At 63.6% G+C, this 114,072-nt stretch carries 110 protein-coding genes, 1 tRNA gene and 2 pseudogenes; 69 read left to right on the top strand and 44 right to left on the bottom strand.

What is annotated here, in order from left to right; all coding sequences use genetic code 11:
• Positions 1-191 precede the first annotated feature (191 nt).
• Complete coding sequence (locus C9E81_RS18125; RefSeq protein ID WP_243698715.1) at positions 192-1,010, bottom strand: class I SAM-dependent methyltransferase; 819 nt, start codon at positions 1,008-1,010, stop codon at positions 192-194.
• A gap of 57 nt (positions 1,011-1,067) precedes the next feature.
• Here C9E81_RS18125 and gloB point away from each other — a divergent pair, with 57 nt between their 5' ends.
• Together gloB and clpA are read left to right on the top strand one after the other, a co-directional pair.
• Positions 1,068-1,814 (top strand): hydroxyacylglutathione hydrolase, encoded by a 747-nt coding sequence (gene gloB / locus C9E81_RS18120; RefSeq protein WP_122113765.1) that lies wholly within the window; start codon positions 1,068-1,070, stop codon positions 1,812-1,814.
• Positions 1,815-2,033: 219 nt separating this feature from the next.
• Complete coding sequence (gene clpA, locus C9E81_RS18115) at positions 2,034-4,358, top strand: ATP-dependent Clp protease ATP-binding subunit ClpA (RefSeq protein WP_122113764.1); 2,325 nt, start codon at positions 2,034-2,036, stop codon at positions 4,356-4,358.
• A gap of 186 nt (positions 4,359-4,544) precedes the next feature.
• Here clpA and C9E81_RS18110 read toward each other — a convergent pair whose 3' ends face one another.
• The gene (locus C9E81_RS18110) at positions 4,545-4,874 is read right to left on the bottom strand and encodes a GNAT family N-acetyltransferase (RefSeq protein WP_122113763.1); all 330 of its coding nucleotides are present in this window, start codon (positions 4,872-4,874) and stop codon (positions 4,545-4,547) included.
• 1 nt (position 4,875) lies between these two features.
• On the bottom strand, positions 4,876-6,393 hold the full coding sequence (locus C9E81_RS18105; RefSeq protein WP_122113762.1) for a VOC family protein: 1,518 nt from the start codon (positions 6,391-6,393) through the stop codon (positions 4,876-4,878).
• 159 nt (positions 6,394-6,552) lie between these two features.
• Here C9E81_RS18105 and C9E81_RS18100 point away from each other — a divergent pair, with 159 nt between their 5' ends.
• The 4 genes from C9E81_RS18100 (at position 6,553) to C9E81_RS18085 (ending at position 9,715) form a co-directional block, all read left to right on the top strand.
• Positions 6,553-7,488, top strand: a complete 936-nt coding sequence (locus C9E81_RS18100; RefSeq protein WP_122113761.1) for a pirin family protein — start codon at positions 6,553-6,555, stop codon at positions 7,486-7,488.
• Positions 7,489-7,577: 89 nt separating this feature from the next.
• Entirely contained in the window at positions 7,578-8,123 is a 546-nt protein-coding gene (locus C9E81_RS18095) for a DUF924 family protein (protein WP_122113760.1), read from the top strand.
• Positions 8,124-8,311: 188 nt separating this feature from the next.
• Entirely contained in the window at positions 8,312-9,346 is a 1,035-nt protein-coding gene (locus C9E81_RS18090) for a histone deacetylase family protein (RefSeq protein ID WP_122113759.1), read from the top strand.
• 21 nt (positions 9,347-9,367) lie between these two features.
• A complete protein-coding gene (locus C9E81_RS18085; RefSeq protein ID WP_166461970.1) occupies positions 9,368-9,715 on the top strand; it encodes an MliC family protein in 348 nt (115 codons plus the stop codon).
• Positions 9,716-9,774: 59 nt separating this feature from the next.
• On the opposite strand, the gene C9E81_RS18080 is transcribed toward C9E81_RS18085, so the two are convergent.
• Positions 9,775-10,686, bottom strand: coding sequence for a hydrogen peroxide-inducible genes activator (locus C9E81_RS18080; RefSeq protein ID WP_122113757.1), 912 nt, complete (start codon positions 10,684-10,686; stop codon positions 9,775-9,777).
• An 87-nt stretch (positions 10,687-10,773) separates the two neighbouring features.
• Positions 10,774-11,742, bottom strand: a complete 969-nt coding sequence (locus C9E81_RS18075; protein ID WP_166461969.1) for a DUF6456 domain-containing protein — start codon at positions 11,740-11,742, stop codon at positions 10,774-10,776.
• Between the two features lie 289 nt (positions 11,743-12,031).
• On the opposite strand from C9E81_RS18075, the gene C9E81_RS18070 reads away from it, so the two are divergent.
• Complete coding sequence (locus tag C9E81_RS18070) at positions 12,032-12,376, top strand: DUF6477 family protein (protein WP_243698714.1); 345 nt, start codon at positions 12,032-12,034, stop codon at positions 12,374-12,376.
• On the opposite strand, the gene C9E81_RS18065 is transcribed toward C9E81_RS18070, so the two are convergent.
• Positions 12,339-13,916 (bottom strand): helicase HerA-like domain-containing protein, encoded by a 1,578-nt coding sequence (locus tag C9E81_RS18065; RefSeq protein WP_122113756.1) that lies wholly within the window; start codon positions 13,914-13,916, stop codon positions 12,339-12,341. The two genes, C9E81_RS18070 and C9E81_RS18065, sit on opposite strands and share 38 nt — an antisense overlap.
• Positions 13,917-14,156: 240 nt before the next feature.
• On the opposite strand from C9E81_RS18065, the gene C9E81_RS18060 reads away from it, so the two are divergent.
• The 13 genes from C9E81_RS18060 (at position 14,157) to C9E81_RS17995 (ending at position 27,470) form a co-directional block, all read left to right on the top strand.
• Positions 14,157-14,828: an HAD family hydrolase gene (locus tag C9E81_RS18060; protein ID WP_122113807.1), complete on the top strand. Its 672-nt coding sequence runs from the start codon at positions 14,157-14,159 to the stop codon at positions 14,826-14,828.
• Positions 14,825-15,781, top strand: coding sequence for a sugar-binding transcriptional regulator (locus C9E81_RS18055; protein WP_122113755.1), 957 nt, complete (start codon positions 14,825-14,827; stop codon positions 15,779-15,781). The genes C9E81_RS18060 and C9E81_RS18055 overlap by 4 nt, the downstream gene beginning before the upstream one ends.
• Positions 15,782-15,933: 152 nt before the next feature.
• Positions 15,934-17,250 (top strand): ABC transporter substrate-binding protein, encoded by a 1,317-nt coding sequence (locus C9E81_RS18050; protein ID WP_122113754.1) that lies wholly within the window; start codon positions 15,934-15,936, stop codon positions 17,248-17,250.
• 207 nt (positions 17,251-17,457) lie between these two features.
• Positions 17,458-18,327 (top strand): carbohydrate ABC transporter permease, encoded by an 870-nt coding sequence (locus tag C9E81_RS18045; RefSeq protein WP_122113753.1) that lies wholly within the window; start codon positions 17,458-17,460, stop codon positions 18,325-18,327.
• Position 18,328: 1 nt separating this feature from the next.
• On the top strand, positions 18,329-19,159 hold the full coding sequence (locus tag C9E81_RS18040; protein ID WP_122113752.1) for a carbohydrate ABC transporter permease: 831 nt from the start codon (positions 18,329-18,331) through the stop codon (positions 19,157-19,159).
• Between the two features lie 12 nt (positions 19,160-19,171).
• Positions 19,172-20,173 carry an ABC transporter ATP-binding protein gene (locus C9E81_RS18035; RefSeq protein WP_122113751.1) on the top strand — a complete coding sequence of 334 codons (1,002 nt, stop codon included), beginning with the start codon at positions 19,172-19,174 and terminating at the stop codon, positions 20,171-20,173.
• 89 nt (positions 20,174-20,262) lie between these two features.
• Positions 20,263-21,732, top strand: coding sequence for a mannitol dehydrogenase family protein (locus C9E81_RS18030; protein ID WP_122113750.1), 1,470 nt, complete (start codon positions 20,263-20,265; stop codon positions 21,730-21,732).
• A gap of 305 nt (positions 21,733-22,037) precedes the next feature.
• On the top strand, positions 22,038-23,183 hold the full coding sequence (locus C9E81_RS18020; RefSeq protein ID WP_122113748.1) for a D-alanyl-D-alanine carboxypeptidase family protein: 1,146 nt from the start codon (positions 22,038-22,040) through the stop codon (positions 23,181-23,183).
• Entirely contained in the window at positions 23,183-23,779 is a 597-nt protein-coding gene (gene tmk / locus C9E81_RS18015; RefSeq protein WP_122113747.1) for a dTMP kinase, read from the top strand. Before C9E81_RS18020 ends, tmk begins: the two co-directional genes overlap by 1 nt.
• A complete protein-coding gene (locus C9E81_RS18010) occupies positions 23,776-24,888 on the top strand; it encodes a DNA polymerase III subunit delta' (RefSeq protein WP_122113746.1) in 1,113 nt (370 codons plus the stop codon). The genes tmk and C9E81_RS18010 overlap by 4 nt, the downstream gene beginning before the upstream one ends.
• A 4-nt stretch (positions 24,889-24,892) precedes the next feature.
• Positions 24,893-25,702 (top strand): TatD family hydrolase, encoded by an 810-nt coding sequence (locus C9E81_RS18005; RefSeq protein WP_122113745.1) that lies wholly within the window; start codon positions 24,893-24,895, stop codon positions 25,700-25,702.
• A complete protein-coding gene (locus C9E81_RS18000; protein ID WP_122113744.1) occupies positions 25,699-26,529 on the top strand; it encodes an MBL fold metallo-hydrolase in 831 nt (276 codons plus the stop codon). The genes C9E81_RS18005 and C9E81_RS18000 overlap by 4 nt, the downstream gene beginning before the upstream one ends.
• The gene (locus tag C9E81_RS17995) at positions 26,526-27,470 is read left to right on the top strand and encodes an AEC family transporter (RefSeq protein WP_122113743.1); all 945 of its coding nucleotides are present in this window, start codon (positions 26,526-26,528) and stop codon (positions 27,468-27,470) included. The genes C9E81_RS18000 and C9E81_RS17995 overlap by 4 nt, the downstream gene beginning before the upstream one ends.
• 46 nt (positions 27,471-27,516) lie before the next feature.
• Here the strand turns inward: C9E81_RS17995 and C9E81_RS17990 are convergent, their stop codons facing one another.
• The 5 genes from C9E81_RS17990 to C9E81_RS17970 all read right to left on the bottom strand — a co-directional run bounded on the left by C9E81_RS17990 (position 27,517) and on the right by C9E81_RS17970 (position 33,318).
• Positions 27,517-28,470, bottom strand: coding sequence for an ABC transporter permease (locus C9E81_RS17990; RefSeq protein WP_122113742.1), 954 nt, complete (start codon positions 28,468-28,470; stop codon positions 27,517-27,519).
• 5 nt (positions 28,471-28,475) lie between these two features.
• Entirely contained in the window at positions 28,476-29,768 is a 1,293-nt protein-coding gene (locus C9E81_RS17985; protein ID WP_122113806.1) for an ABC transporter permease, read from the bottom strand.
• Between the two features lie 59 nt (positions 29,769-29,827).
• Complete coding sequence (locus C9E81_RS17980; protein ID WP_122113741.1) at positions 29,828-30,904, bottom strand: ABC transporter substrate-binding protein; 1,077 nt, start codon at positions 30,902-30,904, stop codon at positions 29,828-29,830.
• 148 nt (positions 30,905-31,052) lie between these two features.
• On the bottom strand, positions 31,053-32,123 hold the full coding sequence (locus C9E81_RS17975) for an ABC transporter substrate-binding protein (RefSeq protein ID WP_122113740.1): 1,071 nt from the start codon (positions 32,121-32,123) through the stop codon (positions 31,053-31,055).
• 91 nt (positions 32,124-32,214) lie between these two features.
• Positions 32,215-33,318 carry an ABC transporter ATP-binding protein gene (locus tag C9E81_RS17970; protein WP_122113739.1) on the bottom strand — a complete coding sequence of 368 codons (1,104 nt, stop codon included), beginning with the start codon at positions 33,316-33,318 and terminating at the stop codon, positions 32,215-32,217.
• A 183-nt stretch (positions 33,319-33,501) separates the two neighbouring features.
• On the opposite strand from C9E81_RS17970, the gene C9E81_RS17965 reads away from it, so the two are divergent.
• From C9E81_RS17965 to C9E81_RS17955, 3 genes are all read left to right on the top strand, one after another.
• Complete coding sequence (locus C9E81_RS17965) at positions 33,502-34,206, top strand: CoA transferase subunit A (protein WP_122113738.1); 705 nt, start codon at positions 33,502-33,504, stop codon at positions 34,204-34,206.
• Positions 34,207-34,208: 2 nt separating this feature from the next.
• Positions 34,209-34,835, top strand: a complete 627-nt coding sequence (locus C9E81_RS17960; protein WP_122113737.1) for a CoA transferase subunit B — start codon at positions 34,209-34,211, stop codon at positions 34,833-34,835.
• A gap of 107 nt (positions 34,836-34,942) precedes the next feature.
• Positions 34,943-35,527 (top strand): hypothetical protein, encoded by a 585-nt coding sequence (locus tag C9E81_RS17955; protein ID WP_122113736.1) that lies wholly within the window; start codon positions 34,943-34,945, stop codon positions 35,525-35,527.
• A gap of 14 nt (positions 35,528-35,541) precedes the next feature.
• On the opposite strand, the gene C9E81_RS17950 is transcribed toward C9E81_RS17955, so the two are convergent.
• Positions 35,542-36,423 (bottom strand): LysR family transcriptional regulator, encoded by an 882-nt coding sequence (locus C9E81_RS17950; RefSeq protein WP_122113735.1) that lies wholly within the window; start codon positions 36,421-36,423, stop codon positions 35,542-35,544.
• A gap of 137 nt (positions 36,424-36,560) precedes the next feature.
• Positions 36,561-36,812: a hypothetical protein gene (locus tag C9E81_RS17945; protein ID WP_122113734.1), complete on the bottom strand. Its 252-nt coding sequence runs from the start codon at positions 36,810-36,812 to the stop codon at positions 36,561-36,563.
• 205 nt (positions 36,813-37,017) lie between these two features.
• Between C9E81_RS17945 and ybgC the strand changes: the two genes are divergently transcribed.
• From ybgC to ftsH, 10 genes are all read left to right on the top strand, one after another.
• Positions 37,018-37,422 carry a tol-pal system-associated acyl-CoA thioesterase gene (ybgC, locus tag C9E81_RS17940; protein WP_122113733.1) on the top strand — a complete coding sequence of 135 codons (405 nt, stop codon included), beginning with the start codon at positions 37,018-37,020 and terminating at the stop codon, positions 37,420-37,422.
• Positions 37,415-38,146, top strand: coding sequence for a sulfotransferase-like domain-containing protein (locus tag C9E81_RS17935; protein ID WP_122113732.1), 732 nt, complete (start codon positions 37,415-37,417; stop codon positions 38,144-38,146). The genes ybgC and C9E81_RS17935 overlap by 8 nt, the downstream gene beginning before the upstream one ends.
• A gap of 111 nt (positions 38,147-38,257) precedes the next feature.
• The gene (tolQ, locus tag C9E81_RS17930) at positions 38,258-38,953 is read left to right on the top strand and encodes a protein TolQ (RefSeq protein ID WP_122113731.1); all 696 of its coding nucleotides are present in this window, start codon (positions 38,258-38,260) and stop codon (positions 38,951-38,953) included.
• A 10-nt stretch (positions 38,954-38,963) separates the two neighbouring features.
• Positions 38,964-39,416, top strand: a complete 453-nt coding sequence (locus C9E81_RS17925; RefSeq protein ID WP_122113730.1) for an ExbD/TolR family protein — start codon at positions 38,964-38,966, stop codon at positions 39,414-39,416.
• 3 nt (positions 39,417-39,419) lie between these two features.
• Positions 39,420-41,183, top strand: coding sequence for a protein TolA (locus C9E81_RS17920; protein WP_122113729.1), 1,764 nt, complete (start codon positions 39,420-39,422; stop codon positions 41,181-41,183).
• Between the two features lie 57 nt (positions 41,184-41,240).
• Positions 41,241-42,572, top strand: a complete 1,332-nt coding sequence (tolB, locus tag C9E81_RS17915; RefSeq protein WP_122113728.1) for a Tol-Pal system beta propeller repeat protein TolB — start codon at positions 41,241-41,243, stop codon at positions 42,570-42,572.
• 10 nt (positions 42,573-42,582) lie between these two features.
• A complete protein-coding gene (gene pal / locus C9E81_RS17910; RefSeq protein ID WP_122113727.1) occupies positions 42,583-43,110 on the top strand; it encodes a peptidoglycan-associated lipoprotein Pal in 528 nt (175 codons plus the stop codon).
• Positions 43,107-44,021: a tetratricopeptide repeat protein gene (locus C9E81_RS17905; RefSeq protein WP_122113726.1), complete on the top strand. Its 915-nt coding sequence runs from the start codon at positions 43,107-43,109 to the stop codon at positions 44,019-44,021. Before pal ends, C9E81_RS17905 begins: the two co-directional genes overlap by 4 nt.
• 8 nt (positions 44,022-44,029) lie before the next feature.
• On the top strand, positions 44,030-45,271 hold the full coding sequence (gene tilS, locus C9E81_RS17900) for a tRNA lysidine(34) synthetase TilS (protein ID WP_122113725.1): 1,242 nt from the start codon (positions 44,030-44,032) through the stop codon (positions 45,269-45,271).
• Positions 45,272-45,328: 57 nt separating this feature from the next.
• Positions 45,329-47,221 carry an ATP-dependent zinc metalloprotease FtsH gene (ftsH, locus tag C9E81_RS17895; RefSeq protein ID WP_122113724.1) on the top strand — a complete coding sequence of 631 codons (1,893 nt, stop codon included), beginning with the start codon at positions 45,329-45,331 and terminating at the stop codon, positions 47,219-47,221.
• A gap of 60 nt (positions 47,222-47,281) precedes the next feature.
• On the opposite strand, the gene C9E81_RS17890 is transcribed toward ftsH, so the two are convergent.
• Positions 47,282-47,713 carry an organic hydroperoxide resistance protein gene (locus C9E81_RS17890; protein ID WP_122113723.1) on the bottom strand — a complete coding sequence of 144 codons (432 nt, stop codon included), beginning with the start codon at positions 47,711-47,713 and terminating at the stop codon, positions 47,282-47,284.
• Positions 47,714-47,748: 35 nt separating this feature from the next.
• On the opposite strand from C9E81_RS17890, the gene C9E81_RS17885 reads away from it, so the two are divergent.
• Together C9E81_RS17885 and folD are read left to right on the top strand one after the other, a co-directional pair.
• The gene (locus C9E81_RS17885; protein WP_341802648.1) at positions 47,749-48,144 is read left to right on the top strand and encodes a chorismate mutase; all 396 of its coding nucleotides are present in this window, start codon (positions 47,749-47,751) and stop codon (positions 48,142-48,144) included.
• Positions 48,141-49,016, top strand: coding sequence for a bifunctional methylenetetrahydrofolate dehydrogenase/methenyltetrahydrofolate cyclohydrolase FolD (gene folD / locus C9E81_RS17880; RefSeq protein WP_122113722.1), 876 nt, complete (start codon positions 48,141-48,143; stop codon positions 49,014-49,016). The genes C9E81_RS17885 and folD overlap by 4 nt, the downstream gene beginning before the upstream one ends.
• A gap of 24 nt (positions 49,017-49,040) precedes the next feature.
• On the opposite strand, the gene coaD is transcribed toward folD, so the two are convergent.
• The 3 genes from coaD to C9E81_RS17865 form a co-directional block, all read right to left on the bottom strand.
• Positions 49,041-49,532 (bottom strand): pantetheine-phosphate adenylyltransferase, encoded by a 492-nt coding sequence (gene coaD, locus C9E81_RS17875; RefSeq protein WP_122113721.1) that lies wholly within the window; start codon positions 49,530-49,532, stop codon positions 49,041-49,043.
• Between the two features lie 86 nt (positions 49,533-49,618).
• Complete coding sequence (locus C9E81_RS17870) at positions 49,619-50,080, bottom strand: CBS domain-containing protein (RefSeq protein WP_122113720.1); 462 nt, start codon at positions 50,078-50,080, stop codon at positions 49,619-49,621.
• 69 nt (positions 50,081-50,149) lie between these two features.
• Positions 50,150-51,070 (bottom strand): LysR family transcriptional regulator, encoded by a 921-nt coding sequence (locus C9E81_RS17865; RefSeq protein WP_122113719.1) that lies wholly within the window; start codon positions 51,068-51,070, stop codon positions 50,150-50,152.
• 101 nt (positions 51,071-51,171) lie between these two features.
• Here C9E81_RS17865 and C9E81_RS17860 point away from each other — a divergent pair, with 101 nt between their 5' ends.
• The 4 genes from C9E81_RS17860 (at position 51,172) to C9E81_RS17845 (ending at position 55,870) form a co-directional block, all read left to right on the top strand.
• Positions 51,172-52,671, top strand: coding sequence for a CoA-acylating methylmalonate-semialdehyde dehydrogenase (locus C9E81_RS17860; RefSeq protein WP_122113718.1), 1,500 nt, complete (start codon positions 51,172-51,174; stop codon positions 52,669-52,671).
• Between the two features lie 218 nt (positions 52,672-52,889).
• Positions 52,890-54,059: an ABC transporter substrate-binding protein gene (locus tag C9E81_RS17855; protein WP_122113717.1), complete on the top strand. Its 1,170-nt coding sequence runs from the start codon at positions 52,890-52,892 to the stop codon at positions 54,057-54,059.
• Between the two features lie 117 nt (positions 54,060-54,176).
• A complete protein-coding gene (locus C9E81_RS17850) occupies positions 54,177-54,626 on the top strand; it encodes a cupin domain-containing protein (RefSeq protein ID WP_122113716.1) in 450 nt (149 codons plus the stop codon).
• The gene (locus tag C9E81_RS17845) at positions 54,626-55,870 is read left to right on the top strand and encodes a flavin-dependent oxidoreductase (RefSeq protein WP_122113715.1); all 1,245 of its coding nucleotides are present in this window, start codon (positions 54,626-54,628) and stop codon (positions 55,868-55,870) included. Before C9E81_RS17850 ends, C9E81_RS17845 begins: the two co-directional genes overlap by 1 nt.
• A 23-nt stretch (positions 55,871-55,893) precedes the next feature.
• Here the strand turns inward: C9E81_RS17845 and der are convergent, their stop codons facing one another.
• Genes der through C9E81_RS17830 form a run of 3 tightly spaced genes read right to left on the bottom strand, consistent with a single transcriptional unit; the run spans position 55,894 to position 59,412 of the window.
• Positions 55,894-57,378 (bottom strand): ribosome biogenesis GTPase Der, encoded by a 1,485-nt coding sequence (gene der, locus C9E81_RS17840; RefSeq protein ID WP_122113714.1) that lies wholly within the window; start codon positions 57,376-57,378, stop codon positions 55,894-55,896.
• Entirely contained in the window at positions 57,375-58,700 is a 1,326-nt protein-coding gene (locus C9E81_RS17835; RefSeq protein ID WP_122113713.1) for a PQQ-like beta-propeller repeat protein, read from the bottom strand. The genes der and C9E81_RS17835 overlap by 4 nt, the downstream gene beginning before the upstream one ends.
• A 43-nt stretch (positions 58,701-58,743) precedes the next feature.
• Entirely contained in the window at positions 58,744-59,412 is a 669-nt protein-coding gene (locus tag C9E81_RS17830) for a tetratricopeptide repeat protein (RefSeq protein WP_122113712.1), read from the bottom strand.
• A gap of 128 nt (positions 59,413-59,540) precedes the next feature.
• Here C9E81_RS17830 and C9E81_RS17825 point away from each other — a divergent pair, with 128 nt between their 5' ends.
• The gene (locus tag C9E81_RS17825; protein WP_122113711.1) at positions 59,541-60,473 is read left to right on the top strand and encodes a calcium-binding protein; all 933 of its coding nucleotides are present in this window, start codon (positions 59,541-59,543) and stop codon (positions 60,471-60,473) included.
• A 162-nt stretch (positions 60,474-60,635) separates the two neighbouring features.
• Here the strand turns inward: C9E81_RS17825 and C9E81_RS17820 are convergent, their stop codons facing one another.
• The 7 genes from C9E81_RS17820 to C9E81_RS17790 all read right to left on the bottom strand — a co-directional run bounded on the left by C9E81_RS17820 (position 60,636) and on the right by C9E81_RS17790 (position 67,258).
• Positions 60,636-61,235, bottom strand: a complete 600-nt coding sequence (locus C9E81_RS17820) for a superoxide dismutase (protein WP_122113710.1) — start codon at positions 61,233-61,235, stop codon at positions 60,636-60,638.
• Between the two features lie 183 nt (positions 61,236-61,418).
• Positions 61,419-61,937 (bottom strand): sarcosine oxidase subunit gamma, encoded by a 519-nt coding sequence (locus tag C9E81_RS17815; protein ID WP_122113709.1) that lies wholly within the window; start codon positions 61,935-61,937, stop codon positions 61,419-61,421.
• Positions 61,930-64,860, bottom strand: a complete 2,931-nt coding sequence (locus tag C9E81_RS17810; RefSeq protein ID WP_122113708.1) for a sarcosine oxidase subunit alpha family protein — start codon at positions 64,858-64,860, stop codon at positions 61,930-61,932. The genes C9E81_RS17815 and C9E81_RS17810 overlap by 8 nt, the downstream gene beginning before the upstream one ends.
• A gap of 6 nt (positions 64,861-64,866) precedes the next feature.
• The gene (locus C9E81_RS17805; protein ID WP_122113707.1) at positions 64,867-65,193 is read right to left on the bottom strand and encodes a sarcosine oxidase subunit delta; all 327 of its coding nucleotides are present in this window, start codon (positions 65,191-65,193) and stop codon (positions 64,867-64,869) included.
• The gene (locus C9E81_RS17800) at positions 65,194-65,529 is read right to left on the bottom strand and encodes a TfoX/Sxy family protein (RefSeq protein WP_122113706.1); all 336 of its coding nucleotides are present in this window, start codon (positions 65,527-65,529) and stop codon (positions 65,194-65,196) included. It lies immediately after the preceding gene.
• 159 nt (positions 65,530-65,688) lie between these two features.
• A complete protein-coding gene (locus C9E81_RS17795) occupies positions 65,689-65,901 on the bottom strand; it encodes a hypothetical protein (RefSeq protein WP_122113705.1) in 213 nt (70 codons plus the stop codon).
• 91 nt (positions 65,902-65,992) lie between these two features.
• Positions 65,993-67,258, bottom strand: a complete 1,266-nt coding sequence (locus C9E81_RS17790; RefSeq protein WP_122113704.1) for a sarcosine oxidase subunit beta family protein — start codon at positions 67,256-67,258, stop codon at positions 65,993-65,995.
• A gap of 299 nt (positions 67,259-67,557) precedes the next feature.
• On the opposite strand from C9E81_RS17790, the gene ccmI reads away from it, so the two are divergent.
• The 11 genes from ccmI (at position 67,558) to C9E81_RS17735 (ending at position 78,632) form a co-directional block, all read left to right on the top strand.
• Entirely contained in the window at positions 67,558-68,790 is a 1,233-nt protein-coding gene (ccmI, locus tag C9E81_RS17785) for a c-type cytochrome biogenesis protein CcmI (RefSeq protein WP_122113703.1), read from the top strand.
• Positions 68,787-69,254 (top strand): Holliday junction resolvase RuvX, encoded by a 468-nt coding sequence (ruvX, locus tag C9E81_RS17780; RefSeq protein WP_122113702.1) that lies wholly within the window; start codon positions 68,787-68,789, stop codon positions 69,252-69,254. Before ccmI ends, ruvX begins: the two co-directional genes overlap by 4 nt.
• Before the next feature lie 66 nt (positions 69,255-69,320).
• A complete protein-coding gene (locus tag C9E81_RS17775) occupies positions 69,321-70,379 on the top strand; it encodes an aldo/keto reductase (protein ID WP_122113701.1) in 1,059 nt (352 codons plus the stop codon).
• A 60-nt stretch (positions 70,380-70,439) separates the two neighbouring features.
• Positions 70,440-71,477 carry a tRNA epoxyqueuosine(34) reductase QueG gene (queG, locus tag C9E81_RS17770; protein WP_122113700.1) on the top strand — a complete coding sequence of 346 codons (1,038 nt, stop codon included), beginning with the start codon at positions 70,440-70,442 and terminating at the stop codon, positions 71,475-71,477.
• A 195-nt stretch (positions 71,478-71,672) separates the two neighbouring features.
• A complete protein-coding gene (gene argS, locus C9E81_RS17765; protein WP_122113699.1) occupies positions 71,673-73,415 on the top strand; it encodes an arginine--tRNA ligase in 1,743 nt (580 codons plus the stop codon).
• Positions 73,416-73,489: 74 nt separating this feature from the next.
• Positions 73,490-74,680 (top strand): SPOR domain-containing protein, encoded by a 1,191-nt coding sequence (locus C9E81_RS17760; RefSeq protein ID WP_122113698.1) that lies wholly within the window; start codon positions 73,490-73,492, stop codon positions 74,678-74,680.
• Positions 74,677-75,672, top strand: a complete 996-nt coding sequence (locus tag C9E81_RS17755; protein ID WP_122113697.1) for a glycoside hydrolase family 3 N-terminal domain-containing protein — start codon at positions 74,677-74,679, stop codon at positions 75,670-75,672. The genes C9E81_RS17760 and C9E81_RS17755 overlap by 4 nt, the downstream gene beginning before the upstream one ends.
• A gap of 53 nt (positions 75,673-75,725) precedes the next feature.
• Positions 75,726-76,556, top strand: coding sequence for a segregation and condensation protein A (locus C9E81_RS23155; protein WP_122113696.1), 831 nt, complete (start codon positions 75,726-75,728; stop codon positions 76,554-76,556).
• 5 nt (positions 76,557-76,561) lie between these two features.
• Positions 76,562-77,251, top strand: a complete 690-nt coding sequence (scpB, locus tag C9E81_RS23150; RefSeq protein WP_425010665.1) for an SMC-Scp complex subunit ScpB — start codon at positions 76,562-76,564, stop codon at positions 77,249-77,251.
• Between the two features lie 42 nt (positions 77,252-77,293).
• Positions 77,294-77,485, top strand: coding sequence for a hypothetical protein (locus C9E81_RS17740; protein WP_122113695.1), 192 nt, complete (start codon positions 77,294-77,296; stop codon positions 77,483-77,485).
• Between the two features lie 40 nt (positions 77,486-77,525).
• Positions 77,526-78,632: a THUMP domain-containing class I SAM-dependent RNA methyltransferase gene (locus C9E81_RS17735; protein ID WP_122113694.1), complete on the top strand. Its 1,107-nt coding sequence runs from the start codon at positions 77,526-77,528 to the stop codon at positions 78,630-78,632.
• A gap of 26 nt (positions 78,633-78,658) precedes the next feature.
• On the opposite strand, the gene C9E81_RS17730 is transcribed toward C9E81_RS17735, so the two are convergent.
• Entirely contained in the window at positions 78,659-80,575 is a 1,917-nt protein-coding gene (locus C9E81_RS17730; protein WP_122113693.1) for a cation:proton antiporter, read from the bottom strand.
• Positions 80,576-80,835: 260 nt separating this feature from the next.
• On the opposite strand from C9E81_RS17730, the pseudogene C9E81_RS17725 reads away from it, so the two are divergent.
• The 6 genes and pseudogenes from C9E81_RS17725 to C9E81_RS17700 form a co-directional block, all read left to right on the top strand.
• Positions 80,836-82,350, top strand: a pseudogene (locus tag C9E81_RS17725) (DEAD/DEAH box helicase); the annotation flags it as partial.
• 570 nt (positions 82,351-82,920) lie between these two features.
• Complete coding sequence (lnt, locus tag C9E81_RS17720; RefSeq protein ID WP_122113691.1) at positions 82,921-84,492, top strand: apolipoprotein N-acyltransferase; 1,572 nt, start codon at positions 82,921-82,923, stop codon at positions 84,490-84,492.
• Between the two features lie 341 nt (positions 84,493-84,833).
• On the top strand, positions 84,834-87,692 hold the full coding sequence (gene uvrA, locus C9E81_RS17715; protein ID WP_122113803.1) for an excinuclease ABC subunit UvrA: 2,859 nt from the start codon (positions 84,834-84,836) through the stop codon (positions 87,690-87,692).
• On the top strand, positions 87,689-88,060 hold the full coding sequence (locus C9E81_RS17710) for a DUF4260 domain-containing protein (protein ID WP_122113690.1): 372 nt from the start codon (positions 87,689-87,691) through the stop codon (positions 88,058-88,060). The genes uvrA and C9E81_RS17710 overlap by 4 nt, the downstream gene beginning before the upstream one ends.
• A 142-nt stretch (positions 88,061-88,202) precedes the next feature.
• Positions 88,203-88,277, top strand: a tRNA-Gly gene (locus C9E81_RS17705).
• Positions 88,278-88,426: 149 nt separating this feature from the next.
• Positions 88,427-88,630 carry a hypothetical protein gene (locus tag C9E81_RS17700; protein ID WP_122113689.1) on the top strand — a complete coding sequence of 68 codons (204 nt, stop codon included), beginning with the start codon at positions 88,427-88,429 and terminating at the stop codon, positions 88,628-88,630.
• Positions 88,631-88,863: 233 nt separating this feature from the next.
• Here C9E81_RS17700 and C9E81_RS17695 read toward each other — a convergent pair whose 3' ends face one another.
• Positions 88,864-91,365: a GcvT family protein gene (locus C9E81_RS17695; RefSeq protein WP_122113688.1), complete on the bottom strand. Its 2,502-nt coding sequence runs from the start codon at positions 91,363-91,365 to the stop codon at positions 88,864-88,866.
• 173 nt (positions 91,366-91,538) lie between these two features.
• Here C9E81_RS17695 and panC point away from each other — a divergent pair, with 173 nt between their 5' ends.
• Positions 91,539-92,396, top strand: a complete 858-nt coding sequence (gene panC / locus C9E81_RS17690) for a pantoate--beta-alanine ligase (RefSeq protein ID WP_122113687.1) — start codon at positions 91,539-91,541, stop codon at positions 92,394-92,396.
• Between the two features lie 10 nt (positions 92,397-92,406).
• Positions 92,407-93,216 (top strand): 3-methyl-2-oxobutanoate hydroxymethyltransferase, encoded by an 810-nt coding sequence (panB, locus tag C9E81_RS17685; RefSeq protein WP_122113686.1) that lies wholly within the window; start codon positions 92,407-92,409, stop codon positions 93,214-93,216.
• An 18-nt stretch (positions 93,217-93,234) separates the two neighbouring features.
• Here the strand turns inward: panB and C9E81_RS17680 are convergent, their stop codons facing one another.
• A complete protein-coding gene (locus C9E81_RS17680) occupies positions 93,235-94,419 on the bottom strand; it encodes an MFS transporter (RefSeq protein WP_122113685.1) in 1,185 nt (394 codons plus the stop codon).
• 15 nt (positions 94,420-94,434) lie between these two features.
• Positions 94,435-95,442 carry a 2-hydroxyacid dehydrogenase gene (locus tag C9E81_RS17675; RefSeq protein ID WP_122113684.1) on the bottom strand — a complete coding sequence of 336 codons (1,008 nt, stop codon included), beginning with the start codon at positions 95,440-95,442 and terminating at the stop codon, positions 94,435-94,437.
• Positions 95,443-95,641: 199 nt separating this feature from the next.
• Between C9E81_RS17675 and C9E81_RS17670 the strand changes: the two genes are divergently transcribed.
• The 3 genes from C9E81_RS17670 to sigJ all read left to right on the top strand — a co-directional run bounded on the left by C9E81_RS17670 (position 95,642) and on the right by sigJ (position 97,699).
• On the top strand, positions 95,642-96,259 hold the full coding sequence (locus tag C9E81_RS17670) for an SH3 domain-containing protein (protein ID WP_243698713.1): 618 nt from the start codon (positions 95,642-95,644) through the stop codon (positions 96,257-96,259).
• A gap of 92 nt (positions 96,260-96,351) precedes the next feature.
• Entirely contained in the window at positions 96,352-96,816 is a 465-nt protein-coding gene (locus C9E81_RS17665) for a carboxymuconolactone decarboxylase family protein (RefSeq protein WP_208021215.1), read from the top strand.
• A complete protein-coding gene (gene sigJ, locus C9E81_RS17660) occupies positions 96,806-97,699 on the top strand; it encodes an RNA polymerase sigma factor SigJ (RefSeq protein ID WP_122113682.1) in 894 nt (297 codons plus the stop codon). The genes C9E81_RS17665 and sigJ overlap by 11 nt, the downstream gene beginning before the upstream one ends.
• Here sigJ and C9E81_RS17655 read toward each other — a convergent pair whose 3' ends face one another.
• From C9E81_RS17655 to C9E81_RS17640, 4 genes are all read right to left on the bottom strand, one after another.
• Positions 97,700-98,059 carry a hypothetical protein gene (locus C9E81_RS17655; RefSeq protein ID WP_122113681.1) on the bottom strand — a complete coding sequence of 120 codons (360 nt, stop codon included), beginning with the start codon at positions 98,057-98,059 and terminating at the stop codon, positions 97,700-97,702.
• 55 nt (positions 98,060-98,114) lie between these two features.
• Complete coding sequence (locus C9E81_RS17650) at positions 98,115-98,471, bottom strand: hypothetical protein (RefSeq protein WP_147457625.1); 357 nt, start codon at positions 98,469-98,471, stop codon at positions 98,115-98,117.
• Positions 98,472-98,490: 19 nt separating this feature from the next.
• Positions 98,491-100,515, bottom strand: a complete 2,025-nt coding sequence (locus C9E81_RS17645) for a M3 family metallopeptidase (protein ID WP_122113679.1) — start codon at positions 100,513-100,515, stop codon at positions 98,491-98,493.
• A 204-nt stretch (positions 100,516-100,719) separates the two neighbouring features.
• Positions 100,720-101,397: an ArsR/SmtB family transcription factor gene (locus C9E81_RS17640; RefSeq protein WP_122113678.1), complete on the bottom strand. Its 678-nt coding sequence runs from the start codon at positions 101,395-101,397 to the stop codon at positions 100,720-100,722.
• Between the two features lie 78 nt (positions 101,398-101,475).
• Here C9E81_RS17640 and C9E81_RS17635 point away from each other — a divergent pair, with 78 nt between their 5' ends.
• Together C9E81_RS17635 and C9E81_RS17630 are read left to right on the top strand one after the other, a co-directional pair.
• Positions 101,476-101,799, top strand: coding sequence for an NIPSNAP family protein (locus C9E81_RS17635; protein WP_122113677.1), 324 nt, complete (start codon positions 101,476-101,478; stop codon positions 101,797-101,799).
• Positions 101,796-102,146 (top strand): antibiotic biosynthesis monooxygenase family protein, encoded by a 351-nt coding sequence (locus tag C9E81_RS17630; protein ID WP_122113676.1) that lies wholly within the window; start codon positions 101,796-101,798, stop codon positions 102,144-102,146. Before C9E81_RS17635 ends, C9E81_RS17630 begins: the two co-directional genes overlap by 4 nt.
• On the opposite strand, the gene C9E81_RS17625 is transcribed toward C9E81_RS17630, so the two are convergent.
• From C9E81_RS17625 to C9E81_RS17595, 8 genes and pseudogenes are all read right to left on the bottom strand, one after another.
• The gene (locus C9E81_RS17625) at positions 102,137-103,180 is read right to left on the bottom strand and encodes a HesA/MoeB/ThiF family protein (protein WP_122113675.1); all 1,044 of its coding nucleotides are present in this window, start codon (positions 103,178-103,180) and stop codon (positions 102,137-102,139) included. The two genes, C9E81_RS17630 and C9E81_RS17625, sit on opposite strands and share 10 nt — an antisense overlap.
• A pseudogene (locus tag C9E81_RS17620) lies at positions 103,180-103,374 on the bottom strand (dUTP diphosphatase); the annotation flags it as partial. The gene C9E81_RS17625 and the pseudogene C9E81_RS17620, both read right to left, overlap by 1 nt.
• A 73-nt stretch (positions 103,375-103,447) precedes the next feature.
• Positions 103,448-103,972: a dUTP diphosphatase gene (dut, locus tag C9E81_RS17615; protein ID WP_122113673.1), complete on the bottom strand. Its 525-nt coding sequence runs from the start codon at positions 103,970-103,972 to the stop codon at positions 103,448-103,450.
• Positions 103,973-104,164: 192 nt separating this feature from the next.
• Entirely contained in the window at positions 104,165-104,665 is a 501-nt protein-coding gene (locus C9E81_RS22750) for a hypothetical protein (RefSeq protein ID WP_147457624.1), read from the bottom strand.
• 2 nt (positions 104,666-104,667) lie between these two features.
• Positions 104,668-106,482 carry a tyrosine-type recombinase/integrase gene (locus C9E81_RS17605; protein WP_243698719.1) on the bottom strand — a complete coding sequence of 605 codons (1,815 nt, stop codon included), beginning with the start codon at positions 106,480-106,482 and terminating at the stop codon, positions 104,668-104,670.
• Between the two features lie 219 nt (positions 106,483-106,701).
• On the bottom strand, positions 106,702-108,654 hold the full coding sequence (locus C9E81_RS22745) for a hypothetical protein (RefSeq protein ID WP_147457623.1): 1,953 nt from the start codon (positions 108,652-108,654) through the stop codon (positions 106,702-106,704).
• Positions 108,647-109,912 carry a tyrosine-type recombinase/integrase gene (locus C9E81_RS17600; RefSeq protein ID WP_122113670.1) on the bottom strand — a complete coding sequence of 422 codons (1,266 nt, stop codon included), beginning with the start codon at positions 109,910-109,912 and terminating at the stop codon, positions 108,647-108,649. Before C9E81_RS17600 ends, C9E81_RS22745 begins: the two co-directional genes overlap by 8 nt.
• A 158-nt stretch (positions 109,913-110,070) precedes the next feature.
• A complete protein-coding gene (locus tag C9E81_RS17595) occupies positions 110,071-110,313 on the bottom strand; it encodes a helix-turn-helix domain-containing protein (protein WP_122113669.1) in 243 nt (80 codons plus the stop codon).
• A gap of 494 nt (positions 110,314-110,807) precedes the next feature.
• Here C9E81_RS17595 and C9E81_RS17585 point away from each other — a divergent pair, with 494 nt between their 5' ends.
• The 4 genes from C9E81_RS17585 to C9E81_RS17570 all read left to right on the top strand — a co-directional run bounded on the left by C9E81_RS17585 (position 110,808) and on the right by C9E81_RS17570 (position 113,349).
• Positions 110,808-111,326 (top strand): hypothetical protein, encoded by a 519-nt coding sequence (locus tag C9E81_RS17585; protein WP_122113667.1) that lies wholly within the window; start codon positions 110,808-110,810, stop codon positions 111,324-111,326.
• 128 nt (positions 111,327-111,454) lie between these two features.
• Positions 111,455-112,525, top strand: coding sequence for a hypothetical protein (locus C9E81_RS17580; protein WP_122113666.1), 1,071 nt, complete (start codon positions 111,455-111,457; stop codon positions 112,523-112,525).
• 300 nt (positions 112,526-112,825) lie between these two features.
• Positions 112,826-113,005: a toxin-antitoxin system TumE family protein gene (locus C9E81_RS23755; RefSeq protein WP_481859703.1), complete on the top strand. Its 180-nt coding sequence runs from the start codon at positions 112,826-112,828 to the stop codon at positions 113,003-113,005.
• A complete protein-coding gene (locus tag C9E81_RS17570; RefSeq protein ID WP_122113665.1) occupies positions 113,002-113,349 on the top strand; it encodes an HVO_A0114 family putative DNA-binding protein in 348 nt (115 codons plus the stop codon). The genes C9E81_RS23755 and C9E81_RS17570 overlap by 4 nt, the downstream gene beginning before the upstream one ends.
• 260 nt (positions 113,350-113,609) lie before the next feature.
• Here the strand turns inward: C9E81_RS17570 and C9E81_RS22985 are convergent, their stop codons facing one another.
• Positions 113,610-113,783, bottom strand: a complete 174-nt coding sequence (locus tag C9E81_RS22985) for a hypothetical protein (RefSeq protein ID WP_166461966.1) — start codon at positions 113,781-113,783, stop codon at positions 113,610-113,612.
• Between the two features lie 45 nt (positions 113,784-113,828).
• Between C9E81_RS22985 and C9E81_RS17565 the strand changes: the two genes are divergently transcribed.
• A partial coding sequence (locus tag C9E81_RS17565) for a helix-turn-helix domain-containing protein (RefSeq protein ID WP_425010663.1) occupies positions 113,829-114,072 on the top strand: 244 nt, incomplete at its 3' end.

Raw genomic sequence — 114,072 nt, 5'->3', positions numbered from 1 at the left:
CGTAAAAGAGAGCCTTTGCGGCCGGGGATGTTCCACCCTTGGCGGGATAGCCCTTCCGGCAGGCGGCAACCCGCCTCCGGGGGTGCGACAGGCTGTCGCAGGGAGAGCCGTGCGCGATCCGAACTGCACCTTGTCAGGACGCGTGACGGATGTGATTCCCCTTCCTTCGGTGCCGCCGCGATTCCACGGTTTCAACCGTTTGATCCTATCGGCTCCCCGCGGGCATAGGGAGAAACGATGATCCGCCCTCTTGCGGTGGGCGATCTGACCGGGCGCGGCCGGGCTACCCCATCCAGGATATCCAGCGGGCTGGGCACGTGAACCTTGACGCCCGGGCCGATCATCCCCTTGCTCTGCTTGCTGACCTCGATCAAAACCACCCCCGCGATCAGGACGCGGCTGATCCGTGCCCCGGTCCGCTCCCACATCTGGGCGCTGCGCAGCCAGAAACGCCGATCCGATGGCGGAATATAAACCGCCGATCCATGCCATTCCGTCACGAACCCGGCTTTCAGCGTCTGCCCTTCCAACTGCCCGGCAGTATAGCTGCGCCCAAGGCCGAATGGCGTGCGCTCGGAAGCCGCCCACAGCCCCGCCCGGTTCGGCACCATCACGATCATCCGTCCGCCGGGGCCAAGTGCGCGCCAGGCCTCTGTCATCAGGGCCGCGGGATGATCGCTGGTCTCAAGCCCGTGCAGCACCACAAGGCGATCTATGCTGCCTGTCTCGATCGGCCAGGCGGTTTCGTCGCACAGGACGCTGTGATTGGGCAGCCCCGCCGGCCAGCCCATCACGCCCTGCGGCCCCGGCATCAGGGCAGTGACCCGGCGCGCGGTCTCCAGATAGGGCCGCAGCATGGGCGCCGCAAAGCCGAATCCCGCCACGTTCATGCCCTTGCAGCTGCCGGGCCGCCAGCGCCCGGTCAGCCGGTCACGCAGGATTCGCTGCACCACGCGGCCCAGTGCCCGCTGGTAATAGAAACGCCGCAGATCCTCGATATCGTGGTGCATTGCGTCCCGGCCATGCTTTTGTCAGATTCAACACATCATATGGGGAAGGATTTGCCAATGCCGCTGGAACTGATCACCATCCGCTGCCTCAGGGACAACTACGCCTATCTTCTTCATGGCGAGACGGGCACGGCGCTGGTCGATGCCCCCGAGGCCGCGCCGATCCTGTCCGAACTGGATCGCAGGGGCTGGGGGCTGGACATGATCCTGCTGACCCACCATCACGGAGACCATATAGACGGCGTGCCCGAAATCGTGGCCCGGACCGGTGCGCAGGTAGCGGGAGCGGCGGCGGATGCGCACCGGCTGCCGCCTCTCGACGCCCGCGTCGCGCCGGGCCAGCCGTTCGAAGTGCTGGGCGAAGCCGTCGATGTCATCGACGTATCGGGCCACACGGTCGGGCATGTCGCCTTCCATTTCCCGAAATCGGGCTATGCCTTTACCGCCGACAGCCTGATGGCGATGGGCTGCGGGCGGCTGTTCGAAGGCGATGCCGCAATGATGTGGGACAGCCTGACGCGGCTGAACGCCCTGCCCGGCGAAACGCTGATCTGCTCGGGCCATGACTATTGCGCGACCAATGGCGCCTTCGCCCTTTCGGTCGATCCCGACAATGACGCGCTGCGGGAAAGACTGGCCGGGACCGAGGCGGACCGCCTGCCCTGCTCGCCTGCCACACTGGCCGAGGAAAGGGCGACGAATCCCTTTCTGCGTGTCAAGGAACTGCGTAAAAATTTGGACATGGAGGATGCCCCCGATGTCGAGGTTTTCGCGCGGCTGCGCAGCATGAAGGACAATTTCTGACGGCTTTTCAACAGGGCTTGCGGAAATACGATGCCGGATCGGGGATCTTGAAAACCACACGGGGCGACATCACATTTGCCTCAGCCGTGGCAAAAAACCCGGACAAATTTAAAAAACAGCTTGAAGCCGGGCCGATTCCACCAAATCTTAAAACTACCATGACAGTCTGGGCAGGTGGGCACGTCGCCCATACCGCCAGCCGACTGACAGGAGACGACCGTGCCAAGTTTCTCGACTTCCCTGGAACAGGCCATTCACCAGGCGCTTGCGCTGGCGAACGAACATCGACATGAACTGGCCACGCTGGAACATCTGCTTCTGGCGCTGACCGAGGAACCGGACGCCGTCAAGGTGATGCGCGCCTGCAATGTCGATCTGGACGAATTGCGCAAGCTGCTGGTCGATTTCATCGAGGATGACCTGTCCACCCTGATCACCGATGTCGAAGGGTCAGAGGCCGTGCCGACCGCCGCCTTCCAGCGGGTGATCCAGCGCGCCGCCATCCATGTCCAAAGCTCGGGCCGGCAAGAAGTGACCGGCGCCAATGTGCTGGTCGCGATTTTCGCCGAGCGGGAATCGAACGCGGCCTTCTTCCTGCAGGAAATGGACATGACCCGCTATGACGCGGTGAATTTCATCGCCCATGGCGTGGCCAAGAACCCGACCTTCAGCGAACCGCGCAAGGTGCTGGGCTCGGACGAACCCGAGGAGGCAAAACAGGCCGAACCGGTGCAGGAGGCCAAGGAGGAAACCGCGCTTGCCAAATATTGCGTCGATCTGAACGCGAAATCGGAAAAGGGCGATGTCGACCCCCTGATCGGCCGCGAGGACGAGGTCGAGCGTTGCATCCAGGTGCTCTGCCGGCGCCGCAAGAACAACCCGCTGCTGGTCGGCGATCCGGGTGTTGGCAAGACCGCCATCGCCGAGGGACTGGCCAAGAAGATCGTCGAGGGCGAAACGCCGGAGGTGCTGTCGGGCGCCACGATCTTTTCGCTCGACATGGGCGCATTGCTGGCCGGCACCCGCTATCGCGGCGATTTCGAGGAACGGCTGAAGGCCGTCGTCAAGGAGCTTGAGGGCCATGAAGACGCGATCCTGTTCATCGACGAGATCCATACAGTGATCGGTGCGGGCGCGACCTCAGGCGGGGCGATGGATGCCTCGAACCTGCTGAAACCCGCGCTTGCGGGCGGCAAGCTGCGCTGCATGGGGTCGACCACCTACAAGGAATATCGCCAGCATTTCGAAAAGGACCGCGCGCTTAGCCGCCGGTTCCAGAAGATCGACGTGAACGAGCCCACCGTGCCCGATTCGATCAAGATCCTGATGGGACTCAAGCCGCATTTCGAAAAGCACCACGAGCTGCGCTATACCAATGACGCGATCAAGTCGGCGGTCGAGCTGGCCTCGCGCTATATCAACGACCGCAAGCTGCCCGACAGCGCCATCGACGTGATCGACGAGGCCGGGGCGGCGCAACACCTGGTCGCGGAAAGCAAGCGCCGCAAGACCATCTCCCCCAAGGAGATCGAGGCTGTGGTGGCCAAGATCGCCCGCATTCCGCCCAAAAATGTCAGCAAGGACGATGCCGAGGTGCTGCGCGACCTGAACAACACGCTCAAGCGCGTCGTATTCGGGCAGGATTCGGCGATCGAGGCGCTGTCATCGGCGATCAAGCTGGCACGGGCCGGGCTGCGGGAACCCGAAAAACCCATCGGCAACTACCTGTTCGCCGGCCCCACAGGCGTCGGCAAGACCGAGGTGGCCAAGCAGCTGGCCTCGACGCTCGGGGTGGAACTGCTGCGCTTCGACATGTCGGAATACATGGAGAAGCACGCCGTCAGCCGCCTGATCGGCGCGCCTCCGGGCTATGTCGGTTTCGACCAGGGCGGGCTGTTGACCGATGGCGTGGACCAGCACCCGCATTGCGTGCTGCTGCTCGACGAGATCGAGAAGGCGCATCCCGATGTCTACAACATCCTGCTGCAGGTGATGGATCACGGCAAGCTGACCGACCATAACGGGCGGCAGGTGGATTTCCGCAACGTGATCCTGATCATGACCTCGAATGCCGGGGCCGCCGATCAGGCCAGGGCCGCCATCGGCTTTGCCCGCGACCGCCGCGAGGGAGAGGACACCGCCGCGATCGAGCGGACCTTCACGCCCGAGTTCCGCAACCGGCTGGACGCGATCATCAGCTTTGCGCCGCTGTCGCGCGAGGTTGTCGTGCATGTGGTCGAGAAATTCGTGCTGCAGCTCGAGGCGCAGCTGATGGACCGCAACGTCCATATCGAACTGACCCCGGAAGCCGCCAACTGGCTGGCCGAAAAGGGTTACGACGACATGATGGGCGCGCGTCCCCTTGCCCGCATCATCCAGGAGCATATCAAGAAGCCCCTGGCGGAAGAGTTGCTGTTCGGCAGGTTGCAGAAAGGCGGCGTTGTCCGGGTGATGATCGAGGACGACAAGCCCGTTTTCGACATTACCGGCCCCGACGCCCCGCGTATCGGAAAGTCGAAGACCCCGCTTTTGACGGCCGACTGAAGTTCTTGGCCGGCAATGATCAGCAAGTTACCCGCCCTGTCGCCTGCAGGGCGGGTTTTCTCGTTGCGCAGCATCGGCCACGAATATCACGAGACTCGGGCAAAGGCGTGACATCACCGCTCGGCGCCCGCGATTTCGCTCGCCTCCGCAGAGCGCCGGCACAACCGGCGCCGCGCCCTTCCTTGCCTACCCCGGCAATTTCGGTTTTTCGCCCGGCGCGGTCGTGAAAACATCCGACCAATCGGGATGCCTGGCATATTGGGCCTGCACATAGGGGCAGAGCGGAATGATGGTGAAGCCGTTCGTGCGGGCATCCTCGACCATGTGCCGGACCAGCGCGCCCGCCGCGCCGGTGCCGCGCAACTCCTCGGGCGCGCCGGTGTGATCGGCGCTGATCCGGTCCCCGGCCCGGCGGGTAAAGGTCAGCTCGGCCTCGGCGTCGATACCCGCAACGCGCGCCACATAGCGGCCGTGACGGCTGTCGGTTTCCTCCCTGGTGACGGTGATCCCGGTCATCTCATACTCCTTTCAGCCAGTCCTGCGCGGCGTCCAGATCGGCCTGCGCCAGTTCATGCCCGGCCGGAATGGTCCGGGCGTCCAGATCGGCGCCATTGGTCCGCAGCCAATCGTTCAGACGCGGGGCATGGGAGCCGTAGGGATCCCGCGCGCCTGACAGTGTCAGCACCCTTGTGCCGGTCAGATCGGGGCTCGGCAAGTCATCAAGCACCGCCATGGGCCGGATCAGGACCGCCCGTTTCAGCAATCCCGGATAAAGCCCCATCACCGCCCCCGCGAAATTCGCGCCGTTGGAATAGCCCAGCACGGTCACGCGTGCGGGGTCCAGATCATAGGCGGCAACCGCCCCGCTCATGAAAGCATCGAAGGCGGCCGCCTCGGCGCGGATATCCTCCTGGTCGAAGCTGGTCATCGACATGCGGCGGAAGAAGCGCGTGACGCCTTCTTCGTTGGACCGCCCACGCAGGCCAAGCAGGGTCGCGTTCGGGTTCAGATGATGGGCCAGCGGCATCAGGTCGGCCTCGTTCCCGCCGGTGCCGTGCAACAGCAGCAGGGTCGAACCATCGGGATGGTCGGGCCGGTGGATGCGGTGGGTGAAGGGAAGATCTCTCATCGGAATCCTTTCCTCGCCCGGACGGGCGAATTGCGGCAGCGACACGCGCAGATCATCGGCGCGGTCGGCGAAATGCGGCGGGATCATCAGGGTCTCGCCCAGATGGCCGGGGGCCTCGTCGATGCCCATGCCGGGGCCGTCCGTGGCCAGTTCGATCAGGGTTTCCCCCGGCTCGCGGATATAGAGCGAGGTGAAATACTTGCGGTCATGGACCGTCACCTCGCCGCTGTTCAGGCCCGACAACCCGGCGCGATGGGCCTCGATGGCTGTCACATCCGGCATCCGCAGCGCGACATGATCGATCACGCCCGTGCCGGGAATGCCCGCCACGAAGCCCGAGGCATCGCGGATATCCAGCGCGTCGCTGTCCGATACCAGCCGCGTCACGCCGCCTTCGGCCAACCCGGCGCGATAGCCGAAACGGGTCAGGAAAGCGGCGGTCTGTTCCGGCAGTTCGGACCAGATCGTGACGGCGCGCAGCCCATGCGGCGCGGCAGGCCAGCCGGTATCGGGAACATCCGCGCCGACAAGCTTGACGATGATCCCGTCGGGATCCTTCAGGCGCAGCACCGGCTCGCCGAACTCCCGCGACGGCCCCTCGATCCGCAACTGGCGTTGCATGGCGCGGGTCAGCCAGTCGCCGATCCGGGCGCGGGGAATGGCCAGCGCGATCTCGGCCACCTGTCCGTGACCCACGCGGCCGGGCGCGCCGTCCTGCCAGACAAGAAAGCTGACCAGCGTCCCGGGATCGGCGGTGGCATTGCCGTAGAACAGGTGAAGCTGCTCGGCATCTTCGAAACCCGCGCTCTGCTTGACCAATGAAAGCCTCAAAAAGTCCATCCAGAAATCGACATTCGCCTGCACATCGCGGGTAATGGCCGTCACATGATGGATTCCGCTGGTCATGGCATGGCTCCTTGTTGTCTGGTGATGAAGATGCGGCACCCGCCCGCAGGGCACCAGCAAGGATTTGCCCAACCCCGTGTTCGTGTATCCCGAACACCTCTTGGCTTGGCGGTTCGATGGAATCGGACCATTCTGTGATTCAGCCAAAGGAGGATCGCCATGAGCTGGAACCCCGCACTCACCCCCGGTTGCCCCGACGAGATCGGCCCGGATGCCATCGAGACGCTGATCATCCCCCGCGCACGCGACCTCGGCGATTTCGAGGTCCGCCGCGCCCTGCCCGCGCCAAGGCGGCAGATGGTCGGCCCGTTCATCTTCTTCGACCAGGCCGGCCCTGCCGAGTTCCTGACCGGGCAAGGCGTCGATGTGCGCCCGCATCCGCATATCGGGCTGGGCACCGTCACCTATCTTTATCGCGGCGACTTCCATCACCGCGACAGCGTCGGCAGCGATCAGATCATCCGGCCCGGGGAACTGAACTGGATGGTCGCGGGCAAGGGGGTGACGCATTCCGAACGCACCTCGGCCGAGGCGCGTCAGGGGCCGAACAGCCTGTTCGGCATCCAGACCTGGATCGCCCTGCCCGAAGGCCACGAGGATATCCCCCCGGCATTCGAACATCACGGCAAGAATGCCCTGCCCGAGATCCGCGACCAGGGCGTCGAAGCCCGCCTGATCCTTGGCCGCGCCTATGGCGAGACCGCGCCCGCGACGCTCTATTCCGACACGTTCTACCTGGATGTGACACTTGCGGCACGGGCCCGTTTCCCGCTGCCCACCGATCACGAGGATCGCGGGGTCTACATCACCGAGGGCTCGATCCGCATCGCCGGGCAGGAATACGAGGCCGGGCAGATGATGGTCTTCCGCCCCGGCGACGAGATCACCGTATCGGCCGGGGATCGCGGCGCAAGGCTGATGGCGCTTGGAGGCGAGACGCTGAACGGTCCCCGCTATATCTGGTGGAATTTCGTCGCCTCCTCGAAGGAAAGGATCGAAGAGGCGAAACGCGAATGGCAGGCGCAGCAATGGGGACAGGGGCTGTTCGACCTGCCGGTGGACGACCGGGATGAATTCATCCCGCTGCCGGGCTGAACCCCGTCCCCCGCCGCGACGACGGCTTTCGGGGCATCGCGATCCGCAATAGGTTCGCCTCCGGTAACGCAACCCGCAAAGGACATGACATGACCCTCAAGACCCCGCAGGATATCCACGATTTCTGGTTCTCGGAAGACATGCGCCCCTTTTGGTTCCAGAAGTCCGAAGAGATCGACCGACAGATCATCCAGCTTTTCGGCGCCACATACGAGGCCGCCCATGCCGGCCGGCTGGATCACTGGGGCGGCAACGCGCGGGATGCGCTCTCGCTGGTCATCGCGCTGGACCAGTTCCCGCGCAACATGTTCCGCGGCTCGCCCCGGTCCTTCGAAAGCAACGATCTCGCACTGACCCATGCCCGCGCCGCCCTGGATCGCGGCTTCGATCAGGAACTGGACGAGACCGCCCGGCAATTTTTCTACCTGCCCTTCATGCATAGCGAGGAACTCGCCGATCAGGAGCGTTCCGTGAAACTCTACGAGGCCCTTGGCAACGCCCATTCCCTGCATTTCGCCCGCGAGCATCGCGACATCGTTGCCCGCTTCGGTCGCTTTCCGCATCGCAACGCGGTGCTGGGGCGCGAGAACACCAAAGAGGAAACCGAGTTCCTGAAAACCCATAAAGGCTTCTGACGGGTGCCGATTGCGGGCTCCTTCCGATTCCTCCAGCTTATTGGACAGACGGTTCCCGGCTTCTTCTTTGTCCAAATACCTCGGGGGTTCGGGGGCTGGCCCCCGATCAAGGCAGGACCGTGCCGCACCGGCTTCCACCCGATCCCGAAACCCCCTAGTCTCGCCAGCGCGCAACGACAGGAGAACCGATGTCCGCCCTACCCTGCTTTTACGCTCCCGAGACCAAGGCCCATGATCCGCGCTTCTGGATATTGCGCGGTGTGCCTGCGCCCAACAAGGAATTGCCGGAACGCGCCGACCGCCTGCTGGCAGGGCTGGCAAGGCTTGGGCTGACGACCGAAAACCCGCACGAAGCCGACCGCGAGGCGATGCGGGCGATCCATACGCCGGAATATCTGGATTTTCTGGAAAACTGCTGGGAGCAATGGCAGTCCTTCCCCGGTGCGGGGGCCGAGGTCGTCGCCAACCTGCATCCGCAGAAGGCCACGCAAACCTATCCCGAAAGCATCGTCGGACGCGCGGGCTGGCATATGGCCGATACCGCCTGCCCGGTCGGGCGCGACACCTGGCAGGCCGCGTTGCGCGGGGTCGATACGGCATTGGCGGCGGTCGGCGCGGTGACGGATGGCGCCCGGGCGGCCTATGCGCTTTGCCGTCCGCCGGGGCATCATGCGGATGCGGATACCGCGGCGGGCCATTGTTTCCTCAACAATTCCGCGATCGCCGCGCAGGCCCTGCGCGGAAGACATGAACGGGTGGCGATCCTCGATATCGACGTGCATCATGGCAATGGCACGCAAGAGATTTTCTACGAACGCGCCGATGTGCTGACCGTGTCGATCCATGCCTCGCCCGAGGCCTTCTATCCCTTCTATGTCGGCTACGCGCATGAAACCGGGCGCGGCGCGGGCGAAGGCTTCAACTTGAACCTGCCGCTGCCACAGGGGCAAGGGGACGAGGATTGGCTGGCCGCCATAGCTGCCGCGCTCGAACGGATCGGTGAATTCGATCCCGGCGCGCTGGTGCTGGCCCTGGGGCTGGACGCCCATGAGAACGACCCGCTGCGCGGGCTGTCGGTGACGACCGGATGTTTCGGGCGCGCCGCCGGCCTGATCGCCGCAGCAGGTCTGCCCACTGTCATGGTGCAGGAGGGCGGCTATCTCTCGGATGATCTGACCCATAACATCCATGCCTTCCTGGGCGGCTGGATCGCGGCAGTATAGGCATTTTCCAAGGAGACCATGATGGTGAAATTTCTTGCCGGAACCGCGCTATCGCTGATTGCGCTGCCCCTTTGGGCGGAGCCGACGCTGTCGATCCCGCTGCCCCTGACCGAGGAGATCAGCGTCCTGCCAACGGAATATACCTGCGCCGATGGTGAAGTCCTCAAGGTGAAATATGTCAATGCAGGGGACAACCGCCTTGCGATCCTGCCCATCGACGGGACTGAGCGAATCTTCGTGAACGTGATCTCTGCCTCCGGCGCGCGCTATGTGGCGGGTGAATACGAGTGGTGGAGCAAGGGCGATACCGCCAGCTTCACCAACCAGTTGGAGGATCAATCCGTGCAGGAATGCCAATCCCGGGAATAGGCCCGCCGCCGCGCTGCTATCCATCTACCCGGATCATGCCGGGGGGCGCATCGGATGCGTCAGCCGGAAAGCAATCCCTGTCCCGCGCGCCGCAAGGTGTCGGCCAGCTCATCGAACCAGCCATCGGCCGGAGTCGAGGCGCGGCGCATCAGCAGGACCTGCCGCGCGGGCTGTGGGTCGGGAAAACGGATCGCGGCCAGCCCCGGTGCCGCTGCCATTTCCTGCTTGCGGGCGATTTCCGGCAGGAAGGTCAACCCCATCCCCTGCGCCGCCAACCGGCACAACGTGGAGAGCGAGGCCGCGCCCAGGTCCAGCCGCCCGCCCCGGCGGGAAAGCCCGCAGACCTCCAGCGCCTGGTCCCCCAGGCAATGCCCTTCGTCCAGCAGCAAAAGCTGCGCGGGATCCAGGGATTGCGGGCGCAGCTCATCGGCGCGGTCGGCAAAGCGGGCGATGCGCCCGGAACTGCCCGCCAGCAGGAAGTGATCGGTGAACAGCGTCACGGCAATCATGCCGTCATCCTCGGGCGGGGTCGCCACGACAGCGGCATCCAGACGGCCGGATTCCAGTTCGTTCAGCAGCCGCTCGGTCATGGCCTCGCGCAGATGCATGTCGCGGCCGATATCACTGGCCCGCAGCTCCGGCAGCGCTTCGGGCAGCAGATAGGGCGCGACGGTCGGGATCATTCCAAGGCGCAACCTCCCGCCCTGCCCCGGCTGACGCAATCCCTGCTCCAGCCCCGACATCGCCGCCAGCACTTTTCGGGCATGCTCGGCCAGCGCCCGCCCGCGCGGAGTCAGCACGATGCCGGTCGATGTCCGTTCCACCAGCTGCCCGCCGGCCACGTCCTCGAGCGCGCGGATCTGCATTGACAGGGCGGGTTGGGTCACGTGAATCGTCTCGGCCGCACGGGTGAAATGCCCCTGCTCGGCCAGAGCCAGAAAATAGCGCAACTGTCGCAAGGTAATATTCATAAGGCTTTCTGATTGATGTCTGCCCATCTTTGAATTTCAACTTATCCAGCATTTGCCTTGTGATCAATCCATCAGCAGCAGAAGCCATCACCCGATCAATGGTGCGCCGGTGCCATAGCGTTCCTCGAAATGCCGTTCGAGCCGCATCAGGGCCAGCCGCAGCACGATCTTGCCCGAGCGGGCCGACCACCCCAAGCGCCGTTCGGTCATCTCTATCCCTTCCAGAAAACAGCAGACGCGCAGTGCGACATCGCCCAATCCCGGCCCCAGATCGCGCAGCGCGGCCGCCACCCGCTCGCGCGCCGAGGATGACCCTCCGCCAAAGGACCGGCGATCCACATCGATCCCGGCCGTCAGGAAGCCTTCCCAGTTCTGGGTGACGCGCGGCCCCATCTGGGCCAGTTCGAAATCCTCGCGCAGACGTTCCCCGGCAGCGACCATGCCGGGGGTCAGAAAGGGCTTGCCATTCGCATCGCGCCGACGCGCCAGAACCAGCAGCGGGCTTTCGGCAAGGTTCACCCGGACCCGGCGACGGCGGCCATCCTCGGGATCCTCGACGACGCGCTCTTCCCAATGCCGGTGCTTTTCCGCATGCTCCTCCTCTGCTTGTCCTCCGGATTTCAGCATCCGCCGCAGCGCCTCGCGCCCCGCGGGAACCAGGACGTAACGCTGGATGCGCCCGCCCTGCCCCGATTGCGCCACCCATCCGCGCAGCGCCATGGCCTCGGCCATGCTGCGCTCCAGAACCGCGGTGCGGATATCTTCGCGGGTGACAATGGCCTTTTCCATCCCCGCGGCCGTGACCATCATGGCGCCCGGTTCCGCCAATCTGCGCAGCACTTGCCTGAACTGCCGCCCATCATGTCCGGGACCGGAGGTTTCCGCCCCGGCAGACAGCGCGGCATCAACAAGAGGATCGTCGCGCCGCTCTTCGAAGCGACGGATGCGCCGCATCACAGTCGAGGCGTGGCAACCCAACTCGCGCGCCAATGCCCGTATCGGAACGCCTTCCCTGACGTGACGCAGGTAGAGCGCCACATCGTCAGGCCCCTTCATCGCCGCTTTGCTTTCTTGTCCTTGCGGTTCACTGGTTCCGTGCGACGCCGGAAAACCCTGTTTCTGGATCATCATGTTGCCTCTCTCGCTTTTCGCGGGCGAAATCGAACCGAAATCCCGCGCTGGAAATTGCCCGGCGGGCTGCTCGGCAACCCGCGGATCGAGACGCAACATCCCTAACAAATCCTAAATAATTCTTTCCCTTACGTGCGCTGCAATGGCCTATCGCGCAACGCGGGCCTTGGCCGTGCGATCATGTGGCATCACGAAAGCGACAAAGAGATCCGCCATGACCGCATTCACCGACATCACGGCCTTCCGTTCCGCCGGGACAGTCCTGCCATTGCGCCGCCCGCGCAGCCTGATCCGCGCAGCGCAGGCCGGACAGGCCGGATGGCGCCGCACATGCCACCTGCCCCGGCTGTTGCGCAATCCGGCCTGCCCTCCGGCGGGCAGCGCCCTGCCCCGCCTCAGGGACGAGGAGGAGCGGCTCAACGAGGCGCGGCTGGCACGCGCGCCGGGTTATGACATGCAGCGGCATGTGCTGGTGATGATCGCCCTGCTGGCCGAGATGCGTGCGGCAAGCCCTTGCCCGGTCAACGCCCCCGGAACAGCGACCCCAGCACTCCTCTGACCAGTTCCCTGCCGGCTCTTGTGCCCAATTGCCGGGCAAGACTCTTGCCGAACGTTTCGGCGATGCTGTCCGAACGCGAGGAACGCGAGGATTTGCGCCTGGCAGGCTCGGGAGGCTCGTAGCGCCGGGTCTGCTTGTAATCCTCGTTACCCATGTCGAACAGGTCGTCATCCGATTTGCTGCCCGCAGCCTTTCCCTGTTTCCCGGCCTCGGCACCGGCCTCCTCGGCCCGTTTTGCAAGCATTTCCTGCGCGGATTCGCGATCGACCGTCTTGCCGTATTTCCCGGCCATGGGTGAGGCTTTCATCACCTCGGCCCGCTCGGTATCCGAGACCGGACCAAGCTGGCTGAAAGGCGGACGGATCAAGGTGCGCTGCACGATCCCCGGCACGCCCTTGGCCTCCAGCAGCGAAGTCACCGCCTCGCCGGTGCCGACATTCTGGATCGCCTCGGCGGTGTCGAAATCGGGATTGGCGCGGTAATTCTCGGCTGCCAGCCGCAATGCCTTCTGGTCCTTGGCGGTAAATGCGCGCAAGGCATGCTGCACCCGGTTGCCAAGCTGGCCCAGGATATTCTCGGGGATGTCGGTCGGGCTCTGGCTGATGAACCACACGCTGACCCCTTTCGACCGGATCAGCCGCGCCACCCGTTCGACCTTTTCGATCAGCGCCTTCGGTGCGTCATCGAACAGCAGATGCGCCTCGTCGAAGAAAAAGGCGATCCTGGGGCGGTCGGGATCCCCTACCTCGGGCAATTGCTCGAACAGTTCCGAGAGCAGCCACAGCAGAAAACTCGCGTAGAGGCGCGGTGAATTCATCAGCCGGTCGGCGGCAAGGATATTGATCATTCCCTTGCCGTCCTCGCCCTGCCGCATGATATCGGCCAGCTCCAGCGCGGGCTCGCCGAACAGCCTGTCGCCGCCCTGGTTTTCCAGCACCAGGAGCGCGCGCTGAATGGCCCCCACGCTGGCCGAACTCACATTGCCGTATTGCAGGGACAACTCGTCCGAATTCTCTCCGACCCATACCAGCATCGCCTGCAAATCCTTGAGATCAGCCAGCGCCAGCCCCTGCTCGTCGGCGACGCGGAAGGCGATATTCATCACGCCCTCCTGCGCCTCGGTCAGGTCCAGCAGGCGCGAAAGCAGCAGTGGCCCCATTTCGGCAGGCGTGGTGCGAACGGGATGCCCCTGCTCGCCCCAGACATCCCAGAAGGTGACCGGGAATTCCTGGTAATCCAGTTCCAGCCCGATCGTATCGGCGCGCTTTTTAAACGCATCGTGCAGCTTTGCCTCGGCGCTGCCCGGGCGCGACAGCCCGGCCAGATCGCCCTTCACATCGGCCAGGAACACCGGCACCCCGGCCAGCGAAAGACTTTCGGCCAATGTCTGCAGTGTTACCGTCTTGCCGGTGCCGGTCGCGCCCGCGATCATGCCGTGACGATTGGCATATTTCAGCAACAGCGATTGCGGCGTGCCGTAATCCTTCCCGCCTCCGCCGACAAAGACCGTCCCCGCTTCATCATCCAGAATTTTAGCCATCCTGACCTCTTTTTTCTCAAAGTCTTGCTGTTCCTATAGAACTGACAATACAAACTTAATCCGCTTGTGCCAGCATGGTCTTGTTCAATGGCCGGCTTCATGGCCCTGAACGTTTCTCCCTGTTGGATGCCACGCCTGAAGGCGCGGCATTTTCAGCGGCTTTTCCGCTTTGCCGTTGACAGCGGCCTGCCCATGCGGCCTTGTCCCGTTGGCCATTTACCGGCAAGGCAGGGATTTGCGATGCGGATCGAACTGGTGATCTTTGATTGCGACGGCGTCATCGCCGACAGCGAGGTTCTCTCGGCCAGCGTCATGATAGAGCAATTGGCGGAACTGGGTCTCATTCTCGGCCCCGACGATATCCGCCGCGATTTCCTGGGACGCAGCTTCCCGACCGTAGCCAAGGTCATCCGCGAAAGTTTCAGCCGTGAGCTTCCTGCGGATTTCGAAGCCGAATACCGCCGCCGCCTGCTCCTGCGCTTCGAGGACGAGCTTGCCCCGACGCCCGGCTTTCCGGACATGCTCAGCGACTTGCGCACCCCCTGCTGTGTCGCCACCTCGTCAAGCCCTCCCCGGGTCGCGCGAACATTGCAACTCCTTGGCTTGTCGGAATTTTTCGGCCCGGATGTTTTCACCGCCAGCCAGGTGGCGCATGGCAAGCCGGCGCCTGACCTGTTCCTGTTCGCGGCAAGCCGGATGGGCATCGAACCAGCCGCCGCGCTGGTGGTCGAGGACAGCCTTCCGGGGATCGAGGCCGCCCGCGCCGCGGGCATGAGGGTGCTGGCCTATCACGGTGCCTCGCATCTGCGCGGCCATCCCCTTGCCATCCCCGCCGATGTGCAAAGTTTTGACAACTGGCGCGATTTCCCCCACCTCTTGAAACAGGCTGAAACGCTTGGGGAGGTTCGGTGAGCACAGGACGTTTCACATCCGACACGACACGGCTGGACGATGCCGCCCGCGCCGGATGGCTCTATTACGTCGCGGGCAACACGCAGGACGAGATTGCCCGCAAGCTGGGCGTCAGCCGGCAGAGCGCGCAGCGGCTGGTGGCGATGGCGGTCAGCGAAAAGTTGATCAAGGTCCGGCTCGACCATCCCATCGCCCGCTGCATGGATCTCGCCCACGCATTGACCGACCGCTATGGCCTGAATAGCTGCGAGGTCGTGCCCTCCGATCCCGGCGCGCCCGACCTGCTGACCGGTATCGCCATTGCCGCCGCGGCCGAGATGGAAAAGACGCTGAAATCGCCTGAGCGCCGGGTCATCAGCCTTGGCACCGGCCGGGCGGTGAAGGCAATGGTCGAGCAGTTGCCACGCATGTCCTGCCCGCATCACGTGGTCGCGTCGCGGCTTGGCAACATGATGTCGGACGGCGCCGCCTCCCCCTATAACGCCACCATTCACCTGGCCGAGCGGATCGGCGCGCCGCATTACCCCAACCCCTTGCCGGTTCTGGTCAGCCATCCCGGCGAACTGGCGCAGATGCAGGAACAGGAAGCGGCGCGTAATACCCTGGAACTGTGCCGCAGCGCCGATCTCTCGGTGGTCGGCGTGGGCCAGATGGACGAAAGCGCGCCCCTGTATGTCGATGGTTTCGTTTCCGCTGCCGAGATGGCCGAACTGGCCCGCGCGGGTGCAGCGGGCGAGATCACGGGATGGGTCTATGATCGCGAAGGCAATATCATCGATTGCGCGTTCAACCGCCGTGTCGCCTCTGCGCCGCTGCCGCGCGGCTGCGAGCACCCGCTGACCGCCGTCGCCTCGGGCGAGGCCAAGTTGCCCGCGATTCGTGCGGCATTGATCGGGCAATTGATCAACGGGCTGATTACCTCAGAGGCCACGGCAGAACGGCTCCTAGCTTAAAAAACAAAATTTGAAAGTATCTTCACGATCTTACAGGCGATTCCTTAGGTTTCGCCCAGAGCTGTCTGGAATTCCCGATTGACAGAATCCCGACAGTTTGCGAATATTTGCTCATTTAATTGGCATTTGCTCATGCCGCTAGGGAGGACATCATGACCACGACTTTCCGCATCCTGATGGGTGCAACGGCGCTTTGCGCCTCGGCCGGTATCGCAGCCGCACAGGACGTGACGCTGACCGTCGCCACCGTGAACAATGGCGACATGATCCGCATGCAGGGCCTGACCGGCGAATTCGAGGCGGTCCATCCCGGCATCAAGATCGAATGGGTGACGCTGGAGGAAAACGTCCTGCGCGAGAAGGTCACCACCGACATCGCCACCAATGGCGGCCAGTATGACGTGATGACCATCGGCACCTACGAAGTTCCGATCTGGGGCAGGCAGGACTGGCTCAAGCCGCTCGAGATGAGCGCCGAATACGATGTCGACGACCTGCTTCCCGCCATCCGCGAGGCGCTGAGCGTGGACGGCACGCTTTACGCCGCTCCCTTCTATGGCGAAAGCGCCATGGTAATGTATCGCACCGACCTGATGGAGGCAGCCGGGCTGGAAATGCCCGAAGAGCCGACATGGGATTTCATCCGCCAGGCCGCTGAGGCGATGCATGATCCCGATAACGGCGTCTTCGGCATCTGCCTGCGCGGCAAGGCCGGTTGGGGCGAGAACATGGCGCTTCTGACCTCGATGGCGAATTCCTTCGGCGGCAAATGGTTCGATGCGGAATGGGTTCCGCAATTCGACCAGCCGGCATGGAACGCCGCGATGAGCTATTACGTCGATATCATGACCAATTACGGCCCTCCCGGCGCCTCCACCAACGGCTTCAACGAGAATCTCGCGTTGTTCCAGACCGGCAAATGCGGCATGTGGTATGATGCCACGGTCGCGGCGGGATTCGTGACAGATCCCGACGATTCGACCGTCGCCGACAAGGTCGGCTTCGCCCAGGCCCCAAGCGCCGAAGGCGGACAGAAGGCCAACTGGCTCTGGGCCTGGTCGCTGGCGATCCCGGCCAGCTCGGAAAATCCCGAAGCCGCGCAGACCTTCATCGAATGGGCGACCTCGAAGGGCTATACCGAACTGGTGGCCGAAAAGGAGGGCTGGCTCGCCGTGCCTCCGGGCACCCGCACATCGCTTTACGGGAACCCGGAATATACCAAGGTCGCACCCTTCGCCGAGATGACCCTGGCGGCGATCAACTCGGCCAATCCGGGCAGCCCGACCGTGGACGAGGTGCCCTATGTCGGCGCGCAATATGTCGCGATCCCGGAATTCCAGGGCATCGCCACCACGATCGGCCAGCTCTTCTCGGCCGCCGTCACCGGCCAGACCAGCGTCGAAGAGGCGCTGACCGCCGCGCAGGCCACCGCCACACGCGAAATGCGCCGCGCCGGCTATCCCAAGTAAGCATCCCGGCCGACCGGAACGGCTCCGTTCAATCCGGCCGGCCCCTCTTCGCTTTCACGCCGGCTCCGCCGAACGGTGCACGCGCCACCCCCTTCTTCTTTGTGCAAATACCTTGCAGGGGGTCCGGGGGATGCAAAATCCCCCGGCCATCGCGGGACGCAACAGGCACCTTCGCCGCCACCCGGCGCAACCTGAAGGAACTGCCCCATGGCCACGCAACGTGCGCACAAGGCGGCGCGGCTGATGATCTCGCCATCCGTGATCCTACTTCTGGCGTGGATGATCATTCCGCTCGGGACGACGATCTATTTCTCGTTCCTCCGCTACAATATCCTGACCCCGCCCGCCTCCTGGACCGGGTTCGAGAATTACTACTACTTCCTGACCGACCCGGCCTTCATCCCGGCGCTGGTCAATACGCTGGTGCTGGTGCTGGGCGTGCTGGCGATCACCACCATCGGCGGCATCCTTCTCGCGCTTTTGCTGAACATGGAGTTCTGGGGGCAAGGGATCGTCCGCATCCTGGTGATCTCTCCCTTCTTCGTCATGCCTACGGTCTCGGCGCTGGTGTGGAAGAACATGTTCATGAACCCGGTCAACGGGCTCTTCGCGCATCTCTTCCGCGCATTCGGGCTGCAACCGGTGGATTTCCTCTCCACCCTGCCGCTTCTGTCCATCACCATCATGGTGGCATGGGCATGGCTGCCCTTTGCCACGCTGATCCTGCTGACGGCACTGCAATCGCTCGACAGCGAGCAGATGGAAGCCGCCGAGATGGACGGGGCGGGCTGGCTCAGCCGGTTCATCTACCTGACCCTGCCGCATCTGACCCGCTCGATCACCGTGGTCGTGCTGATCCAGACGATCTTCCTCCTGGCGGTCTTCGCCGAGATTTACGTCACCACCGCGGGCGGTCCGGGCTACGCCTCCACCAATATCCCCTTCCTGATCTACAACCTCTCGCTCAAGCAGTTCGACGCGGGCATGGGCGCGGCCGGAGGGGTGATCGCCGTCATCATCGCCAATATCGTCGCCTTCTTCCTGATGCGCGCGGTCGGCAAGAACCTGGAGCTCTGACATGGCGAGACAAACCACAACGGGCCAGCGCGCCCTCGTCACCGCCGTCGCATGGGGCATCGGGATCCTGATATCCTTCCCGATCATCTGGACCGTGCTGACATCCTTCAAGACCGAGGCGACGGCCATCGCCTCGCCCCCGGTCTGGTTCAGTTTCGACTGGACGCTGCAGAACTATATCGACGTCAATACCCGCTCGGATTACGCCCGTTACTTCATGAACTCGGTGGTAATCTCGATCGGTTCCACGCTTCTGGGACTGGCCGTGGCCATTCCCGCCGCCTGGTCGATGGCCTTCCAGCCCACGAAAAACACCAAGAACGTGCTGATGTGGATGCTGTCGACCAAGATGATGCCTGCGGTGGGCGTGCTGGTGCCGGTTTATATGGGGCTGCGCAGCATGGGGCTTCTGGATAGCCGCACCGCGCTGGTCATCATCATGATGCTGATGAACCTGCCGATCATCGTCTGGATGCTGTTCACCTATTTCCGCGAGATCCCCGGAGAGATCCTCGAGGCCGCGCGGATGGACGGCGCCAATCTGCGCAACGAGATCATCTACGTCCTGACCCCCATGACCGTGCCGGGCATCGCCTCGACATTGCTGCTCAACGTGATCCTCGCATGGAACGAGGCCTTCTGGACGCTGAACCTGACGACCACGAATGCCGCGCCGCTGACGGCCTTCATCGCCAGCTTCTCGTCGCCGCAGGGCCTGTTCTACGCGAAGCTCAGCGCGGCCTCGACCATGGCCATCGCCCCGATCCTGATCCTCGGCTGGTTCAGCCAGAAGCAACTCGTCCGCGGCCTGACCTTCGGCGCCGTGAAGTAACGGAGAAGAACAATGGGACAAATCACCCTTGAGAATGTCGCCAAGAGCTTCGGCGAAGTCGAGGTCATCCCGCCCCTGGACCTGACCATCGAGGATGGCGAATTCGTCGTCTTCGTCGGCCCCTCGGGCTGCGGCAAATCCACGCTCCTGCGCCTGATCGCGGGGCTGGAGGATGTCTCGGGCGGCAAGATCGTGATCGACGGATCGGACGCCACCCAGGCCTCCCCGGCCAAGCGCGGACTGGCCATGGTGTTCCAGTCATATGCGCTCTACCCGCATATGTCGGTGCGCAAGAATATCGCCTTTCCTATGAAGATGGCGGGTATCGACGAAGCCGAGCAGAAACGCCGGATCGATTCGGCGGCAAAGGCGCTGAACCTGACCGATTACCTTGACCGCCGCCCGGGCCAGCTTTCGGGCGGTCAGCGCCAGCGCGTCGCCATCGGCCGGGCCATCGTGCGCGAGCCTGCGGCCTTCCTGTTCGACGAGCCGCTGTCCAACCTGGATGCCGCCCTGCGGGTCGGCATGCGGCTTGAGATCAGCGAGTTGCACAACCGCCTGAAGACCACGATGATCTACGTGACCCATGACCAGGTCGAGGCGATGACCATGGCCGACAAGATCGTGGTTCTGCAGGCAGGCCGGATCGAGCAGGTCGGCAGCCCGCTGGAACTCTATCGCAATCCCCGTAATGTCTTTGTCGCGGGTTTCATCGGCAGCCCCAAGATGAACCTGTTCACCGGCGCGGCGGCGGTGGAATACGGCGCCGAGACCATCGGCGTGCGGCCCGAGCATGTCTCGGTCTCTGCCGATAGCGGCAAATGGAAGGGGCGGATCGGCGTGTCCGAGCATCTGGGCTCGGACAGTTTCTTCTATGTCGAGGATACCGGGCTGGCGGATGCCGTCACCGTCCGCGCCGATGGCGAGGTTGCGTTCCGCCATGGCGACGAGATCTGGCTGACCCCCGCAGAGGACAAGATCCACCGTTTCGACAAGAACGGCGACCGCATGTAATCAGGATATGGCGGCGGCACCGTCGCCGCCATGTTCCGGGACGACCGAATATGCCTTTTATCCAAGGCACCCTCACGAAAGGCTCCGCAATGGCTATTGCCCTGTCGCAATCCACACTTAACGATCTGGCGGCCAGTGTCAGCCGCCCCGGCTATGACCGCGCGGCCCTGCGGCCCGGCATCCTGCATGTCGGCGTCGGCAATTTTCACCGCGCCCATATGGCCTGGTATCTCGACCGCCTGTTCGAACAGGGCGAGGGTCATGGCTGGGCGCTGGTGGGCGCGGGTGTGCGCTCCGGCGACGCCACGATGCGCGAGAGACTGCAGGCGCAGGACTGGCTGACAACGCTGGTCGAACTGGATCCCGACGGGCTGAACGCCCGGATCATCGGTTCGATGGTGGATTTCGTCGAGGTCGCGCCGGAACCCGTCATCGCCGCCATGTCCGACCCGGCGATCCGCATCGTCTCGCTGACGATCACCGAGGGCGGCTATTACGTGGACGCGCAGACCGGCGGATTCGACGCCGCCCATCCCGACATGGCCCATGACGCCGCCAATCCCGACAGCCCGCAAAGCGTGTTCGGCATGATCCTTGCCGCCCTGCGCCGGCGCAAAGCGGCGGGCATCCCGCCCTTCACCGTCATGTCCTGCGACAACCTGCCCGAGAACGGCCATGTCTGCGCCCGCACCGTGACCGGTCTCGCCCAGCTTTCCGATCCCGGATTCGGCAACTGGGTTCAGGAAAACGTCGCCTTCCCGAATTCCATGGTCGATTGCATCACCCCCGCCACCTCGGATCGCGAACGGGCGCTGGTCCGCGACCGCTTCGGTATCAGCGACACCGCCCCGGTGGTCTGCGAACCCTTCCGGCAATGGGTGCTGGAGGACAATTTCCCGCAGGGCCGCCCGCCGCTGGAAAAGGCCGGCGCGGAATTCGTCGCCGATGTCAGCCGCCACGAATTGATGAAACTGCGCATCCTTAATGGCGGGCATGCGGCCATCGCATATCCCGCCGCGCTGCTGGGCCATCACTTCGTCCACGAGGCCATGGCCGATCCGCAGATCGAGGCATGGCTTCGGGCGCTCGAAACCCGCGAGATCATCCCGACGCTCACCCCGATCGACGGAGTGGATTACGGCGATTATCTGGAGCTGATCGTGAACCGCTTCGCCAATCCCGAGATCGGCGACACCGTGGCGCGCCTTTGCCTCGACGGCTCGAACCGGCAGCCGAAATTCATCCTGCCCACCATCGCCGATGCGCTGCGTGACGGGCACGCCATCGAAGGGCTGGCCCAGGAGGTCGCCTTCTGGTGCCGCTATTGCGAACGCCGCGACGAGGCAGGCAGCGAGATCGCACCGAATGACGACAATCACGAAGCCCTGCGCGAACGCGCCCTCGCCGCGCGCGAAAATCCCCTGGCCTTTCTTGAAAACCGCACCGTCTTCGGCCCGCTGGCCGATGACAGGCGTTTTCAGGAGGCTTTCGCGCGCAGGCTGACACGGCTTCACGAGAACGGCACCCGTGCCGCCATCGACAGCTATCTCGCCGGGTAAGCAGAACAAGAACAATCACCCGACGAGGCGCGGGCGGCGCTCCTCCTGCCGCCCGCGCATCTTTGCCGCCGTTTCCAAGTGGTTCAAAGCAGGCGGAATCGCATCCCGCCCACCGAAAAATTCCGGGACAAGGCCGGGTATCGTAACCCAGCCATGGCCTCATCGCCTCCGGTATCCGTGACAGCCATGCAGGCGCGCCCGGTTGGTAAAATTGCATTGAAATTCACCTGTAACCATGCCGCGGCGCGTTGCGGCAAAGCGGCCCTTATAGTAACCATCATGGTCAAACAGGCAAAGGACATCTCATGCGCGCATTTCTGCTGAGGCTCATCGCCCTGCTGGCACTGGCCGCACCGGCGCAGGCATTCGATACGAATGCCGGGACCGCATGGGTCTATGACGTGGCGACCGGCACCGTGCTGATGGAGAAGAACGCCGACCAGCCGGTTCCCCCCGCCTCGATGTCCAAGCTGATGACGACCTATATGCTGTTCGAGGCGCTTCGCGAGGGACGGGTGGAGATGGATACGCGCCTGCCGGTTTCGACCAAGGCGCGGCAGATGGGCGGCTCCACCATGTTCCTCAACGAGCAGGACCGCCCCACCGTCGAGGAACTGATCAAGGGAATCATCGTGCTGTCGGGCAATGACGCCTGCGTCGTCGTGGCAGAGGGGCTGGCCGGCACCGAAGAGGCGTTTGCCCGCCAGATGACCGAGAAGGGCAAGGAAATGGGGCTGACCAATTCGGTCTTTGCCAACGCCTCGGGCTGGCCGAATCCGCGCCACCGTATGAGCGCGCGTGACCTGGGGATACTGGCGCTGCACCTGATCCGCGATTTCCCCGACCTGTACAAGAACTTCGCCATGACCGAATTTCCTTTTGACAACCGTGCCCCGGCGAACCGTTTCAACCGCAATCCGTTGTTGAAGCTGGGGATCGGCGCTGACGGGCTCAAGACCGGCCATACCGAGGAGGCCGGTTACGGGTTGGTCGGATCGGCGGTGCAGGATGGTCGCCGGGTGATCTTCGCCATTACCGGCTTGCCAAGCGATACCGCCCGCGCCGAGGAGGCCGAGCGGATCGTGAACTGGGCGTTCCGCCAGTTCACCATGGAAACGCTGGTACCGGCCGGGGAAACGGTGGTTCAGGTCCCTGTCTGGCTGGGCACCGCATCGCATGTGGGACTGACCACGAAGGAGGGCGCCAATGTGCTGATCCCGGCGGGTGCCCGGGATCAGATCAAGGTCGAGGCGGTTTACAACTCGCCCATTCCCGCCCCGGTCGCCAAGGGCGATCAACTGGGAACACTGGTGGTAACGGTGCCGGGCGCCAAGGATGCCGTCACGCCGCTGCTGGCCGCGCAGGACGTGCCCGAAGCGGGTTTCATCGGCCGGATGAAGGGCGCGGTGATGCGGCTTGGCGGCAAGGCCATCGACGCCGTGAACGGCTGATGTTCCTGAGCTTCGAGGGAATCGACGGCTGCGGCAAATCCACCCAGGCACGGCTGCTGGCCGAGGCTCTGCGGGCAGAGGGCCGTGACGTTGTGCTGACCCGCGAACCCGGCGGCAGCGAGGGGGCCGAGGAGATCCGCCGCCTGCTGGTCGAGGGCGCGGGCGAACGCTGGTCGGCAGAGACCGAATGCCTGCTGTTCACCGCCGCCCGCCGCGATCATCTTGAACGGGTGATCCGACCGGCTCTGGCCGGGGGCAAGATCGTCATCACCGACCGTTTTGCCGATTCCACCCGCATCTACCAGGGCGCTACGCGGGGTGATTTGCGCATGATGGTGGATCGTCTGCACGAACTGACCATCGCGGTGGAACCCGACCGGACATTCGTGATCGATATCGACCCGGCCACGGCGCTGGCCCGGGGCAATGCCCGCGGTGGCAAGGAAGATCGCTTCGAAAGCCTCGGACTGCAATTCCAGCAAAGGCTGGCGGCAGGATTTCGTGCCCTGGCGCAGGAATATCCCGGCCGCGTCCGGCTCGTCGATGGCAGTGGCAGCGTCGGGGATGTGGCCGCTCGCGTCCGGGCGGCGCTGTGAGCCGCGATCCGCAGGACATCCCCGAACCCGATCGGGTTCCCGGCGCGCCGCATCCGCGCATGACCCCGCATGTGATCGGCCAGGACCACGCCATTCGCGATTTTGTCGAGGCCGCGCGGGGCGGGCGCCTGCATCATGCCTGGCTGCTGACCGGCCCGCGCGGCACCGGCAAGGCCACGCTGGCCTGGACCATTGCCCGCTGGCTGATCTCGGGCGCGGGCAGTAACGATCTTTCGGTGCCCGAGGACGATCCCGCCGCGCGCCGCATCAGGGCGCTGTCCGAACCGGGCCTGCAGCTGATCCGCCGCCCATGGGACGACAAGACCGGCCGGCTGCGCGCCGAAATCACCGTGGACGAGATCCGGCGGCTGCTGTCCTTTTTTCACCTGTCCGCGTCGGAGGGCGGCCATCGCGTCGCCATCATCGACGCTGCCGACGAGATGAACACCGCCGCCGCCAATGCGTTGCTGAAGATGCTGGAGGAGCCGCCCGGCAACGGGCTGATCCTGATGATCGCGCATCAGCCTGCCCGGCTTCTGCCGACGATCCGCTCGCGCTGCCGGACGCTGCGGCTGAACCCGCTGAAGCCCGAACTGATGACGCAGGCGCTGTCGGGACTGGGGGTTGAGGAAGATGCCGAAGCCCTGGCGGCCCTGTCCGACGGCTCGGTGGGCGAGGCGCTGCGGCTGGCCGGCCAGGACGGGCTTGCCCGCTATCAGCAGATCGTCGATCTGTTTGCCACCCTGCCCCGGCTGGACCGGCTGGCGGCGGCGAAACTGGCCGAAGGGGCGGCGGGCCGGGCCAATGCCGATGGCGATCCTTTTGATCTGATCATCACCCTTCTTGACCGTTTCCTGACCCGCACCGCCCGTGCAGGGCTGATGGGCGCGCCCTTGCCACAGGCCGCGAAAGGCGAAGGTGCCCTCATGGCGCGGCTGTCGCCGGATGACCGGGCGGCGCGGGCATGGGCCGAGGCGCAGGCCCGGCTCTCGGCACGCGCGCGCTCTGGCAGGGCGGTCAACCTTGACCCCGCCGCGCTGGTGATGGATATGCTGACGGAACTGGCGCATCTGCCGCCCGCACAATCCGCCCCGCCTGCCACGAGTTGATCCCATGACCCAAGCGGCCCTTTCTCCGCCGATTGTCGACAGCCACTGCCATCTGGACTTTCCCGATTTCGACGGAGAGCATGACGCATTGCTTGCCCGCGCGGCAGAGGCGGGTGTCACCCGCATGGTCACGATCTGCACCCGGCTGCGGCTGGAGCCGCAGGTCCGCGCGCTGGCAGAGGCGCATGAAGGCGTGTTCTACGCCGCCGGCACCCATCCGATGAGCGTGGCGGACGAGCCCATGGCCAGCGTCGAGGAACTGGCCGCACTGGCCGGTCATCCGAAATTCGTCGGCATCGGCGAGACCGGACTGGATTATCACTACACCGCCGAAAGCGCGGGCGCGCAGCAGGAAAGCCTGCGCCTGCATATCGAGGCTGCCCGCCAGACCCGCCTGCCGCTGATCATCCATGCCCGCGATGCCGATGAGGACATGGCCCGCATCCTGACCGAGGAATATCGCGCCGGGGCCTATTCCTGCGTCATGCATTGCTTCAGCTCGGACGCGGAACTGGCACAGGCCGCTCTTGATCTGGGCTTCTATTTGTCGATGTCCGGCATCGCCGCATTCCCCCGCTCGACCGAGCTGCGCGAGATTTTCGCCGCCGCCCCGGTGGACCGCATCCTGGTCGAGACCGACAGCCCCTATCTTGCTCCGCCGCCCCATCGCGGCAAGCGTAACGAACCGGCTTATGCGGCGAAAACCGCCGCGGTCGGGGCCGAGGTCTTCGGCATGGATTATCCCGATTTCGCCCGCCAGACCTCTGAAAATTTCGACCGCCTGTTCTGGAAGGCCGCCGGAGGTGCCGCGTGATCCGCGCGACCATCCTTGGTTGCGGCTCTTCCGGCGGGGTGCCGCGAATCGGCGGAAGATGGGGCGTCTGCGATCCGGGGAACCCCAGGAACCGCCGCCGCCGCTGTTCGCTGCTGGTGGAGCGGCAGGACGGCGAAGGCATCACCCAGGTGCTGATCGATACCGGCCCTGACCTGGTGCCGCAATTGCTGGATGCGGGCGTGGCCACGCTGGACGCGGTGATCTATTCCCATCCCCATGCCGACCATATCCACGGCATCGATGACCTGCGGCAGTTGGTATACAACGCCCGCCGCAAGATGCCTGTCTGGGCGGACATGCCGACGACACAGGCACTGACCGAACGTTTCGGCTATATCTTCGAGGCGCCGGAGGGCAGCCATTACCCCCCGATCGCCGATCTGCACCGGCTGGACGGTCCTGTGACCATCGACGGCCCCGGCGGAACACTCAGCTTTCATCCGTTCCGTGTTCCGCATGGCGGGATCACCGCGCTCGGGTTTCGGATCGGCGGGCTGGTCTATCTACCCGATGTGTCGGAAATTCCCGAAACCGCATGGCCGCTGATCGAGGGAGCGGAGATATTCATCTGCGATGCCCTGCGCCCGGAACCTCATCCCAGCCATGCCCATCTGGCGCAGGCACTGGACTGGATCGAGCGCTCCGGATGCCCGCGCGGCGTGCTCACCAACATGCATATCGACATGGATTACGATCAGGTCATGGCGCAGACGCCCGAAAATGTCGTGCCCGCCCATGACGGAATGGTGATCGAGATCCCGGTCTCGACACCCACCCTGCCCCCCATGACGGCGAGCCCCCTGTGAGCGCACTTTTCACCATCATCCTGCCGGTCTTTCTGGTTGTCGGATTTGGCTATCTGGTAAGCTGGCGCGGGTGGTTCGGCGAAAATGCCGTGGACGGGCTGATGAAATTCGCCCAGAACTTCGCGGTTCCGACGCTGCTTTTTGCGTCGATGGCCCGGATCGATCTTGGTTCCGAGTTTCGCGCCAGCCTGCTGATCCCGTTCTATCTCGGCGCATTCGCCAGCTTTACCGCTGGCTGGGCAGGCGCAAGATACCTGTTCAAGCGCTCGCCCGAGGATTGCGTGGCAATCGGGTTCACCTGCCTGTTCTCGAACAGCGTGTTGCTGGGCATCCCCATCACCGAGCGCGCCTATGGCCCGGATGCGCTGCATGGCAACTGGGCGATCATCGCGCTGCATTCGCCACTGCTCTACACGTTCGGGATCAGCATGATGGAGTTCACCCGCGCCCGGGGCAGCGGCCTGTCGCTTGGCCGGGTCGCCATCCGCGCCCTGTCCGGTGTGCTGCGCACTGCGCTGGTGATCGGAATCCTGTGCGGATTTGCCATGAACCTGCTGATGCAGGCCGGGCTGGTCATGCCGGCGGGCTTCTGGGCCGCGGTCGACATGATCTCGCGCGCGGCCCTTCCCGCGGCCCTGTTCGGGTTGGGCGGCATCCTCTACCGCTATCGTCCCGAAGGCGACATGATGACCATTGCCATGTGCTGTGCCTGCGGACTGATCCTGCATCCGGCGATCACCTTCGGCCTTGGCACGGCGATCGGCCTCGATACCGCGGGGATGCGCTCGGCTGTCGTGACAGCGGCGATGGCCCCGGGCGTCAACGGCTATCTGTTCGCCAATATCTACGGGGCCGCGCGCCGTGTCGCCGCCTCGGCCGTGCTGATTGGCACGGCGCTGTCGATTTTCAGCGTCTGGATGTGGCTCACCATCCTGCCCTGAGCCGCCCATCCTCGCAGGCACGGGCGGTCATCCTGCGGGCGTCTTCTTACTGCGGTGTCACACCCCTGATCCGCTCGGACCGTCTGCGCAGCAATTCCACCGTCGTCAGCAACGCAATCGAGAACAGCACCAGCAGCGTCGCCACTGCCAGGATTGCCGGGCTGATCTGTTCGCGGATGCCGTTCCACATCTGCCGCGGAATGGTCTGCTGCTCGGGTCCGGCGATGAACAGCACCGCCACCACCTCGTCGAAGCTGGTGACAAAGGCGAACAGCGCGCCCGAGATCACGCCGGGCAGGATCAGCGGCATGGTGACACGGAAGAATGTCGTCCTCGGATTGGCCCCAAGCGAGGCCGCCGCTCGGTTCAGCGACTGGTCGAAACCCACCAGTGTCGCCGTCACCGTGATGATGACAAAGGGAATCCCCAATGTCGCATGGGCAAGGATCACCCCCGGATAGGTGCCCGCCAGCCGTCCGCAATTGGTCGGCAGCCCGACCAGTCCCAGAAGCTCGCAGGGGTTCGAGTAGAAAAAGAACATCCCCGTCGCGGTGATGATCAGCGGCACGATCATGGGCGAGATCAGGATCGCCATGATCGGACGCCGGAACGGCATCTCGGGCCGTGACAGCCCCAGGGCTGCAAGCGTGCCCAGCACCGTCGCCAGCAGGGTCGAGAAGAACCCGATGATGATCGAGTTCTTGGCCGCCTTCACCCATTTCGCATTGGCCCAGGCATCCGCCCACCAGCCCGCATCCCGCGGCCCGTCGGGTGCGGTCATGCCGAATGTCAGCAGGCTGTCATACCAGCGCATGCTGTAGCCTTCGGGATCGAGGGACAGCATTTTCTCGGTGAATGTGAAATAGGGCTCGGTATTGAAGGACAGCGGGATGATCACCACGATCGGCGCGATCAGGAAAAAGAAGATCAGCCCGCAGATCACCAGATAGGTGTAATGCCAGACGCGTTCCAATGGGCTTGCATATGTCGGAAGAGCCATCTCGCCTACCCCAGCTTGAGATTATCGACGCCCACCAGCTTGTCATACAGCCAGTAGAGAAGCAGCACCGACCCCAGCAGCAAGGCCGCCAGCGCCGCCGCCATGGACCAGTTCAGCGTATCGGTCATGTGCAGCGCGATCATGTTCGAGATAAGCTGCCCGCTCGATCCCCCGACCAGTGCCGGTGTGATGTAATAACCGACCGCGAGGATGAATACGAGCAGCGCCCCCGCCCCCAGCCCCGGCAGGGTCTGCGGGAAATAGATCCGGCGGAAGGCCGTCCAGCTCGTCGCGCCCAGGCTGCGGGCGGCCCGGACATAGGACGGGTTGATGGTGCGCATGACCGAATAAAGCGGCAGGATCATGAAGGGCAGCAGGATATGGGTCATGGCGATGATCGTGCCGGTCTGGTTATAGATCATCTGCAAGCGCTGACCGCCTCCGATCACGCCCATCCAGACGAGGATATCGTTGATCACCCCCTGTTGCTGCAGCAGCACCATCCATGAAGTCGTCCGAACCAGCAGCGAGGTCCAGAAGGGCAACAGCACCAGGATCATCAGCAGGTTGGATTTCCGCATCGGAAGAGTCGCCAGCAGATGCGCGACCGGGAATCCCAGCAGAAAGGTCAGCACGGTAATCAACGCCGACAGCCAGAAGGTCCGCATGAACAGCATCACATAGATCCGCTGCCTCGGCTCGACCTGTTCGATACTGCCGTCATCAGCGCGGGTCCGGTCCACCGCCGCCAGGTAGAAATTCGAGGTAACCGGCTGCGACGCCTCGCGCATCGCGCTCCAGATCCGCGGATCGCCCCATTCCTCGTCCATCTCCAGCAGCGCCTCGCGGTAAGGCGGCTCGATCCCCCGGCGCACCTTGCGCCCGGTCGAGGTGAACAGCGAACGCGTGCCCGGCACGTCGTAATTGATCCGCGTGCCGACAACGCCGATGGATCGCGCCTCGGCCGAAGCCAGCAGATCATTGGCCAGCGCCGTCCATGCCGCGTCATCGGGCTCGGTCCCGCGCGGGTTCTCGGCGAACCATTGCGAGATCTCGGGCATGTTGGCCGAGAAGCCGTCATTATAGAAGGACCGCTGCAGCATCTGCCCGATCGGCACCACGAAGGTGATCAGGATAAAGGCCAGAAGCGGCAACACCAGCAGGAAGGCCCGCCGCTTCGCCCGCGCCTGCGACCGGGCCAGGGACCATGCCAAAGGCTTGCCATCGGCGGTGGTCAGCGGTCCCGCGGGCGCGGCGGCGGCAGAAATTGCGGCTTGCGGATCGGAAGCGTTCGCCATGATATCCCCGGAATTCAAGCCGTCGCCCCATGTCGAACCGGGGCGGCGGCGATCTTACATCACGAGCCGGCCAGCCAGCTGTTGAAACGCTCGGTCAGCTCGGCATCGTGATCGGCCCAGAATTCCGGATCGTCCATCACCGCCGTCTCCAGATATTCCGGATTGGTCGGCATATGCGGCCCCATCTCGGTCTTGCCGTCCTGATACAGCCCGACCAGACCGGCAGAGGATTTCCGCGCCGGACCATAGGCGATATATTTCGCCTGCTCGGCAAGCTGCTCGGTGCTGGTGGCGAATTTCAGGTATTCCATCGCCGCCTCGGGATTGGGCGAGCCCTTGGGGATCGCGAACATGTCGAGATCCATGTATTGCCCGTCCCAGATGATCTTGAAGGGCTTGCCCTCGGCGACCATCGCGTCGAAGAAACGGCCGTTATAGCCGGTCGCCATGGTCACCTCGCCATCGGCGAGAAGTTGCACGGGCTGCGCCCCCGCCTCCCACCAGACGACGCTGTCCTTGATCGTGTCCAGCTTGTCGAAGGCCTGGTTCACGCCCTCTTCCGTCTCGAGCTTCTCATAGATCTGATTCGCCGGGACACCATCCGCGATCAGCGCCAGGTAAAGCGTGCGCTTGGGGGTCTTGGGCAGGCCCCGCTGACCGGGGAATTTCTCAAGATCGAAGAAATCGGCAGCCGTCGAGGGCGCCTCGCCCTCGAATTTCGTCGTGTCATAGGCGATGACCGTGCCCCAGAAGATATTGGCCACGGCGCAATCCTGCAGCGCGCCATCGATGAAATCCTCGGCGGCAGGGGTGCCGTCGGGCGCGGGCGGCAGATCGGCGGGATCGATCTCGACCAGCGCGCCCTCGTCGCACAGGCGGATCGCGTCGCTGACCTCGATATCGAAGACATCGCCGGTGATATTATTCGCCTCGACCTGCGCTTTCAGCGGCGTGGCGGGGTTGTCGGCGGCGATCATGTTGACCTTGATGCCGGTCTTCTCGGTAAAGGGCTTGTTATAGGCCTCGACCTGCGATTTCTCGTAGGCGCCGCCCCAGGACACGACATTCACCTCCTGCGCGGCGGCGGAAAGGCCGAACCCGGCCAGCGCCGTCGATAGGATCAAAGTGGTTCTCATTTTCTTCTCCCGTTGGATTTACGTGTTTTTCTTCGATTTGGCCCTTTGCGGGCAACGACGGGCGAATTTCCACCGCCCTTTCTTCTTTGTTGAAATACCTCACGGGGGTCCGGGGGTGTGAAACCCCCGGCCATCGCGGGACGCAGGCTCAGCTGGCCAGCCAGCTGTTGAACCGCTCGTTCAGCTCGGCATCGTGATCGACCCAGAAATCCAGGTTCGAACCAAGCGCATTGGTCATGTTGGCTTCGGTCGTGGGCAGATGCGGGCCCATCGGCTCCTCGGTGCCCTCGATATTGCCGACCAGCGCGGCGGCCGATCTGCGCGGCGGGCCATAGCTGATGAACTCGGCGGCGCGGGCCTGCTGCGCGGGCGCGGTCGAGAAGCTGACGAATTCCAGCGCCTCGTCCTTGTTCGGCGCGCCTTTCGGGATCACCCAGCCCTCCATTTCGTAGATCTGGCCGTCCCAGATGATCTCGAAGGGCTTGCCCTCGCCCTGCGCGGCATTGAAGATCCGCCCGTTGAAGGCGAAGGCCATGGTCACCTCGCCATCGGCCAGAAGCTGCGGCGGCTGCGCGCCGGCCTCCCACCAGATCACGTCATTCTTGATCGTGTCCAGCTTGGCAAAGGCCTGGTCCACGCCCTCCGGTGTCTCCAGCAGGTCATAGACCTCGCCTGCCGGCACGCCATCGGCCATCAGCGCCAGCTCCAGGTTGAACTTGGCACCCTTGCGCATGGTGCGCTTGCCGGGAAACTTCTCCAGATCGAAGAAATCCGCCGGGGTCGCGGGCTTGGCATCGGGGAACTTGCTGTCGTCATAGGCAAGCACCATGGAGTAGACATCCGTGCCCACGAAGCAATCGGTGATCGCGCCCTCGATGAAATCCTCGGTCGCCGCCGTCCCGTCCTCTGCCGGGGCCAGTCCCGAGGCGTCGATCAGTTCCAGCAGCCCCTCGTCGCACAGCCGCACCGCATCGGCATATTCGACCGAAGCGACATCGGTGGTGACATTGCCCGCCTCGACCATCGCCTTGATCGGGGTGGCCGGATTGTCGGCATCGGCGACATTGACCTTGATGCCGGTCTCGGCCTCGAAGGGTTTGACATAGGCCTCGACATGGCTGTTGCCGTAGGCGCCGCCCCAGGACAGCAGGTTCACATCGGCGAGTGCCGGCATGGCCGCCAGGCCAAGCGCGGTTGTCAAAGCAAGGGTCCGTTTCATGATGTCAGCTCCAACTATGTGAATATCTTTGCTTTCTTTCCGTTATTCCCGGCCCCTTCGGGGGGCCGGAACAGGTGGCGCAAACCGTCCGTCAGATCGGGTCCAGCGCGCGGGCGTCCTGCGGATGCCAGCCGATGCGGATCTTCTGGCCGGGTTCCAGCCGGGTCTGGCCGATGGTGTTGCGGCATTTCATGATGAAATCGTCGCTTCCCGCCACGCGCAGCCGGGTTCTCAGGATATCGCCCATATAGACCACTTCCAGCACATCGGCCTCGATCGTATGGGCGCCGGATGGCATCATCTCGGGTTTGAATTCCACCCGCTCGGGACGAATCGACACGGTGGTTTTCTGCCCGCGTTCACGGATATTGACCGCCGTGGCGTCGATCACCTCTCCATCAGCCAGCTTGACCAGAGCCTTGTCGCCATCCAGTTTCTCGATAACTCCAGGCAAGGCATTGTTTTCCCCGATGAATCCGGCGACAAAGCTGTTCTCCGGCTGCTCGTAGAGCCGGTTCGGCGTGGCAAGCTGCTGGATGCGGCCATCATTGAATACCGCGATCCGGTCCGACATGGTCAGCGCCTCGGTCTGGTCATGGGTGACATAGACCACGGTGATTCCAAGTTCCTCGTGCAAATGCTTGATCTCGAACTGCATATGCTCGCGAAGCTGCTTGTCGAGCGCGCCGAGCGGCTCGTCCATCAGCACCAGATGCGGATCGAAGACCAGCGCCCGTGCAAGGGCGATCCGCTGCTGCTGCCCGCCCGACAGCTGCGCCGGGCGGCGGTTCGCGAATGCCCCCATCTGCACCATATCAAGGCTGCGCCTGATGCGGGCCTCGCGCTCGGCCTTGTCCATTCCGCGCACTTCCAGCGGAAAGGACAGGTTCTCGCCCACCGTCATATGCGGAAACAAAGCGTAGTTCTGGAACACCATGCCGATGCCCCGCTTATGCGGCGGAACCTGGTTGATGGGGCGGCCGTCAAGGCGGATTTCACCGTGAGTCGCGGTCTCGAACCCCGCCAGCATCATCAGGCAGGTGGTCTTGCCCGAACCGGAAGGGCCGAGCATCGTCACGAACTCTCCCTTGCCGATGGACAGGTTCAAGTCCTTGACGACAAGCGTTTGACCGTCATAACTTTTCTGCACATGTTCGAAGGCGACGAACGCGTCGCCCGAGGTATTGTCCAGCAATAGGCGCTCTCCCTGTTATGCTATCATTGTTCAGCGCGGGGCGAGTAAAACGCCGCAGCCGGATAATGGCAACACCGTTTCCGACTTTTCTTTCGTGCTTTGCGGCACGCCATGGTCAGATTGACTTGAGCCGCGTCACGGGCCACAAGGATCCCGACACGCGAATTCATCAGGGGAGGACCGATGAAAAAGGTCTATTCGAATGCGGATGAGGCCCTGGACGGCCTGCTCAAGGACGGGATGCTGATCGCCGCGGGCGGTTTCGGGCTATGCGGAATCCCCGAGCTGTTGATCGACGCGATCGTGAAAAGCGGGGTCAAGGACCTGACCGTGGCCAGCAACAATGCCGGGGTGGACGGGTTCGGGCTCGGCAAGCTGCTGGATACCAAGCAGATCAGGAAGATGATGTCCTCTTACGTGGGCGAGAATGCCGAGTTCATGCGGCAATACCTGTCGGGCGAACTGGAGCTGGAATTCAACCCGCAGGGCACCCTGGCCGAGCGGATGCGCGCGGGCGGCGCGGGCATTCCCGGCTTCTACACCAAGACCGGCGTCGGCACGCAGATCGCCGAGGGCAAGGAAGTCAAGAGCTTCGACGGCGAGGAATATATCCTCGAACGCGGCATCTTTGCCGACTTGTCCATCGTCAAGGCCTGGAAGGCCGACGACACCGGCAATCTCGTGTTCCGCAAGACGGCGCGCAATTTCAACCCGCCGGCGGCGATGTGCGGGCGCGTCTGCGTGGCCGAGGTCGAGGAAATCGTGCCGCGCGGCAGCCTCGATCCCGACCATATCCACCTGCCCGGCATCTATGTCCACCGCATCATCCAGGGCGAGCATGAAAAGCGCATCGAACAGCGTACCACCCGCAAGCGTGAGGAGGCCTGATCATGGCGTGGGACAGAAACCAGATGGCCGAACGGGCGGCGCAGGAACTGGAAGACGGGATGTATGTCAATCTCGGCATCGGGATTCCGACGCTGGTGGCCAATTACGTCGGCGACAAGGACATCACCCTGCAATCGGAAAACGGCATGCTGGGCATGGGGCCCTTCCCCTATGAGGGAGAGGAGGACCCGGACCTGATCAATGCCGGGAAACAGACCATCACCGAACTGGCGCGGACCTCCTATTTCGACAGCGCGATGAGTTTCGGGATGATCCGCGGCGGCAAGATCGCGGCGGCGATCCTGGGCGCGATGGAGGTGGCCGAGAACGGCGATCTCGCGAACTGGATGATCCCCGGCAAGCTGGTCAAGGGCATGGGCGGCGCGATGGACCTCGTGGCTGGCGTGGGCCGGGTCATCGTGGTCATGGATCACACCAACAAGGCCGGTGAATCCAAGCTGCTGAAGCAATGCACCCTGCCGCTGACCGGCAAGGGCGTCGTGAACCGGATCATCACCAATCTGGGTGTCCTGGATGTCGTCGAGGGCGGGCTGAAGATCGTCGAGACCGCCGATGGCGTGACCGAGGACGATCTCCGCGCCGCGACCGAGGCGACCATCGTCGGGTGAAACGCCGCTTTGCGTGGATGGATAGCGGGGGGCGTTGCCCCCCGTCGTCATTTGCATGACGACTCCCCCCAAGGTATTTGGACAAAGAAGAAAAACACGAGGCCCGGATGACGCCCGAGCGGATCGCGGAAATTTTTACCCGGCAGGACGGCACATATCTGTGCGCCCGGTGGGGGCGGCCGGTGGCGCCGGTGATCTTCGGGCTGGCGGATGAGAGCCTCGATATCTTTCGCGGCGCCATCAGGGCGGGTTTCGCCCATGCCGGGCATCCGGTGACAGAGACCGACCCGGAAATGGGGAGCAACCTGATGCTCTTCTTCCTGTGTGACTGGGCGGAGCTGGAGGAGGTTCCCGACCTGGACCGGCTGACCGGACAGCCTGGCCTGCCCGCGCGGCTGCGGGCCGATGACGCGGATCAATACCGGCTGTTCCGCTTTGACGCCGATGGCGGGATCCGGGCTTGCATGAATTTTCTGCGCATGTCGGGTGCGCTGGCGGATGCCCATCCGGCGGTGCTGGCCGAAACGGTCACCATGCGCAGCGCTCTCAGCTTCGCGCGTGACATCGCCCCCTCGCCGGAAATGGCGGCGCTGATCCGGGCGGCCTATGATCCGGTGCTGCCGGTCGCGGCGACCGAGCCCGCCCATGCCTTGCGGCTGGCGGCACGGATGGCGGCGGCCAAGGAGGGGTGAACCCGGCCTGACCGCTACGGCAACCGCAGATGCGTGGTAAAGTCCAGGAAACTGCGCATCGCAGCGGTCATCAGCTTTCCCGTCGGATAGACCAGGCTCACCGGAATGTTCGGAAGCGTGAAATTGGTCATCAATGGCAGCAGCCTTCCGGCCTCGATATCCTCGGCGACCGTGAACTGTGGCAATAGCGCTATGCCCTTGCCGCTGACGGCGAGGGAATGAAGCAATTCGGTGTCATTGGTCGAGAAAACCGGCTGGACCTTCTGGTAGAACACCTCCTTGCCACAGCGCAGGGGCCATGTGCCCGGGCCACGCAGATTGGTGTAATGCAGGCAGTTATGGCGGCTCAGGTCCGAAGGTGACACCGGCTGGCCGCGCCGTTCCAGGTAACCGGGCGAGGCGACCAGCAGGATTGCCGCCTCGTGCAGCTTGCGGGCATGCAGTGCCGAATCCTCGAGGAAGCCGATCCGGATCACCGCGTCATAGCCGCCACCGATCAGGTCGGAAACGCCGTCATCCAGCACCATCTCCATCTGGATATCGGGATGATCGTCCATGAAGCGCATGATATGCGGCTGGAAAACCTTGTGAATATAGGAGGCCGGGGCGCCTATCTTGAGTGCTCCGGCGGGATGGCCCGAAGCATCGCGCACCATTTCATTTGCGGAGTCGAGCTGCCGCAGAACCTCGCGGATATGCTGGCTGTATTGCAGCCCCAAGGCGGTCGGACGCAGGGCGCGCGTCGTGCGCGACAGCAGCCGGGCCCCCAGATCCGCTTCGAGATCCGCGATATACTTGCTGCACAGACTGCGCGATATGCCCATCCGCCGCGCCGCGGCGGCGAAACTGCCCTCGTCGAGGATGCTTATGAATGTGCGGAGAACGGTCGTATCCATGGCGGATGAAATGTTCCCGCAATCCGTTCTGTGCAAGGGCTTGTCCTAAAAAAAAAGCCGCCCCGGTGCGGAGCGGCGTCATGCGCGGCAAGCGCGCAGCGAGGCACCCGCGGAACCGCGGATGCCTCGGGGAGCAATCAACGTTCGTAATGGGTCTTGGCCCATTCGCTGGTCGGGAAGCTCGTCACGGTGATGAGATCATCGGCGGAGAGACCGGCGCTATGCAATTCGCGCGAGGTCAGCACCTTGCCGGCCTTGACCTGGATTTGTTGGGTGTTGGGCGCGGGGCGCTCGACGCTTGCATTCTGGTGGGTTTCGGGGAAATTGCTGGCCGAAGCAGCGCCGGTAGCGAGGGCGAGGGCGACCAAACTGGCTGTAATAACTTTCATTTTCGTCTTCCTTATTCAGTCGGCGCGTGATTGCGTCGGTTCGATGACAGCGAGATAGGCCTGCAACCGGGGGAAGATTAGGCGCGATTTTTCGGTTTCTCTGTTCGACAGGATTGCACAATCTGCAAGCACTGCAGGTTGCGTCCGGCTGGCGGTTGTGAACGAGATAGGTTCCGAAAGACGATCCCTGCCGAATGGAGCCCTGATGACACATCGCCTGACCCTGCGCGTCTATTACGAGGACACCGACCTGGCCGGGATCGTCTATTACGCCAATTACCTGAAATTCATCGAGCGGGGGCGGTCGGAATGGCTACGCGCACTCGGCATCGACCAGGCGGCGATGAAGGCGGATGGCGGGCATGTCTTTGCCGTGCGCCGGGTCGAGGCGGATTACCTGCGCCCGGCAAGGTTCGACGATCTGCTGGAGATCACGACCGAGCTGGCCACGGCCTCGCCCGCGCGGGTGATCCTGAACCAATCGGTGCGGCGCGGCGAGGAGGTGTTGTTCACCGCCCGCGTCACCGTCGCCTGTCTTGGACCGTCGGGCCGCCCTGCCCGGCTGCCCGCCCCGCTCTCTGCCGCGCTGAAGGGAGGCACGGATGTCTGACACGAAACGGATCGCCATGTGGTCGGGGCCGCGCAACCTGTCCACCGCGATGATGCGCGCATTCGGGGCGCGCGGCGATTGCGCCTGCGTGGACGAGCCCTTCTATGCCCATTACTTGGTCCGCACCGGCCTGCCCCATCCGATGCGGGAACAGGTGATCGCCAGCCAGCCCGCCGATTGGCGAGAGGTGCTGCCCGGTCTGATCCATGAGCCCTGCGGGCAGCCGATCCAGTATCAGAAGCACATGGTCCAGCATATGCTGCCCGGCATGGATCTGGACTGGACCGATACACTCGCCAATGTCTTCCTGATCCGCGAGCCGGAACGGGTCGCCGCCTCTTTCGCGGCCAAGCGCGGGCTGCCCGATCCGGCCGAGCTGGGCTTTGACCGGCAATGGAAGATGTTTCAGCAGATGGCGGCGCGCGGCCCCGCTCCGCTGGTCATCGACAGCGCCGATATCCGCCGCGCCCCAGACCGTGCCCTGTCGGCGCTGTGCGAAGGCATCGGCATCGCCTATACCGAAAAGATGCTGTCATGGAGCCCCGGCCCGCATCCCGAGGACGGGGTCTGGGGCGCGGTCTGGTATGACGCAGTCAACCGCTCGACCGGCTTCGCCGGACCCGAGGGGCCGTTGCCGGAACTGGAGGGCGAGTTGGCCCGGCTGGCCGACAGTCTGCGCCCCGCCTATGAGGCCATCGCGGCGCACAAGCTCTCGTTCCGCTGATCGCGGCGGTATGTCAAATTGACGCTATTGTGTTGTCGCGGGGGGTGAAACTGCTGATAAACAAGCGGTAGAAGGCCCGCGAAACGCGCCCGACAAGATGAGGCAGTGACAATGGAACCCATTCAGGCCGCACAGGCTCTCGATTTCTCGCTTTTGGCGCTGTTCGCGCGCGCCTCGCTGACGGTCAAGATCGTGATGATCATCCTCGTCATCGCCTCGTTCTGGGGCTGGGCGATCATCATCCAGAAATTCCTGACCTTCGCGAATGCAAGGCGGGAGGCAAGCAGGTTCGACCGTTCCTTCTGGTCCGGCGAGCCGCTCGACGATCTATATGACCGGCTCGGCGAACGCCCCTCGGGCGCGTCCGAACGGATTTTCGCGGCGGGCATGACCGAATGGCGCCGCAGCCATCGCGAGGACGGGGCGCTGATCCCCGGCGGCACGCAGCGCATCGACCGCGCCATGAACGTGGCCATCCAGCGCGAGGAGACGCGGCTGTTCCGCGGGCTGTCATTTCTTGCCACGGTAGGCGCGACCGCGCCCTTCATCGGGCTTTTCGGCACGGTCTGGGGGATCAAGAACGCCTTCGAAGGCATCGCGATGTCGCAGAATACCAGTCTTGCCGTGGTCGCGCCCGGTATCGCCGAGGCGCTGCTGGCCACCGCACTGGGCCTGTTGGCGGCAATTCCGGCGGTGATCTTCTACAACAAGCTGTCGGGCGATGCCGAGCGCGTGGTCGGCAACTGGGAAAGTTTCGCCGACGAATTCTCGACCCTGCTGTCGCGGCAGCTGGACGACAAGAGCTGAGGGCGGATCAATGGCGGATGTCGTCAAGCGGATAAGGCGCAAGGGGCGCGGACACAGGCGCAACGCGCCGATGTCCGAGATCAATGTCACGCCCTTTGTGGACGTGATGCTGGTGCTGCTGGTGATCTTCATGGTCGCCGCGCCACTGATGACGGCCGGGGTGCCGTTGAACCTGCCACGCACCGCCGCGACCGCCGTTCCCTCAGACCCCGAGGAACCGCTGGTGATCTCGATCCCCGCCGAGGGGCAGGTCACGCTGATGAGCGAGCCGGTCGCCGATGACGAGGTGGTGAACCGGCTGCGCGCCGTGCTGGCCGAACGCCAGACCGACCGCATCTTCCTGCGTGCCGATGGCGGCATCCCCTATGCCCGCGTCGTGCAGGTGATGGGCGCCCTGAACGCAGCCGGCTTTACCAATATCGTGCTGGTCACCGATACCGGCGGCCCGCGGATGGATGGCTGATCCATGTCCGACCGGGAAGAGCGCATCGGCTGGTGGATCTCGGGCGTCGCGCATGCGGCGCTGATCCTCTGGGCGCTTCTGGGCGGGGTGCTGTTTCGTCCTCAACCCTCGCAACCGGTGCGCATGACCGAGGTGGCGACGATGAGCGGGGCCGAGTTCGAGGAATATGCCGCCGCCTCGCGCGGGGCCGGTCCCGTTGCCCCCGACGCCACGGCGGTCGCCGAGATCTCCGAGCCAGAGCCCGAGGAGGCGCCGGCCGCGCCCCCCACCGAGACGGCGGCGCCGGAATCCGAGGAGGCGGCGCAGGAGCTGGCCCAGCCCGACACGGCCGAGGAGCAGCCGGATCTGAGCGATTTCGAGAATCGCGAGCCGGTGAACGTGGCCACCAACCTTCCCGACACGCCCGCCGCGCCGGAACCTGTTCAGGAAACCGCCCCATCCGCTCCGGCGGAGAGCGCGCAACCGCAAGCCGACACCCGGCCTTCGCGCCCCGCGCCCTCGGATCAGGACGAGAGCGCCGAACCCGTGGCTCCCCGCTCGGTTCTGGCACTGGACCAGTCGACACGGCCACTGGACCGCCCCGACGGGCTGGTCGAGGCGTATAACGCCCGGATCGCAGAGCAGGAAGCGGCCCGCGAAGCTGAACGCCTGGCAGCAGAGGCGGCCGAGGAAGCGGAGCGTCTGGCAGCCGAGCAGGCCCGCCGGGAGGCCGAAGCCGCGGCACTGGCCGAACGCGAGGCCGAGGAGCGCCGCGCAGCAGAGGCACAGGCGGAAGAGGAACGCCGGGCGGAAGAAGCCCGCGCCGCCGCAGAGGCGAGGGCCGAGCAAGAGCGGCGGGCCGCCGAGCAGGAGGCTCGCGAGGAAGAGGAGCGCAGGGCTACGGAACAGGCCCAACGCGAGGCCGAGGAACGACGTCGTGCCGAGGAGGAGGCTCGTCGCGCCGAGGAAGAACGGCGGCAGGCAGCCGAAGAAGCGGCCCGCCGGGAGGAGGAGCGCCGCGCAGCCGAAGCACGCGCCGAAGAGGAACGCCGGGCAGCCGAAGAAGCCGAGCGTGAGCGCGAGGAACAGGAGCGCCGCGCCGCAGCCGAACGTGAAGAGGCCGAACGCGAGGCCGCCGATCGTCAGGCGCTGGAAGATGCCCTGCGCGAAGCCCAGCAACCTGAGTCCGGCAGCGAGGGCGAGGATACCGCCTCGACCGGCGAGACCACCGGTGGCAACGTGCAGCGAATCGAGGGGGGCAGCGGTGCTTCGGTCGAACAGGATCCGCTTTCCGCGGCCCTGTCGGAGGCCATGTCGCAGGGCCGCTCTGCCCCCGCAACGGAAGAGGCTCCCCCCGATCCGAACCAGCTTGCCCCGGTGCCGATCACCCCTACACCGCTGCCGGACCCCGATCAGCGGTCCGATGCCAGCACGGAAACCGGAGGGGCTGCGCCGCTTGGCCAGCCCCTTTCGCTGTCGGAGCGCGAGGGCTTCAGGATGGCGCTGGAAGGATGCTGGAATCGTGGCGCCCTGTCGGTCGATGCCTCGCGCGTGTCCGTGTCGGTCGAGTTCAGGATGACCCGCGACGGCCATCCTCAACCGGCCAGCCTGCGCCTGATCGATTCGCGGGGCGGCTCTTCGCAGACAGCTACGCAGAACGCTTTCGAAACTGCGCGCAGGGCGATCCTGCAATGCGGGCGGGCGGGTTTTCCGCTCCCGCGCGAGAAATACGGGCGCTGGCGCGATGTCATCGTGGATTTCCGCCCGGAAGGAATTCAATTCGAATAGGCCGATACGGTGAAACCCGGCTTTTGCCCCGCCGCCAATGACGCTAAAGAGGACACCATGTTCCGTAACCTGCCCCTTGCCCCTGCCCTTGCCCTCGCGCTGAGCGTGACCGGCGCCGTCATGACCGCCCTGCCCGCGCTGGCGCAGGATGGTCCGCTGCGGATCGAGATCACCGACGGCGTCACCGAACCCGTTGCCGTGGCGATTCCCGAATTTCACGGCGATGCCGAGGCCGCCTCGAAAATCCGGCAGGTGGTGGCCGACGACCTGACCGGCACCGGTCTGTTCCGCGAGATCCCGGCCGAGGCGCATCTTGCCAGCCGCGACAGCTTTACCGATGCCGTTGCCTACGAGGAATGGCGCGCAATCAACGCGCAGGCGCTGGTCACCGCCGAGGTGAGCGGTTCGGGCGAGGAGATCAGCGTCAAGTTCCGGCTGTTCGACATCTTCGCGGGTCAGCCGCTTGGCGACGGGATGCAATTCGTCGCCCGCGCCAGCGACTGGCGGCGCGCGGCCCACAAGATCGCCGATCAGATCTATTCCCGGCTGACCGGCGAATCCGCCTATTTCGACAGCCGCGTGGCCTTCGTGCAGGAAACCGGCCCGAAAGACGCCCGGATCAAGCGGATCGGGGTGATGGATTACGACGGCGCGAATATCCTGTGGATGACCGACAGTTCCTCATTGGTGCTGGCGCCGCAATTCTCGCCGGATGGCAAGAAAATCCTTTATACCAGCTTTGACAGCGGTTTCCCGCAAATCCAGTCGCTGGATGTGGCCACCGTCAGCTCTCAGCCCGTGACGCAGGCGGGCGACAGCATGGCGTTTTCGCCCCGCTACTCTCCCGATGGCCGCTGGATCGTCTATTCGCTGGAAAAGGGCGGCAACACCGATATCTGGCTGATGGATGCCGCCACCGGCGCGCAACGCCCGCTGACCGACTCCCCCTCGATCGAGACCTCGCCCAGTTTCAGCCCCGACGGCAAGCAGATCGTGTTCGAATCCGACCGTTCGGGCACGCCGCAGCTTTACGTCATGGGACTCGAGGGCGGTGAGCCGACCCGGATCAGCTTTGGCGAGGGCCGCTATGGTGATCCGGCATGGTCCCCAAAGGGCGGCATGATTGCCTTTACCAGGCAGCTTGGAGAGCGCTTTCATATCGGCGTGATGCGCAAGGACGGCTCGGAGGAGAAAAATCTGACGGATTCGTTCCTTGACGAGGGCCCGACATGGGCCCCCAATGGGCGCGTCATCATGTTCACGCGGGTTACGCCGGGCGGCAATGGCGAACCGCGTCTGCACTCGGTCGATATCACCGGACGCAACATGCGCCCGATGGAACTTGATTTTGCCGCGTCGGATCCCTCCTGGGGGCCGCTATTGCCGTAGGAAACTTGTGATGAAACATTACCTGATACCCCTGACCGCCTCTCTGCTCGGCCTTGCCGCATGCACGCAACCCGCACCGCCGCCGCCGGTACAGGACCCGTATGCCAATATGGGCAGCGGCGCGCTTTACCAGGGCGATCTGGCCGGGGGCTCACTGGCGGGCGAGGCGACGGCGCAGTATTTCTCGGATCAGGTCGGCGATACCGTCCTGTTCCCTGCCAACCAGACCACATTGAGCGCCGAGGCCCGTACGACCCTGGCGCGACAGGCGGAATGGCTGAACAAGCATGGCAACTTCTCGGCGGTGGTGCAGGGTCATGCCGAGGAAACCGGCACACGCGAATATAACCTTGCTCTTGGCGCGCGGCGCGCCAGCGCGGTGCAGGAATACCTGGTCGCGCAGGGCGTGTCCTCGGACCGGGTCCGCACGCTGAGCTTTGGCAAGGAGCGCCCTGTCGAGGTCTGCTCGAACGAAAGCTGCTATGCGCAGAACCGCCGTGCCGTTACCGTGGTCAGCGACACCGGAGCCGGATCATGATCCGCAGGGCCGTCGCCGCCGCCGCCCTGGTTGCGCTGATGGCTTCGCCGGTTGTGGCGCAGGAGCCTACGCTTGCCGATTTGCGCGGCCAGGTCTCGGACCTGCGCAGCCAGTTGCAATCGCTCAGGGCCGAATTGAAGGCCGCAGGCCCGCAGGGTTACCAGACGGTTGGCGGCGCCGCCGCCATAGACCGCATGAACTCCATGGAAGAGCAGCTCACCAGGCTGACCAACCAGACCGAGCAATTGCAGAACCGTATCAGGCAGACTGTCGAGGAAAACACACGGCGCCTCGACGATATCGAGTTCCGGCTATGCGAGATGGACGAGACCTGCGATCTGGGCGCACTCACCACGCCTGCCCCGATCGGGCCCGATTCCGGCGTGACCGTGGTGCCGCAAATCACCACCGATCCCTCTGGCAATTCACCCGCGGGCCAGCAGGGCACCGCTGCCTCGGCGGCTGAGCAGGCTGATTTCGACGCGGCAAACGAAGCATTGAACGAGGGTGATTACCTGCGCGCGGCAGAATTGTTCCAGGCCGTCGCGGAAAAGCATGCAGGGGGTCCGTTGACCGCCGAGGCATTGTATCTGCGTGGCGTGGCGCTGGATCAGGCCGGACAGTCCAAATCCGCGGCAGCGGCCTGGCTGGAAGGTTTCACCGCCGACCCGGACAGCCCGCGGGCAGGCGACAGCCTGCTGGGCATCGCGCGGGTTATCGAAAGCGATGGCGATCCGGTCGCCGCCTGCCTGTATCTGGCCGAGATCCCGGTCCGTTTCCCGGACAGCCAGTCCGCGACCGAGGCCGAGCAACGGATGATCGATCTCAACTGCGGCAGCAGCGACCTGGCCCCGGCAGAGGAGGCCAACCTGGATCCCGAGGCAGCCGCCGATCTGGCCGAGCATGAATGAGCGGATGAATGTGCGCCGTCCCGGTTGATCCGGCGGCACAGATTCGTGCGGCGCTGGACCGTCTGGCGGGCGATCTGCCTGCGTTCGGGGTGGCGGTATCGGGCGGGGGCGACTCGGTCGCACTGATGCATATCGCCGCTGCATGGGCCTCGGGGCGGCGGCAGGTCAGCGTGGCGACCGTGGATCATGGCCTGCGTCCGGAAAGCGCGGAAGAGGCACGGCAGGTCGCGGCGGCGGCGGCGGCTCTTGGCCTGAGCCATGACCGGCTGGTATGGCTGCATGAGGGCGGCGGGTCGGGAAACCTGATGGCGAATGCGCGTAATGCCCGCCTGCGGCTGTTATCGGACTGGGCGCATCGGAACCGCCTGCCTGCCGTCCTTCTGGGGCATACGGCCGACGACCAGGCTGAAACCCTGCTGATGCGGCTGATGCGCGGCGCGGGGATCGATGGGCTGGCAGGCATGGCGGAAAGGCGTGAGGCCATGGGAATCTCGTGGGTCCGCCCGATGCTGCAGGTCAGGCGGACGGATTTGCGCGACTGGCTGACACGGCAGGAAATCGGCTGGATCGACGATCCCAGCAATGAGAATACGGATTTCGACCGTGTCCGGCTCCGCCAGGCGATGGCCACGCTGGACCTGGCACCTGACGCGCTGGCGCTTTCGGCCGAAAACCTGCGCGATGCGCGGGAGGCGCTGTCCCATTACACGGCGGAAACCGCAGCACAGGCGATCGTCCGCGACGGCATATTGATCCTGCCCTTTTCCCCGATTCGGCGGGCGCCGCCGGAAATCGTCCGCCGCCTGTTGATCGCTGGCTGCCGCTGGATCACCGGCGCGGACTATCCCCCGCGCCGGGCAAGTGTTCTGCATGCGATGCAGGCCGTCTTGGCAGGCAGCCGGGCGACGCTGGACGGCACGCTTGTCGAGCCCACCGGCGACAACCTGCGCCTGAGCCGCGAGCCCGCAGCCGCATTGCGAGCCGGGGCCGGTCGGGGACCTGTCTGGGACAATCGCTGGAAAATCACCGGATTGGGGCCCGGCGAGCATGTTGCCGCATTGGGATCCGCGCCGCTTTCGCGCCTCGATTGGCGGACCGCCGGCCTGACCCGGGACGAGGCGGCGTCCAGCCCGGCAATCTGGAGGGATGGCGAATTGGTGGCCGCACCGCTGCTGGAGAAAAGCAAATCGCATCATGTCGCGCCTTTGCGCGACGCGACCGATTTTCGCAGCTTGCTGATGGCGCATTGAACCTCCGGCGATAATCCCTATTTTCATTCTAGACCGTATCTTGCCGGAGGACCCGTTTTGGGCAACGCACGTAATCTCGCCTTCTGGGTGGTTTTGTTCCTGATGATTCTTGTGCTGTTCAATCTGTTCAGCGACGGCGCAGCGAATATGAACAGCCGGCAGATCAGCTATTCCGACTTCATCCAGCGCGTCGACAAGGAACAGGTCACGACCGTCACCATCGACGGAGAGGACCTGACGATCACCGGCACCGACGGGCAAAGCTATACGACGGTCCGCCCGGTCGGCGAAGAGATCGCCGCCAAGCTGATCGACAAGGGAGTCGAGGTCGAGGTCGTCAAGCAGAAGCAATCCGGCTTCATGTCCCTGCTGGGTGTCTGGCTGCCCTTCATCCTGCTGATCGGCGTGTGGATCTTCTTCATGAACCGGATGCAGGGCGGCGGTCGCGGCGGCGCGATGGGCTTTGGCAAGAGCCGCGCCAAGCTGTTGACCGAAAAGCATGGCCGGGTGACTTTCGACGACGTGGCAGGCATCGACGAAGCCAAGGAAGAACTGGAGGAGATCGTCGAATTCCTGCGCAATCCGCAGAAATTCAGCCGCTTGGGTGGCAAGATCCCGAAAGGCGCGTTGCTGGTCGGCCCTCCGGGCACCGGTAAGACCCTGCTGGCACGGGCCATCGCGGGCGAAGCCGGTGTGCCCTTCTTCACCATCTCGGGTTCCGATTTCGTCGAGATGTTCGTCGGTGTCGGCGCAAGCCGTGTCCGCGACATGTTCGAACAGGCCAAGAAATCCGCGCCGTGCATCCTCTTCATCGACGAGATCGACGCCGTGGGCCGGTCGCGCGGTGTCGGTATCGGCGGCGGCAATGACGAGCGTGAACAGACGCTGAACCAGCTTCTGGTCGAGATGGACGGCTTTGAATCCAACGAGGGCATTATCATCATCGCGGCGACCAACCGCAAGGATGTGCTGGACCCTGCATTGCTTCGTCCGGGCCGTTTCGACCGCCAGATCCATGTCCCCAACCCCGATATCAAGGGGCGCGAAAAGATCCTCTCGGTCCATGCCCGCAAGGTCCCGGTCGGCCCGGATGTCGATCTGCGCCTGATCGCGCGCGGCACGCCCGGTTTTTCGGGTGCGGACCTGATGAACCTGGTGAACGAGGCGGCGCTGATGGCAGCCCGGATCGGGCGGCGTTTCGTCTCGATGGCCGATTTCGAGAGCGCCAAGGACAAGGTCATGCTGGGAGTCGAGCGCCGCAGCATGGTGCTGACGCCCGAGCAGAAGGAAAAGACCGCCTATCACGAGGCAGGACATGCCGTTGTCGGCCTGTCGCTGCCGAAATGCGACCCGGTCTACAAGGCGACCATCATACCGCGCGGCGGCGCGCTTGGCATGGTCGTCAGCCTGCCCGAGATGGACCGGCTGAACTTCCACAAGGACGAGGTCAAGCAGAAGCTGGCCATGACCATGGCCGGGAAGGCCGCCGAGATCATCAAATATGGCGAGGATGGCGTCTCGAACGGCCCGGCGGGCGATATCCAGCAGGCCAGCCAACTTGCCCGCGCGATGGTCATGCGTTGGGGCATGTCAGACAAGGTCGGCAATATCGACTATGCCGAAGCCCATGAAGGCTATAACGGCAGCACCGGCGGGTTCTCGATCTCTGCCGCCACCAAGGAACTGATCGAACAGGAGGTCCGCGACCTGATCGAGGAAGGCTACCAGCATGCCCGCAGTATCCTGCTGGAGAAGGAAAAGGAATTCGAACGCCTTGCCCAGGGCCTGCTGGAATACGAAACCCTGACCGGCGAAGAGATTGGCAAGATCATCCGGGGCGAACCTCTGGAAGGCGATGACGACGACGCTTCGGGAAGCCTGATCCCCTCGGTCGCCTCGGTGCCCAAGGCCGGCAAGCCCGCCCCCGGCGGCGATCCCGCCCCGGCATAGATGCAAGACAAAACCCCGGCCCATTCGGACCGGGGTTTTTCATTCCGGCATGATCGCGGATCAGGCCAGCTTTGGCGTGATCTGCAGCGATCCCCTTGTCGCGTCGGAATAGGGACATACCACATGCCCGCCCGCGATCAGGTCCTCGGCGATGTCGCGCTCGACCCCCGGCAGGCTGACGGTGATCTCGACATCAAGGCCAAAGCCGGTATCCTCGCGCGGGCCGATCCCCACGCTGACCTGCACGCTCGCATCGTCCGGCACGGGGATTTTCTTCGAGGCTGCGTAGTGGCGCATCGCCCCCATGAAACAGGCGGCATAGCCGGTCGCGAACAGTTTCTCGGGATTGAGTCCGTCGCCACCCGGCCCGCCCAGTTCCTTGGGGACGGTCAGATCGGCGGTAAAGCTGCCGTCATCGACCTGCGACTTGCCGTCGCGCCCGCCTCCGGTCGCGGTGGCGCTGGTCCGGTAAAGAACTTTATTCGTCGGCATCGCGATCTCCTTTCGATCATCTGCGAACAACCCGGATGCTATCGCCGATCGCCACCCCGCGAAACCGCAAAGCTGCGACCAAGGCATGCCTTGCAACCGGCCCCGTCCCGGTGCATGTCCCGGTCACAATGACCGAGATCGACGATATTCCGGATATGCCCGCCCTGCGCGCCGAGATCGACGCGCTGGATGCCGAGTTGATCGCGCTTCTCGCCCGCCGCCGGGCACTGATCGACCGGGCGGCCCGGATCAAGAAAGCGGCGGAACTGCCTGCGCGCATCGGCTGGCGGGTCGAGCAGGTCGTCGCCAATGCGCGCCGCCACGCCGCAGAGCAGGGGCTTGACCCCGAACTGATCGAGGCGATCTGGCGCCAACTGGTCGAGGCCGCCATCGCACAGGAAGACCGCCACCTGAAGGGAGACGAGGAATGACAGCCACTTTGATCGACGGGAAAGCCTTTGCCGCCGGGTTGCGCGAGCGCATCGCCGGACATACCGCCGCCATGAAGGAACGCGGCATCACGCCGGGCCTTGCGGTGGTGCTGGTGGGTGAGGATCCGGCCAGCCAGGTCTATGTCCGCTCGAAGGGCAAGCAGACCCGCGAGACCGGCATGAATTCCTTCGAGCACCGCCTGCCCACTGATACGCCCGAGGCCGAGCTGCTGGCGCTGATCGAGCAGTTGAACGAGGACCCGTCGGTGAACGGCATTCTTGTGCAGCTTCCCCTGCCCGGCCATATGGACGAGGCTGCGGTGATCAACGCGATCCGGCCCGAAAAGGATGTCGACGGCTTCCATATCCTGAATGTCGGGCGTCTGGCGACCGGGCAGAAGTCGATGGTGCCCTGCACGCCTCTTGGCAGCCTGATGCTGCTGCGCGACCATCTGGGCAGCCTCTCGGGCAAGAGCGCCGTTGTGATCGGGCGCAGCAATATCGTCGGCAAGCCGATGGCCCAGCTCTTGCTGCGAGACAGCGCCACGGTCACCATTGCGCATTCGCGCACGCAGAACCTTCCCGACCTGTGCCGCGGCGCCGATATCCTCGTCGCCGCCGTCGGCCGCCCGCATTTCGTCAAGGGCGACTGGATCAAGCCCGGCGCGACGGTCATCGATGTCGGCATCAACCGCACCGATGACGGCCTTGTCGGAGATGTCGATTTCGCCGCCGCCTCGCAGGTCGCGGGCGCCATCACTCCGGTTCCCGGCGGGGTCGGCCCGATGACCATCGCCTGCCTGCTGGCCAATACCCTGACCGCCACCGCCCGCGCCAATGGCCTGCCCGATCCCGAGGGTCTTACCCCCTGACAGACCGCAAGGCCGGCAAGCTGATCAGCCCAGCTTGCCGGTCAACGCGATCCTCACATCCGGGGTGACGAATTTGGACACGTCGCCGCCGAGCCGGGCGATCTCCTTGACCAGTTTCGAGGCGATGGCCTGCCGGCGGGCATCGGCCATCAGGAAAACCGTCTCGATACTGGCATCCAGCGCACGGTTCATGCCGACCATCTGGAATTCATATTCGAAATCCGCAACCGCGCGCAAACCGCGCACGATCACCGTCGCCCCGACATCACGGGCGCAGTCGATCAGCAGGTTCTCGAACGGGTGGACATGGATCTCGCCCCCGGTCCTTCTGGCGATCTGGTCGCATTCCGCGCGCACCATGGCAACCCGCTCCTCCAGATCGAATAGCGGTCCCTTGTCACGGTTTATTGCCACACCGATCACAAGCCGGTCGACCAGCGCCATGGCGCGTTGGATGATGTCGGTATGCCCCAGAGTGATCGGATCGAAGGTTCCGGGGTAGAGGCCAATGCGCATGGTCAGATATCCTTAAGCGTGCTCGCGCCTCTAGGGAAAACCGATTTATCCGGGAACTGCAAGTTTCCCGCGGAAATCCCGGTGGATCAGCTGCCCATGATCATGCCGGTCAGCGCATCCTTTTCATCGGCCAGTTCCTTCAGCCGCCCGCTGACCGCATCGCCGATAGAGATCACGCCCAGCATGTTTCCGTCACCATCGACGACCGGCAGGTGACGAAAGCGCCCCTGGGTCATGCGTTCAAGAATATGCAGCGCGTCCTCGCCGGTGGTGCAGGTCTGAACGGATGTGGTCATCACTTCGCGGATGGGCAGGTTCAGCACCTCGGGACCCTTGTCGCCAAGCTGGCGGACGATATCGCGCTCTGACAGGATGCCCTCGGGCTTGCGTCCGTCCGACGAAACGACAATCGCGCCGATGCGCCGCTCGGACAGCAACTTTGCCGCATCTTCCAGCGTGGCGTCCGGCTTGATCGTGATGATGGTTGCGGCTTCGACCCCCGGCTTGCCGGACAGGCCCTTCATCGACAACAGTTGATTGACAAGCATGGATATTCCTCCGTCCGGATCACTGCCTTCATCATTTTCCCTCAAGGGTCCCGCGTCAAGCCCGTCCTGTCACCCGCGCGAATTATAGCCCTTTGGTCTGATGCCGGGACTGCCCTCCAGCCGCGCCACCTCCTGCCGGACTCCCTGCCCCAATTCCTCGGCCAGCAAGGTCAACCGCCGGGAGGCCCGGTCGTCAGCATGCCGCAGCAGCCAGAAACTGCGGGTAAGCGAGATCTGGTCGGGCAGCACCTTGCGCACGCCGGGCGCAAAGGGGATGGCGAAATCATGCACGATCCCCAGCCCCGCCGCCGCCCGGATCGCCTGCATCTGGACCGAAACCGAATTGGAGGTGATCGCCGCCGTCTCTACCCCGGTTTCCGACAGGTAGTCCAGTTCGCGGTCAAAGATCATGTCGGGAATGTAACCGATCATCCGATGCAAGCGCAGATCGGCCAGCGCAGTGATTGGCGGATGCGCGCGCAGGTAATCCTCATGCGCGGCCAGATGCAGGTGGTATTCGGTCAGCCGCTGCACCGTCAGCCGCCCGGTTTCCGGGGGCGAGACGGCGATGGCCATATCCGCCTCGCGTTTCGACAGATTGACCACGCGGGGCAACGCGACGATCTGGATTTCCAGACCCGGATGAGCCGCACACATCCGCCGCGCCACCTGCGGGAGCAGGTAATTGGCGCAACCATCGGGCGCCCCGATTCGCAACTGCCCGCTGATTCCCGCCTCGCGCCGCGTTGCCTCGGCGGCCGCCGTCGCCGCTTTCTCCGCCGCCTCGGCGGGCGCGACCAGCCGTCCGCCCTCGGCGGTCAGCCTGTATCCCTGCGGGGTCTTGGCAAACAGCGTGGCGCCTACCGCCTGTTCCAGCCGGGCGACCCGCCGCCCGACCGTCGAGGCATCCATTCCCAATCTCCGCCCCGCGCCCGACAGGCTTTCCGTCCGGGCCACGGCCAGAAAGATGCGTAAATCATCCCAATCCATCGCTATGCCTTTGCGTTTTTGCAAAATGCTTTTGCCACCCTGCCCCTTTCCGCAGCATTTCCGCAAGGCTATGCTTGGCTCAACAAGCTCAGGAGGATGCGATGAAAGAGATTCACCACTGGATCGACGGCAAAGAGGTCAAGGGCACGTCCGGCCGATTTTCCGATGTCTTCAACCCCGCCACGGGCGAGGTGCAGGCCAGGCTGTCGCTGGCCACCAGGGCGGAACTGGACGCCGCCGTGGACAGCGCCGCCAAGGCACAGGTGGCATGGGGCAGCACCAACCCGCAGCGCCGTGCCCGGGTGATGATGAAATTCGTCGACCTGCTGAACCGTGACATGGACAAGCTGGCCGAGGCGCTGTCATCCGAGCATGGCAAGACCTTTCCCGATGCCAAGGGCGACGTGCAGCGCGGGCTCGAGGTCATCGAGTTCTGCATCGGCGCGCCGCATCTGCTGAAGGGCGAATATACCGACAGCGCCGGAACCGGCATCGACATGTATTCGATGCGCCAGCCCCTGGGCGTCGTGGCGGGCATCACGCCATTCAACTTCCCTGCCATGATCCCGCTGTGGAAGATGGGTCCCGCGCTGGCCGCAGGTAACGCGATGATCCTCAAGCCCTCCGAGCGCGATCCCTCGGTGCCGCTGATGCTGGCGCGCCTGCTGCAAGAAGCCGGGCTGCCCGATGGCGTGCTGCAGGTCGTCAACGGCGACAAGGAAAGCGTCGATGCGATCCTCGACAACCCGGTGATCCAGGCGGTCGGTTTCGTCGGCTCGACGCCTATCGCGCAGTATATCTATGAACGCGCGGCGGCGACCGGCAAGCGGGCGCAATGTTTCGGCGGCGCCAAGAACCACATGATCATCATGCCCGACGCCGATCTGGACCAGGCCGCCGACGCGCTGGTGGGTGCAGGCTATGGCGCGGCGGGGGAACGCTGCATGGCGATCTCGGTTGCGGTGCCGGTGGGTGAAAAGACCGCCGACGCGCTGATCGAAAAGCTGGTGCCGCGTATCGAGAAACTGAAGGTCGGCCCGTGGACGGCCGGCGACGATGTCGATTACGGCCCGGTCGTGACCAGGGCGGCAAAGGAGAACATCCATCGCCTCGTCCAATCCGGTATCGACCAGGGTGCCGAACTGGTCGTCGATGGCCGCGATTTCAGCCTGCAGGGCTACGAGGATGGCTTCTTCGTCGGCCCGCATCTCTTCGACCGCGTGACCCCGGACATGGATATCTACAAGACCGAGATCTTCGGCCCGGTCCTCTCCACCGTCCGCGCCGGCAGCTATGAAGAGGCCATCGGCCTTGCGATGCACCACGAATACGGCAATGGCACCGCGATCTTCACCCGTGACGGCGATGCCGCCCGCGATTTCGCCAACCGGATCAATATCGGTATGGTCGGTATCAACGTGCCCATCCCGGTGCCGCTGGCCTATCACACCTTTGGCGGCTGGAAGAAATCCGGCTTCGGCGACCTGAACCAGCACGGCCCCGACGCCTTCCGCTTCTATACCCGCACCAAGACGGTGACGGCCCGCTGGCCCTCGGGCATCAAGGAAGGTGGCGAGTTCAACTTCAAGGCGATGGACTAAGTCCAGCCAGCCCGCATAACGGAAAAGGTCCGCAACTGCGGGCCTTTTTTCAGTTCTGCTCGCGGTTCGGCATGGATGGACTCCCATCGCCATGTTCGCCGCAAGACATTTCAAGTCTAAAATAATTTCTTGACTCGGCACTTCCCGTTGATGCGTATTAGAAGAAACAGAACATGCCGCGGCACGCGCGGCTTTCCCAACAGGAAGACGACATAACCATGACCCATCCCCGAAAGATGATTGCCCTGCTTGCCGCAACCACTTGCATTGCGGCTCCAGCCATGGCGCAGGAAGACGACACGCTGAAAATCGGCCTGATCCTGACACTGTCCGGCCCCGCCGCCGTTCTGGGAGAGATGGCGCGCGACGGGTTCCAACTGGCCGCCGAGGAGATCGGCGATATCGGCGGCATGAAGACCGAGATCATCGTCGTCGATGACGAGCAGAAACCGGATATCGCCGCCAACAAGGCCCGCGAACTGGTCGAGCGGGACGGAGTCGATATCGTGGTCGGCCCGATCTTTTCCAATATCCTCGGCGCCATCCACAAGCCGGTCACCGATTCCGGCGCGATCCTGATCAGCCCCAATGCCGGGACTTCGGTCTATGCCGGGGCGGAATGCAGCCCGAATTTCTTCGCGACCTCCTATCAGAACGACCAGATGCACGAGGTCATGGGCGCCTATGCGCAGGAGGAAGGTTATCAGAACGTCTTTCTGCTGGCCCCGAATTACCAGGCGGGCAAGGACAGCCTTGCCGGGTTCAAACACAGCTACAAGGGCGGCATCGCGGGCGAGATCTATACCCAGCTCGGGCAGCTGGACTATTCGGCGGAGCTGGCGCAGATCGCTGCTATGCAGCCCGACGCGGTATTCGCCTTCATGCCCGGCGGGATGGGGGTGAATCTCGTCAAGCAATACCGGCAGGCCGGGCTCGAGACGATTCCGTTCCTGTCGGCCTTCACGGTGGACGAATCGACCCTGCCGGCCCAGCAGGACGCGGCGCTTGGCTTCTTTGCCGGCTCGAACTGGGCGCCGGATATGGATACACCGGAAAACAAGGCATTCGTCGAGGCTTACGAGGCAAAGTTCAATCAGGTTCCCGCCACATATTCGATGCAGGCCTTTGATACGGCCCATCTGATCGACGCGGCGATACGCGAAGCTGGCGGCGTTGCTGACAAGGAGGCGCTGATCGCGGCGCTGGAGACCGCGCCCTTCACCTCGGTTCGCGGCGATTTCAGCTTTGGACCCAACCATTTCCCGGTGCAGGACTTTTACCTGACCGAAGTCGTCAAGCGCGAGGACGGCAAATTCGCCACCTCGATCGTCAAGAAGATCTTCGATGACTACCAGGACAACTACGTCTCGGAATGCCGGATGGACTGACCGGCACGGCGAGGCTCCGGCCACCCCGGTCGTCGGGCTCAACGCCCCGCCTGCCCACGCGAAACAGGCCGCGACAGAGCCGGGACACATATACCGCACGCATGAAAGGAGATCGCCATGAATGCCGGGATAACCCGCGCCACCGAGGGCATCGACGGAATCAGCTGGAACATCCTCGGTCAGATCTATGTGCCGAAACAGCATTCCGAACAATCCATGTCCTGGCATGCGACCTTTCCCAAGGGCACATTCGTGCCGCCCCATATCCATCCGACGCAGGACGAGTTCATCTATGTCCTTGATGGCTGCTTTGATCTTTGGCTGGACGGCACCGACCATCGCGCGGCACCGGGCGACCTGGTCCGCATGCCGATGGGAGTGCCGCATGGGATCTTCAACCGTTCGGACACGGATATCAAATGCCTGTTCTGGGTGGCGCCCTCGCGACGCCTCTATGACCTGTTCTGGGCGCTGCACAATCTGGGACCGAACCCGAACCCGGCCGAGGTGGTCGCCGTCTCGGCCGCCCATGAGGTCGATTTCCTGCCGCCCGAGGAGGAGGGCTGATGCATGTCCTGATCGCCGGTGCCGGCATCGGGGGACTGACCACCGCCCTGATGCTGCACGCGCGCGGCATACCATGCACGATCCGGGAAAGTTCGCGCGAGATGCGTGAAGTCGGGGTCGGCATCAATATCCTGCCTCACGCGATTCGCGAGCTCGACGAGTTGGGATTGCTCGATGCGCTGGACCGGGTGGCCGTCCGCACCACGCATCTCCATTACTATACCCGCGCGGGTCAGGAGGTCTGGTCCGAACCGCGCGGCATGCTGGCCGGTCACGACGTGCCGCAATTCTCGATCCATCGCGGGCGACTGCAAAAAGTTCTTTACGATGCCGTCATCGCACGGTTGGGAAGTGGCGCAGTGGAATGCGGCCGGCGGCTGGCCGGGTTCGTGCAGGACGAGGGCGGTGTAACGGCACAGTTCCTGGACTCCGGCGAGGGGGGACCCGCGCAGGTCCTGCGGGGAGATGTGCTGATCTGCGCGGATGGCATCCACTCGGCCGGGCGGCGGCATTTCTATCCCGATGAGGGCCCTCCCTCGTGGAACGGCGTGTCGATGTGGCGCGGCGCGTCTGTTGCGCCGCCATGGCGCGACGGCACGGTGATGGCGATCGGCGGCGGGCTTGGCGGCAAGCTGGTCCTTTATCCGATCGCTCCGCCCGAACCCGATGGACGGCAGTTGATGAACTGGGTGGTAAACATCCGCACGAAGGACCCCGCCGTCAGCCCACCACCGCCAGATAGCTGGTCTCGCAAGGTGCCGCTGGCGACGGTCCTGCCCCATGCACGGCGGTTTTCGGTTCCCGACTACGATATCCAGGCGCTGGTCCGGGCCACTTCAGAGATTTTCGAGTATCCGATGGCCGATCGCGATCCCCTGCCACGCTGGAGCTTTGGCCGTGTGACACTGTTGGGAGATGCAGCACATCCGATGTATCCGGTCGGCTCGAACGGAGCCAGCCAGGCAGTGCTTGACGCGCGCAGCCTTGCCGATGCGCTGAAGACCCAGCCCCATCCCCGCGCTGCGCTTTGGGTCTACGAAACCGACCGCCGCCCCAAGACCGCGGATATCGTGGTTCAGAACCGCAAGGGCGGCCCGGAGGGCGTGATCGATGCGGTCGAGAAACTGGCGCCGGCGGGGTTCGACGACATCGACAGCGTGCTTTCATATGCCGACCGCGAGGCATTGGTCAAAGGCTATGCCGCCATGGCCGGTTTCTCGCTGGTGCGTCGCACGGGTGGTTGAATCCGCGGCGGCAGCCCGGCAACCTATTCGCCCTTTGGACGCTGCCGGTTCTTGTGTTTTGACAGTGCTCCGGACTGGCTGATCTTGTTCGCTTTCGCGCGATAGGGATTGTCCAGCCCCTGGTCGCGGAAGAACAGCCGGATGGGCGTGCCGGGCATGTCGAAATCCGACCGCAGCCCGTTGACGAGGTAACGCTGATAGCTGTCGGGCAGCTTGTCGGTATGGGTGGCCTTCACGATGAAGGCGGGCGGGCGCGTCTTGACCTGCGTCATATAGCGCAGCCGTATCCGCCGACCGCCCGGCGCCGGTGGCGGGTGGCTTTCGGTCATCGCCTCCAGCCAACGATTCAGCCTGGCGGTCGAGATGCGCCGGTTCCAGACCTCATGCGCCTTGAGGATCGCGGCGTGCAGACGGTCCAGCCCCTTGCCGGTCCGGGCCGAGACCGTGACCAGCGGAGCCCCTTTCAACTGCGGCAGCAAGCGTTCGAAATTCGCACGCAGTTCGTTCAGCTTGTGGGGCTTGTCGTCCTCGAGGTCCCACTTGTTCGCGGCGACCACGACGGCGCGGCCCTCGGTCTCGGCGAAATCGGCGATGCGCAGATCCTGCTGCTCGAAGGGGATTGCCACGTCCAGCAGCACGACCACCACCTCGGCGAAGCGGACGGCGCGCAGCCCATCGGCCACTGACAGCTTTTCGACCTTGTCCGTTACCTTGGCGCGCTTGCGCATCCCCGCCGTGTCGAAGATCCGCATCGGCGTGCTCATGAACTCGGTCTTGACGCTGATCGAATCTCGGGTAATCCCGGCCTCTGGGCCGGTCAGCAGCCGGTCCTCGCCGATGATCTTGTTGATCAGCGTCGATTTTCCGGCATTGGGCCGGCCGATCACCGCAAGCTGCAGGGGCCGCGCCTCCGATGGCCGCCAATCCTCGGCCCCCTCGCCGCTTTCCGCCTCCTGCTCCGGGATATCCACATCCGTCGCGGGCTCGATGGGCGCGGGGCGTTCCGCCTCGACCTGCTCGGACAGCGGAACCAGCGCACGATAGAGATCGTCCATCCCCTCGCCATGCTCGGCCGACAGGCGCAGAGGCTCTCCGAGCCCGAGCGCATAGGCTTCCAGCGCGCCGGATTCACCGGCCCGGCCCTCGGCCTTGTTGGCGGCGAGGATCACGTGACGGGCGCGGCGGCGCAGGATATCGGCGAAATACTCGTCCGCCGCCGTGACGCCCGCGCGGGCATCGACGACGAAAAGGCAAATATCTGCCTCGTCCACCGCACGCTCGGTCAGGCGGCGCATCCGGCCTTGCAGGCTGTCGTCATCGGCCATCTCGAGACCTGCGGAATCGATCACGACGAAGCGCAGATCGCCCAAGCGCCCCTGCCCTTCGCGCAGGTCGCGGGTCACGCCGGGCTGGTCATCGACCAGCGCCAGCCGCTTGCCGACCAAGCGGTTGAACAGCGTCGATTTCCCGACATTCGGACGGCCGACGATGGCGAGGGTGAAGCTCATCGGAATGCGTGCAACTGGCCGCTGCGGGCCACGACGTAAAGCGTTTGCCCCGCCACGACCGGAGCCGCCGCGGCGCCACCGGGAATCTGCCCCTGTCCGACCAGTTGCCCCGACCCCGGATCGAAGGCGCGAAGCACGCCGTCGCTTGAGGCGACGAACAGCCGTCCTCCGGCCAGAACCGGGCCATAATGGGCATGGATGCTATCCTGCCGCCTGGTTTTCTGGTCTGTGTAATAGGGCAGTTCGATCCGCCAGATCACCCCGCCAGTCGCGGCGTCCAGACGGATCAGCTCGGCCTGATCGTTCACCGCAAAGACCGAACCGCCCGCAACCACAACCGGGCCGTTCGCCCCGTCGCGCGAGGACCAGTTCCGCATGCCCGTGGCCATCTCAACCGCATCGATGCGGCCCGAGGAGGTGCCGCCATAGACCGTTCCGCCCGAGATCACCGGATCGCCGGTCATGTCGCGAATCGTCGCGATGGCGCGGCCAATCCGCGTGCCCGCGACCTGAGCCGACCACAGCGTTCCGCCGGTTTCCGTATCGACCGCCAGAAGCTGTCCGGAGGTGAATGGGAAGACCACCGTATTGCCCTGAACGGCAGGCACCGAAACCCCCATCACCCCGGAAGAGGACGGCGTGCCCGAGCTTTGCCACAGGACCTTGCCATCGGCGGCGCGGATCGCCCATCCGATATTGTTTCGCGCGGCGACATAGACCGTGCCGTTCTGCACCGCCGGGCCGCCACCGACGGCCGTATTCACGCGCTGCCGCCACAGGATCCGGCCCGAGGCCGCGTCCAGCGCCACCAACTCGCCAAAGCCGGTCGTCGCAAAGACGCGCCCGCCCTCATAGGCCAGCCCGCCTCCCGAAGCGCTGTCGCGGCTGTCGCCGACGGGGGTGATGTCGGTGGACCAGGCGGTGCCGCCCGAAAGCGCCGTCGCCGTCACCGTCGCGCGGCTGTCCAGCGTGAAGACACGCCCCCCCGCGACGATGGGATCGGCAGTGATGCGATGGCGCCGGTCATTGCCCTGCCCGATATTCGCGCTCCAGATACGGCTGGTTCCCGCGCCCAGGGCGACATGTCCCGGCTGATGCGCGGCATTGCCGCCCCGATGGGTCCATTCGCCATTCACACGAGGCGCTGCCAGAGACAGGGCAGTGGAACTGACGGGCGCCGGACCTTCGACGGCCGGCCCGTCCGGCGAAGTCACGGCCAGCGGATCCAGCCGCTCGCCGGGCAGGATGACCTCCCGATCTCCACAGGCCGACAGGCTCACTGCGGCTGCAAGAGCCATGATCAGTCGCAACGTGGCGGTCATGCTCGCCCTCCCTCGCTTGTCATTATCGCCCTTCCCGATGTCATCATTCGTCCGGAAGGACATCATTCGCTTCGGGTTCGAATCCCAAGGCAATCATCATCTCCGACAGCCGCCGACGCAAGGCTTCGCTCAGTCCTGGCCTTTTCTGGATTTGCTGGATCAGCGTGATGGCATCCTCCTTGCGATCCGCCTCGATCAGTGCCACCGCCTTTTGCTCCAGCGCCAGCAACTCGAACGGGGCTCCGCCGCGCGACAGATGCGCCAGGATCTCGTCGCGCTGAGACGGATCCATCGCGGAGCCCTCCAGCATCACCAGCTTCAACTGCGCCAGTTCCTGCAAGACACCCTCTGTCTCCGCGGCTTCCGTCACGCCCCGCAATGTCTCGGCCGCGGCATCGCGGCCACCGGACTCCGCCCATTGCCCCGCCGCCAGCAACCCGGTCAGGGCCTTGCGCTCCGCCGAATCCTGCGGATCCACATTCGCCAGGGCCGCCGGATCGCCCCCGGTTTCGGCCGCCAGGACGGCATCGCCCCATGCCCGCGCCTCGGCGCGTTCACGCGACAGGGACCACTCGCGCCAGATAGCGCCTCCCACGATGCCCAGGATCACCAGAACCGCGATCCACCCGTAACGGCGAAACAGCGCGAACAGCCGGTCTCGACGCAGGTCTTCGGTCACCTCATCGATAAAGCTGTCATTTTGGTTGGCCATGGGGCACCTTGCTCTCGTGTTTTCGTCGCAGATGGTCTTATACTGCGTTGAAGGCATTTGCCAATGCCGCGGCGCGGGAGAATTTCACAACCACGCCCGCGCAGGAATAGGAATGACGGGGGCAGATCATGTTCGGCGAATACTCGATGCAGCTTGGATTCTGGTGGGTGCTGTTTGCCGCGTCTTTGTCGGCCGGTCTCGCGCTGCACGATGATGATGACGGCAACGGGTCCTCTTCCGATCCCGATCCGGACGACGATCCTTTCGCTGGCATGGAGGATTACGACCCCGACGCCTATGACGCGCTTTGGGTCGGAGGCGAGGGCGACGACAGCATGAATGCCAGTGACGACACATCGCATGCGATGGCGGGCCAGGGAGGGGATGATTTTCTCGACGGCTCCCATCAGCGGGATTATATCCTTGGGGGCGAGGGCGACGACACCATCTGGAGCAGGCTGCACAACGATATCGTCCATGCCGGGGCAGGAAACGATTATGTCAATGCCGGCTGGCAGAACGATCTGGTCACAGGCGGTTCAGGCAATGACACGATCAACGGGCTTTACGGTGACGACATCCTGGCCGGCGATGAGGGAAATGATCTGCTGATCGGTCATCACGGTGCGGATCAGCTTTATGGCGGCGACGGCAATGACACCCTGTCGGGCCTGGGCGAAGATCATGCCGCGGCACGTAACGCGACCGAGGCCGAAGAGGACAAGGCCGATATTCTCGACGGCGGCGCAGGGGATGACGAATTGTGGCTGGCCAGCAGCGATTCCGGCACCGGTGGCGAAGGCGCGGATTCCTTCACCATCGATTATCGTTTCGACCACCAGGACGGTATCGCCACGATCGGGGATTACAACGCGGGTGAAGACAATATCGCCCTGTTGCTGAACCCTCCGGCCGAGGGCGAGGAAATGCCGGATGTCACGCAGGAAGACAGTGCGAATGGCGAGGACCGGCTGATTCTGGTCGATGGGGTCGAGGCCATAAGGATCACCGGTGCGGGCGGCGGCGCGGTGGATGTCACGATCCGGACCGAAGCTCCGTAAAGCCGAGGCAGCCTGATCCCGAGCCCGTCACTGCGCTGAAGGAATTGTCGAGGCACCGTCAGGTCCCGCGCCTTGATCATGCCGGGGCCGAATCGAAAAGGACCTGCCGGGCTTGTCCCCGGCAGGTCCTTCCGTTTCGACTTTACGCGTTTACGCGTGAAATCAGAGCCGCGAGGCGACGTTTTCCCAGTTCACCAGATTGTCGAGGAAGTTCGACAGGTATTTCGGGCGCGCATTGCGGAAATCGATGTAATAGGAATGCTCCCACACATCGCAGCCAAGCAGTGCCGTCTGGTCGAAGCAAAGCGGGTTCACGCCGTTCTCGGTCTTGGTCACGGCCAGCGAGCCATCGGCATTCTTGACCAGCCAGGCCCAGCCCGAGCCGAACTGGCCCGCGCCCGCTTCGGAGAACTTCTTCTTGAACTCGTCGACCGAGCCGAAGGATTCGGTCAGCGCTTTTTCCAGTTCCGACGGGATCGCGCCCGATTTTGGCGCCATCATTTCCCAGAACTGGGTATGGTTCCAATGCTGGCTGGCATTGTTGAAGATGCCGTTTTGCGCCACGGCACCGTTGCGATAGGTGCCCTTGACGATATCCTCCAGCGACTTGCCTTCCCATTCGGTGCCCGCGACCAGCTCGTTCAGCTTGTCGACATAGGCGTTATGGTGCTTGTCGTGGTGATATTCCAGCGTCTCTTTCGACATGCCCGCAGCAGCCAGCGCGTCATGGGCATAGGGAAGATCGGGAAGGGTGAAAGCCATTTTCCTCTCCTTTAATGAAAGGCCTGAGCCGTTAAGCCGTGGGCACAGTCCCGCATTTGCCCCGGTAACGCAAGAGGGGGAAGGCGGGTTTGGCAAAGGGGGCTGCCGCCCCCTCTTGACCTGCCGGTCAATTCACCCCCGCGGATATTTGGATGAAGAAGAAGGCAGGCCCGCCTGTTCGATTCAACGCGGAGCAAGCCGGCTGCCGGGAATCGCCGCGTTCCGCAGGATCAATCCCAGGTAATCGGCGGTCGAGCGAAAGCCGATCAGGCGGAACCCGCCCTCGATCCGCCAGAAGGCGGCGGCGGTCTGTGCCGCGCGGGTGCGGCGCAGGCCGTCGGGCGGCAGGGCTGTGGGATCGGCGGGGCAGAGCTTGGCGATCACGTCTTCGGCATGAGGGCCGGTGACGTCGAATGCCGCGCGGGCGTCCGAGACATCCACGATCAGCGCGTGTTCGCCGGCCAGCGCCTGCTCAAGCATGCTGAGGGCCTCGGCGGTTTCCTGCCGGGGCAGCACCAGCAAAAGCTCGTCCGGGGACATCCAGCCGAGGCCGCGGCTGCCATCGGAGGTGATCCGCGTGACCGCGGGAACAGCAAGACCGACGGCTTCGGCGATGGCATCGCCCGCGCGTGACAGATCGGCGCGGATCGTGATCATGCCCAGCCCTTCGACCGGAGTAACGGTAGCGATTGCGTCAGCCATTCAGACGGCTCCCTTCCTTGTCGAAGAAGACCGGATCGCAGATCCGCGCCTTCATCACTTCGCCCGAGGGCAGCGGGAATTCCAGCACCTGCCCCATCCGGTCCGGCCCGTGCCGGACCAGCCCCATCGCGATCGGCCTGCTCAGCGTCGGCGAATGATAGCTGGAGGTGACGCGCCCCTGCGTCTTGCGCTGGCCATTGGAGTTGCGGCCCTCATCGACCGCATAAGCGCCGTCGGGCAGCACACGGCCATCAAGGCTTTCCAGCCCGACTAGCTGCCAGCGCGAGCGGTCGGTCATATGGCCGCGGGCCTGGGCGCGTTTGCCGATATAATCGGCCTTCTTCTTGGAGATCGCCCAGTTCAACCCCAGATCCTGCGGGATGATGGTGCCGTCGGTTTCATCGCCGATCATGATGAAGCCCTTTTCCGCGCGCATCACATGCATCGCCTCGGTGCCATAGGGGGTAATGTCGAGATCACTGCCCACCTCGTGCAGCTTTTCCCACAGTTCCAGCCCACGGGAGGCGGGCACCGCAATCTCGTAGCTGAGCTCTCCCGAAAAGCTGATGCGATAGATACGGGCGGGGATGCCGGCGATATCGCCCTCTTTCCAGGTCATGAAGGGGAAGGCCCCGGCTGAAAGGTCGATACTGCCGGGCAGGCGTTCGAGCAGGTCGCGGGCCCTGGGACCGGCAACGGCGATCTGGGCGTATTGCTCGGTCAGGTCGGCGGTATAGACCTGCCAGTCCCACCATTCGCATTGCAGCCAGTCTTCCATGTGACCATGAATGCGGTCCGCCCCGCCCGTGGTGGTGTGGCACAGCCATGTGTCCTCGGACAGCCGCGCGACCACGCCGTCATCCATCAGGAAACCGTTCTCGCTGCACATCAGCCCATAGCGGCATTTGCCGATGGCGAGATTAGACATCATGTTGGTATAGAGCATGTCCATCAGCCGCCCGGCATCCGGCCCCTTGACGATGATCTTGCCAAGGGTCGAGGCGTCCAGCGTGCCCACGCCACCACGCACCGCCATGATCTCGCGATTGACGGCGTCATGGCGATCCTCGCCCGCGCGGGGATAGCTGTATGGGCGGCGCCAATGGCCCACGGGTTCCCATGATGCGCCATGCTTTTCGTGCCAGCCATGCATCGCGGTCTTGCGCAGCGGCTGGAACGCCTCGCCCCGCGCATCGGCGGCGATGGTGGCCAATGTCAGCGGCGTATAGGGCGGGCGGAAGGTGGTCGTCCCGGTCGCCGGGATCGGCTGATCCAGAGCCTTGGACAGCACGGCGAGCCCGTTGATATTGCTGACCTTGCCCTGATCCGTGGCCATGCCGAGCGTGGTATAACGCTTGGTATGCTCGACGCTTGCATAGCCCTCGCGCGCGGCCAGTTCCACGTCGCTCACCTTCACGTCGTTCTGGAAATCCAGCCACATCTTGGAGCGCAGCTTGTAGGGGGCGTTCCGGGGCATCACCCAAACCGGCATGGTCGCGCCCTCGGGGCGTTCCAGATCGCCCGCGCAGCGCAGATCGCCATTCGCCGCGCCGACGGCCAGAACATTGCCGCGGCCATCCGCCCCGAGGGGCGGGCGCTCGGGATCGGGGCGGAACATGGCCCGCCCCTCGTCCCAAAGCAGCTTGCCGCCGCAATGGCTCCACAGATGGACGACCGGGGACCAGCCGCCGGACATGGCGACGATATCGCAATCCAGACCGCCGCTGACCGTGCCATCGCCGGACTGGTCGCAAAGCGCCACGCCCTCGACATGGCGGCTGCCCTTGACCTTGGCGATGCCGGTGCCCAGCAGGATCGGGATATTGCGGGCACGCGCGGCCTGCGGCAGTTCGCCCGAGACATCCACGCGGGCATCGATGATCGCCACCACGTCGAGGCCGGCATCAGAGGCGGTGAGCGCCGTGCGATAGGCATCGTCGTTATTGGTCACAACGACGATCTTCTGGCCGGGTGCCACGCCGTAATCGCTGATGAAGTCCCGCACTGCCGAGGCCAGCATCACGCCCGGCACATCGTTGCAGGCAAAGCTGAGCGGCCTTTCCAGCGCGCCCGTCGCGGTGACGATCCGCCCCGCCCGGATACGCCACAGCCGCTGGCGCGGTATGCCCTGATCGGGATCGTGATCGGCCAGCGCCTCGCGCGCCAGAAGATAACCGTGATCGTAAAGCCCCGTCGCCATGCAGTTGCGGCGCAGGGTGACATTGCCGCGCCCGCGCAGATCGGCCAGCAGCGCGTCGATGGCGGCCTCTCCGTCGCGGTGATCGACCGGGCTGCGGCCGCCCCAGACCGGGTTCTGTTCCAGCACGATCACGCGTTCGCCATGTTCGGCCGCCTCGCGCGCGGCGGTCAACCCGGCGATGCCACCACCGATAACGACCACATCGGCAAAGCCATAGGCCTGCTCATACATGTCGGGGTCGCGATCCTTCGGCGCACGGCCAAGCCCGGCACTGCGGCGGATGATCGGCTCGAACACATGTTTCCAGAACGGGCGCGGCTGCATGAAGGTCTTGTAATAGAAACCCGCCGGGAACATCGGCGACAGCCAGTTGTTGACCGCGCCGATATCGGCATCCAGCGACGGCCAGCAATTCTGGCTGCTCAGCACCATGCCCGGAACCAGCGCGGTGGTGGTGGCGCGCTGGTTGGGCTCGAACCGGCCGCCCTGGCCAAGGCCGAACAGGGCGTTGGGCTCTTCCGCGCCCGAGGCGAGCGGACCGCGCGGGCGGTGATACTTGAAGGACCGGCCCAGCATTATCTGCCCATTGGCCAGCATGGCCGAGGCCAGCGTATCGCCCTGCACGCCGCGCAGGTGGCGGCCGTCAAAGCGGAAAGGAACCTGGAAGGCACGGTCGATGAGACGGCCGCCATGGGCCAGACGGAAAGGAGGCGTATAGGTCATCTTGCGTCAGGTCCAGTCGGGTTGCCAGTCGGGGCGGGATGCCTGGATCGCGGAGACGATCTCGGCGGGCGGATGCGGGGTCTGGGCGCTGTAGGTGCCAAAGACCTGCAATGTGGCGGTATCGCGGGCGGCCAGGAACCATTTGCCGCAGCCATAGGCATGGCGCCAGCGCTCGAAATGCACGCCCTTGGGGTTCTTGCGGGCAAACAGGTAGCCCTCGAACTCCGCGTCATCGCCATCGGGACCGACGCGTTTCAGATGCGCCTCGCCGCCCGGATGCAGCTCGGTTTCTTCGGCTTGAACACCACAATAGGGACAGGTCAGTATCAGCATTCAACGGTCCTTGGGCGGAAAAGTGGAAACATGGGCCAGCGCCATGCGGGCGAGACCCTGGCGGATGGTGTCATCGGCAAGCGAAGGTCCGGACAGCCAGATGAATCCGGGCTTGTCGCGGCCTGATTGCGACATGCGTTCGGTGCCGGGAAAACGCAGCGCCTCGGGTTCGGACGCCTTGCCGACCCGGAACATCGCCCTGCCCTCGCGCGAGGCACAAAGCATATGCCCGTTCAGCATGTAGCAGAGCCCGCCGAACATCGGGCGGCCCTCAAGGCCCTCCGGGTGATCGAGATCGTCGAGAAGCTGGGATTCGAGGCCGGGATCGCGCGTCATGGCCAGCCCCGCGCGCAAACCGGAACCGGGAGCGATACACCACCCCCGGCCCGGTTGAATGGCAGGCACAGGCCAAGCCGTGGCATGACCTGCCGCAAACGCGGCAAACCCCGCGAGTATTTCAATGGTGCAGACGGGGACTTGTCCCCGCGATGCGCGTCAGTTGGCCGGTGCCGGTTCTTCCGTTGCGGCACCATCGGCAGGTGCTTCAGTGTCTGCAGCCGCGTCATCGGCGGGCGCTTCGGTCGCCGCCGGTTCCTCGACCGCCGTATCGCCGCTTTCTCCGCCGCCCATGTAGAAGAACAACAGTGCCACGACGACCACGACGGCGCCGATGATATAGTAAAGCCCGTTCTTGTTACCCTCAGCCATGATTGCCCCTTTCGCTGACATGGTTGACAACGAGTCAATTCCCGGCGGGCCACAAAGGTTCCTGAGAGATTTTCCATATTCGGAACCCTGGCTAATGTGCCACGCCGGCGGCAACGGATTCGTCGATGAAACGCCCCTCGCGAAAACGGTTCAGACCGAATTCGGCGGCAAGCGGGCCCGGGGTGCCATTGGCCAGCAATTCGGCCATCGCCCAGCCCGAGCCGGGGATCGCCTTGAACCCGCCGGTGCCCCAACCGCAATTGACAAAGACGCCGCCCACCGGGGTCGCCGACAGGATCGGCGAGCGGTCCCCGGTCATGTCCACGATACCGCCCCATTGCCGCAGCATCTTGAGGCGCGAGATCATCGGGAATGTCTCGACCAGTGCCCGCACTGTTTCCTCGACATGATGCCACGAGCCGCGTTGGGTGAAGTTGTTGAACCCGTCGGTGCCGCCGCCGATCACCATCTCGCCCTTGTCGGATTGCGACAGGTAGCCATGGACGGTATTGGCCATCACCACGACATCCATGCATGGCTTGATCGGCTCGGACACCAGGGCCTGCAGCGCCACGCTTTCGATGGGCAGACGGAATCCCGCCATCTCGGCCAGCTGGCTGGAATGGCCGGCCACCACCAGCGCCAGCTTCTCGCAGCCGATCCGGCCCTTCGAGGTATTGACGGCACGCACCTGCCCGGCCTCGGTCTCGACCCCCTGCACCTCGCAGTTCTGGATGATATGCATGCCCATGTCGCTGCAGGCGCGCGCATATCCCCATGCCACCGCGTCATGACGGGCGGTGCCCCCGCGCGGCTGGTACAACCCGCCCAGAACGGGATAGCGCGGCCCTTCAAGGTTGATGATCGGGACCAGTTCCTTGACGCGGGCAGGCTCGATCCATTCGGTTGCCACGTCTTGCAGGTTGTTGGCGTAAGAGGTGCGCTTGTAGCCGCGGACCTCATGTTCGGTCTGCGCCAGCATGATCACCCCGCGCGGGCTGAACATGATGTTGTAGTTCAGATCCTGCGACAGGGTTTCATAAAGCTGCAGCGACTTGTTGTAGATCGCCGCCGACGGATCCTGCAGATAGTTCGAACGGATGATCGTGGTGTTGCGCCCGGTATTGCCGCCGCCAAGCCAGCCCTTCTCGATCACCGCGACATCGGTGATGCCGAAATTCTTGCCGAGATAATAGGCCGTCGCCAGCCCGTGCCCGCCCGCACCGACGATCACCACCTTGTAGCGGTCGCGCGGCTGCGGATTGGCCCAGGCCCGCTGCCAGCCCTGATGCTGGCGCAGCGCCTCGCGGGCGATGGCAAAGACGGAATAGCGGCCGGAACGCGGTGCAGTAGCCATGGGAACCCCATTCTGAATCAGGGGACACCATGGCGGCGGCTTCCAACCCTGACAAGGCAGCTTGCGGCAGATCACGGCGAAATGCGACACTGCGTCGTTTTTAACTGCGCGGGAAAGGCGATACATTCCGGATGGGAGCGCGTGGCAGCGGCCTGCCCGGTGTAGGGTATCGGGCACGGTATAGGGAATGACGGCATCCCATCATGCAAAGGTCTGCATCGCGGGCTTGTCATCGCGGTTTCACTTTCCCGCCGGACGAAATCCGGCTAGTCCGGCCCCGGAAGATCAAGGAGACCCCGATGTTCTGGCTTTTATGCGCGCTTCTGACACTGGTGGTCGCGGCTGCGATTGCCGCTCCGCTCAGGCGCGCGCGCGATACCGGGGCACCGTCGGCTGCCGCCTACGACCTGCGTGTCTACCGCGACCAGCTGCGCGAGGTCGAGCGCGACCTGGAGCGCGGCGTGATCGGCGGGGACGAGGCCGGACGCCTGCGCAACGAGATCGGCCGCAAGGTGCTGGACGCCGACCGCAGGCTGGCCGAGCCCTCCCCCTCGCGCCATGGCGGCAAGATGGCCGGCGCGGGGATCGTGCTGCTGCTGCTGCTTGCCGGGGCATTCGGGCTCTATCTTTACCAGGGGGCTCCGACAGCTCCGGACCTGCCGCTGTCAAAGCGGATCGCCGCCGCGGAACGCGCCTATGACGACCGCCCGAACCAGGCCGAAGCCGAAGCCGCTGCCCCGGAGCGCGACAAGCCCAAGGTCGATGACGAATATGTAGCCCTCGTCGAGCAGCTGCGCGAGGCTGTCGCCAAGACCCCCGACGATCCGCAGGGGCTGACCCTGCTGGCCACCAACGAGATGAGGCTGGGCAACATGATCGCCGCGCGCGAAGCTCAGCAAAGACTGGTCGATCTGCGCGGCGATCAGGCCAGCGCACAGGAATTGCTGCGACTGTCTGCCCTGATGATCGAGGCGGCGGGCGGGCTCATCACCCCGGAGGCCGAGGAGGTGCTTGCGCGGGCATTGCAAAAGGACCGGAGCCTGCCGCAGGGCCGCTATCTTCTGGGGCTGCTGCAATTGCAGAACGGCCGCCCCGACCGCGCCTTCCCAGTCTGGCGGCAGTTGCTGGAAGAAGGGCCATATGACGCCCCCTGGAACGCGCCGATCCGGGCAGGCATCCGGGATCTCGCCTGGCTGGCCGGGCATCCGGATTATGTTCCGCCGGAACCGGAAGCCACCGGGATGCCCGCCCTGCCCGGCCCCGATGCAGACGCGGTGGCGGCTGCCGAGGACATGACCGGCGAGGAACGGCAGGAAATGATCGAAAACATGGTCGCCGGTCTGGAATCGCGGCTTGCGACGGAAGGCGGCTCGCCCGAGGAATGGGCGCGGCTGATCGGGTCGCTGGCGGTTCTGGGGCAGACCGACCGGGCCCGCGCGATCTGGAACGAGGCGCAGCAGCGCTTTGGTGCCACGCCCGAGGCGATCGCGCCAATCAGGGCGGCGGCGGAAAAGGCGGGATTGATCGAATGATCCATGAAGATATCGCCGATCTGGCGGCCGTCCTGCCCCGGATGGGCGCCTTGGCCGGGCTCGATCTGGGCACCAAGACCATCGGGGTCGCGGTCAGCGACGGGATGCGGCAGATCGCCTCTCCGCTCAAGGTGATCCGGCGGCGGAAATTCACGCTGGACGCCGCCGACCTTCTGGCGATTTTGAACGAAAGGCGGATCACCGGGCTGATCCTCGGCCTGCCGCGCAACATGGACGGAACCGAAGGACCGCGCGCGCAATCGACCCGGGCCTTTGCGCGCAACCTGTCGCGCCTGACCGATCTGCCCATCGGCTTCTGGGACGAGCGCCTGTCCACGGTCGCCGCCGAACGCGCGCTTCTCGAGGCCGACACGTCGCGCAAGCGCCGCTCGGAGGTGATCGACCAGGTCGCGGCGGGCTATATCCTGCAGGGCGCACTGGACCGGCTGCGCCATCTGGGCTGAAAAAGGGTTGTATCCCCTGCCGTTATCCCTAGCCTGCCGCGCGGAGCGCGCAGAACAGAGGCAGCGATGAAACGTGTGAAACTTGGCGGTAGCGATGTCGAGGTCAGCGAGATCTGCCTGGGCACCATGACATTCGGAAACCAGACGAGCGAAGCGGATGCCCATGCCCAGATGGACCGCGCAGTGAATGCCGGCGTGACATTCATGGACTGCGCCGAAATGTATCCGGTCAACCCGGTGCGGCGCGAAACCATCGGGAAATCAGAGGAAATCCTGGGCCGCTGGCTGTCGAAACCCGGCAATCGCGACCGGGTCGAGATCGCGACCAAGGTCACCGGCCCAAGCCAGACGCTTCGCGATGGCCAGCCCTATGACGGCGCCATCGTCAGGCAAACCATCGACGCCTCGCTGCGGCGGCTGCGGACCGACCGGATCGACCTTTATCAACTGCATTGGCCGGTCCGTGGCACCTGGGCGTTTCGCCAGAACTGGAGCTACGATTCCTCGGGCCGCTCGAAACAGCAGGTGCTGGATCATATGGCCGATGTGCTGGAGGCCATGGCCGATGCCGTCAAATCCGGCAAGCTGCGCGCTTTCGGCCTGTCGAACGAGACCGCATGGGGGCTGACCCGCTGGTGCGACATGGCAGACCGGACGGGCGGGCCGCGCGTCGCCGCGATCCAGAACGAATATTCGCTGCTCTACCGGCTCTATGATACCGACCTGGCCGAAACCGCGAATGCCGAAGAGGTGACGTTGCTTGCCTATTCGCCCCTTGCGGCGGGACTTCTGACCGGCAAGTATCAGGATAACGCCATGCCCGAGGGCAGCCGCGCGGCGGTCGACCGGGCGAATGGCGGGCCGGGCGCGTTGGGCGGGCGCAAGACCCCGCTGGCGCTGGCGGCGGTCGAGGCTTATCACGAACTGGCTGCGGGACATGGCTGGGACCCGATCCACATGGCAATCGCATGGCAGTTGACGCGGCCCTTCAGGAATGTTCCGATCGTCGGGGCAACCAGTGTCCCGCAGCTCGACCACATGATCGCGGGTTTCGGCAAGACCCTGCCCGACGATCTGTGCAAGGCCATCGACCTGCTGCACAAGGATCATGGCCTGCCCTATTGATCCTGCGCCAGGCTTGCCCTGGTGGGGGCAGCCTGCCCCCGCCCCGCCCGGGAGAACGGCATGAAGACCACGATCAGGAATGCGCTGGCCGCCGAAGCAGAGGCGATCGGATTTGCGAGGATGCGTGTCACCTCCCCGGGTGCGGTGCCCCGGATCGCCGAGAGATTGCGGGCGTTCCTCGCGGCGGGCCGGCATGGGCAGATGGACTGGATGGCCGAGCGCACGCATTGGCGTGGCAACCCGGCTGCGCTCTGGCCCGAGGCACGCTCGGTGATCATGCTGGCAGAGCTTTATACGCCGGATCACGATCCATTGCAGGCCCTGCGTCAAAGGGACCGGGCGGCGATCAGCGTCTATGCGCATGGGCGGGATTATCATGATCTCGTCAAGAAACGGCTCAAACGGTTGGGACGATGGCTGCTGGAGCGTGAACCGGGCCATGAGATCAAGGTTTTCGTAGATACCGCCCCGGTGATGGAAAAGCCGCTGGCCGAGGCGGCGGGACTGGGATGGCAGGGCAAGCATACCAATCTGCTGTCGCGGGATCTGGGAAGCTGGTTCTTCCTGGGGGCGATCTTCACGACGCTGGAACTGCCCCTCGACAAGCCCGAGACAGAGCATTGCGGGTCCTGCCGTGCCTGCCTGGACATCTGCCCGACAAATGCATTTCCCCGGCCATTCCAGCTGGATGCACGGCGCTGCATCTCTTACCTGACGATCGAGCACAAGGGGCCGGTCGATCCCGAGCTGCGCGCGTTGATGGGCAATCGGATTTATGGCTGCGATGACTGCCTTGCCGCCTGCCCCTGGAACAAGTTCGCTCAGGCGGGAACCGAGATGCGATATCGCGGCATCGTGGATGCGCCCCCCCTGGAAGAGCTGGCCGCGCTGGACGATGCCGGTTTCCGGGCACGCTTTTCCGGCAGCCCGATCAAGCGCATCGGACGCGACCGCCTTGTCCGCAACGTCCTTTACGCAATAGGAAACTCGGGAAAATCCCGGCTGGCGGATACCGCACGGCGGCTTGTTGACGATCCCGACGAGGCAGTTGCGGATGCGGCCCGTTGGGCGGTGCACCGGCTGATGCACCGGGATTGATTCAGGCCGCGCGGCCCCCGTTTCACCGCGGGACCGTATGCCCTTTCTTCTTTGTCCAAATACCTCGGGGGAATCCGGCGCAGCCGGATGGGGGCAGCGCCCCCCGGGCGTCGCGTGAACCTTCGTCTTGACCTGCATGGTTGACCTTCCCCGGTCACAGGGTTTAACCCGCCCTGATCAGTCAGGAAGCCGAAAATGAACCTTTTCACCGATCTTCGCGGCATCGTCGTCGCGGCGCTGGAGCAGATGGCACAGGCGGGGGAACTCCCCGCCGGCCTGGATTACGCGAATGTGGCCGTCGAGCCCCCACGGGATCCGGCGCATGGCGACATGGCGACCAATGCCGCCATGGTGCTGGCCAAGCCCGCCGGGATGAAACCGCGCGACATCGCCGACAGGCTGGCCGCAAGACTGACCGATCCGCGCATTTCCGGCGCCGAGGTCGCCGGGCCGGGCTTTCTGAACCTGCGTCTGGCCCCGGATGTCTGGCGCGGTGTGCTGCAGGATGCCATTCGCCAGGGCGGCGATTTCGGGCGCTCGCAGATCGGCGCCGGAGCCAGGGTCAATGTCGAATTCGTCAGCGCCAATCCCACCGGCCCGATGCATGTCGGCCATGTCCGGGGCGCGGTGTTCGGCGATGCGCTGGCCAACCTGCTGGATTTCTCGGGCCATGAGGTGACCCGCGAATACTATATCAACGACGGCGGCGCGCAGGTGGATGTGCTGGCGCGCTCGGCCTATGAGCGCTACCGCGAGGCCAACGGGCTGGAGCCGGCGATCAGCGAAGGGCTTTATCCCGGCGATTACCTGATTCCGGTCGGAGAGGCGCTCAAGGCGAAATACGGCGACAGCCTGCTGGACAAGCCGGAATCGGAATGGCTGACCGAGATCCGTGAGTTCGCCACCGAGGCGATGATGGAGGTGATCCGCGCCGATCTGGCGGCACTCGGCGTGCGCATGGATGTCTATTCCAGCGAAAAGGCGCTTTACGGCACCGGCAAGATCGAGGCGGCGATCGAACGGCTGAAAGGCATGGGTCTGATCTATCGCGGCGTGCTGGAGCCGCCCAAGGGCAAGCTGCCCGAGGACTGGGAGGCGCGCGAGCAGACCCTGTTCCGCTCGTCCGCGCATGGCGACGATTCCGACCGCCCGATCCAGAAATCCGATGGCGCCTGGACCTATTTCGCCCCCGATATCGCCTATCACTGGGACAAGATCGAGCGCGGCTTCGATCAGCTCATCGATGTTCTGGGCGCCGATCACGGCGGTTATGTCAAGCGGATGAACGCGGCGGTGAAGGCGTTGTCGAACGGGCGCGTGCCGCTGGACGTCAAGCTGATCCAGCTTGTGAAGCTGTTCAGGAACGGCGAGCCCTTCAAGATGTCCAAGCGTGCCGGAACCTTCGTCACCCTGCGCGACGTGGTCGAGGAGGCGGGCGCCGACGTGACCCGCTTCATCATGCTGACCCGCAAGAACGACGCGGCCCTGGATTTCGACTTCTCGCGCGTGCTGGAACAGTCCAAGGACAATCCCGTCTGGTATGTGCAATATGCCAGCGCGCGGGTCCACTCGGTCCTGCGCCGGGCGCGGGAAGCGGGAATCGACGTCTCGGACGACGCGCTGTTATCCGCCGATCTTTCGCGGATTTCGCATGCCGCCGAGCTTGACTTGGCCAAAAAAGTTGCCGAATGGCCACGCATTGTCGAGCATGCCGCTCGCGCGCATGAGCCGCATCGCGTCGCATTTTTCCTTTATGAGCTTGCCTCGGACCTGCATTCGCTGTGGAATCGCGGCAATGACGACACCAGCCTGCGCTTTGTGCAGGATGGTGACTCCGCCACGTCTCAGGCAAAAATCGCGCTTGTCCGGGCTGTTGGCGTTGTCATTTCATCCGGGTTGGGTATCTTGGGTGTCACACCGGCAGAGGAAATGCGCTGATTCAAGATGCGCCCCTGCCGGCATGAAACGAGCAGGTAACCGTTAAGCCGGATCAACCGGCAGGCAGGCAGGCTATGGCAGTGATGGATTTCCGCGAAGGCGGATATGTTTTCTCGCGGCACAAGGTGCGGCGCGAATTTGCGTATGATCAGAACAGTTGGGATGACGAGGCGGCCGATCCGGACGACGTTCGCTTTGCGGCCGATCCCGACGGCACCGAAAGCCTCACGACGCGGCTTGCGCGCCTGACCCATTACCTGGGTGCATTGGCGTCGGTCGCGCTGATGATCGGGTTGATGGTCTGGGGATGGCAGCTGGTGTCGCGCGACGTCTCGGGCGTGCCGGTTATCCACGCCGTCGAAGGCGAGGCACGCACCACCCCCGAGGATCCGGGTGGCGAGTTGTCCAGCTATACCGGCTATGCCGTCAACGATGTCGCCGAGGGCGCGGAACCGGCCCCGATCGACCAGGTGGCCATCGCCCCTGCCGTGGTCGGCCTGACCGACGAGGATGTGGCGATGGGCGAGTTCGGCATTACCGCTCGTGAGCCCTCGCATCAATCCGAGGTCCCGCTCAGCTTCGACGGAGAGCCTGTCCAGCCGCTTTCGGATAGCGAAATGCGCAAACGCGCCGAGGCCGAGGCCGCCGCAGCCGCTGTGCATGCCGCCGCGGAAAACGCGGTCGCAAGCGCCGAGATCGTCGATGCACCGGCCAGCGAAGGTCCCGTCAACGAGGTGGTTACGGACGAGAATGGTGTGCCCGCACAGGCCGCCGCGATTACCGCCGCATTGGTAGAGGCCCAATCGACCCGTGATGCCGGTGCGCTGGCCAGTTCGGTGCGGCCGGCAAGGCGTCCGAGCACGGCCTCTGTCGCAACTCCGGCCCCTGCCGAAAGCGAGGCGCCTGCGAGCGAACCCGCCACCGTCACCGCAGCCGTCGAGGCACCCGCCGCGCGCCCTGCCCCGTCCGCAGCCGAAGCTTCCGAGCCCGAACCCGCGCCGGTTCAGGTTGCCTCGGGCGGTCCCGTGGTCCAGCTTGGCGCGTTCGACAGCGATGCCATCGCGAAAAGCGAATGGAGCCGCCTCTCGGGCAAGTTCGGCTCGCTCTTTTCGGGCAAGGGACAGGTGATCCAGCAGCATGAGTCGAATGGCCGCACCTTCTGGAGACTGCGGGTGGCAGGCTTTGACGACAAGTCGGACGCCCAGAACTTCTGCGCCGCGATGAAGGCGGGCGGTACCGACTGTATCGCCCTCGCCACGCAGTGAGCAGCAGCGCCACGATCCTCGGCGGCATCGCCGGGATCAGCCTCACACCGGATGAGCGGGATTTCTTCCGCTCGGCCGATCCGTGGGGCTTCATCCTATTCGCCCGCAATGTCGATAACCCCGAGCAGCTCCGCCGCCTGACCGGAGACCTGCGCGACGCGGTGGGCCGAGACGCCGTCGTGACCGTCGATCAGGAAGGCGGACGGGTGCAGCGCCTGCGCGCCCCGCATTGGCGCGAATGGCCCGCACCGCTCGATCAGGCGGAGGCGGGGGCGCGCGCGATGTGGCTGCGTTATCGCCTGATCGGGGCGGAGCTGCACGACGCCGGCATCGATTCCGATTGCGCGCCCGCGCTGGACGTGGCGCAGGCCGATACCCATCCATTCCTGCGCAACCGCTGTTTCGGCACCGATCCTGCCCGGGTGGCCGAACTGGGCCGGGCGGCAGCCGATGGATTGCTGGCGGCGGGCGTTCTGCCGATCGTCAAACATATGCCGGGCCATGGCCGCGCCGTGGCCGACAGTCATCACGACCTGCCGACCGTGACCGCCAGCGAAGAGGAGTTGAACGCGCTGGATTTCGCGCCGTTCCGGGCGCTGAAGGATCTGCCGATGGGAATGACCGGGCATATCCGCTTTGCCGCGCTGGACGAGGCACCGGCAACGGCTTCTTCCCGGATGGTCTCGATCATCCGCGAACGGATCGGCTTCGACGGGCTGCTGGTAACGGATGACATCGGCATGAACGCCCTGTCGGGGACCGAGCCCGAACGCGCCGCCGCCTCGATCGCGGCGGGCTGCGATCTGGTGCTGCATTGCAATGGCGATATCAGCACGATGGAGCCCGTCGTGGCCGCCGCCGGCGCCATGTCACCCGAGGCGCAGCGCCGCGCCGATGCCGCGCTGGCAATGCGACAACCGCCAAGGCCCGCCGATCTTGATGCGCTGATGGCCGAGTATCGCGCATTGGTGCCCGGAGCAGGCGCCGCTTGACTCCGTGCCGCCAAGGGCGGACTCTGTCGCTCTGACCGCAAGCGGGGGCTGCCATGGCCAAGCCTGTCAAGACCGTGCCCTATCTCAAGCCCGTCCCCGATGGGCCTGTAACCGATTCCTTCGACGCCGAGGCGGTGGCAGAGCGCCGCGCCGAAGAGGCGTTGATCGTTGATGTCGATGGTTACGAGGGGCCGCTTGACCTGCTGCTGACGCTGGCGCGGACGCAAAAGGTCGACCTGATGAAGATCTCGGTCCTGCATCTGGCCGAGCAGTATCTGGTTTTCGTCGAGCAGGCCCGTGCCCTGCGGATCGAACTGGCCGCCGATTACCTGGTCATGGCGGCATGGCTGGCCTTTCTGAAATCGCGCCTGCTACTGCCCCCTGATCCCGAGGCCGAAGGGCCGAGCGCCGAGGACATGGCGGCGCATCTCGCCTTTCAGCTGGAACGGCTGGACGCCATGCGGCAGGCAGCCGCGCGGCTGATGGGGCGCGACAGGCTCGGCATCAGCCGCTTTCAGCGCGGCGCCCCCGAGACGGTGACGCGCAAGCGGCGGACCGAATGGCAGGCCGGGCTGATCGACCTGATGCGCGCCTATGCGCGGCTCAAGACCCGCGACGAGTTCCGCCCCTATGCCTTCGACCGGCAGGACGTCTTCACCATGGAGCAGGCGCTGGAACGCATTCGCCGGATGATCGGCTTTGTTGGCGATTGGACGGATCTGTCGGATTTCCTGCCCGATGGCTGGGAGGGACAGGGCGCGCGCCGCCGTTCCGCCACCGCCGCCACCTTCGCCGCCTCGCTGGAGCTTGCAAGGGAGGGCAAGCTGGAGATACGGCAAAAGGATGCTTTCGCACCGATCACCATTCGACGCAGGCCGACGTGACCGAATTGACCGACGACGACCCCGATGCCCCGCCGCCCACAGAGGCCGCCAATTCGCCCGATTTCCCGCCTCCGCCAATGGAGCAGCAGGAAAGGATGGTCGAGGCGGTGCTTTTCGCCGCCGTTTCACCCGTCAGCATTCGCGAACTGGCACAGCGGCTGCCCATGGGCTGCGACCCGGCCGAAGCGGTCGCAGCCTTGCGCCGCCGCTACGATGGGCGCGGCATCACGCTGGAGCGGATCGGCGACGGTTACGCCTTCCGCACCGCATCCGACCTTGGTTTCCTGATGCAGGCCGAGACGGTCGAGCAGCGCAAGATGTCGCGCGCTGCCATCGAGACCCTGGCGATCATCGCCTATCATCAGCCCGTCACCCGCGCCGAGATCGAGGAAATCCGGGGCGTGGCGGTCAGCCGCGGCACGCTGGACCAGCTGATCGAGATGGAATGGGTGCGGATGGGCCGCCGCCGGATGACCCCGGGCCGCCCCGCGACCTTTGTCGTCACCGAGGCTTTCCTGGATCATTTCGGGCTGGAATCCGCGCGTGACCTGCCGGGGCTCTCGGAATTGCGGGCGGCGGGGCTGCTCGAGTCCCGCCCGCCCGGAGAGGCGATGACCATGCCCCTTGTCGAACGCGACGAGGATGACGACATTGAAAGTGACGATCCCGCGGAGGACCTGTTCGAGAATGACTGAAGCGTTTCCGGGAATGCCCTGGAACGCGATGGGGAGATCGAGATGAACGCCAACCAGCTTATCAACATGTTCGCCCGACTGGTGACGCGCCGCCTGATGAATTGGGGTATCAACAAGGGAATCCGCGCGGCCTCGAAATCCGGCAGGAAGCGCTCCGGGCCCGGCAAGAGAGCGGGCGTGAACAACAAGCGGACAAGGCAGGCCATGCGGATTCTTCGCCGGATCGGGCGCTGACCTTCTCGCCAATGCGCGCGGCTTGGGTTAGGGCTGCGCGATGAGCGATGATCCTTTCGATATATTCCTGGTTGCCACACCCGGGCTCGAACAGCCCCTTGCGGCCGAACTGCGCGAACTGGGCTGGATGCCCGAGACGCAGCCCGGCGGCCTGACCATTCGCGGGAGTTGGCGGGACGTGTGGCGGGCGAACCTGATGCTGCGGGGCGCGACCCGTGTCCTGGCGCGTATCGGCAGTTTCCGGGCGCTGCACCTGGCACAGCTTGACAAGCGGGCGCGCAAATTCCCGTGGGAAGAGGTGCTGCGTCCCGATCTTTCCATCCGGGTGGAGGCGACCTGCCGTGCCTCGCGCATTTACCATGCGGGCGCGGCGAAACAGCGGATCGAGCGGGCCCTGCACGAAGAGCTGGGGGCCGAGATCACGCCGGACGCGGCAATGGTGGTCAAGGTCAGGATCGAGGACGATCTGGTCACGATTAGCCTCGATACGACCGGCGAATCACTGCACAAGCGCGGCCACAAGGAAGCCGTCGCCAAGGCCCCGATGCGTGAAACCATGGCCGCGATGTTCCTGCGCGAGATGGGATATGACGGTAGCCAGCCGGTGCTGGACCCGATGTGCGGCTCGGGAACCTTCGTGATCGAGGCGGCGGAGATCGCGGCGGGCATGGCGCCGGGCCGCTCGCGCCGTTTCGCATTCGAGCAGCTTGCGAGTTTCGATCGGGCGGAATGGGACAGGATGCGGAAGGCCGTGGAGCCGCGTTCCGCCGTGCCGCAATTCTTCGGCAGCGACCGGGATGCGGGGGCGGTGCGGATGAGCGTCGCCAATGCCGAGCGTGCCGGAATAACGGGCTGCACCCGGTTCGAACAATGCCAGATCAGCGACCTGGAATGCCCCGATTGCCCGCCGGGCATCGTGATCGTGAATCCGCCCTATGGCGCACGGATCGGCAACAAGGGGCCGCTTTACGGCTTGCATGCGGCGATGGGAGAGGTGTTCCGGGAACGGTTCAGGGGCTGGCGCGTGGGAATCGTGACCAGCGATGCCGGACTGGCCAAGGCGACCGGGCTGACCTGGCGGGCGCCGGGGCCGGTCGTGGCACATGGCGGGCTGAAGATCCGGCTCTGGCAGACGGGGCCGCTATAGGCCGTTCACGCCCCGCGGCGGCCGCATTACGCCTCTTTCGTCACGCTGCCATTGCCCTCGCCGCGCCTGACCGCCTCGGCTTCGGCCTTCGCCTGCTCCTTCGCCGCTTCCCGCGCTTCGTTTTCACGCGCGATCTGCTCTGCGGCCTCGGGCGGCAGGAGCGAGATGATACGCGCATCGGGACGATCCACCAGGTCGTCTTCGCTGCCCACGAACCACAGCTGCCGGTTGGAGACGACGGCCAGCGGAATGGCGGTCTCGCGTGCCCGCCGCCAGTCTTCAAGGCGATATTCGCCGGTCAGCCGGGTGGTGCGGAAAATCCAGCCCCCGGCCAGCAATTCCAGGTATTCCGCCAATGTGCGGTTGCCGTTGACCGCCCGTCCTCCAAGTTGGCTGGGCAGGGCATGGCGGGCGCGCGCCTCCTTGTGACGGGCAAGCTGCCAGATCGATTCGCGCCCGAATTCCGGCCCCAGATCGGTGGCGACCAGCGTGTTGTAGGCGTCGTTGTCCGAGGCCGCGAGAATGCCACTATAAGCGATGAACTCGACATTGTGCTCGGCCGCTTCGCCCAGGATATCGCCGTAGAAAACCGGCAATCCGGCGGCCCGGGCGCTGCGCAGGTGATCGCGGTTCGGATCGGTGATCAGCACATCGACCTCGGCCTTTTGCAAAGCCGTCGCCAGCCCGGTGGCGAATTGCGAGCCGCCGACGATCAGCAAGCCCGGTTTCTGGCCCGAGGACAGGTCCAGCCGCCTCGCGAATGGTGCCAGCGTGAAGCCGTGCAGCACCACCGTGGTCAGGACCAGCACGAAGGCCAACGGAGCAACCAGTGCGCCATCGGCGACGCCCTCGGCCACCAGCCTTTCGGCGAATACGCCCGAAACCGCGACCAGCACCACCCCGCGCGGGCCGGTAAAGGCGATCAGCATCCGCTCTTTCATCGGCAGGTTGGTCCCGATCAGCGAGACCAGCACCGTCAGCGGACGCGCCACCAGCACCACCAGCGCCACGAACAGCCCCGCCCGCCACCAGTTCAGCTGCGCCAGCGTCTCGAACTCGATCCCCGCCCCCATCAGGATGAACACGCCAGAGACCAGCAGGATCGTCGCATGTTCCTTGAAGCGGTAAAGCTCGTGATAGCTGGGCAGGTCGGCATTGGCGATCACCAGCCCCATCACCGTCACGGCCAGCAGGCCGCTTTCATGCAGCAGGCTGTCGGAGACCGCGAATACCGCCAGCACCGCGACGAACAAAAGCGGCACCTTCATGTATTCCGGCACCCAGCCCCGGCGGAAAGCCTGCACGATCGCGTAACCGGCCAGCCCGCCGATCAGCACCGCCAGGCCGACGCCGACAACCAGTTGCCCGAGGGCGGCGCCCCATCCAAGGCCGGTATTGCGGATCAGCACGATTTCAAGCGCCAGCACCGCGGCCAGCGCGCCGATCGGATCGTTGACGATGCCTTCCCATTGCAGCACCTGAGCCGGCCGCGAGGTCAGCTTGGCCTGACGCAGCAACGGCCCGATGACCGTCGGGCCGGTGACAATCATGATACCGCCGAAGACGATGGCGGCCTCCCATCCCAGTCCGGCGCCGAAGACCAGCGCCAGCGACGAGAAGATCCAGCCGAGCGGGGCGCCGATATAGACCAGCCGCCGCACGGCGGGGCGCGCATCGGCCAGCTTCTTGAAACTGAGCGTCAGCCCGCCCTCGAACAGGATCACCGCCACCGCCAGCGCGATCATCGGCTGAATGATCGCGCCCAGGTCACGCACCGGCACGAAAAGTCCCGTGACCGGTCCCAGCACCAGCCCCGCCGCCAGCATCAGCACGATAGCCGGAAGCCTGAAGCGCCATGCGAGCCACTGTGCCGCCACACCCGCCACGCCCACCATGGCGAAGGCCTGCATCGGGCTGATCCCGCCAGTCATCTCGGTTGCCATCCCTGTCCCCTTGCCGCTGCTCCTGTCGTGGAACCTGCATTCCCGGCCAGAGTTCCGCAAGCATATCCGAATACAGGCATTTCCCTTGTCAAAGATTGACGTTGCAGCCGGTTTGGTCTAGCGAGTGCCTGCCCGCATCCGGCGGGCCGACCGAAGGGGCGTGCGGATATGCGTCCCATGAAAGCCGCCAAGCGCCATCCGGGCGCGCGGCATGGAACGCATCGCGCGATATTCGCGCGGCATCTTGCAGAAAGTCCCTGATGACGAAATTTTCCGACCTGAAGCTTGACCCCAAGGTTCTCAAGGCGATCGCCGAGGCGGGTTACGACAACCCCACCCCCATCCAGCAGGGTGCGATCCCGCCAGCGCTGGAGGGGCGCGACGTGTTGGGTATCGCCCAGACCGGCACTGGTAAAACGGCCAGTTTCACCCTGCCGATGATCACGCTGCTGGGGCGCGGGCGGGCGCGGGCGCGGATGCCCCGCAGCCTTGTGCTCTGCCCGACGCGGGAACTGGCGGCGCAGGTGGCCGAGAATTTCGACATCTACGCCAAGCATACGCGGCTGACCAAGGCGCTGCTCATCGGCGGCGTCTCCTTCGGCGAGCAGGACAAGCTGATCGATCGCGGCGTCGATGTGCTGATCGCCACGCCCGGCCGCCTGCTGGATCATTTCGAGCGCGGCAAGCTGTTGCTTACCGGTGTGCAGATCATGGTCGTGGACGAGGCCGACCGGATGCTGGACATGGGTTTCATCCCCGATATCGAGCGGATCTTCCAGCTGACCCCCTTCACCCGCCAGACGCTGTTCTTCAGCGCAACCATGGCGCCCGAGATCGAGCGGATCACCAATACCTTCCTGCACGCCCCCGAGCGGATCGAGGTTGCGCGGCAGGCCACCGCCAGCGAAACCATCACGCAGCGGCTGGTCGAGATCGCCCCCTCCCGCCGGGATCAGGCCGTCAAGCAGAAACGCGAGCTTCTGCGCGCGCTGATCGATGCCGAGGGCGAGGCGCTGACCAATGCGATCATCTTCTGCAACCGCAAGACGGATGTGGATATCGTCGCAAAATCGCTGAAGAAATACGGCTATGATGCCGCGCCCATCCATGGCGACCTGGACCAGAGCCACCGGACCCGGACACTGGATGGTTTCCGGGACGGCAGCCTGAAGCTGCTGGTCGCCTCGGATGTCGCCGCTCGGGGGCTGGACATCCCCGCTGTCAGCCATGTCATCAATTTCGATCTGCCCAGCCATGCCGAGGACTATGTCCACCGTATCGGCCGCACCGGGCGGGCGGGCCGCAAGGGCATCGCGATCAGCATCGGCACGCCAGCGGATGACAAATATCTCTCGGCCATCGAGACGCTGCTGAAACAGAGCCTGCCGCGCGCCCCTCTGCCGGAAGGTTTCTCTCCTTCCGACGAGTCGCGTTCCGCATCCCGCGACGATCGCAAGGACAGCCGTGGCAGCTCGCGCCGTCGCAGCAGCCGCCGCGATGATGACCGCGCGCATGACAAGGATCGTTTACAGGACAAGACCGAAAGCCGCCCGTCAAGCGACCGTCACGGTCCTGCCGAAACCGAGGCGTCGAAACCGGAGCGCAGCAGCCAGCGGCGCGACGACCGCCGCCGCGGACGCGGAGAAGATCGTGGTCCGGCTGTGATCGGCATGGGAAACCATGTTCCCCAATTCATGCTGGTCAGCCTGCGTTCGGCCACGGACAGTGCCTCGGTCGACGGTGACGACGTGCCCGAAACGGTCGAACAGCAGGTCGAGGAAAAACCGGCAGAGGCGCCCGCGAAATCCAAGCGCCGCAGCCGCAAATCGTCGAAATCCGCAGATCCGGCGAAGACCGGGCAGAAGGCGGAAGAAAACCCGGCTGCCGTGGAAACGGCTTCCGAAGAGGCCATAGCAGAGGATCAGGCGGCACAAGGCGCCGTGGAATCCACTCCGGCGAAACCCAAGCGCACGCGCCGCAAGAAATCCGAGACCCCGGAAACGGCCAAGGCCCCGGAAATGGTGGAAGCGTCCGAAAGTGCCGCCCCCGCCGCAGAAAAGCCCAAGCCGCGCAAGACACGTTCGCGCAGCAGCAAGGCCAAGACCGAAGAAAAAGCGGCCGAAACCACAGAAGAAGCGCCAAAACCTAAGCGCAGCACGCGCCGCAAGAAATCGGACGATGCGGACGCGTCCAAATCCGGGCCGGAAAGCAAGACGGACGCCGAGACGCCAAAGCCCAAGACAACGCGCAGCCGGCGCAAGAAGACGGAGGAGACAGTGGCCGAAAGCGGCAAGGACCAACCCGCACCGTCCGAAACCGCCGATAGCTCTGACTCGTGATACGGCATGTCCGCGATTCGTCGCGCCCATAGGCTCCCACTGGCGGACGTGCCTCGCCGCCGCTCGCTGATCCATCTCCTGCCCGACCTCGTATTGGGGGCATTGGCCGCGCTTGGCCTTGCCCCTTTCAGCATCTGGGGCATCACGCTGGTGACGCTTTCGCTGCTGATCTGGCGTATCTCGCGCGCGGGCACGGCGGGGGCCAGTTTCCGGCACGCGCTCGCGGGCGGGGTCGGCTGGTTCGCCCTCGCCCTTGTCTGGATCGTCGAGCCTTTCCTGGTCGAGCCCGAGATCTATGGCTGGATGGCGCCCTTCGCGCTGATCCTGATGGCCTTGGGCGGCGGGCTGTTCTGGGCGCTACCGGTCTGGATCGCATCGCGCCTTTGCCCCGCCCCCCGGGCACGGACCATGGGGATTGTCTCCGCGCTTATCCTGTCGGACTGGCTGCGCGGCTGGATCTTTACCGGCCTGCCATGGGCGCTGACCGGTCATGTCTGGATCGGCACCCCGATCGCGCAGACCGCCGCATGGACCGGCGCCATCGGGCTCAGCGCCCTGACCCTGATCGCGGCCGCCCTGCCCGCCCTGCTCTGGCGTTCCTCCGGCAACCCGGTGATCGGCGCCTTGCCGGGGGTGGTGCTGTCGATCCTGCTTGTCGGATCGGGCTGGGCCGCGGGTCTTGCGCGACAGGCCCAGCCTCTTCCGCCCGACACCGGGCTGCGCCTGCGTATCGTTCAGCCCAATGCCGAGCAGCGCCTGAAATGGGACCCGGAATGGTCCGGCGTGTTTTTCCGGCGTCTTCTTGACCTCTCCGCCGAACCCGGTCCCCGGGATCTGGTCATCTGGCCGGAAACGGCGGTGAATTTCCTGCTGAACGATGCCGGGGATATCCTACCCGCCATGTCGCGGGCCGCCGATGCCCCACTTGTCATGGGTATCCAGCGGCAAGAGGGCAGCCGCTATTACAACAGCCTTGCCGCCGTGGCGCCCGGCGGAGAGGTGATCTCGATCTATGACAAGTTCCATCTTGTTCCCTTCGGCGAATATGTCCCCTGGGGGGACGAGTTGGCGCGTCTTGGAATCGGCGCTTTCGCGGCCCAGCAGGGCAACGGCTATTCCGCCGGTCCCGGACCGCAAGTCACCACCCTGCCCGGCCTGCCCGCCTTCCAGCCGCTGATCTGTTACGAGGCGATCTTTCCACAGCATATGCGCGGGCTGGACAACCGTCCCGGCTGGCTGCTGCAGATCACCAATGACGGCTGGTTCGGCAAGTTTTCCGGCCCCTATCAGCATCTGGCGCAAGCCCGCCTGCGTGCCATCGAGACCGGCCTGCCGCTGATCCGCGCCGCCAATACGGGCGTCAGCGCGGTGATCGACGCGCATGGCGATATCCGCCAGAGCCTGCCCCTGGGCGAATCGGGCAAGATCGACGCAAAGCTGCCCGGAGCCCTGCCCCCGACGAGGTGGGCAAGCTGGGGTCCGGCACCGGTTGTCCTGCTGGCGCTGATCCTGCTGACAGCCGCCGCAGCATCGCGATTCGCACGATCCCGCAGGAATGGCGGTGCAGGCCGGGAATGATGCCTCGGTAATGCCGGCATTCGCCTTTCCGCCTGACTAGAGCAGTTTGCGCCTGATCGAATTCATCCCGGCTCACTTCTTCTTCATGCAAATATCCCGGGGGTCGCCGGCCGGTCGCGCCACCGGTTCGAGAGACCTGCCGGCGACGGGCAGCGCCCCCGGCCATCGCAGGATGCAAGTCGCAACTGAACCTGACTAACTGCAAACTGCTTTATCCCTGAAAGCAACCCGCCGAAACATTTTCACCGCTTGCGATTGCGTTCCCTTTATGTTCTCATGATCTGGTTGCTTTTTCGGGGGCCGGCATTATGTCTGGCAGCGGATCGGTCGGGGCACGCCTTATGGAACAGAAGTTCATCGAAGTTCGCGGCGCGCGCGAGCATAATCTCAAAAGCGTGGATATGGATATCCCGCGCGACAAGCTGGTGGTAATCACCGGGCTGTCGGGCAGCGGTAAATCCAGCCTCGCCTTCGATACGGTCTATGCCGAGGGGCAGCGGCGCTATGTCGAAAGCCTGTCGGCCTATGCGCGGCAGTTCCTCGACATGATGGGCAAGCCGGATATGGATCATATCAGCGGCCTGTCCCCGGCGATTTCCATCGAGCAGAAGACGACCTCCAAGAACCCCCGCTCGACCGTCGGGACCGTCACCGAGATCTACGATTACCTGCGGCTGCTCTTTGCCCGCGCCGGCACGCCCTATTCCCCCGCGACCGGCCTGCCGATCGAGGCGCAGCAGGTGCAGGACATGGTCGACCGGATCATGGCGATGGAGGAAGGCACCCGCGCCTATCTGCTGGCCCCGATCGTGCGCGACCGGAAGGGCGAATACAAAAAGGAATTCCTGGAGCTTCGCAAACAAGGTTTCCAACGCGTCAAGGTCGATGGGCAGTTCTTTGAGCTGGACGAGCCACCCACGCTCGACAAGAAATTCCGCCACGATATCGACGTCGTCGTGGACCGGCTGGTCGTGCGCGAGGGGCTGGAGACGCGACTGGCCGACAGTCTGCGCACCGCTCTGGATTTGGCCGACGGGATTGCGGTTCTGGAAACCGCCCCGGCCGAGGGTGAGCCCGAGCGGATCACCTTCAGCGAGAATTTCGCCTGCCCCGTCAGCGGCTTCACCATCCCCGAAATCGAACCGCGGCTGTTTTCCTTCAACGCCCCTTTCGGCGCCTGTCCGGTCTGTGACGGGCTTGGGGTCGAGCTGTTCTTCGACGAACGGTTGGTTGTGCCCGATGCCTCGCTATCGGTGGACAAGGGAGCCATCGCGCCATGGGCCAAGTCGAAATCGGCCTATCTGACCCAGACCATCAACGCGCTGGCAAAGCATTACGGCTTCGACAAGAAGACCCCGTGGACGGATCTGCCCGAGGAGGTGCGGCGCCTGTTCCTGTTCGGCTCGGGCGATGAGCAGATCAAGTTCCGTTTCGATGATGCCGGACGGGTTTACGAGGTGTCCCGGGCCTTCGAAGGGGTCATCCCGAATATGGAGCGCCGCTTGCGCGAATCCGATTCGCAATGGGTGCGCGAGGAGTTCGAACGCTACCAGAACAACCGCCCCTGCGGCGCCTGTAACGGCTATCGCCTGAAACCCGAGGCGCTGGCCGTCAAGATCGCGGGCAATCATGTCGGACAGGTGGTCGAGCTGTCGATCAAGGAGGCGTTGGCCTGGGTCGAGGATGCACCGAACCATCTGTCGAAGCAGAAGAACGAGATCGCCGCCGCGATCCTCAAGGAAATCCGCGAAAGGCTTGGCTTCCTCGTGAATGTCGGGCTCGACTACCTGACCCTGTCGCGGGCGGCGGGAACGCTGTCGGGCGGCGAAAGCCAGCGCATCCGCCTGGCCAGCCAGATCGGCAGCGGTTTGACCGGGGTGCTTTACGTGCTGGACGAACCCTCGATCGGCTTGCATCAGCGCGACAATGACCGGCTGCTGAAAACGCTGATGAACCTGCGCGATCAGGGCAATTCGGTGCTGGTGGTCGAGCATGACGAGGATGCGATCCGCCATGCCGATTACGTTTTCGACATGGGCCCCGGCGCCGGTGTGCATGGCGGCACCGTGGTCAGTCATGGCACGCCCGACCAGATCGCCGCCGACCCGGCCAGCCTGACGGGGCAGTATCTGGCGGGCGCGCGCGAAATCGCCGTCCCGTCAGAGCGGCGCAAGGGCACTGGCAAATCGGTGACGGTGGTCAAGGCCACCGGCAACAACCTGAAAGAGGTCACCGCCGAATTTCCCCTGGGCAAGTTCATCTGCGTCACCGGCGTTTCGGGCGGCGGCAAATCGACGCTGACCATCGAGACGCTGTTCAAGACCGCCTCGCTGCGGCTGAACGGCGCGCGCCAGACCCCCGCCCCCTGCGAAACCATCAAGGGGCTGGAGCATCTGGACAAGGTCATCGATATCGACCAGCGCCCCATTGGCCGCACGCCACGCTCGAACCCCGCCACCTATACAGGTGCCTTCACCCCGATTCGTGACTGGTTCGCCGGTCTGCCTGAATCCAAGGCGCGCGGTTACAAGCCCGGACGGTTCAGTTTCAACGTCAAGGGCGGCCGCTGCGAGGCCTGCCAGGGCGACGGCGTCATCAAGATCGAGATGCATTTCCTGCCCGATGTCTATGTCGAATGCGAAACCTGCAAAGGCGCGCGCTATAACCGCGAGACGCTGGAGATCAAGTTCAAGGGCAAGAGCATCGCCGATGTTCTCGACATGACGGTCGAGGATGCGCAGCAATTCTTTACCGCCGTTCCCTCGATCCGCGAAAAGATGGACGCGCTGATGCAGGTGGGGCTTGGCTATATCAAGGTCGGCCAGCAGGCGACGACCCTCTCGGGCGGCGAGGCGCAGCGGGTCAAGCTGTCCAAGGAACTCAGCCGGCGTGCGACCGGGCGCACGCTCTATATCCTCGACGAGCCGACCACCGGCCTGCATTTCGAGGATGTGCGTAAGCTGCTGGAAGTGCTGCATTCCCTTGTCGAACAGGGCAATACGGTCGTGGTGATCGAGCATAACCTGGACGTCATCAAGACCGCCGACTGGATCATCGATATCGGCCCCGAGGGCGGCGATGGCGGCGGGCGGATCGTGGCGACCGGCACGCCCGAGACCGTGGCGGAAGCCGAGGAAAGCCATACCGGGCGCTACCTGGCGCCAATGCTGAAACCGGCGCGCATCCGGGCGGCAGAGTGACACCCGTTCTCTGGCAGCGGATCGAGGGCGGGCTTGTCCTTGCAGCCGCCCTGCCCCTTGCCGGGGCGACGCAGCCGGGTTGGCCGCTCTGGCTCTGGCCGATCGCGCTTCTGGCCCCCGATCTGTCCATGCTGGGCTATCTGGCCGGGCCGCGCATCGGTGCCGCGGTCTACAACGCGTTTCATCTTTATGCTTGCGGGCTGATCCTGGCACTGCTGGGGCTGTTGAGCGGACAGCCGGCCTGGATCGCCGCCGGAGCGATCTGGCTGGCTCATATCGGCGGCGATCGGGCCTTGGGTTATGGGCTGAAATCCGCGACCGGCTTTCGCGATACCCATCTTGGCCGGATCGGGAACGACGCTGACTGACAAGGCCCGGCCTGCAAAGCGATTTCTACCGAACCCGCCGCAAAAATCTGCCCGAAGATTAAATTTTCCCCTTGCACCCCCCGGCTCAGTCCCATAAATCACCGCTCACCGAAGGCGAAACGAAGCGCCGTCGGAACAGGATGCGGGCGTAGCTCAGGGGTAGAGCATAACCTTGCCAAGGTTAGGGTCGTGAGTTCGAATCTCATCGCCCGCTCCAAAAACTTCCATTTCCCCGGGAAGTAGATGCGATTGGATGATCGCGTCCGGCATGTTTTTGCCTTTCCAGACAGCTATGTCTCAATATCTGTATACAGCTTCACGCAATCTGCCCTACAATGGCGGAAGTAAAAAGCAAGGAGCGTATTGATGATTAAATTCACCACTTTGGCGACAGTTTTCGGTCTGGCCGCATCTTCGGCGCTGGCGGGGGGCTATGTCGCTCCCATTGTCGAGCCAGCACCCGTGATCGTCGAGGAGGAACCGGCATCCTCGAACGCTGGCCTGATCGTTCCCGCCCTGTTGTTGCTGGGCGTCGTCGCTGCGGTCGCTTCGGACGACGACGACAGCTAGGACGACATCGGCGGGATATGCCCCGCATCATGTGACGGATATCCTTGCCGGTAACGGTCGCGTATGCGAGGATGGTCCCGCAAGGTCATGCTCTTAATTGTCGGATGACAATGGCCCGCCAGTGATGGCGGGCTTTTCTTGTATTGCAAAACCGTGCGGCCGGTATTCAAAGGGCCAGAGGCCGGGGAAGGCGAAAGGGCGGCCAGCAGCACGTCGCCGCCGCCTGCCCGCCTTTACCCGTCCACGCGGATACGGGCGTTCTGCGGGTCATAGGGGCTGTCCTCGGCCACCTCCGCGTCCCAGAGTTCGCGGAACATCCTAACCTTCAGCCGGGTGCCCGGTTCGGCCAGGTCAGGACGGACATAGCCCATGCCGATCTGCTTGCCGAACGCCACCGAATAACCGCCCGAGGTCAGCCGCCCGATCTTCTCGCCATCGGTGAACAATGCCTCGCGGCCCCAGGGATCGGCGTCTCCCGGCCCGTCGATCAGCAGCGTAACGCATTTCGAACGGATACCCGTTGCCTCCATCGCCGGTTTGCCCTTGAAATCCTTGGACAAATCGACAAAGCGATCCAGCCCGGCTTCAAGTGGAGTGGCATCGCGGCCCAGTTCGGTGCCAAAGGCACGATAGGACTTCTCCTGCCGCAGCCAGTTCTGCGCCCGCGCGCCGACCAGTTTCATCCCCAGGGGCTCGCCCGCCTCCATCAGCCGGTCGAACAGATGGTTCTGCATCTCGATCGGGTGATGCAGTTCCCATCCCAATTCGCCGGTATAGGCGACCCGGATAGCCTGAACCGGCACCATGCCCAGTTCGATCCGCCTCATTGAAAGCCATGGGAAACGCTTGTTCGACAAGGCGGTTTCCGGATCGGCATCGCGGATCAGCCCGGCCAGCACATCGCGCGAGGACGGGCCGGCGATGGCGAACACGCCCCATTGCGTGGTCACGTCCTGGATGCTGACGAACGCGCCGCCTGCGGCCATGAAATCTTCGGCCGATTTCAGCAGGTTGTCCTGATCGTAATCCGCCCATGCGCCCGCCGAGACCAGATAGTAGTCATTCTCGCCCCGCCGCACGATGGTGTATTCGGTGCGCGTGGTGCCCGCCTCGGTCAGGGCATAGGTCAGGTTGATGCGCCCGACCTTGGGCAGCTTGTTGGTGGTCAGCCAGTCAAGAAACGCCGTCGCGCCCGGCCCGGTCACGACATGCTTGGCGAATGCCGTCGCGTCGATCAGGCCCGCCGTGTTCCGGATCGCCTCGGCCTCGGCGCGCGCATACTCCCACCAGCCGCCCCGGCGGAAGCTACGCGAATCGTGGTCGAACCCTTCCGGCGCATCCAGCGGGCCGAAATAATTGGGCCGCTCCCAGCCATTCACTGCACCGAACTGCGCGCCGCGCGCCTTCTGCCGGTCATAGGCCGGAGATGTCCGCAACGGGCGGCAGGCCGGGCGCTCTTCGTCCGGATGATGCAGGATATAGACGTGATCATAGGCCTCTTCATTCTTGCGCGCGGCATATTCGGTGGTCATCCAGCGGCCGAAGCGGCGCGGGTCCAGCGATGCCATGTCGATCTCGGCCTCGCCTTCGGTCATCATCTGCGTCAGGTAATGGCCGGTGCCGCCCGCCGCGGTGATGCCAAAGCTGAAGCCCTCGGCCAGCCACATGTTGCGCAGGCCCGGCGCGGGACCGACCAGCGGATTGCCATCCGGGGTGTAGCAGATCGGGCCGTTGAAATCGTCCTTCAGCCCCACCTCTTCCGATGTCGGAATCCGGTGGATCATCGCCATGTATTCCTCTTCGATCCGGTCCAGGTCCAGCGGGAACAGGTCGGCGCGGAAGCTCTCGGGCACGTCATAGAGGAAGCGCGCCGGGGCGTTGCGCTCATATGGCCCCATGATCCAGCCGCCGCGTTCCTCGCGCACATACCATTTGGCGTCGGCGTCGCGCAGGACCGGATGCTCGGGATTGCCCTCTTCGCGCCACTTGATCAGCGCCGGATCCTTTTCGGTAACGATGAACTGATGCTCGACCGGGATGGCAGGTATCCTGATGCCCAGCAGCCGCGCGGTGCGCTGCGCGTGGTTGCCGGTCGCCGTCACCACATGCTCGGCCCGGATCTCGAACAATTCGCCGGTGGGAACCAGGTTGCCGCCCTTCTCGCCCATCTTCTCGCAGGTGACGATCCATTCGGTTCCGGTCCATTGATAGCCGTTCACCTGGATCTTGCGCTCGATGGAGCAGCCCGCCATCCGCGCGCCCTTGGCCATGGCCTGGGTCACATCGGCGGGGTTGATATAGCCATCGGTGGGATGGAAGATCGCGCCCTTCAGATCCTCGGTCCGGACCAGCGGCCAGCGTTCCTTGATCTGGGCGGGGGTCAGAAATTCATGCTCGATCCCCACCGTCTCTGCGGTCGAGGAATAGAGCATGTATTCATCCATCCGCTCCTGCGTCTGCGCCATGCGCAGGTTGCCGCAACGGGTGAAACCGGCATTCAGCCCCGTCTCGGCCTCCAGCCCGGCATAAAGCTTGACCGAATAATCATGGATATGGCTGGTCGCGTAGCCCATGTTGAACAGCGGCAGCAGCCCGGCGGCGTGCCATGTCGAGCCCGATGTCAGCTCGTCACGCTCGACCAGCAGCGTCTCCCACCCGGCGCGGGCCAGATGCAGGGCAATGCCGCATCCGACCGCACCGCCCCCGACGACAAGAACCTTCACATGCGTTTTCATGGCTGGCGACTCCTCTGGCCCGAATTTCCTCCGTTAGTGCCAGAGCAAATTCCGAACGGTCCCATCCGCCCGACCATTGGCGGCAAAAAACGACATGCTGCATCGCAGCACTTGTGCTAAACGCGCTCGAAAGGCTAATTTGGGCCCCATCCCTCGGGAGGAGGATCAGGATAATGCAGATTTGCCGCAGCAAGCAGGCCATGCGCGAATGCGCGGATGCGTGGCGGGCCGAGGGGCAGCGCATCGCGCTGGTGCCCACAATGGGCGCATTGCATGACGGGCACATGACATTGGTCGCCCGCGCCCGCGACTGGCTGAAGGCACAGGGCGGCGGGCGGCTGGTGACATCGATCTTCGTCAATCCGACGCAATTCGGTCCGAACGAGGATCTCGACAAATATCCCCGCAACGAGGAAAACGACCTGGCGCTGTTGCGGCAGGCGGGCGTCGATGCCGCCTTCCTGCCCACGGCAGGGGATATCTATCCCCCCGGCACCCAGACCATTGTCGAGGCCACGGCCCTGTCGCGGATGCTGATCGGGCGGCTGCGCCCCGGCCATTTCCGCGGCGTGACCACGGTGGTGACCAAGCTGTTCAACATCACCCGCTGCGATGCCGCCGCCTTCGGCGAGAAGGACTACCAGCAACTGACCATCATCCGGCAGATGGTCGGCGATCTGGACATGCCGGTGCGAATCATCCCCGTCCCCACCGTGCGCGAGGCTGACGGGCTTGCCATGTCCTCGCGCAATCTGCGCCTGAGCCCGCAGGACCGGGCGGCCGCCCCGGTGCTGTGCCGCGCCCTCGACCGCGCGCAGCAGCTGGTGGCGGAAGGCGTCACCCTCACCGCGCTGCGCCGCGAGATCCGCGCGATGCTGGACAGCGAACCTTGCGGCGAGACCCGCTTCATCGACATCCGCGACGCCACCGACCTGTCGCGGATCAACCATATCGACCGCCCCGTTGTGATCCTGCTGGCCGTCCGCTTCGGCGATGTGCTGCTGATCGATCAACGCGTCGCGCATCCCTGAAGAGGTCCGCATGTCCGCACAAGCCCCGATCAAGCGTATCACCACACCCGAAATCGCCGCCCGCAAGGGCGGCACGCCCATCGTCTCGCTGACCGCCTATACCGCGCCGATGGCTGCCATGGTCGACAAGCATGCCGAGGTGATCCTCGTCGGCGACAGTCTCGGGATGGTAGTGCATGGCCTGCCCTCGACCATCGGCGTCACGCTCGAAATGATGATCCTGCATGGACAGGCCGCCATGCGCGGCAGCCAGCGGGCACTGGTCGTGATCGACATGCCTTTCGGCAGCTATGAGGAAAGCCCGAAACAGGCCTTCCGCAACGCCGCCCGGATCATGGCCGAAACCGGCGCGGGCGCCGTCAAGCTGGAAGGCGGGACGCGCATGGCCGAAACCATCCGCTTCCTGACCGAACGCGGTATCCCGGTCATGGGCCATGTCGGCCTGACCCCGCAGGCGACCAACACCATGGGCGGTTTCAAGACCCAGGGCCGCGACGAATCCGACTGGCCCGCCCATGTCGCCGACGCAGAGGCCGTGGCCGATGCAGGCGCCTTCTGCATTGTCGTCGAGGGCGTGATGGAGGCGCTTGCCGACCGCATCACCGAAGCCGTCCCGGTGCCGACCATCGGTATCGGCGCCTCGAACCGTTGCGACGGGCAGATCCTCGTGCTGGACGACATGCTGGGTCTGTCCGGCCGCGTGCCGCGTTTCGTGCGCAAATTCGGCGATCTCGGTCCCCGGACCGAGGAGGCGATCGCAGCCTATGCCGAAGCCGTCCGTGACCGCAGCTTTCCCGGGGATGGGCAGGTCTACCGTTAGAGGGTTGCCCCGCCTGCCTCAAACCGCCGCTGCGGCATCCTCCTGATCCGTGAACTCGGCTGTCCGCACCAGCGGCGACAGCAGCAGCGGCACGATCAGCAATCCGGCAAGGCCCATATAGATGGCGGAAAAGCTCATCCTCTCGGCCAGGAACCCGATGCTTCCCGGCGCCAGCAGGATGCCGGAATAGCCCATCATCGTCACCACGGCGAGGCCCACCCCCGGCGCCATCATGGGCAGGTTTCCGGCGGCGGAAAAGGCGATCGGCACGAGATTGGCGATGCCAAGCCCCGCAAAACCGAAACCGATGATCGCCAGCATCGGCCCCGGGGCCATTCCGGCGATCCCCAGCCCGGCGATCGCCACCACCGCGCTGATCCGCAACATGCTGACCGCGCCCAGCTTTTGCCGCAGCAGATCACCGATGAAACGCATCACGGCCATCGTCGCCGCACAGGCCGCAAAGCCCCAGCCCGCCAGCGAAAGCGAGGCTCCCATCTCGCGCTGCAGATAAACCGCCGCCCAATCGAGGATCGCACCCTCGGGCACCATGCAGCACAGCGCCATGAAACCGATGATATAGGGCAAGGGCGAACGCGGCAGCCTCAGCGGCGCCCTGGCCTCGCGCGCGTCGGGCGCATCCTTCAGCATCCTTGGCAGCGCAAAGCCCAGCACGGCGGCAAAGATCAGCGTCACCAGAAGCGCGTGCCCCATCTCTCCAAGAGAGGACAACGCCACGCCGCCCAGCCCCGCGCCAACCACGCCGCCCAGGCTCCAGAATCCGTGGCAGGAGGACATGATGGCCCGTCGGCGAGCACGCTCGACGGCAACGGCATTGGCGTTCATCGCCACGTCCATGCCGCCCAGGAAACCTCCGTAAAGCAGCACCGCACCGGCCACGAGCAACAGGCTGGGCGCAAGCGACATCAGCAGGAGCGTCGGCAGTGCCAGAAGCGCCGAGATCCGCACCGCCCGGGCCGAGCCGTGCCGCGCCGTCATCGCACCGAATACCGGCATCACCAGAAGCGAGCCCACTCCCAGCATCAATACGACCAGCCCGGCGGTGCCTTCGCTGATTTCGAGCCTCGCCATCAATGCCGGCAGCTTGGGCGCCCAACTGCCGATCATCAAGCCATTGGCAAAGAACAGGGCCGACACGGCCAAGCGGATCGGGCCGGCAGGCCGGTCATCGCGATTCGTCATGCTTCGCCTCCCGGTTTACAACATGCTTGGCACGACCAGATCCGGCGGCCGGTGCCCATCGGCGAATGTCTTGACATTGATGATGACCTTCTCGCCCATCTCGTTGCGGCCCTCGACCGTGGCCGAACCCATATGCGGCAGCAGCACCACGTTGGGCAGTTCGCGCAGGCGCGGATTGATCTCGTGCCCATGCTCGAACACGTCGAGCCCCGCCCCGGCGATCTCTCCGGCGCGCAGCATCCGGGTCAGCGCGTTCTCGTCGATCACCTCCCCGCGTGAGGTGTTCACGACGACGGCGGTGGGCTTCAGCAGCTTGAGCCGCCTTGCGTTCAGCAGGTGGAAAGTCGAGGGCGTGTGCGGCGCGTTCACGCTGACAATATCCATCCGGGCCAGCATCTGGTCGAGGCTTTCCCAATAGGTCGCCTGCAGTTCCTCTTCGATCTCGGGGCGAAGGCGCTTGCGGTTATGGTAATGCACCTGCATCCCGAAGACATTGGCACGCCGTGCCACGGCCTGCCCGATCCGGCCCATGCCAAGGATGCCAAGCCGCCGTCCGCCGACGCGCCCGCCCAGATGCGCGGTCGGCGCCCATCCGCCCCAACGCCCGGCCTGCATCTCTGCTAGGCCCTCGGGGATACGGCGGGTCACGGCAAGGATCAGCGCCATGGCCATGTCGGCGGTATCCTCGGTCACGACGCCGGGCGTGTTCGACACCAGCACGCCGCGCTGCCGGGCCGACATGACATCGATATGATCCACCCCCGCGCCGTAATTCGCGATCAGCTTGAGCCGTTCGCCCGCCTGCGCCAGCATATTGGCGTCGATCTGGTCGGTGACCGTGGGCACCAGGACATCGCTGTCCTTCATCGCGGCGACCAGTTCGTCCCGGCTCATCTTGCGATCGTCATCGCGCAGGCTGACATCGAAAAGCTCTTTCATACGGGTCTCGATCGGTTCAGGCAGGCGGCGGGTGACGGTGACCCGCAGCTTGGGACGCGATGAAGTCGGGCTGATTGCTTGCATGATTGCCTCACTTTCTCGAAACCGTGCCGGTGGCGCACTTCCAATGCCGGGCCGCTTTTGGCAAACTGCCTGCGTTGAAGGGCAGGCACAAGACCCTTGAAAGGTCCGGTTCCGACGCCAACCGCCGAAACGGGTGGCGCGCGGGATTGGCCCATGATCATGGAGGCCGGTAAAACGGTCAGGCAGGAACGGATAACGAATGACGAAACGGGCTGTTCTGGGAAATGGTGCGGCGGCCGGGCTGGCGCTGACGGTATTGATGACAGGCCAGATGGCCGTCGGTGAGGCTACCGGGCAAAACGGCAGGGGCGATGTCCAATATCCCTATGTGGTGCTGGCCCAAAGCAACCTTCCGGCGAATGCGCAGGTCAGCCGCGATACGGCCGCGCAGCGCGGCCCGGTGACCAACCTGCCGGTTCCCCGCTATGTCAGCCTCAAGGGCAGCGAAGGCAATGCCCGGCGCGGCCCCAGCCTGTCGCATCGGATCGATTGGGTTTTCCGTCATGCCGGCATGCCGCTGCGCGTGGTGGCGGAATTCGGGCATTGGCGCCGGGTCGAGGACAAGGACGGCGCGGGTGGCTGGGTGCATTATGCGCTTCTTTCCGGCGTTCGCACCGCCGTCGTCACGCAGGACATGGCCGAGTTGCGCACCCGCCCCGATCCCGAATCCGATGTCGTGGCGCGTGCCGAATCCGGCGCGATCGTCCGCTTGGGAGAATGCAATCCCGTCTGGTGCGAGATTTCCGGCGGAGGCGAACGTGGCTGGGTGCCCAAGGCGGCGCTTTGGGGCGTGGATCCCGACGAAATTCGCGAGTGACCCGAAAATCCGGCAGTCCCCGATGGGCGGGGCTGTCACAAAACCGGGGCATGTCTCGTCTTCCTCTTGTAAGCAGAACATGAGGAACTGGCATGACCACGACACGAATGGAATATTTCAAGGCGGCTCCCGAGGCGATGAAGCCGCTGGTCGCCCTTGAAAACTCGACCAGGGACCTGTCGATCCCCGCCCGGCTGCGCTGGCTGATGAAAATGCGGGCCTCCCAGATCAATGGCTGCGCCTATTGTCTCGACATGCATGCACCCGAGGCACGCAAGGCAGGTGTTACCCAGCAGCAGCTTGACGTTTTGGCCGCCTGGCGCGAAAGCCCGGCCTTCGATGCGCGGGAACGCGCGGCGCTTGGCTGGTGCGATGCATTGACACGGATCGAGGCGACAGGCGCGCCCGATGCCGATTACAATGCGCTCGCCGCCATTTTCAGCGAACGCGAACGCACGGAACTGACCCTGATCATCACCACGATCAACGCCTGGAACCGCTTTGCGGTGGGGTTCAGGTCCGCGCATCCGATCCGGGACGAGGCCGATGGGCACTGACCCGCATCTGGCGATATTCCAGGGAGAGCGCCGCCGTCTGGCGGGGCTCGCCTATCGCATGACCGGCTCCGTGGCCGAAAGCGAGGATATCCTTCAGCAGGCATGGATCATATGGTCGCGGCAGGATCCCGATATCATCGACAGCCCCGGAAAATGGCTGGGAACCATGGTGACGCGGCTATGCCTCGATTTCCTGAAATCGGCATATCGGCACCGCGAAACCTATATTGGCGCGTGGCTGCCCGAGCCGTTGCTGCAGGGCGAGGTGACAGATGCCGAACAGGACTGGATCGTGACCGAGGATGTCTCGATCGCGCTGATCCTGACGCTCGACAAACTGACGCCCGAAATGCGCGCCGCCTTCATCCTGCGCGATGCCTTCGATTTCTCCTTCGACGAGATCGCCTCGGTCGTGGGCCGCTCGCCCGAGAATTGCCGGCAACTGGTCTCGCGCGCCCGGCGGCGGATCGCGGGGGCGGATATTCCCGCGCAGGTCCCGACGCAGGAGGCGCGGCAGATGACGCAGGCCTTCTGGCAGGCCAGCCGGCATGGCGACATGCAGGCTCTGCTGGATCTCTTCGCCGGGGAGATCGAGATCCACACCGATGGCGGCGGCAAGGTTCCGGCCGCGATGAACGTGCTGAAAGGCCGGGAACGGGCGGCCCGGTTCTTTGCCGGACTGGCACGCAAGGGCCTGATCATACCCCAACCCTGCCCTCCCTTGCGCCGCATCAACGGGGCGCCCGGAATCGTCTCGACCGAGGCGGGCAATATAGTCCAGACGACCGCATTCGCTATCCGCAACGGCAGGATCGCCGCCATCTGGATTACGCGCAACCCCGACAAGCTGCGCCATCTGCGCGGGCATCCGGCGATGTCCTGATCATGTTCCGGACTCCTCGTCACATCCGTCCCAGTGGAAGAAATGCAAAAGCCGGTGCAGGATGGGGGCAATCACAATCCCCGACATGGCCACGAAGACAAAGCCGGAATAAAGCGCGAAGAGGCTGGCAAAGAGTTTTGCTCCGGGGGTCTGCGGCATCTCCGCCACGCCAAGGCCGCTGATCAATGTGGTGGCGTTCAGGGCTCCCCGCGCCCAGTCCATCCCTTCGAACAGCACAAACCCCGCAGCCCCGACCAACACCGAGCCAAGAAACAGGCAAAGCGCCGCAAGGACATGCAAGAGAACCCGCAGGCGGAACCTGCTGGCCGAGATCGGCGGCTCGTTTCGGCGTTCATACATAAAGGACATTCTCGCCAGCCCGGGTCTGAAGGCAATGCCGGGATCTATGGAAATCTTACACCGGGCAGCGGTGATAGCGCCGCGTCTCGCCGTTTTCCGTCATGTCCAGCAGATTGCCATGGCTGCGCAGGTTCACCTGCCGCTCGAAGCTCTCGCCCTCGCCGGTGCAGATCAGCCTTGCCTGCAGGCCATCGGCACCCGGTCCGACAGGTTCCATGCGGCAAACCGACTCGTAAAAGCGGAACTGGTCACCGGCAACCGTCAACCGCGTCACCGACAGGTCCTGCCCGCAGCCTTCCGGGTTCAGGTCATATATTCCGTCCGTTACCTTTGCAGGCGGCGGGTTTTCCTCGACACAGCCGGTCAGCAGCACCGCCCCCACAACCATCATCGTCCAGCGCATGAGCATCATCCATCCTCCCGAACCGGTCTTAATCCAGACCGCGTCCCTTCAGCAACGCATCGACCCCCGGCATCCGTTCCCTGAAGGCGAGCCATAATTTCTCGGCAGGCGAGGAACCGCCACGCGACAGAATGGTTTCCTCCAGCCGCCGCGCCACGCCGGGATCAAAGATGTCGCCCGTCTCCTCGAACGCGGCGAAGGCATCGGCATCCATGACCTCGGACCACATGTAGCTGTAATATCCGCTGGCATAGCTGTTGCCCGAGAAGACATGCGCGAAATGCGGGGTGGCATGGCGCATCGGGATCGCTCGCGGGGCCTCCAGCCCGGCCAGGACCTCGCTCTGCCGTGCCATCGGATCGGCGGGCGGCCCGCCACGATGAAAGGCCAGATCGACCAGAGCGCTTTCCAGGTATTCCACCGTCGCGAAACCGGCATCCGCCTTGCCCGCCGCCACGACCCGGTCGCGCAGACCGGCGGGCATCGGCTCTCCGCTCTGGTAATGCCGTGCATGAGCGTCCAGCACCTGTGGCTGTTCCAGCCAGTGTTCATATAGCTGGCTGGGCAGTTCGACGAAATCCTGAGCGACCGAGGTGCCGGAAATCGAGGGCCAATGCACATCCGACAGGATATGATGGGTCGCATGGCCGAATTCGTGAAACAGCGTCAAGGCATCGTCCCATGACAGGAAGGCCGGTTCGCCGGGCGCAGCCGGGGCGGTGAAATTGCACACATTCACCACGATGGGCCGCTGTCCCCCGCCGATCTTGTGCTGGTCCCGCAGCGCCGAGCACCACGCGCCAGAGCGTTTCCCGGGCCGGGCAAAGTAATCGCCTAGGAAGATCGCCATCAATTCACCGTCCCGCGTTACCCGCCAGGCCTTCACATCCGGCGACCAGAGCGGCGCGTCGATCGGCTGGAACTCCAGCCGATACAACCGATACGCCACATCGAAAACCGCGCCCAGCATCGCGTCCAGCGTCAGGTAGGGCTTGACCTCGGCCGGATCGACATCGTGGCGCATCCGCCGGAGCCGCTCGGCATAGAGCCGCCAGTCCCATGGCTCCAGGGCGGTATTCACACCATCCTCCCGCGCCAGCCGCGACAGTTCGGCCTCGTCTTCCAGCGCGCGCTTGCGGGCCGCCTTCCAGACCTGCCCCAGCAGGGCCTCGACCCTATCGGCATTGCCCGCCATCTCGGGCTCCAGCTTGTAGGCGGCGAAATCCTCGTAACCCAGCAAACGGGCCAACTCGTGCCGCAATGCCAGGATCTCGGTCACGATGGGCAGGTTATCGGTCGCCTCGCCGCCCGCGCCCTGCCCCGATCCGCGCGCCGCCCATGCCTTGAACGCCAGCTCGCGCAGCGCCCGGTCCTGCGCATGCTCCAGGAACGGCACGATCAGCGAACGGTTCAGCGTCACGATCTGCCCGGACATGCCACGCTCTTTCGCCGCCGCCCGCATCGCGCGAATCAGCCAGTCGGGCAGCCCCTCCAGCCGGTCATCGGCAATCGGCAGGACATAGTCGCGTTCATCGGCCAGCACGTTCTGCGCGAATTGCGTGGTCAGCACCGCCATGCGGGCGCGAATCTCCGCCATCCGCTCGCGCGCAGCTCCCTCCAGTCCGGCGCCCGCGCGGGTCAGATTGCGCAGCGCCAGTTCGGTGATCCGCCGATCCTCGGGCGCGAGCGTTTCCAGCTTCTCGGCCACTGCCTTGACCCGCGCATAAAGCCGCGGATCCATGCTGGTCCTGCTGTTATATGCCGCCAGTTTTGGGGCAAAATCGCGCTGCAACGCCTCTCGTGCCGGGTTCGAATCCACTGCCGCCAGCGTATAGAAAATGGCCAGCACGCGGCTCAGCCCCTCCTCGGCGGTTTCCAGCGCGGCAACGGTGTTGCTGAAATTCGCGGGCTCGGGATTGGCGGCGATTTTCTCCATCGCGGCTTCGGCTCGGGTCAGTTCGGCTTCGAATGCCGGGGCGAAATCCTCGTCGGAAATCAGGTCGAAACGGGGCAGGCCCTCGGGGCCGGTCCAGCGGGTCAGTTCCGGGTTCATGCGGTCTCCTGTCCGTGTAGCGCAGCCTGATCCGGAGTTGGAACGGCTTTCAGAATATGTAAGCCCATCCCCGATATATAATCCAGATCATGAGATCGTCGGCACCTGCCACAAAGCGGCAGTCTTCTTCTTCATGCAAATATCCCGGCGACGGGGGCAGGTAGCCTCCCGGCTCTCGCGGGACATGACCGGCGCAATTGCCGCCTAAATCGGAAAACACTTCGCAAAGGCACGCTCGCCATCGCGCGAAAACTCGACGATCCGGCTGTCCGGCCGCAGGCGCGCCCAGCCCAAGGCCTCGATCCGGCTCAGCAAGGCACGGCCCAGGCTGCCCGCCAGATGCTTGCGCCGCTCGCTCCAGTCCAGGCAGTCGCGGCACAGCGGCGCACGCCCTTGGCGCAGAGCATCGAGATCGATCCCGAAATCGCGCATGAAGCCCTGCCCGGCAGGTGTCAGCCGGGGGCCATCCTCGCAATCGAGTAACCCTTGCGCTTGCAGGCTGTCGTAAAGCTGCGTCCCCATCTCTCCCGCCAAGTGACGATAGCAGATCCGCGCCTTGCGCAGCGCCGCGTCGCGTGGGCCGATACGGCTGCGCAGATGACCGGATCCGGCGGCCACCCCCATCAGCGTTTCCAGCAGATGCCCCACATCCTCGCTGGCCAGCGCATGATATTTGTGCCGCCCCTGCCGTTCCTGCCGCAAGAGCCCGCCTTCGGTCAACCGCGCCAGATGCGTGCTGGCGGTCTGCTGGGTCACGCCGGCTTCATGCGCCAGTTCGGTCGCCGTCAGGGCACGCCCGCTGAGCAGGGCGACCAGCATGTTGGCGCGGGCGGGATCGCCGATCAGCGCAGCGATTCGGGCAATATCGGGTCCGTCTTTCATGGTTCGATATTAACCGAAGCATTGCAGCAGGCCAATATGCTAATCTGCCCACATTACCTGTTACGAGAGGATAACGACATGCTGACCTGCATCATCCGATACGAGATCGACCCGGCACGCCATGAACTGTTCACCGAATACGCCCGCAACTGGGGTCAGGCGATTCCGCGCTGCGGTGCCGATCTGATCGGGTATTTCGCCCCGCATGAGGGCTCGGCCACGCTGGCCTATGGCATCTACAATATCCCGAGCCTCGCTGAATACGAAGCCTATCGCGCAAGGCTGTCGGCCGATCCGCTTGGCCGGCGCAATTACGATTTCGCGCGCAGCGAGGGCTTTATCCGCCGCGAGGACCGCACATTCCTGAAACTGGCCTCGGCCCCGCATGGAGATGCCGCATGATCGCCGTCATTTTCGAAGTCCAGCCCGCAGGCGCCGAGGCCCGCGAGAATTACATGGCCATCGCCGCCTCGCTGCGTCCCTTGCTGGAACAGATCGACGGTTTCATCTCGATCGAGCGGTTCCAGAGCCTGAACAATCCCGAACGCATCCTGTCGCTGTCCTTCTTTCGCGACGAGGAGGCCGTGCGGCAATGGCGCAATCTTAGCCAGCATCGCGAGGCGCAGCGGCAGGGGCGCGGCGGAATCTTTGCCGATTATCGGCTGCGCGTGGCCCATGTGATCCGCGATTACGGCATGGAGCGTCGCGAAGAGGCCCCCGCCGACAGCCGCGAGATCCATCAGGCGTGACGATGCCCCCGGCAGACCGGGCAATCAGCGCGCATGGTGGTCGAGATCATCCGGGTTTCGCCATAAAGCCCGTCGAAGATCAGCATCCGCCCGCGCAGCCCTTCGCCCGCGCCCGTCAGGTGCTTGATCGCCTCCAATGCCATGATGCTGCCGATCACGCCCGGCAAGGCACCGACGACTCCGGCCTCGGCGCAGGCGGGGGCAAGGCCCGGCGCGGGCGCCTCGGGAAACAGGCAGGCCATGCAGGGTCCGCCATGCGCCGGGTCGTATAGTGTCACCTGCCCCTCCCATTGCGCGATGGCTCCGGCGAGCAGCGGCACGCCCGCTGCCACGCAGGCACGGTTCACCTCGTCCCGCGAGGTGAAACTGTCGGTGCCGTCGATGACCAGATCATGTCGGGCAACAAGGTCGGCATCCATCGCGGTGATGCGACGACGCAGGGGTGTCACATCGATATGCGGATTCAGTTCGGCCATGTTGCCGGCGGCGGCGTCTGCCTTCATCTCGCCACGCTGGTCGCTTCGGAAAATCACCTGCCGCTGCAGGTTCGACAGGCTGACCGTATCGTCATCGGCCAGCGTGATCCGCCCGACACCAGCCGCTGCGAGATAAAGACAGACCGGGGCACCCAGCCCCCCTGCCCCGACGACCAGCACCCTTGCGCCGCGCAGCCGCATCTGGCCGGGACCGCCGATCTCGCGCAGGACGAGATGGCGGGCATAGCGGTCAATCTCGGCATCCGACATCTGGCCGTCATCTGCCGGAGGCGCCGGGGCATCGACTTCGGGAGCAAGAGCGCGCAGGCGGCGCAAGCCCACCCGATAGGCAAGGATCAGCGCGGCAAAACCGCCGCCAACCAGCCATCCCGTCAGGGAACCTCCGATGGCGCGGGCAAATCCGCTTTCCGGCGCCACGCCCAGAAGGAAGGCGATTGCCAGCCACAGCCCGCCGGTCATCGCCAGAGCCACCCGCCCCGGAAGCCGCAAGGCCAGCGCCACTGCGGCCAAGGCTGCGATCGACAGCAGGCCCAGCATCAGCTTGCCCCGGTTGAACCGAATCCGCCCGCGCCGCGAACCGTCGCGGTCAGATCGCGGACCTCGGTGAATATGGCCTGCGGAGCGGGCGCGACCACGATCTGCGCGATCCGGTCCCCATGACCAACCCGATACGGCGCATCGCCCAGGTTGATCAGGATCACGCCAAGCGGGCCGCGATAATCGCTATTTATGACCAGGGCGCGGGTGAAGCGACTGAATATGCTGATCCTCGCTTGCTTCACCCATTCGCCTGCGTGAAGCCACCTACTCATGCTTATTGGGCCGGGCCAGTTCACCCGTCTCAATACTACTATCGACGCCTGTCGAGCCAAAGCCCCCTTCCCCCCTCTGGGTCGTCGCAGAGAACTCCTGAACGACGCTAAAACTGGGCCTGAGGACCGGGACGAAAAGCATCTGCGCGATACGCTCCCCTGGCTCGATGACGATCGGTTGTGTATCGGGACCGCTGCGATTCCAAACGCTGATGAAGACCTGCCCGGTATAATCAGCGTCGACCACACCGATCAGATTTCCGAGCACAAGTCCCTTTTTATGGCCCAACCCGGATCGCGGCACGATGACAGCCGTGACCAACGGATCGGCAATGTGAATCGCCATGCCCGACGGGATGAGAACAGCAGGAGCGCCGGGCGGTATCGTGACCGGCGCATCCGGACATGCAAACAGGTCGATACCGGCCGCCATCGTCGACTGATAACGGGGCAGCCCCCAATTCCGAAGCCTAGGATCCAGGACTTTAACCTCAACATTAGTAGATTGATATTCCATATTAATTCTACCTCGGATGTATGCCGCGTTCGGCGACTTCATCCCCGAAGACGGCCAACATAGCACTCCGCCCGCAGCGGTCAAGGAAGAGGCTCGGGGCGAGGGCCCCGACAGGAAGGCGGACGCCCTCAAGCCCGTGACAAACGCCTGCCTTGCGGTGAATAGATCGATGTGACCTCCGCTGGCCGATACTCACGACCGACCTCCATCAAGTGGAACGATGCTCACGATTTCTGGTTGAAGGGCGGCGACCTTTACCTCCAAGGCGGCTATGTACTCGCGTTGCCGTTGAACTTCCGCTTCTGCGTCTGCGAGCTGTCTTTTGGCTTCGTCTCTAACGATGTGGGAGGCAACAAGCATCTGCGCATAGTGCTCGAGGTCAAGCGGACGCTTATCTTGGCTTTTGGCCTTCCTCCCGGCCCGCGCATCGCCCGCGCACTCCCGCAAGAATAATTCAATCTCCTCCCGCAACAACGCATGGTAGGGTTGCTTCAATGTATTCTTGTCAACACCACCTGCCCGACGTAATACTGATGCAAACGAAAGGCGCCGAAGCGGCGCCGTCCCGTGTTTACCTCGCGCCATCTGCGCCTCCGAACGCAGTTCTGCGAGTGCCGCGCGAACTCTAAGTTGAACATCGTTGCGTTGACGTTCAGCGTTGATTTTTCGATGATCCACATATTTGTCGCTCAAACCTACACCCCCAGCCCCTTCGTGAACACAATACAGCGCGGATCAGTGCGATATTTCTCTTTCAGCCCAGGGAAAATAGAAATTTGATCAATCAACTGGGCTGCATACCAAGGTCTCAGCAGAGGATTTTCTTGTATTTTCTGTTGCTCTAGTTGTGAAATCAGCCATTCAATTGTTTGCTCCGTTTCTTTGCGGAGGCTGGGCAACGCAAGGAAGTAGGCGCATGTTGCCTGACAGGACGATGCATTGACGTTGTCTCGGAGACCACAAGCACCCACAGCTGCCTTCGGCTTCGTACACACGATACCAGGGAAGAGAACCTTTAGGTCTGCGCTATCATCTGCGAGTTTCGCCTCAACGAATTCCTCCATTCGACGTCGCTGCTGCCGTTCATTTTGCGGCACCCTGAGCTCATTGAAAAACTCGTCTCTCACCTTCCGCAGGTGCAGGGCTGCTTTTCCGCCCGCATGGTCCAGTCCATTTGCAACATCACGCGCTTGCTCCGTCTGCACCTCGACGGCCATATCGGCAAGTTCAGACCTGATCTCCGGACTAGACAGGATATACTTCATTGTCCCTTCAAGGTCAGAATGGCCGAAAATCTCGCGTAGCACCATCGGTGCACCTGACAGAGAAAGAACTGCCAATCGCGCAATTGTTTTGCGGAATCGATGCGGATGTGCATACGTTTCATCTAATAGATGCTCGATGCCGTGAGACGCCGGGAACGCAGTTGTGAAATGATAGACATTAATCCTACCGCGCATCCAGTAAGCGCGATTATTACTGACCCACAGGCTCTCTTCCGACACACCAACAAGACGACCTAGATTTTGTTGGATTAGAAGCGCCTTGGCGATTTTCTTGGGGATCGGCCAGTCACGCTCATCCCCGCACTTAAGTCCGGATAGCTTGAACGTTCTGCCGACCAAGCGAGGCAAAGCAAACCTTTCGGCCGCGTTGTTACCGGCCTGCACATCATTATCATTCGATATCAAGCAATCGCGTTTTAGACTCTCTATTTCAGAAACACGTCCACCAGTGAGCAGTAGAAGACACTGCATCAAACAGCCTTGCACCACTGCCCATAGCGCCATAAGGGAAGCCTGAGAACGTGGAGGGAATTCGTTTTCAACGTTGAAAGGGATAGATTCGATGACCTCCCCATCGGATGCTCTCCACTTATAATCTTTAAGAAAATCTACCCACATTTCACTGCGCTGCGCCTTGACCGTACTTCGATCACGGGGCCCTTGGCGGCCTGCCCAAACCCGCTTACGCGGGCTACGGACCACTCGCTCAATTTCCGGTGCATACCCAAGAACATTATCCAAATTCGGCAGTATCTCGGTTAAATAGAATGCCCAGATCCTTCCGGCCTTGGCAACATATGCGTCAGGGAGTGGCTGATATTTACCGTAAGCGTCCTCTTGGTCTTTTATGGGTCGAATGGGCAGAACCAAACCTGAGTTTGCCAATGCGCGGAGCTGCTCCTGCGATACACGATGAAAGCTATCTACGATGGCACCGCGCCTTTGGTGTTCACCGATCTCTTTCAAATACATCGCGACCACCGAGCGGAGCGACGGAGCATTTCGCGTTGCCGCATTGAACGCGGTAGTCAAGTGACCAATTTCGACATCCCGAAACCGCATGTCGCCGTGCGCCTCGCCAAGTAATGACGCGATTCGACTTACGTAGTTTGCCCGCTTTTGAAGTCCTGCAAGGTCAACATATCGGCGTATCGGAAACAGAAGATGAGCAAGCAAGTATCGCCGCACGGCCATACCTAAGATTGGAAAAGACGAAAGAGACATAAAGCTCACCGTCCGCTTGCTCCTTGGTCCTGGAACTAGCTTCTCTGGCCAAATCCAGAGATCGTCTCCAATGGCAGACCCACAGGGTGCATCGGGCGAAGGGAAGGTAATCACGATACTAGCCAACTCAGCCGCACTCAGATTGATTAGTTCTTCTTTGGTCACACCCGCCTTTGATACCGAATCGAAAGCGCGGTTAATGCAGCGAACGACCATCGGCTACCTGACCTTCAACAATGAGGCAGGGCTTGGAGATGTGAAACATCGGGGCATTGGCGACGCCTCCGCCTTTTCTATCGCCATGCGGCGATTGTCCTCCGAGAACCGCTCGAACAATTGCTCGAGAAACTGCAGATCGTGCGGATGATCGCTGCCAGTCCACGCCAGTAATGGCATTTTTGCTTCCAGCTGCCGTAGCTCCAATATCCGACGCGCAACGTACTCGAGACAGTCGAGGGTCGCGAATGCTTTCGAACAGCCATTCAGACAGCTCTGGGAAATGCAGACAGTTCCTGGTGCATGGTCTGGAACCACGGCAGGATCAGGCGAGTAAGGATTTGCGCAAGTTACCCCCTGACAAGTACGAGTTCCACCTCGTGCAAGGTGTTCAGCTTCACTCTTAGAAATTTTCCCTCGCTCGACAAGAACTCTCAATATTCCGGGATGCAGTCGGCCTTGGGTTACCTCATCAAGAACGTGTGATTGAAAATCAAAGAATTCGCGCCGATGACGATTGCGAATTGATTTCTGATTAATGTAATGCAATAGAGATGAAAGATCTTTATGTCCAAGCGCCAATTTAGTTACCAAGGCGTTGTAGCCAGAAGTCTGATAGGCAAACATCGCCCATGTATTACGCGACAGCTCCTGTGAGAACAGCAATGGCTTCCCTTTATTCGAGATGCAGGCGGCTGAAAAAAGTGAGTTTACGTAAGAATAACTTATATATTGACCAATGCAAGAAACATTCCCGCGAGAATTAATGTACAACCATATGCGCCTCCGTAGCATACGCAGTCTATTAATTTCTTTTTCGTGTCGTTGACGCAGGGCCAAGTCGAGCTCACTGTCATCAAGCCGATCAGACAGTTCAATCTCGGCAGCGCGGAGAGCATCTCGCAAAGGCTTATTCCATTCGAGGACCGTCTTGATAACTTGATAAGGATGGGCCGCCTTGTGCTTACTACTATAGGCTGATTGTGCTCGACCTCTTGCCCGCCCCTTCGCCGATACAAGCTGAACGAGCTGCGCCGGCCGCGTCGGATGATCCCGCACCCAATCTCCGGCATTCATGTCCAACGTCGTAGAGGTGTTCCAACCCGTTCGCAACATTACTAGACAAAATGCAGGCATTAGATCATTTAACCTCGGAACGAACCACCATGCTCGCGCCACGAGATGGTTCACACCGGAACCGTGTACCAGCGGTGCAAATTCGGCGAATGCACCCGCTGGCGCCGAACGGGCATCTAGATCCCATCCTCTATCCGCAGCAAAACGGTAGAATGTATCTCCGGAGCCAGAAACGCCACTCGCCGCACGTCGGCGGGCTTCTCCGATGCGCGAAGTCGTTGCATGCACGTGACTATACAGCGCCTCTGCTGCTGCACGAATAGTATCAGGCTCAAGAAAATTATCATCAACCAGGCCCGTTCGAGCCGCGACTTTCTGGGGATTAGGAAAAGGGTTTAGGGGAAGAGGATAACCAGTTTTTACCGCAATAACCGGGTCAGAAAGGACTGCTCCCAAATCGAATGTACGCTTACAATGAAAATACGTATAATGCTGACTGTTATTTGCCTGCGCGTCAAGCCAATCCTTAAACAAAGCCCACACAACGCCCGGAATACCGAAAACCGTACTTGGTGAAGAATAACATTTCCCTGGAGCATTTACCACCGCGTCCATTTCATCTAGGAACAGCCAAAACTCCCGCAGGTGAAAAAGTATCGCTTTAAAACTGCCTCGCGACAATGTATTTTTACACATATCGCGAAGGGCTGGCATAATCGAATGAGTGAGCGCCGGCCTACCTGTGAAGGCGCGTTTCCCACGCCCGCTAGCGCGGCCACAGGCAAGCTCTTTCACTGAAACGGCCCACTTTAAGCTCCCGTGTCCATTAACTCCAGCCGAGCACCCTTCGACGAGAAACATATCGGTGGCCTCACCCATTCAGCCCACCGAGATATTGACCATCAATCATGTCCTGAAACGACATCGCTAGATCGGCCTTATCGATGAATTGGTCGAGCGCAACTAGGTAGCGCTCCGTAGTTGACAGGTATGCATGACCGAGGTTCTGCTGGAGCCGAATGAGATCAATGGACAGCAAACTGTGCATCATATCAGTAGCGATTGCTACGCCCTTCCGCTCAGCCTTGACCTCTTCGCGTCTCCAAGCACGCAGCAAGTACATCACTGCATACCAATGGCGTCCTAAATGCGGCGACACATCTCTTTTACATTTACGAAACCCCTGCCAGAACGCTCTGTATTGGAATCGCCTTCCAGTATGTTCGTTGATTAAGAGCGCATCACCCTTGGTTCCACGACGATGTAGGCGGATAGGACGCTCGAATTCTATATAATCTAAGATGTGATTAAGTAGATCTGTATCAATCTCAACCGAGCGACGTTTCCGACCTTTTCCAAGCACACGGATAAATCTCTGCCCTCCGGCAGAGACTTTTTCGTCTATGACGTCTGCGACTGTTAGCCTACAAACTTCATCGGCACGGAGGCCACAGAAGAATACCAGCCTCATACCGATCTGGAGCGCGCTATCGGTGACCGCCGCCATGGCAGATTTAACCTCGGCTTCTGTTGGAAATCGAACCTCCCGAGGCTGAGCTCGGCGCACAACCAGCAACCGATGTTGAAGTGTCGTGCAGGACCCTCCGTTGGATGTGGCAATTTTTCGCGCAGCCAACGTGGAAGTAAATTCAGCCTTAGGCGCATACCCTCTTGCACTTGCCCACTGCAGAAAGTGGATGATCGCCAACTGACGCTGCCCAATTGTGGTCGGACTGAGCGACTTGTGATCACTGCTCCATAACCCGGCCTCCATTTGGTCGCCCAACCTGGCGATGTCTTTTTCGGAAACAGAAATTGGATCGAGGACGCCTTTCCCGTGGTGCATTTTGTGGTCAGCACACCAGTGAAGATAGTTGACTAGCCGATTAGCGGTTTCACGAACAGATGAAGGCAACGGGCGATATCGCCTTCCAAACCCGAACGGAGCTCCCGAGGCACTATCAAGGGGTGTCGCAATCCCGGCACACCAGCTTCCAATCCAGAGTTCTTGAAGGTACTCATTGATCTTTTCTGGATAACCTGACGGCATCAAGACAAAAGGGCAGCCAGAAAATTCTCTGGAGGCACCTTCGTTAATTGCTACATCCCCAAGGATAAAGACGTATTTCAGCTTCACAACACGCTTTCATCACCCATCTCTCATGATTTTTGCACACCAGCCGGACCATATCAACCACTTGTTTTAATTGTATTTCCATCTAAAAACAAATTGATATTTCTTGAATCGGCAGGCTTTTAGAGAAACCGCGCCTTCTGAAACTATACAGAGGCAGCCTACTCGTTCAGCTCTGCAATGATCTCTGCGAGAAGCTCTGGCAGGCCAACATCAAGGCGATCGGCGAGTTCGGCGAGAACCGTCAAAGTCGGCTGACGATTCGCCGTTTCCAGCAGAGAGATATAGCTTGGCGACAGCTCGCTGCGGAACGCCAATTCTTCTTGCGACAGCCCGGCCGCTCGCCGTCTGCGCTTCAGCACTTTCGCGAAGGCTTTGATGAGTTTGGCATTCGTCCGCTCCATCCCCAAGCTAATGGCGAAGTGGCGATCATGTATCTATTGACTATAGTCATAGTTTTGCGGTTCCTTGGCCACATGGTTCGTGCGGATACATGCAGGGAGACAGAGATGGTTGCGACATGCACAGCGAGTGCGCTTCCGAAGACAGAGACGCTGGAGAACTTGACCGTCTGGCTTCGCCATCTCGAAGCGCACCCCGAACAAGACGTCGATTGCACGCTGGAGGTCAGGGTACCTCTCAGCTATCTCACGCGGTTGATGCTCCAGGGGGAACGAGAGGACAAAGCATTCCCCTTGCTCGTGCGAGAGCTTCTGGAACAGAACGGTTATGGCGACGGTGATGGCATAACGGCCAACTGAGTTCGGGTACGCACACAGCGGTCGTACGCCCCTAGTGTTTGGTCTGTGATAATAATGGGTGAAGATGCGGCGCAATCCACTTCCGGTTGTTTGAGCCATGCTGGATAGCGTAACCGGGGATCACAAGGACAATGACGATGAGTCGCCGGAAACATAACCGCTTTACCCCTTTTGCCTCCCTGTCGCGGCACCGGCAGCGTGATGCCTTCGTGAAGTTACGGTGGAAAATTCTGCGTGACGCGCCGATCTACGGCGGGCTGTTCTCCAGCCATCTGGTGCTGGACGAATCGGATCGGCCGGATGCTTACAGGCAGTGGTTTGACGTGCTGTTTCTGAGTCTCGACGACCGCAGTATCTGGAACGCCAGCATCACCACCGGCACCCTGCGCTTCTGGGAGCGCATTCAGGATCTGGCCTCGGAGCAGACCTGCTCACGTCTGACCGAGACCGAACTGGAAGAGGAATACCGCTGGAAATTCAGCCCTGCCTTCTATGTCGGACGGCAGAAGTTCTACCGGGTGATCCAGTCCGAACCGGGCCATCATGCGGCGCTCGATGGCCTGACCGTCAGGGAATATGAGGAGAGGGCAGCCTCGAAGATCCTGCGCGACACCCCGCCGGAGATCCATGAATCTTTCCGGTTGGATTACACATAACAATATGGCATGGGGCTGGAAATCACCGTCGACGCCCCGGTTGTCGATCGCACCGTGATCGAGCACTGCATTCGGAGGTTTCGGGAGCTAGGCGAAACGAACTGGCAAAGCCTCCGAAAAAGGCAAGGATGCAATCCGATCTGTCCCGGATGATCCCGGCACTGGTGGCGGCGCCAGTACCGCCACCAATTGCAGACCAACCCACCGCCCTCGAAGCCTACATTATCGAACGTCTCGATGGGCGATCTGCCGGGCGCTGGATCGACGGGGTGCAGCTAGATGTTGCCGTCCATACAGCGGAAGTTTTCGGCGCATTGGCCACCCGTGGGCCGCAGGCCAGCTGGGAGGGCATATCTGCCGATGAACTTCGCCAACACGGCCATATCGGGGCGGGTGTGCTGATCCAGGGGCCCATGGCAATCAAGGATTCCTTGCGCCAACATGTTGGTCGGGGGCGATATGGCAACGACTATCACCATGCCTTCGGCCGGGCCTTCAATCCATTCTACTTCCGCAAGGATCAGGCTGCCTATCAGCCGATCTGCGCCCTCCTCGCCGAATATGTCGGTGAGAATTTCCGCTTCACCCATCAGGAGAAGGTATTCGGGATCAAGACACGGGGTATTCCGCCGACCACCTTGCGTGCGCTCTGCACCCAATACGGTATCGGGCTGAAAATTACCGCCCAGGTCCTGATAGCCCAGTACGGCATCCGTGCCGGTGCCAGTGATGAAGTCGATCCGTCGCTGATCGCCGATCTAGCCCCGAGACTGAAGGATATGATCAATGCTCAGGACGCAGCACGCCATCTGGGAGTAAGCGTTGATCTGTTGCGAGGGTTGATGGCCGATGAAGTGCTGGTCCCCGACCATCGGCTCAACGACAGGATGGTCGGGTTTCGACCAGCGACGCTGGATGCATTCCTGAACCAGTGGAGCGTCCCGGCGCAGGTTCGGAGGACGTGCGGTAGGACTGCCAAGTCCCCGCTGACCGCCATCGCGCGGGCAAACCGAACGCGGACATCCCAACTGCTGCTAGCCGCACAGACTGCGGATGTGACGTTTATTCGTGATCGTCGTCGGCGCGGGTTGGCGGCGCTGAGCGTGGCGGATCGGGATATAGCTGTATTGCTGGACTGTGCAAAGCGAGTTTCCGCAACTGACTCCCCCGAAGCGCTGCAACGTTTTCAATGCGGGTGAGCAAGCGGACCTTTACGCTAGGCTACATCGGCAGCGTGACGAGAAGAAGGATGTCCTGGTGGTCGGCTAGGTCGACAGCGCTCTCCCGGTCCGCGCGAGGATGGCCGCCAAGCGGCGAACGGGCTACCGTGCGCTCGGATATTTCACGATCAGTATAATCACTCGCGCAAGGTGCAATTGACAGCGCTACAACCTTGTTGTTACGGATGTCAACACGAGGGCTATGCTGGTCAAGAAAGTCCACACCGTAATCGGTTACACGGTTTTTTTGAAATCGTGTTGTGATATCTTCCCGTTCCGATCGCAGGTAGTGCGCATCCGTTCAAATACTGGCTGGTTCTCATGGTGAATGGTGAATGCGTCAAATGGGGCAAGGGAGATCATCGGCACATTGAAGATCGCGAAGAGCCTGCCGAGGTTGCATCCTTGGAAATGCTCTACGATGCCTTCTGGACCGATATGGAAAGGATACTGAAATGAGTACGCTGACCATTCGTCTGAACACTATGGCCGATACCAAATTCGAGTTTGTCGAAGCGGTAAAACTCGCCCTTACAGGAAAAGGTGTCGAGGTGGTTCCCACGTTGAATTTTGCCAGCTACGATGATATGCACCGAGTCTTTGCTCCGTTGCGGCTTGCCATCGTGAAAGCATTGGCCGGGCAAGGTGCCCTACCAATCCGCGAAGTCGCTCGCCGGGTCGGCCGGGATGTGCAGGCCGTGCATCGCGATGTGACCACCCTCGCAAATGCGGGAGTCATCGACCGCGTCGACAAAGGGGTCGAGTTCCCTTATGGCACCATCCATTTCGAATTTGACGTGTGAACGCATCAGAATAAGACATTGTCATACTTACATGCCTTACTGCGGCGGGACTGCGAAACCCAGATCATCATCACCCACGGTTTCACACTGAGTTTGGTGATCGCGGCCTAGATGAAGGTTCCCATCGATGCTTGCGGCTTTATCTCGTACGCCGCGCCGAGTGGAAGCATAACCCACCTCCGGCAGGACGACTTCTTCCGCAACAGGGCGATGATCTGTTTCGCGGATGTCTCTCATTTGGTCCGATGACTGCTTTGGGCTTATTCTGTTGAAAAACTCACCACATCGCCCGAGCGGGCCGGATCGGCAGAATGACTTCCTTCGAAAGTTGCTTTTTTTAAACAAAATTCGCCGATTGGTGAGAACGGCGGTGCGAAATTAGTCCACGGAAGCGGCGGCTTGGTGCTGCTGCGGGCGGTGTAAAAGTCGTCCACCTTTTCCCTTTCTGTAGTTGCAGGGAGGGCGGGAGGATCTACAGCGTGGAACTATATCTGAAGGTGCGTCAGGCCTGCGCGGCGGGCATGAGCCAGCGTCAGGCGGCGAAGGAATTCAACATCTCCCGCGATACGGTTGCGAAGATGATGACCTTTTCGGTGCCGCCGGGCTATCGGCGCACGGCCGAGGTCAGGCGGCCGAAGCTTGAGCCGTTCATTCCGATCATCGACGCGTGGCTTGAGGCGGATCGCCATATGCCGCGCAAACAGCGACACACGGCAAAGCGGG

Source organism: Paracoccus alkanivorans (genome assembly GCF_003697785.1).
In the GTDB taxonomy this organism is placed as follows: Bacteria; Pseudomonadota; Alphaproteobacteria; order Rhodobacterales; family Rhodobacteraceae; genus Paracoccus; species Paracoccus alkanivorans.
This window is presented reverse-complemented; position numbering and strand designations above follow the sequence as displayed.

Coding starts and splice junctions, on each gene's coding strand:
- C9E81_RS18085 (WP_166461970.1), top strand. CDS start 9,368: ATGGTGAAATTTCTTGCCGGAACCGCGCTATCGCTGATTGCGCTGCCC.
- coaD (WP_122113721.1), bottom strand. CDS start 49,532: ATGCGCATTGGCCTCTACCCCGGAACCTTCGATCCGATCACTCTGGGG.
- C9E81_RS17665 (WP_208021215.1), top strand. CDS start 96,352: ATGACCACGACACGAATGGAATATTTCAAGGCGGCTCCCGAGGCGATG.
- C9E81_RS17655 (WP_122113681.1), bottom strand. CDS start 98,059: ATGTATGAACGCCGAAACGAGCCGCCGATCTCGGCCAGCAGGTTCCGC.
- C9E81_RS17870 (WP_122113720.1), bottom strand. CDS start 50,080: ATGCTTGTCAATCAACTGTTGTCGATGAAGGGCCTGTCCGGCAAGCCG.
- C9E81_RS18080 (WP_122113757.1), bottom strand. CDS start 10,686: ATGAATATTACCTTGCGACAGTTGCGCTATTTTCTGGCTCTGGCCGAG.
- C9E81_RS17680 (WP_122113685.1), bottom strand. CDS start 94,419: ATGACGAATCGCGATGACCGGCCTGCCGGCCCGATCCGCTTGGCCGTG.
- C9E81_RS17795 (WP_122113705.1), bottom strand. CDS start 65,901: ATGGCTGAGGGTAACAAGAACGGGCTTTACTATATCATCGGCGCCGTC.
- pal (WP_122113727.1), top strand. CDS start 42,583: ATGAAACATTACCTGATACCCCTGACCGCCTCTCTGCTCGGCCTTGCC.
- C9E81_RS17605 (WP_243698719.1), bottom strand. CDS start 106,482: ATGTCTCTTTCGTCTTTTCCAATCTTAGGTATGGCCGTGCGGCGATAC.
- C9E81_RS18045 (WP_122113753.1), top strand. CDS start 17,458: ATGGCCACGCAACGTGCGCACAAGGCGGCGCGGCTGATGATCTCGCCA.
- C9E81_RS17820 (WP_122113710.1), bottom strand. CDS start 61,235: ATGGCTTTCACCCTTCCCGATCTTCCCTATGCCCATGACGCGCTGGCT.
- C9E81_RS18090 (WP_122113759.1), top strand. CDS start 8,312: ATGTCCGCCCTACCCTGCTTTTACGCTCCCGAGACCAAGGCCCATGAT.
- C9E81_RS17980 (WP_122113741.1), bottom strand. CDS start 30,904: ATGAGAACCACTTTGATCCTATCGACGGCGCTGGCCGGGTTCGGCCTT.
- C9E81_RS18125 (WP_243698715.1), bottom strand. CDS start 1,010: ATGCACCACGATATCGAGGATCTGCGGCGTTTCTATTACCAGCGGGCA.
- C9E81_RS17990 (WP_122113742.1), bottom strand. CDS start 28,470: ATGGCTCTTCCGACATATGCAAGCCCATTGGAACGCGTCTGGCATTAC.
- C9E81_RS17825 (WP_122113711.1), top strand. CDS start 59,541: ATGTTCGGCGAATACTCGATGCAGCTTGGATTCTGGTGGGTGCTGTTT.
- C9E81_RS22745 (WP_147457623.1), bottom strand. CDS start 108,654: ATGGGTGAGGCCACCGATATGTTTCTCGTCGAAGGGTGCTCGGCTGGA.
- ybgC (WP_122113733.1), top strand. CDS start 37,018: ATGACACATCGCCTGACCCTGCGCGTCTATTACGAGGACACCGACCTG.
- C9E81_RS17935 (WP_122113732.1), top strand. CDS start 37,415: ATGTCTGACACGAAACGGATCGCCATGTGGTCGGGGCCGCGCAACCTG.
- C9E81_RS17740 (WP_122113695.1), top strand. CDS start 77,294: ATGAACGCCAACCAGCTTATCAACATGTTCGCCCGACTGGTGACGCGC.
- tolQ (WP_122113731.1), top strand. CDS start 38,258: ATGGAACCCATTCAGGCCGCACAGGCTCTCGATTTCTCGCTTTTGGCG.
- C9E81_RS17790 (WP_122113704.1), bottom strand. CDS start 67,258: ATGGCTACTGCACCGCGTTCCGGCCGCTATTCCGTCTTTGCCATCGCC.
- C9E81_RS18070 (WP_243698714.1), top strand. CDS start 12,032: ATGACCGCATTCACCGACATCACGGCCTTCCGTTCCGCCGGGACAGTC.
- C9E81_RS17735 (WP_122113694.1), top strand. CDS start 77,526: ATGAGCGATGATCCTTTCGATATATTCCTGGTTGCCACACCCGGGCTC.
- C9E81_RS18100 (WP_122113761.1), top strand. CDS start 6,553: ATGAGCTGGAACCCCGCACTCACCCCCGGTTGCCCCGACGAGATCGGC.
- folD (WP_122113722.1), top strand. CDS start 48,141: ATGACAGCCACTTTGATCGACGGGAAAGCCTTTGCCGCCGGGTTGCGC.
- C9E81_RS17860 (WP_122113718.1), top strand. CDS start 51,172: ATGAAAGAGATTCACCACTGGATCGACGGCAAAGAGGTCAAGGGCACG.
- tmk (WP_122113747.1), top strand. CDS start 23,183: ATGTTCCTGAGCTTCGAGGGAATCGACGGCTGCGGCAAATCCACCCAG.
- C9E81_RS18095 (WP_122113760.1), top strand. CDS start 7,578: ATGACCCTCAAGACCCCGCAGGATATCCACGATTTCTGGTTCTCGGAA.
- C9E81_RS17965 (WP_122113738.1), top strand. CDS start 33,502: ATGAAAAAGGTCTATTCGAATGCGGATGAGGCCCTGGACGGCCTGCTC.
- C9E81_RS17890 (WP_122113723.1), bottom strand. CDS start 47,713: ATGCCGACGAATAAAGTTCTTTACCGGACCAGCGCCACCGCGACCGGA.
- C9E81_RS18105 (WP_122113762.1), bottom strand. CDS start 6,393: ATGACCAGCGGAATCCATCATGTGACGGCCATTACCCGCGATGTGCAG.
- C9E81_RS18040 (WP_122113752.1), top strand. CDS start 18,329: ATGGCGAGACAAACCACAACGGGCCAGCGCGCCCTCGTCACCGCCGTC.
- C9E81_RS17645 (WP_122113679.1), bottom strand. CDS start 100,515: ATGAACCCGGAACTGACCCGCTGGACCGGCCCCGAGGGCCTGCCCCGT.
- panC (WP_122113687.1), top strand. CDS start 91,539: ATGCAGATTTGCCGCAGCAAGCAGGCCATGCGCGAATGCGCGGATGCG.
- C9E81_RS17630 (WP_122113676.1), top strand. CDS start 101,796: ATGATCGCCGTCATTTTCGAAGTCCAGCCCGCAGGCGCCGAGGCCCGC.
- panB (WP_122113686.1), top strand. CDS start 92,407: ATGTCCGCACAAGCCCCGATCAAGCGTATCACCACACCCGAAATCGCC.
- C9E81_RS17855 (WP_122113717.1), top strand. CDS start 52,890: ATGACCCATCCCCGAAAGATGATTGCCCTGCTTGCCGCAACCACTTGC.
- C9E81_RS17700 (WP_122113689.1), top strand. CDS start 88,427: ATGATTAAATTCACCACTTTGGCGACAGTTTTCGGTCTGGCCGCATCT.
- C9E81_RS17960 (WP_122113737.1), top strand. CDS start 34,209: ATGGCGTGGGACAGAAACCAGATGGCCGAACGGGCGGCGCAGGAACTG.
- ccmI (WP_122113703.1), top strand. CDS start 67,558: ATGTTCTGGCTTTTATGCGCGCTTCTGACACTGGTGGTCGCGGCTGCG.
- C9E81_RS18050 (WP_122113754.1), top strand. CDS start 15,934: ATGACCACGACTTTCCGCATCCTGATGGGTGCAACGGCGCTTTGCGCC.
- argS (WP_122113699.1), top strand. CDS start 71,673: ATGAACCTTTTCACCGATCTTCGCGGCATCGTCGTCGCGGCGCTGGAG.
- uvrA (WP_122113803.1), top strand. CDS start 84,834: ATGGAACAGAAGTTCATCGAAGTTCGCGGCGCGCGCGAGCATAATCTC.
- C9E81_RS17845 (WP_122113715.1), top strand. CDS start 54,626: ATGCATGTCCTGATCGCCGGTGCCGGCATCGGGGGACTGACCACCGCC.
- C9E81_RS17905 (WP_122113726.1), top strand. CDS start 43,107: ATGATCCGCAGGGCCGTCGCCGCCGCCGCCCTGGTTGCGCTGATGGCT.
- C9E81_RS18005 (WP_122113745.1), top strand. CDS start 24,893: ATGACCCAAGCGGCCCTTTCTCCGCCGATTGTCGACAGCCACTGCCAT.
- C9E81_RS18020 (WP_122113748.1), top strand. CDS start 22,038: ATGCGCGCATTTCTGCTGAGGCTCATCGCCCTGCTGGCACTGGCCGCA.
- C9E81_RS23155 (WP_122113696.1), top strand. CDS start 75,726: ATGGCCAAGCCTGTCAAGACCGTGCCCTATCTCAAGCCCGTCCCCGAT.
- C9E81_RS18075 (WP_166461969.1), bottom strand. CDS start 11,742: ATGAAGGGGCCTGACGATGTGGCGCTCTACCTGCGTCACGTCAGGGAA.
- C9E81_RS17850 (WP_122113716.1), top strand. CDS start 54,177: ATGAATGCCGGGATAACCCGCGCCACCGAGGGCATCGACGGAATCAGC.
- C9E81_RS17580 (WP_122113666.1), top strand. CDS start 111,455: ATGCAATCCGATCTGTCCCGGATGATCCCGGCACTGGTGGCGGCGCCA.
- C9E81_RS17985 (WP_122113806.1), bottom strand. CDS start 29,768: ATGGCGAACGCTTCCGATCCGCAAGCCGCAATTTCTGCCGCCGCCGCG.
- C9E81_RS17945 (WP_122113734.1), bottom strand. CDS start 36,812: ATGAAAGTTATTACAGCCAGTTTGGTCGCCCTCGCCCTCGCTACCGGC.
- C9E81_RS18060 (WP_122113807.1), top strand. CDS start 14,157: ATGCGGATCGAACTGGTGATCTTTGATTGCGACGGCGTCATCGCCGAC.
- ruvX (WP_122113702.1), top strand. CDS start 68,787: ATGATCCATGAAGATATCGCCGATCTGGCGGCCGTCCTGCCCCGGATG.
- C9E81_RS18030 (WP_122113750.1), top strand. CDS start 20,263: ATGGCTATTGCCCTGTCGCAATCCACACTTAACGATCTGGCGGCCAGT.
- C9E81_RS17830 (WP_122113712.1), bottom strand. CDS start 59,412: ATGGCCAACCAAAATGACAGCTTTATCGATGAGGTGACCGAAGACCTG.
- C9E81_RS17810 (WP_122113708.1), bottom strand. CDS start 64,860: ATGACCTATACGCCTCCTTTCCGTCTGGCCCATGGCGGCCGTCTCATC.
- C9E81_RS17570 (WP_122113665.1), top strand. CDS start 113,002: ATGAGTACGCTGACCATTCGTCTGAACACTATGGCCGATACCAAATTC.
- C9E81_RS17885 (WP_341802648.1), top strand. CDS start 47,749: ATGCTATCGCCGATCGCCACCCCGCGAAACCGCAAAGCTGCGACCAAG.
- C9E81_RS18065 (WP_122113756.1), bottom strand. CDS start 13,916: ATGGCTAAAATTCTGGATGATGAAGCGGGGACGGTCTTTGTCGGCGGA.
- C9E81_RS17595 (WP_122113669.1), bottom strand. CDS start 110,313: ATGGAGCGGACGAATGCCAAACTCATCAAAGCCTTCGCGAAAGTGCTG.
- C9E81_RS17730 (WP_122113693.1), bottom strand. CDS start 80,575: ATGGCAACCGAGATGACTGGCGGGATCAGCCCGATGCAGGCCTTCGCC.
- tolB (WP_122113728.1), top strand. CDS start 41,241: ATGTTCCGTAACCTGCCCCTTGCCCCTGCCCTTGCCCTCGCGCTGAGC.
- queG (WP_122113700.1), top strand. CDS start 70,440: ATGAAGACCACGATCAGGAATGCGCTGGCCGCCGAAGCAGAGGCGATC.
- C9E81_RS17800 (WP_122113706.1), bottom strand. CDS start 65,529: ATGACGCGCGATCCCGGCCTCGAATCCCAGCTTCTCGACGATCTCGAT.
- der (WP_122113714.1), bottom strand. CDS start 57,378: ATGAGCTTCACCCTCGCCATCGTCGGCCGTCCGAATGTCGGGAAATCG.
- gloB (WP_122113765.1), top strand. CDS start 1,068: ATGCCGCTGGAACTGATCACCATCCGCTGCCTCAGGGACAACTACGCC.
- C9E81_RS18035 (WP_122113751.1), top strand. CDS start 19,172: ATGGGACAAATCACCCTTGAGAATGTCGCCAAGAGCTTCGGCGAAGTC.
- C9E81_RS17640 (WP_122113678.1), bottom strand. CDS start 101,397: ATGAAAGACGGACCCGATATTGCCCGAATCGCTGCGCTGATCGGCGAT.
- C9E81_RS17635 (WP_122113677.1), top strand. CDS start 101,476: ATGCTGACCTGCATCATCCGATACGAGATCGACCCGGCACGCCATGAA.
- sigJ (WP_122113682.1), top strand. CDS start 96,806: ATGGGCACTGACCCGCATCTGGCGATATTCCAGGGAGAGCGCCGCCGT.
- C9E81_RS17675 (WP_122113684.1), bottom strand. CDS start 95,442: ATGCAAGCAATCAGCCCGACTTCATCGCGTCCCAAGCTGCGGGTCACC.
- C9E81_RS17950 (WP_122113735.1), bottom strand. CDS start 36,423: ATGGATACGACCGTTCTCCGCACATTCATAAGCATCCTCGACGAGGGC.
- C9E81_RS17835 (WP_122113713.1), bottom strand. CDS start 58,700: ATGACCGCCACGTTGCGACTGATCATGGCTCTTGCAGCCGCAGTGAGC.
- C9E81_RS17650 (WP_147457625.1), bottom strand. CDS start 98,471: ATGATGCTCATGCGCTGGACGATGATGGTTGTGGGGGCGGTGCTGCTG.
- C9E81_RS17955 (WP_122113736.1), top strand. CDS start 34,943: ATGACGCCCGAGCGGATCGCGGAAATTTTTACCCGGCAGGACGGCACA.
- tilS (WP_122113725.1), top strand. CDS start 44,030: ATGTGCGCCGTCCCGGTTGATCCGGCGGCACAGATTCGTGCGGCGCTG.
- C9E81_RS17625 (WP_122113675.1), bottom strand. CDS start 103,180: ATGCTGGGCCTGCTGTCGATCGCAGCCTTGGCCGCAGTGGCGCTGGCC.
- C9E81_RS17775 (WP_122113701.1), top strand. CDS start 69,321: ATGAAACGTGTGAAACTTGGCGGTAGCGATGTCGAGGTCAGCGAGATC.
- C9E81_RS17920 (WP_122113729.1), top strand. CDS start 39,420: ATGTCCGACCGGGAAGAGCGCATCGGCTGGTGGATCTCGGGCGTCGCG.
- C9E81_RS17805 (WP_122113707.1), bottom strand. CDS start 65,193: ATGCTGATACTGACCTGTCCCTATTGTGGTGTTCAAGCCGAAGAAACC.
- lnt (WP_122113691.1), top strand. CDS start 82,921: ATGTCCGCGATTCGTCGCGCCCATAGGCTCCCACTGGCGGACGTGCCT.
- dut (WP_122113673.1), bottom strand. CDS start 103,972: ATGGAATATCAATCTACTAATGTTGAGGTTAAAGTCCTGGATCCTAGG.
- C9E81_RS17670 (WP_243698713.1), top strand. CDS start 95,642: ATGACGAAACGGGCTGTTCTGGGAAATGGTGCGGCGGCCGGGCTGGCG.
- C9E81_RS17815 (WP_122113709.1), bottom strand. CDS start 61,937: ATGGCTGACGCAATCGCTACCGTTACTCCGGTCGAAGGGCTGGGCATG.
- C9E81_RS17585 (WP_122113667.1), top strand. CDS start 110,808: ATGAGTCGCCGGAAACATAACCGCTTTACCCCTTTTGCCTCCCTGTCG.
- C9E81_RS17925 (WP_122113730.1), top strand. CDS start 38,964: ATGGCGGATGTCGTCAAGCGGATAAGGCGCAAGGGGCGCGGACACAGG.
- C9E81_RS17975 (WP_122113740.1), bottom strand. CDS start 32,123: ATGAAACGGACCCTTGCTTTGACAACCGCGCTTGGCCTGGCGGCCATG.
- C9E81_RS17695 (WP_122113688.1), bottom strand. CDS start 91,365: ATGAAAACGCATGTGAAGGTTCTTGTCGTCGGGGGCGGTGCGGTCGGA.
- C9E81_RS17865 (WP_122113719.1), bottom strand. CDS start 51,070: ATGGATTGGGATGATTTACGCATCTTTCTGGCCGTGGCCCGGACGGAA.
- C9E81_RS18110 (WP_122113763.1), bottom strand. CDS start 4,874: ATGACCGGGATCACCGTCACCAGGGAGGAAACCGACAGCCGTCACGGC.
- C9E81_RS17760 (WP_122113698.1), top strand. CDS start 73,490: ATGGCAGTGATGGATTTCCGCGAAGGCGGATATGTTTTCTCGCGGCAC.